Annotated in this window: 104 protein-coding genes, 1 tRNA gene, 1 other RNA gene and 2 pseudogenes (1 of these 108 cut by a window edge); 53 read left to right on the top strand and 55 right to left on the bottom strand. The window is 66.6% G+C overall.

Annotated elements, in window-relative coordinates:
• Together qcrA and qcrB are read left to right on the top strand one after the other, a co-directional pair.
• On the top strand, positions 1-924 hold the 3' portion of the coding sequence (gene qcrA, locus AC5Y4C_RS17395; RefSeq protein WP_499911633.1) for a cytochrome bc1 complex Rieske iron-sulfur subunit. It extends 243 nt beyond the left edge of the window; 924 of the gene's 1,167 nt are visible here — the last part of the coding sequence; its start codon lies beyond the left edge, outside the window; it ends in the stop codon at positions 922-924.
• A complete protein-coding gene (gene qcrB / locus AC5Y4C_RS17390; RefSeq protein WP_499911632.1) occupies positions 921-2,594 on the top strand; it encodes a cytochrome bc1 complex cytochrome b subunit in 1,674 nt (557 codons plus the stop codon). The genes qcrA and qcrB overlap by 4 nt, the downstream gene beginning before the upstream one ends.
• Here the strand turns inward: qcrB and AC5Y4C_RS17385 are convergent.
• The 4 genes from AC5Y4C_RS17385 to ctaC all read right to left on the bottom strand — a co-directional run bounded on the left by AC5Y4C_RS17385 (position 2,574) and on the right by ctaC (position 5,594).
• Positions 2,574-3,194, bottom strand: a complete 621-nt coding sequence (locus AC5Y4C_RS17385) for a DUF2561 family protein (RefSeq protein ID WP_499911629.1) — start codon at positions 3,192-3,194, stop codon at positions 2,574-2,576. The genes qcrB and AC5Y4C_RS17385 overlap by 21 nt on opposite strands.
• Complete coding sequence (locus AC5Y4C_RS17380; RefSeq protein ID WP_499911626.1) at positions 3,194-4,030, bottom strand: MmpS family transport accessory protein; 837 nt, start codon at positions 4,028-4,030, stop codon at positions 3,194-3,196. Before AC5Y4C_RS17380 ends, AC5Y4C_RS17385 begins: the two co-directional genes overlap by 1 nt.
• A gap of 148 nt (positions 4,031-4,178) precedes the next feature.
• Entirely contained in the window at positions 4,179-4,598 is a 420-nt protein-coding gene (locus AC5Y4C_RS17375) for a cytochrome c oxidase subunit 4 (protein ID WP_499911623.1), read from the bottom strand.
• A gap of 9 nt (positions 4,599-4,607) precedes the next feature.
• Positions 4,608-5,594, bottom strand: coding sequence for an aa3-type cytochrome oxidase subunit II (ctaC, locus tag AC5Y4C_RS17370; protein ID WP_499963982.1), 987 nt, complete (start codon positions 5,592-5,594; stop codon positions 4,608-4,610).
• A 153-nt stretch (positions 5,595-5,747) separates the two neighbouring features.
• Between ctaC and asnB the strand changes: the two genes are divergently transcribed.
• A complete protein-coding gene (asnB, locus tag AC5Y4C_RS17365) occupies positions 5,748-7,679 on the top strand; it encodes an asparagine synthase (glutamine-hydrolyzing) (protein WP_499963929.1) in 1,932 nt (643 codons plus the stop codon).
• Here asnB and AC5Y4C_RS17360 read toward each other — a convergent pair.
• Positions 7,676-8,647, bottom strand: a complete 972-nt coding sequence (locus AC5Y4C_RS17360) for a carbohydrate kinase family protein (RefSeq protein ID WP_499911617.1) — start codon at positions 8,645-8,647, stop codon at positions 7,676-7,678. The genes asnB and AC5Y4C_RS17360 overlap by 4 nt on opposite strands.
• A 32-nt stretch (positions 8,648-8,679) precedes the next feature.
• Here AC5Y4C_RS17360 and AC5Y4C_RS17355 point away from each other — a divergent pair, with 32 nt between their 5' ends.
• Positions 8,680-9,315, top strand: coding sequence for an Rv0361 family membrane protein (locus AC5Y4C_RS17355; RefSeq protein ID WP_499911613.1), 636 nt, complete (start codon positions 8,680-8,682; stop codon positions 9,313-9,315).
• A gap of 3 nt (positions 9,316-9,318) precedes the next feature.
• Here the strand turns inward: AC5Y4C_RS17355 and AC5Y4C_RS17350 are convergent, their stop codons facing one another.
• Together AC5Y4C_RS17350 and AC5Y4C_RS17345 are read right to left on the bottom strand one after the other, a co-directional pair.
• Complete coding sequence (locus AC5Y4C_RS17350) at positions 9,319-9,681, bottom strand: HesB/IscA family protein (RefSeq protein ID WP_499911610.1); 363 nt, start codon at positions 9,679-9,681, stop codon at positions 9,319-9,321.
• Positions 9,682-9,745: 64 nt separating this feature from the next.
• The gene (locus AC5Y4C_RS17345; protein ID WP_499911607.1) at positions 9,746-10,822 is read right to left on the bottom strand and encodes a glycerate kinase family protein; all 1,077 of its coding nucleotides are present in this window, start codon (positions 10,820-10,822) and stop codon (positions 9,746-9,748) included.
• A gap of 35 nt (positions 10,823-10,857) precedes the next feature.
• Between AC5Y4C_RS17345 and AC5Y4C_RS17340 the strand changes: the two genes are divergently transcribed.
• From AC5Y4C_RS17340 to AC5Y4C_RS17325, 4 genes are read left to right on the top strand one after another with little or no spacing between them, the layout of a single operon-like run.
• Complete coding sequence (locus AC5Y4C_RS17340) at positions 10,858-11,535, top strand: DUF3043 domain-containing protein (protein ID WP_499911605.1); 678 nt, start codon at positions 10,858-10,860, stop codon at positions 11,533-11,535.
• 5 nt (positions 11,536-11,540) lie between these two features.
• Positions 11,541-12,035, top strand: coding sequence for a bifunctional adenosylcobinamide kinase/adenosylcobinamide-phosphate guanylyltransferase (locus AC5Y4C_RS17335; RefSeq protein ID WP_499911603.1), 495 nt, complete (start codon positions 11,541-11,543; stop codon positions 12,033-12,035).
• Positions 12,032-13,078, top strand: coding sequence for a nicotinate-nucleotide--dimethylbenzimidazole phosphoribosyltransferase (cobT, locus tag AC5Y4C_RS17330; RefSeq protein WP_499963927.1), 1,047 nt, complete (start codon positions 12,032-12,034; stop codon positions 13,076-13,078). The genes AC5Y4C_RS17335 and cobT overlap by 4 nt, the downstream gene beginning before the upstream one ends.
• Positions 13,075-13,797: an adenosylcobinamide-GDP ribazoletransferase gene (locus tag AC5Y4C_RS17325; protein ID WP_499914688.1), complete on the top strand. Its 723-nt coding sequence runs from the start codon at positions 13,075-13,077 to the stop codon at positions 13,795-13,797. The genes cobT and AC5Y4C_RS17325 overlap by 4 nt, the downstream gene beginning before the upstream one ends.
• On the opposite strand, the gene AC5Y4C_RS17320 is transcribed toward AC5Y4C_RS17325, so the two are convergent.
• Both AC5Y4C_RS17320 and gcvT read right to left on the bottom strand, forming a co-directional pair.
• Positions 13,794-14,900, bottom strand: coding sequence for a branched-chain amino acid aminotransferase (locus tag AC5Y4C_RS17320; protein ID WP_499914685.1), 1,107 nt, complete (start codon positions 14,898-14,900; stop codon positions 13,794-13,796). The two genes, AC5Y4C_RS17325 and AC5Y4C_RS17320, sit on opposite strands and share 4 nt — an antisense overlap.
• Positions 14,901-14,922: 22 nt before the next feature.
• Complete coding sequence (gene gcvT, locus AC5Y4C_RS17315) at positions 14,923-16,017, bottom strand: glycine cleavage system aminomethyltransferase GcvT (protein WP_499963925.1); 1,095 nt, start codon at positions 16,015-16,017, stop codon at positions 14,923-14,925.
• Positions 16,018-16,038: 21 nt separating this feature from the next.
• Between gcvT and AC5Y4C_RS17310 the strand changes: the two genes are divergently transcribed.
• Positions 16,039-17,127 (top strand): adenylate/guanylate cyclase domain-containing protein, encoded by a 1,089-nt coding sequence (locus tag AC5Y4C_RS17310; RefSeq protein ID WP_499963980.1) that lies wholly within the window; start codon positions 16,039-16,041, stop codon positions 17,125-17,127.
• A 183-nt stretch (positions 17,128-17,310) separates the two neighbouring features.
• Positions 17,311-17,631, top strand: coding sequence for a hypothetical protein (locus tag AC5Y4C_RS17305; RefSeq protein ID WP_499914681.1), 321 nt, complete (start codon positions 17,311-17,313; stop codon positions 17,629-17,631).
• Between the two features lie 31 nt (positions 17,632-17,662).
• On the opposite strand, the gene AC5Y4C_RS17300 is transcribed toward AC5Y4C_RS17305, so the two are convergent.
• The 3 genes from AC5Y4C_RS17300 to AC5Y4C_RS17290 are packed head-to-tail and all read right to left on the bottom strand — an operon-like array spanning position 17,663 to position 20,581.
• Positions 17,663-18,676 carry a hypothetical protein gene (locus tag AC5Y4C_RS17300; protein WP_499911590.1) on the bottom strand — a complete coding sequence of 338 codons (1,014 nt, stop codon included), beginning with the start codon at positions 18,674-18,676 and terminating at the stop codon, positions 17,663-17,665.
• A 13-nt stretch (positions 18,677-18,689) separates the two neighbouring features.
• Positions 18,690-20,006, bottom strand: a complete 1,317-nt coding sequence (locus tag AC5Y4C_RS17295; RefSeq protein WP_499963923.1) for a Dyp-type peroxidase — start codon at positions 20,004-20,006, stop codon at positions 18,690-18,692.
• Positions 20,007-20,020: 14 nt separating this feature from the next.
• Entirely contained in the window at positions 20,021-20,581 is a 561-nt protein-coding gene (locus AC5Y4C_RS17290; RefSeq protein WP_499911584.1) for a hypothetical protein, read from the bottom strand.
• Between the two features lie 61 nt (positions 20,582-20,642).
• On the opposite strand from AC5Y4C_RS17290, the gene AC5Y4C_RS17285 reads away from it, so the two are divergent.
• Positions 20,643-22,160, top strand: coding sequence for a leucyl aminopeptidase (locus tag AC5Y4C_RS17285; protein ID WP_499963921.1), 1,518 nt, complete (start codon positions 20,643-20,645; stop codon positions 22,158-22,160).
• Positions 22,161-22,202: 42 nt separating this feature from the next.
• On the opposite strand, the gene AC5Y4C_RS17280 is transcribed toward AC5Y4C_RS17285, so the two are convergent.
• Positions 22,203-23,954, bottom strand: a complete 1,752-nt coding sequence (locus tag AC5Y4C_RS17280; RefSeq protein ID WP_499963919.1) for an SDR family oxidoreductase — start codon at positions 23,952-23,954, stop codon at positions 22,203-22,205.
• Positions 23,951-24,289 carry an oxidoreductase gene (locus AC5Y4C_RS17275; protein WP_499963917.1) on the bottom strand — a complete coding sequence of 113 codons (339 nt, stop codon included), beginning with the start codon at positions 24,287-24,289 and terminating at the stop codon, positions 23,951-23,953. The genes AC5Y4C_RS17280 and AC5Y4C_RS17275 overlap by 4 nt, the downstream gene beginning before the upstream one ends.
• Positions 24,290-24,433: 144 nt before the next feature.
• Here AC5Y4C_RS17275 and sucB point away from each other — a divergent pair, with 144 nt between their 5' ends.
• From sucB to AC5Y4C_RS17250, 5 genes are read left to right on the top strand one after another with little or no spacing between them, the layout of a single operon-like run.
• Positions 24,434-26,191, top strand: a complete 1,758-nt coding sequence (sucB, locus tag AC5Y4C_RS17270; protein WP_499911577.1) for a 2-oxoglutarate dehydrogenase, E2 component, dihydrolipoamide succinyltransferase — start codon at positions 24,434-24,436, stop codon at positions 26,189-26,191.
• A gap of 15 nt (positions 26,192-26,206) precedes the next feature.
• The gene (locus AC5Y4C_RS17265) at positions 26,207-27,115 is read left to right on the top strand and encodes a TIGR01777 family oxidoreductase (RefSeq protein ID WP_499911575.1); all 909 of its coding nucleotides are present in this window, start codon (positions 26,207-26,209) and stop codon (positions 27,113-27,115) included.
• A gap of 12 nt (positions 27,116-27,127) precedes the next feature.
• Complete coding sequence (gene lipB / locus AC5Y4C_RS17260; protein ID WP_499963916.1) at positions 27,128-27,787, top strand: lipoyl(octanoyl) transferase LipB; 660 nt, start codon at positions 27,128-27,130, stop codon at positions 27,785-27,787.
• On the top strand, positions 27,775-28,704 hold the full coding sequence (gene lipA / locus AC5Y4C_RS17255; RefSeq protein WP_499911719.1) for a lipoyl synthase: 930 nt from the start codon (positions 27,775-27,777) through the stop codon (positions 28,702-28,704). Before lipB ends, lipA begins: the two co-directional genes overlap by 13 nt.
• Positions 28,705-28,727: 23 nt before the next feature.
• Entirely contained in the window at positions 28,728-29,480 is a 753-nt protein-coding gene (locus AC5Y4C_RS17250) for a DUF4191 domain-containing protein (protein WP_499911571.1), read from the top strand.
• 17 nt (positions 29,481-29,497) lie between these two features.
• Here the strand turns inward: AC5Y4C_RS17250 and AC5Y4C_RS17245 are convergent, their stop codons facing one another.
• Positions 29,498-29,905 carry an RDD family protein gene (locus tag AC5Y4C_RS17245; RefSeq protein WP_499911569.1) on the bottom strand — a complete coding sequence of 136 codons (408 nt, stop codon included), beginning with the start codon at positions 29,903-29,905 and terminating at the stop codon, positions 29,498-29,500.
• 94 nt (positions 29,906-29,999) lie between these two features.
• On the opposite strand from AC5Y4C_RS17245, the gene glnA reads away from it, so the two are divergent.
• The gene (gene glnA / locus AC5Y4C_RS17240) at positions 30,000-31,439 is read left to right on the top strand and encodes a type I glutamate--ammonia ligase (RefSeq protein ID WP_499911568.1); all 1,440 of its coding nucleotides are present in this window, start codon (positions 30,000-30,002) and stop codon (positions 31,437-31,439) included.
• A 1-nt stretch (position 31,440) separates the two neighbouring features.
• On the opposite strand, the gene AC5Y4C_RS17235 is transcribed toward glnA, so the two are convergent.
• From AC5Y4C_RS17235 to AC5Y4C_RS17215, 5 genes are all read right to left on the bottom strand, one after another.
• Positions 31,441-32,838: an NAD(P)-binding protein gene (locus AC5Y4C_RS17235; protein ID WP_499963914.1), complete on the bottom strand. Its 1,398-nt coding sequence runs from the start codon at positions 32,836-32,838 to the stop codon at positions 31,441-31,443.
• 20 nt (positions 32,839-32,858) lie between these two features.
• Positions 32,859-34,025: a zinc-dependent alcohol dehydrogenase gene (locus AC5Y4C_RS17230; RefSeq protein ID WP_499911565.1), complete on the bottom strand. Its 1,167-nt coding sequence runs from the start codon at positions 34,023-34,025 to the stop codon at positions 32,859-32,861.
• 22 nt (positions 34,026-34,047) lie between these two features.
• Entirely contained in the window at positions 34,048-34,833 is a 786-nt protein-coding gene (locus AC5Y4C_RS17225; RefSeq protein ID WP_499963912.1) for a hypothetical protein, read from the bottom strand.
• An 85-nt stretch (positions 34,834-34,918) separates the two neighbouring features.
• Positions 34,919-35,092, bottom strand: a complete 174-nt coding sequence (locus tag AC5Y4C_RS17220) for a hypothetical protein (RefSeq protein ID WP_499914660.1) — start codon at positions 35,090-35,092, stop codon at positions 34,919-34,921.
• Positions 35,093-35,417: 325 nt separating this feature from the next.
• Complete coding sequence (locus tag AC5Y4C_RS17215; protein ID WP_499963910.1) at positions 35,418-35,834, bottom strand: cupredoxin domain-containing protein; 417 nt, start codon at positions 35,832-35,834, stop codon at positions 35,418-35,420.
• 73 nt (positions 35,835-35,907) lie between these two features.
• On the opposite strand from AC5Y4C_RS17215, the gene dtd reads away from it, so the two are divergent.
• Positions 35,908-36,342, top strand: a complete 435-nt coding sequence (dtd, locus tag AC5Y4C_RS17210) for a D-aminoacyl-tRNA deacylase (protein ID WP_499911555.1) — start codon at positions 35,908-35,910, stop codon at positions 36,340-36,342.
• Positions 36,343-36,352: 10 nt separating this feature from the next.
• Positions 36,353-36,853, top strand: coding sequence for a DoxX family protein (locus AC5Y4C_RS17205; RefSeq protein WP_499963908.1), 501 nt, complete (start codon positions 36,353-36,355; stop codon positions 36,851-36,853).
• Here AC5Y4C_RS17205 and AC5Y4C_RS17200 read toward each other — a convergent pair.
• The 6 genes from AC5Y4C_RS17200 to AC5Y4C_RS17175 all read right to left on the bottom strand — a co-directional run bounded on the left by AC5Y4C_RS17200 (position 36,850) and on the right by AC5Y4C_RS17175 (position 47,308).
• Positions 36,850-39,750 carry a bifunctional [glutamine synthetase] adenylyltransferase/[glutamine synthetase]-adenylyl-L-tyrosine phosphorylase gene (locus tag AC5Y4C_RS17200; RefSeq protein WP_499963978.1) on the bottom strand — a complete coding sequence of 967 codons (2,901 nt, stop codon included), beginning with the start codon at positions 39,748-39,750 and terminating at the stop codon, positions 36,850-36,852. The two genes, AC5Y4C_RS17205 and AC5Y4C_RS17200, sit on opposite strands and share 4 nt — an antisense overlap.
• 77 nt (positions 39,751-39,827) lie before the next feature.
• Positions 39,828-41,165: a glutamine synthetase family protein gene (locus AC5Y4C_RS17195; protein ID WP_499912132.1), complete on the bottom strand. Its 1,338-nt coding sequence runs from the start codon at positions 41,163-41,165 to the stop codon at positions 39,828-39,830.
• A gap of 45 nt (positions 41,166-41,210) precedes the next feature.
• Entirely contained in the window at positions 41,211-42,737 is a 1,527-nt protein-coding gene (locus AC5Y4C_RS17190; protein ID WP_499912130.1) for an alpha/beta hydrolase, read from the bottom strand.
• A 77-nt stretch (positions 42,738-42,814) separates the two neighbouring features.
• Positions 42,815-44,323, bottom strand: coding sequence for an alpha/beta hydrolase (locus AC5Y4C_RS17185; RefSeq protein WP_499963906.1), 1,509 nt, complete (start codon positions 44,321-44,323; stop codon positions 42,815-42,817).
• Between the two features lie 4 nt (positions 44,324-44,327).
• The gene (locus tag AC5Y4C_RS17180; RefSeq protein WP_499963904.1) at positions 44,328-45,869 is read right to left on the bottom strand and encodes an alpha/beta hydrolase; all 1,542 of its coding nucleotides are present in this window, start codon (positions 45,867-45,869) and stop codon (positions 44,328-44,330) included.
• A gap of 47 nt (positions 45,870-45,916) precedes the next feature.
• The gene (locus tag AC5Y4C_RS17175; protein ID WP_499963902.1) at positions 45,917-47,308 is read right to left on the bottom strand and encodes a WS/DGAT/MGAT family O-acyltransferase; all 1,392 of its coding nucleotides are present in this window, start codon (positions 47,306-47,308) and stop codon (positions 45,917-45,919) included.
• Between the two features lie 154 nt (positions 47,309-47,462).
• On the opposite strand from AC5Y4C_RS17175, the gene panB reads away from it, so the two are divergent.
• Both panB and AC5Y4C_RS17165 read left to right on the top strand, forming a co-directional pair.
• Positions 47,463-48,296, top strand: a complete 834-nt coding sequence (panB, locus tag AC5Y4C_RS17170) for a 3-methyl-2-oxobutanoate hydroxymethyltransferase (RefSeq protein WP_499963900.1) — start codon at positions 47,463-47,465, stop codon at positions 48,294-48,296.
• Positions 48,297-48,317: 21 nt separating this feature from the next.
• Entirely contained in the window at positions 48,318-49,826 is a 1,509-nt protein-coding gene (locus AC5Y4C_RS17165; RefSeq protein ID WP_499912151.1) for a CYTH and CHAD domain-containing protein, read from the top strand.
• A 1-nt stretch (position 49,827) separates the two neighbouring features.
• On the opposite strand, the gene rnpB is transcribed toward AC5Y4C_RS17165, so the two are convergent.
• The 3 genes and pseudogenes from rnpB to AC5Y4C_RS17150 form a co-directional block, all read right to left on the bottom strand.
• Positions 49,828-50,230, bottom strand: an RNA gene (gene rnpB / locus AC5Y4C_RS17160) — RNase P RNA component class A.
• 44 nt (positions 50,231-50,274) lie between these two features.
• Positions 50,275-51,635: pseudogene (locus AC5Y4C_RS17155) on the bottom strand (HNH endonuclease signature motif containing protein).
• A 243-nt stretch (positions 51,636-51,878) separates the two neighbouring features.
• Positions 51,879-52,679: a polysaccharide deacetylase family protein gene (locus AC5Y4C_RS17150; protein ID WP_499963976.1), complete on the bottom strand. Its 801-nt coding sequence runs from the start codon at positions 52,677-52,679 to the stop codon at positions 51,879-51,881.
• A gap of 94 nt (positions 52,680-52,773) precedes the next feature.
• Here AC5Y4C_RS17150 and AC5Y4C_RS17145 point away from each other — a divergent pair, with 94 nt between their 5' ends.
• Positions 52,774-54,000, top strand: coding sequence for a cytochrome P450 (locus AC5Y4C_RS17145; RefSeq protein WP_499963898.1), 1,227 nt, complete (start codon positions 52,774-52,776; stop codon positions 53,998-54,000).
• Here the strand turns inward: AC5Y4C_RS17145 and AC5Y4C_RS17140 are convergent.
• Genes AC5Y4C_RS17140 through cobC form a run of 4 tightly spaced genes read right to left on the bottom strand, consistent with a single transcriptional unit; the run spans position 53,997 to position 57,941 of the window.
• Entirely contained in the window at positions 53,997-55,100 is a 1,104-nt protein-coding gene (locus AC5Y4C_RS17140) for a bifunctional RNase H/acid phosphatase (RefSeq protein WP_499963896.1), read from the bottom strand. The two genes, AC5Y4C_RS17145 and AC5Y4C_RS17140, sit on opposite strands and share 4 nt — an antisense overlap.
• Positions 55,097-55,822 (bottom strand): zinc ribbon domain-containing protein, encoded by a 726-nt coding sequence (locus tag AC5Y4C_RS17135; protein ID WP_499963894.1) that lies wholly within the window; start codon positions 55,820-55,822, stop codon positions 55,097-55,099. Before AC5Y4C_RS17135 ends, AC5Y4C_RS17140 begins: the two co-directional genes overlap by 4 nt.
• Positions 55,822-56,946 (bottom strand): Nif3-like dinuclear metal center hexameric protein, encoded by a 1,125-nt coding sequence (locus tag AC5Y4C_RS17130; RefSeq protein WP_499914633.1) that lies wholly within the window; start codon positions 56,944-56,946, stop codon positions 55,822-55,824. The genes AC5Y4C_RS17135 and AC5Y4C_RS17130 overlap by 1 nt, the downstream gene beginning before the upstream one ends.
• Positions 56,943-57,941 (bottom strand): Rv2231c family histidinol phosphate aminotransferase CobC, encoded by a 999-nt coding sequence (cobC, locus tag AC5Y4C_RS17125; RefSeq protein ID WP_499963893.1) that lies wholly within the window; start codon positions 57,939-57,941, stop codon positions 56,943-56,945. The genes AC5Y4C_RS17130 and cobC overlap by 4 nt, the downstream gene beginning before the upstream one ends.
• An 87-nt stretch (positions 57,942-58,028) precedes the next feature.
• Here cobC and AC5Y4C_RS17120 point away from each other — a divergent pair, with 87 nt between their 5' ends.
• Positions 58,029-58,523 carry a low molecular weight protein-tyrosine-phosphatase gene (locus AC5Y4C_RS17120; RefSeq protein WP_499912105.1) on the top strand — a complete coding sequence of 165 codons (495 nt, stop codon included), beginning with the start codon at positions 58,029-58,031 and terminating at the stop codon, positions 58,521-58,523.
• Entirely contained in the window at positions 58,523-59,317 is a 795-nt protein-coding gene (locus AC5Y4C_RS17115) for an SURF1 family cytochrome oxidase biogenesis protein (RefSeq protein WP_499914629.1), read from the top strand. The genes AC5Y4C_RS17120 and AC5Y4C_RS17115 overlap by 1 nt, the downstream gene beginning before the upstream one ends.
• Here AC5Y4C_RS17115 and AC5Y4C_RS17110 read toward each other — a convergent pair.
• Positions 59,299-60,246: a cobalamin biosynthesis protein gene (locus AC5Y4C_RS17110; protein WP_499950101.1), complete on the bottom strand. Its 948-nt coding sequence runs from the start codon at positions 60,244-60,246 to the stop codon at positions 59,299-59,301. The two genes, AC5Y4C_RS17115 and AC5Y4C_RS17110, sit on opposite strands and share 19 nt — an antisense overlap.
• A gap of 36 nt (positions 60,247-60,282) precedes the next feature.
• On the opposite strand from AC5Y4C_RS17110, the gene AC5Y4C_RS17105 reads away from it, so the two are divergent.
• The 5 genes and pseudogenes from AC5Y4C_RS17105 to AC5Y4C_RS17085 all read left to right on the top strand — a co-directional run bounded on the left by AC5Y4C_RS17105 (position 60,283) and on the right by AC5Y4C_RS17085 (position 64,349).
• Complete coding sequence (locus AC5Y4C_RS17105) at positions 60,283-61,098, top strand: oxygenase MpaB family protein (protein WP_499963891.1); 816 nt, start codon at positions 60,283-60,285, stop codon at positions 61,096-61,098.
• The gene (locus AC5Y4C_RS17100; protein ID WP_499912097.1) at positions 61,091-61,489 is read left to right on the top strand and encodes a VOC family protein; all 399 of its coding nucleotides are present in this window, start codon (positions 61,091-61,093) and stop codon (positions 61,487-61,489) included. The genes AC5Y4C_RS17105 and AC5Y4C_RS17100 overlap by 8 nt, the downstream gene beginning before the upstream one ends.
• A 30-nt stretch (positions 61,490-61,519) precedes the next feature.
• Positions 61,520-62,545: pseudogene (locus AC5Y4C_RS17095) on the top strand (serine/threonine-protein kinase); the annotation flags it as partial.
• Between the two features lie 808 nt (positions 62,546-63,353).
• Complete coding sequence (locus AC5Y4C_RS17090; RefSeq protein ID WP_499912095.1) at positions 63,354-63,854, top strand: nitroreductase/quinone reductase family protein; 501 nt, start codon at positions 63,354-63,356, stop codon at positions 63,852-63,854.
• A gap of 243 nt (positions 63,855-64,097) precedes the next feature.
• Entirely contained in the window at positions 64,098-64,349 is a 252-nt protein-coding gene (locus AC5Y4C_RS17085; RefSeq protein ID WP_499963889.1) for a hypothetical protein, read from the top strand.
• Between the two features lie 51 nt (positions 64,350-64,400).
• Here the strand turns inward: AC5Y4C_RS17085 and AC5Y4C_RS17080 are convergent.
• The 5 genes from AC5Y4C_RS17080 to AC5Y4C_RS17060 all read right to left on the bottom strand — a co-directional run bounded on the left by AC5Y4C_RS17080 (position 64,401) and on the right by AC5Y4C_RS17060 (position 66,154).
• A tRNA-Val gene (locus tag AC5Y4C_RS17080) sits at positions 64,401-64,472 on the bottom strand.
• Entirely contained in the window at positions 64,463-64,612 is a 150-nt protein-coding gene (locus AC5Y4C_RS17075) for a hypothetical protein (protein WP_499963887.1), read from the bottom strand. The genes AC5Y4C_RS17080 and AC5Y4C_RS17075 overlap by 10 nt, the downstream gene beginning before the upstream one ends.
• Positions 64,609-65,070, bottom strand: a complete 462-nt coding sequence (locus AC5Y4C_RS17070) for a peroxiredoxin (RefSeq protein WP_499912091.1) — start codon at positions 65,068-65,070, stop codon at positions 64,609-64,611. Before AC5Y4C_RS17070 ends, AC5Y4C_RS17075 begins: the two co-directional genes overlap by 4 nt.
• The gene (locus AC5Y4C_RS17065) at positions 65,070-65,492 is read right to left on the bottom strand and encodes a DUF3052 domain-containing protein (RefSeq protein WP_499912089.1); all 423 of its coding nucleotides are present in this window, start codon (positions 65,490-65,492) and stop codon (positions 65,070-65,072) included. Before AC5Y4C_RS17065 ends, AC5Y4C_RS17070 begins: the two co-directional genes overlap by 1 nt.
• Positions 65,493-65,578: 86 nt before the next feature.
• Positions 65,579-66,154: an Rv2240c family protein gene (locus AC5Y4C_RS17060; protein WP_499914619.1), complete on the bottom strand. Its 576-nt coding sequence runs from the start codon at positions 66,152-66,154 to the stop codon at positions 65,579-65,581.
• Between the two features lie 120 nt (positions 66,155-66,274).
• Between AC5Y4C_RS17060 and aceE the strand changes: the two genes are divergently transcribed.
• The 8 genes from aceE to AC5Y4C_RS17020 all read left to right on the top strand — a co-directional run bounded on the left by aceE (position 66,275) and on the right by AC5Y4C_RS17020 (position 76,862).
• Positions 66,275-69,064 (top strand): pyruvate dehydrogenase (acetyl-transferring), homodimeric type, encoded by a 2,790-nt coding sequence (aceE, locus tag AC5Y4C_RS17055; protein WP_499950091.1) that lies wholly within the window; start codon positions 66,275-66,277, stop codon positions 69,062-69,064.
• 100 nt (positions 69,065-69,164) lie between these two features.
• The gene (locus tag AC5Y4C_RS17050; RefSeq protein ID WP_499914615.1) at positions 69,165-70,445 is read left to right on the top strand and encodes a PucR family transcriptional regulator; all 1,281 of its coding nucleotides are present in this window, start codon (positions 69,165-69,167) and stop codon (positions 70,443-70,445) included.
• 156 nt (positions 70,446-70,601) lie between these two features.
• The gene (locus AC5Y4C_RS17045; RefSeq protein WP_499963974.1) at positions 70,602-71,507 is read left to right on the top strand and encodes an ACP S-malonyltransferase; all 906 of its coding nucleotides are present in this window, start codon (positions 70,602-70,604) and stop codon (positions 71,505-71,507) included.
• Between the two features lie 76 nt (positions 71,508-71,583).
• Entirely contained in the window at positions 71,584-71,886 is a 303-nt protein-coding gene (acpM, locus tag AC5Y4C_RS17040) for a meromycolate extension acyl carrier protein AcpM (protein WP_499912082.1), read from the top strand.
• Positions 71,883-73,133, top strand: a complete 1,251-nt coding sequence (kasA, locus tag AC5Y4C_RS17035) for a 3-oxoacyl-ACP synthase KasA (RefSeq protein WP_499963885.1) — start codon at positions 71,883-71,885, stop codon at positions 73,131-73,133. Before acpM ends, kasA begins: the two co-directional genes overlap by 4 nt.
• A gap of 27 nt (positions 73,134-73,160) precedes the next feature.
• Positions 73,161-74,414, top strand: a complete 1,254-nt coding sequence (gene kasB / locus AC5Y4C_RS17030) for a 3-oxoacyl-ACP synthase KasB (RefSeq protein WP_499914613.1) — start codon at positions 73,161-73,163, stop codon at positions 74,412-74,414.
• Positions 74,415-74,443: 29 nt separating this feature from the next.
• Positions 74,444-75,865 (top strand): acyl-CoA carboxylase subunit beta, encoded by a 1,422-nt coding sequence (locus tag AC5Y4C_RS17025; RefSeq protein WP_499912076.1) that lies wholly within the window; start codon positions 74,444-74,446, stop codon positions 75,863-75,865.
• A 181-nt stretch (positions 75,866-76,046) separates the two neighbouring features.
• Complete coding sequence (locus AC5Y4C_RS17020) at positions 76,047-76,862, top strand: PDDEXK-like family protein (protein WP_499912073.1); 816 nt, start codon at positions 76,047-76,049, stop codon at positions 76,860-76,862.
• Between the two features lie 21 nt (positions 76,863-76,883).
• On the opposite strand, the gene AC5Y4C_RS17015 is transcribed toward AC5Y4C_RS17020, so the two are convergent.
• Complete coding sequence (locus tag AC5Y4C_RS17015) at positions 76,884-78,392, bottom strand: glycerol-3-phosphate dehydrogenase/oxidase (RefSeq protein WP_499963883.1); 1,509 nt, start codon at positions 78,390-78,392, stop codon at positions 76,884-76,886.
• Positions 78,392-78,964 (bottom strand): TetR/AcrR family transcriptional regulator, encoded by a 573-nt coding sequence (locus tag AC5Y4C_RS17010; RefSeq protein ID WP_499912066.1) that lies wholly within the window; start codon positions 78,962-78,964, stop codon positions 78,392-78,394. The genes AC5Y4C_RS17015 and AC5Y4C_RS17010 overlap by 1 nt, the downstream gene beginning before the upstream one ends.
• Before the next feature lie 47 nt (positions 78,965-79,011).
• On the opposite strand from AC5Y4C_RS17010, the gene AC5Y4C_RS17005 reads away from it, so the two are divergent.
• Together AC5Y4C_RS17005 and AC5Y4C_RS17000 are read left to right on the top strand one after the other, a co-directional pair.
• Entirely contained in the window at positions 79,012-80,595 is a 1,584-nt protein-coding gene (locus tag AC5Y4C_RS17005; protein ID WP_499912144.1) for an FAD-binding oxidoreductase, read from the top strand.
• A complete protein-coding gene (locus AC5Y4C_RS17000) occupies positions 80,592-81,512 on the top strand; it encodes a diacylglycerol kinase (RefSeq protein WP_499912064.1) in 921 nt (306 codons plus the stop codon). The genes AC5Y4C_RS17005 and AC5Y4C_RS17000 overlap by 4 nt, the downstream gene beginning before the upstream one ends.
• 57 nt (positions 81,513-81,569) lie before the next feature.
• On the opposite strand, the gene AC5Y4C_RS16995 is transcribed toward AC5Y4C_RS17000, so the two are convergent.
• The 3 genes from AC5Y4C_RS16995 to AC5Y4C_RS16985 form a co-directional block, all read right to left on the bottom strand.
• Positions 81,570-82,082: a DUF3145 domain-containing protein gene (locus tag AC5Y4C_RS16995; protein WP_499912061.1), complete on the bottom strand. Its 513-nt coding sequence runs from the start codon at positions 82,080-82,082 to the stop codon at positions 81,570-81,572.
• 118 nt (positions 82,083-82,200) lie between these two features.
• Complete coding sequence (locus AC5Y4C_RS16990; RefSeq protein WP_499912059.1) at positions 82,201-83,025, bottom strand: serine hydrolase domain-containing protein; 825 nt, start codon at positions 83,023-83,025, stop codon at positions 82,201-82,203.
• 23 nt (positions 83,026-83,048) lie between these two features.
• The gene (locus AC5Y4C_RS16985) at positions 83,049-84,071 is read right to left on the bottom strand and encodes a class I SAM-dependent methyltransferase (protein WP_499963972.1); all 1,023 of its coding nucleotides are present in this window, start codon (positions 84,069-84,071) and stop codon (positions 83,049-83,051) included.
• Positions 84,072-84,172: 101 nt separating this feature from the next.
• Here AC5Y4C_RS16985 and AC5Y4C_RS16980 point away from each other — a divergent pair, with 101 nt between their 5' ends.
• From AC5Y4C_RS16980 to AC5Y4C_RS16965, 4 genes are read left to right on the top strand one after another with little or no spacing between them, the layout of a single operon-like run.
• A complete protein-coding gene (locus AC5Y4C_RS16980; RefSeq protein WP_499963881.1) occupies positions 84,173-85,141 on the top strand; it encodes an NAD-dependent epimerase/dehydratase family protein in 969 nt (322 codons plus the stop codon).
• 26 nt (positions 85,142-85,167) lie between these two features.
• Positions 85,168-86,253 carry an S-(hydroxymethyl)mycothiol dehydrogenase gene (locus tag AC5Y4C_RS16975; protein ID WP_499912056.1) on the top strand — a complete coding sequence of 362 codons (1,086 nt, stop codon included), beginning with the start codon at positions 85,168-85,170 and terminating at the stop codon, positions 86,251-86,253.
• Positions 86,250-86,873: an MBL fold metallo-hydrolase gene (locus AC5Y4C_RS16970; RefSeq protein ID WP_499912054.1), complete on the top strand. Its 624-nt coding sequence runs from the start codon at positions 86,250-86,252 to the stop codon at positions 86,871-86,873. Before AC5Y4C_RS16975 ends, AC5Y4C_RS16970 begins: the two co-directional genes overlap by 4 nt.
• Complete coding sequence (locus tag AC5Y4C_RS16965) at positions 86,873-87,946, top strand: class I SAM-dependent methyltransferase (protein ID WP_499963879.1); 1,074 nt, start codon at positions 86,873-86,875, stop codon at positions 87,944-87,946. Before AC5Y4C_RS16970 ends, AC5Y4C_RS16965 begins: the two co-directional genes overlap by 1 nt.
• Positions 87,947-87,950: 4 nt before the next feature.
• On the opposite strand, the gene AC5Y4C_RS16960 is transcribed toward AC5Y4C_RS16965, so the two are convergent.
• Both AC5Y4C_RS16960 and AC5Y4C_RS16955 read right to left on the bottom strand, forming a co-directional pair.
• Entirely contained in the window at positions 87,951-89,729 is a 1,779-nt protein-coding gene (locus tag AC5Y4C_RS16960; protein WP_499963878.1) for an Hsp70 family protein, read from the bottom strand.
• Between the two features lie 68 nt (positions 89,730-89,797).
• Positions 89,798-90,871: an NAD(P)H-dependent amine dehydrogenase family protein gene (locus AC5Y4C_RS16955; protein WP_499963876.1), complete on the bottom strand. Its 1,074-nt coding sequence runs from the start codon at positions 90,869-90,871 to the stop codon at positions 89,798-89,800.
• 34 nt (positions 90,872-90,905) lie between these two features.
• Here AC5Y4C_RS16955 and AC5Y4C_RS16950 point away from each other — a divergent pair, with 34 nt between their 5' ends.
• Positions 90,906-92,210: a cytochrome P450 gene (locus AC5Y4C_RS16950; protein ID WP_499912049.1), complete on the top strand. Its 1,305-nt coding sequence runs from the start codon at positions 90,906-90,908 to the stop codon at positions 92,208-92,210.
• A gap of 9 nt (positions 92,211-92,219) precedes the next feature.
• On the opposite strand, the gene AC5Y4C_RS16945 is transcribed toward AC5Y4C_RS16950, so the two are convergent.
• On the bottom strand, positions 92,220-92,621 hold the full coding sequence (locus AC5Y4C_RS16945) for a hypothetical protein (protein WP_499912047.1): 402 nt from the start codon (positions 92,619-92,621) through the stop codon (positions 92,220-92,222).
• 159 nt (positions 92,622-92,780) lie between these two features.
• On the opposite strand from AC5Y4C_RS16945, the gene AC5Y4C_RS16940 reads away from it, so the two are divergent.
• The gene (locus AC5Y4C_RS16940; protein WP_499912045.1) at positions 92,781-93,542 is read left to right on the top strand and encodes a deoxyribonuclease IV; all 762 of its coding nucleotides are present in this window, start codon (positions 92,781-92,783) and stop codon (positions 93,540-93,542) included.
• A 4-nt stretch (positions 93,543-93,546) separates the two neighbouring features.
• Here AC5Y4C_RS16940 and AC5Y4C_RS16935 read toward each other — a convergent pair whose 3' ends face one another.
• Together AC5Y4C_RS16935 and AC5Y4C_RS16930 are read right to left on the bottom strand one after the other, a co-directional pair.
• Entirely contained in the window at positions 93,547-94,065 is a 519-nt protein-coding gene (locus tag AC5Y4C_RS16935) for a hypothetical protein (RefSeq protein WP_499963874.1), read from the bottom strand.
• A 47-nt stretch (positions 94,066-94,112) separates the two neighbouring features.
• Positions 94,113-95,174, bottom strand: coding sequence for a glycoside hydrolase family 183 protein (locus AC5Y4C_RS16930; RefSeq protein ID WP_499963873.1), 1,062 nt, complete (start codon positions 95,172-95,174; stop codon positions 94,113-94,115).
• Between the two features lie 35 nt (positions 95,175-95,209).
• On the opposite strand from AC5Y4C_RS16930, the gene AC5Y4C_RS16925 reads away from it, so the two are divergent.
• From AC5Y4C_RS16925 to AC5Y4C_RS16905, 5 genes are read left to right on the top strand one after another with little or no spacing between them, the layout of a single operon-like run.
• Entirely contained in the window at positions 95,210-96,718 is a 1,509-nt protein-coding gene (locus tag AC5Y4C_RS16925; protein WP_499963871.1) for an ABC transporter substrate-binding protein, read from the top strand.
• Positions 96,718-97,662, top strand: coding sequence for an ABC transporter permease (locus AC5Y4C_RS16920; protein ID WP_499963869.1), 945 nt, complete (start codon positions 96,718-96,720; stop codon positions 97,660-97,662). The genes AC5Y4C_RS16925 and AC5Y4C_RS16920 overlap by 1 nt, the downstream gene beginning before the upstream one ends.
• Positions 97,659-98,462, top strand: a complete 804-nt coding sequence (locus tag AC5Y4C_RS16915; protein WP_499912036.1) for an ABC transporter permease — start codon at positions 97,659-97,661, stop codon at positions 98,460-98,462. The genes AC5Y4C_RS16920 and AC5Y4C_RS16915 overlap by 4 nt, the downstream gene beginning before the upstream one ends.
• Complete coding sequence (locus AC5Y4C_RS16910) at positions 98,456-100,018, top strand: dipeptide ABC transporter ATP-binding protein (RefSeq protein WP_499912033.1); 1,563 nt, start codon at positions 98,456-98,458, stop codon at positions 100,016-100,018. The genes AC5Y4C_RS16915 and AC5Y4C_RS16910 overlap by 7 nt, the downstream gene beginning before the upstream one ends.
• Positions 100,018-100,482 carry an SRPBCC family protein gene (locus AC5Y4C_RS16905; protein WP_499912030.1) on the top strand — a complete coding sequence of 155 codons (465 nt, stop codon included), beginning with the start codon at positions 100,018-100,020 and terminating at the stop codon, positions 100,480-100,482. Before AC5Y4C_RS16910 ends, AC5Y4C_RS16905 begins: the two co-directional genes overlap by 1 nt.
• Positions 100,483-100,488: 6 nt before the next feature.
• Here the strand turns inward: AC5Y4C_RS16905 and AC5Y4C_RS16900 are convergent, their stop codons facing one another.
• Genes AC5Y4C_RS16900 through AC5Y4C_RS16890 form a run of 3 tightly spaced genes read right to left on the bottom strand, consistent with a single transcriptional unit; the run spans position 100,489 to position 101,852 of the window.
• Complete coding sequence (locus tag AC5Y4C_RS16900) at positions 100,489-100,986, bottom strand: Rv2253 family sensor-like surface protein (RefSeq protein ID WP_499912027.1); 498 nt, start codon at positions 100,984-100,986, stop codon at positions 100,489-100,491.
• Positions 100,987-100,999: 13 nt separating this feature from the next.
• Complete coding sequence (locus AC5Y4C_RS16895; RefSeq protein WP_499912024.1) at positions 101,000-101,446, bottom strand: DUF5078 domain-containing protein; 447 nt, start codon at positions 101,444-101,446, stop codon at positions 101,000-101,002.
• A 16-nt stretch (positions 101,447-101,462) separates the two neighbouring features.
• On the bottom strand, positions 101,463-101,852 hold the full coding sequence (locus AC5Y4C_RS16890; RefSeq protein ID WP_499912022.1) for a DUF732 domain-containing protein: 390 nt from the start codon (positions 101,850-101,852) through the stop codon (positions 101,463-101,465).
• Positions 101,853-102,150: 298 nt separating this feature from the next.
• Between AC5Y4C_RS16890 and AC5Y4C_RS16885 the strand changes: the two genes are divergently transcribed.
• Both AC5Y4C_RS16885 and AC5Y4C_RS16880 read left to right on the top strand, forming a co-directional pair.
• On the top strand, positions 102,151-102,582 hold the full coding sequence (locus AC5Y4C_RS16885) for an MmpS family transport accessory protein (protein WP_499912136.1): 432 nt from the start codon (positions 102,151-102,153) through the stop codon (positions 102,580-102,582).
• Positions 102,579-105,440 (top strand): MMPL/RND family transporter, encoded by a 2,862-nt coding sequence (locus tag AC5Y4C_RS16880; RefSeq protein ID WP_499912020.1) that lies wholly within the window; start codon positions 102,579-102,581, stop codon positions 105,438-105,440. Before AC5Y4C_RS16885 ends, AC5Y4C_RS16880 begins: the two co-directional genes overlap by 4 nt.
• A 72-nt stretch (positions 105,441-105,512) precedes the next feature.
• Here AC5Y4C_RS16880 and AC5Y4C_RS16875 read toward each other — a convergent pair whose 3' ends face one another.
• Positions 105,513-106,346, bottom strand: coding sequence for a glycoside hydrolase family 16 protein (locus AC5Y4C_RS16875; protein WP_499912018.1), 834 nt, complete (start codon positions 106,344-106,346; stop codon positions 105,513-105,515).
• 167 nt (positions 106,347-106,513) lie between these two features.
• On the opposite strand from AC5Y4C_RS16875, the gene AC5Y4C_RS16870 reads away from it, so the two are divergent.
• Positions 106,514-106,831, top strand: coding sequence for a WhiB family transcriptional regulator (locus AC5Y4C_RS16870; protein ID WP_499912016.1), 318 nt, complete (start codon positions 106,514-106,516; stop codon positions 106,829-106,831).
• Between the two features lie 3 nt (positions 106,832-106,834).
• Here AC5Y4C_RS16870 and AC5Y4C_RS16865 read toward each other — a convergent pair whose 3' ends face one another.
• Both AC5Y4C_RS16865 and AC5Y4C_RS16860 read right to left on the bottom strand, forming a co-directional pair.
• Positions 106,835-107,617 (bottom strand): methyltransferase domain-containing protein, encoded by a 783-nt coding sequence (locus AC5Y4C_RS16865; RefSeq protein WP_499963867.1) that lies wholly within the window; start codon positions 107,615-107,617, stop codon positions 106,835-106,837.
• Between the two features lie 56 nt (positions 107,618-107,673).
• On the bottom strand, positions 107,674-113,287 hold a 5,614-nt coding region (locus tag AC5Y4C_RS16860), incomplete at its 5' end, for a non-ribosomal peptide synthetase (RefSeq protein ID WP_499963865.1).

Below are 113,287 nucleotides of genomic sequence, written 5' to 3'. Positions count from 1 at the left end.
CCGCAGAACGCTCCCGGCAGCCTGCTTTACACGTTGACCACGCCTCTGTACGGGCTGACGTTCGGCTTGTCGATCCTGTCGATCGGCATCGGCGCCGTTCTGTACCAGAAGCGGTTCATCCCGGAAGAGATCGTGGTGCAGGACCGCCACGACGGGCCGTCGTCCGAGGTCGATCGCAAGACCATTGTGGCCGAGCTGACCGAGACCTTGGACGCCTCGACGATTGGCCGCCGCAAGGTGATCAAGACGTCGTTCGGAGTCGCCCTGGGCGCCTTCGGGTTGGGCACCGTGGTGGCGTTCATCGGTGGCCTCATCAAGAATCCGTGGAAGCCGGTGGTGCAGACCTCGGAGGGGCCCACCGCGGTGCTGTGGACGTCGGGGTGGACGCCGCGCTACAAGGGCGAAACCATCTTTTTGGCCACCGCCACGGGCCGGCCAGGTGAGTCGCCGTTCATCAAAGTGCGCCCCGAGGACCTCGACGCGGGCGGCATGATGACGGTATTCCCGTGGCGGGAGTCGGACGGCGACGGCAGCACCGTCGAGTCGCACGAGAAGCTCACGGAAATCGCGATGGGCGTGCGCAATCCGGTGATGCTCATCCGCATCAAGCCCAATGACATGCACAAGGTCGTCAAACGTCAAGGGCAGGAAAGCTTCAACTACGGCGACCTGTTCGCGTTCACCAAGGTCTGCTCGCACCTGGGCTGCCCCGCCTCGCTCTACGAGCAGCAGACCTACCGCATCCTGTGCCCGTGCCATCAGTCGCAATTCGACCTGCTGCACTTCGCCAAGCCCATCTTCGGCCCTGCCGCGAGGGCATTGGCGCAGTTGCCGATCACTGTCGACAAGGACGGGTATCTGGTAGCCAACGGCAACTTCATCGAGCCCGTTGGGCCGGCATTCTGGGAACGGAAGACAACATGAGTCCTTCACTGAAACCCCCGAAACTCGGTGACATCGCCGCCCATCAGGCGGAGGCGATGGATCAGCGCTACCACCTCGCCGCGGGGATGAAGCGCCAGATCAACAAGGTCTTCCCCACCCACTGGTCGTTCCTGCTCGGCGAGATCGCGATGTATTCGTTCATCGTGCTGTTGCTGACCGGCGTCTACCTGACGCTGTTCTTCGACCCGTCGATGACCGAAGTCACGTATCACGGTGTGTACCAACCACTCAACGGTGTGCAGATGTCGCGGGCGTACGAGAGCGCACTCGACATCAGCTTCGAGGTCCGCGGCGGATTGTTCGTGCGGCAGATCCATCACTGGGCCGCACTGATGTTCGCGGCGGCGATCATGGTGCACCTTGCCCGCATCTTCTTCACGGGCGCGTTCCGCAAGCCACGCGAAGCGAACTGGGTGATCGGCTCGCTGCTGTTGATCCTGGCGATGTTCGAGGGTTACTTCGGCTACTCGCTGCCCGACGACCTGCTGTCGGGCATCGGCCTGCGCGCCGCGCTGAGCTCGATCACGTTGGGAATGCCGGTGATCGGCACCTGGCTGCACTGGGCGCTGTTCGGCGGTGACTTCCCCGGCGACATCCTGATCCCGCGGCTGTACGTGGTGCACGTTCTGCTGTTCCCGGCAATCATCTTGGCGCTCATCGGTGTTCACCTCGCGCTGGTCTGGTACCAGAAGCACACGCAGTTCCCTGGCCCGGGCCGCACGGAACAAAACGTGGTCGGGGTGCGGATTCTGCCGGTGTTCGCGGTCAAGTCGGGGGCGTTCTTCGCGATCGTCGTCGGCATCCTGGGCCTGATGGGCGGCCTGCTGCAGATCAACCCGATCTGGCAGCTCGGCCCGTACAAGCCGTCGCAGGTGTCCGCAGGCTCGCAACCGGACTTCTACATGATGTGGACCGAGGGATTGGCTCGCATCTTCCCGCCGTGGGAGATTTACATCGGCCACTACACCATCCCCGCGCCGGTCTGGGTGGCGCTGCTCATGGGCCTGGTGTTCGTGCTGCTGCCGCTGTGGCCCTATATCGAGAAGAAGGCCACGAAGGACGACGCTCACCACAATTTGCTGCAACGGCCGCGCGACGTGCCGGTGCGCACCGCCATCGGCGCGATGGCGATCGCGTTCTACATGGTGCTGACCATGAGCGCGATGAACGACATCATCGCGCTGAAGTTCCACATCTCGCTGAACGCCACCACGTGGATCGGCCGGATCGGAATGGTGGTGCTGCCGCCGATCGTGTACTTCATTGCCTACCGCTGGGCAATCGCGTTGCAGCGCAGCGACCGTGAGGTGCTCGAGCATGGCGTCGAAACCGGCATCATCAAGCGGCTGCCGCATGGCGCGTACATCGAACTGCATCAGCCGCTGGGACCGGTCGACGAGCACGGCCATCCCATTCCGCTGGAGTACCAGGGCGCCCCGGTGCCCAAGCGGATGAACAAGCTGGGCCTCGGCGGCGCGCCTGGCCTGGGCAGCCTGTTGACGGCCGACCCGCCAGCGGAGCAGCAGGCGCTGACCGAGGCGCAGCACGCCGCCGAACAGCGGGCGCTCACCGCGGTGCGCGAGCGTCAGGAAAGCGTCAACGGGTTCAACGGGTCGCGCGACGGCGAGTCACCGAACGGGCACCACTGACGCGTCCAGCCGACGCAGCTGCCGCCATGGGATCAACGGCATCAGCACGGTAATGACGCCCGCCAGTGTCAGCGCGGCCCATGCCGAACCGTCGTGCTGAACGCCCAGAAAGTAGGTAGCCGTCGCGACCGCCAAGGTCGCCGCGCCGATAGCCGTGGCCATCGACAGCGTGAAGCGAAGCCACACGTGGTCCATCTCGTCATCGGACAGGCCATCGACTCTGGACGACGACGCCGCACCCCCCGCTTGCCGCTGCGCCGGGTCGGTCACCGACCCGAACACGCGTAGTTTCTCGGTGGTCGCCTCGACGGGCGGATACGCCGGAGGCGGTGGCGCGGGCGCGCGGCGCGGCGGTTCCAGCTGCGCTTCTCGACGAGCCCTCAGCAGCAACGGAATTGACGCCAAAATGATCACCGCCGACACTGCGATGACGACGTAGAGTCCCCACGGCGTGCCGGAGTCGGCGGCCGGCTGCCCTGCCCTGCCAGAGGCGAGTTCGACGAGCGCGACGATCGCCGCGACGCTGACTCCGATCACGGCGAGCCAGACCACCGCGCAAGCGATCAGCAGGGTGCGAAGAACGGTATCGGATCGGTCCATCAGCAGCTCGTCACTGGGGAGTTGTCGGTTCGTTGGGACAGGACTGTCCCATCGCTGGCGGTGATCGAGCAGTTCAGCCTGCTCAGCCGGAACAAGCTGGACGCTTCGACCGAACCGACCTCCGAATTCGAGATCGGGGTGAGCGTGAACGACCATGGGATGTACACGTTGCGCTGGGTGCGGCTGCGGCCGGACGCGTCGGTGAACGTGATCGTGATGATGTCCCCGGGCGCCTTGGTCCCGGTCACCGAGTAGGTGATCTGTCGCGGACCGGCCGGGGTGGTGGTCGTGGTGGTCGGCGGTGGCGGAGGCGGTGCGCTGCTGCTCGGCGCGGCCGACGGTGCCGGCGGTGGCGGAGGCGCCTCCGAGCTCGGCGGCGGCGGAGGCGGCGGCGCCTCGGACGTCACCGTGATCGTCTCGGTCGAGGGCGGCGGCGGAGGCGGCTCACTGGTCGGCGGCGGCGGAGGCGGCGTCGACTTGGGGATCTGGTCCTGCACTGGCGGTGTCGAGGGCTTCGTGGTGGTGGGCGCGGCCTGGTTGGACGTGAGGCTGGGAAACACCAGCAGCGACACCGAGGCCACCAGCGCGACGGCCGCCAGGATGGCGGCTATGCCGACCACCCACGGCCAGCGCGGCGGCGGCGGCTGCTCCTCGTATCCCGGCGCGTCGTAGGCGTCGTAGTCGTAGAGCGCCGGGTCGGCGGGAATGTAGGGGCCGCTGGTGAATTGCTCTGACTCGGGAGCCGAGTAAGCCCGGGAAAACCCTGTGTCGGTGGTCTCGCCGCCTGGCTCATCCCCGAAAGACTCTTCAGGCCCTGGGGGATTCGGCCCGCTCATCTCTAGATTCCTTCTCAGTTACCGCTCTATAGGTGCGCGGGCCACGCAGAGTGCCCGTGGCAACACTACCCAACGGCACTGGGCGGTCGACTCCTCCCGCAGTCCCCCGGCCGGAACTTGGAGCCGGATTGTGACCTTGGGAAGGCCGCTAGTGCTTCTCGGGCCCGACGTAGTACTCGAACACCAGACCGGCCGCCGCGCTGAGCACGAACACCACGCCGGCGACGATCAGCCACGGCAGCCACAGTGCCACCCCAACCGCGGCCACCGAGGCGGCCAGCGCCACCATGACCGGCCACCAGCTGTGCGGCGCATAGAAGCCCAATTCACCTGCGCCATCGGCGATCTCGGCGTCTTCGTAGTCTTCGGGCCGGGTGTCGAGCCGACGCGCGACGAACCGGAAGAACGTCCCGATGATCAGCGTCAGTCCGGTGGTCATCACCAGTGCGGTGACGCCCGCCCACTCGATGCCGCCCGAGAAGAAGTACGCGGTCAGAAACGCATAGACCACCGTTGCCAGCGCAAAGAAGGCCGTTAGGATCTCGAACAGCCGGGCTTCGATATGCATGGCGTGTCCTTACTTCGGCGCCGACAGGGACTGTTCACCCCGGCGCGTGTCGAACGGTTTGGTGGTGACGGCCGCAGGCGGCAGCCCGATCATCTGCAGCGCCTGGGAGTTGGTCTTTCCGGCCAGCCGGGCGTCGAGGTAGGCCTTGAAGTCGTTGGGCTCTACCACGCGCACTTCGAAGTTCATCATCGCGTGGTAGGTGCCGCACAGCTCCGCGCAGCGCCCGACGAAGGCGCCGGTCTTCTCGATCTCGGAGACCTGGAACTTGTTGTCGGTGTGGTTGGCGTCCGGGTCGGGCAGCACGTCGCGCTTGAACAGAAAGTCGATGATCCAAAACGAGTGCACCACGTCGGCCGAGGCCAGCTGGAACTCGATGCGCTTGTGCGCGGGCAACACCAGGACCGGGATCTCGTCGCTGGTGCCCAGCGTCTCGACCTTGTCGTAGTTCAGGTAGCTGCGGTCCTCGGGATTCTTGCCGCGGATCGCCCCGACAAGCTCCTCGCCGTGTTGGTCCTTACCTTCCGGCTTCGAGGCCTGGGCCAGCTTGCGCTCGTTGTCGGCGAGGTCTTTGCGATAGGTGCCGTCTTTGAAGTTCACGCTCTGGTAGCCGAACTTCCAGTTCCACTGGAACGCCGTCACGTCGACGACCACCTCGGGGTCCGGGTCCTTGTTCAGCATGCGTTCCTGCACGACCACGGTGAAGTAGAACAGCACCGCGATGATCAGAAACGGCGTGACCGTCAGCACCAGCTCAAGGGGCATGTTGTAGCCGAACTGCCGCGGCAGCTCGGTCTGGCCCTTCTTGTGGCGGTGAAACGCCGCGCTCCAGAACGTCAGGCCCCAGACGATGATCCCGACGACGAACGCGGCGATCAGCGAGCCGATCCACAGCTTCATGTTGTCGTGGGCTTCGGGCGTGATGCCGTCCGGCCAGCCCAATTTCAGCGCGTCGTAGGCGTTGCACCCGGACAGCGTGACGGCTGCCACACTGAGCATGACCGTCAAGCCGAGAAGCCGCAGCCGTCTCACGTGGGCGCCTCCTGTGGTGGTCAGGGCGAACGGGTGGGATGTTGCTACTACGCAGCGTAGACCACCCTCCGTCGAGGCAGTGAGGCGACCGGGCAACTCCGCGGTGCCATACTTGGCGCGATGTGCGGACTGCTGGCCCTGGTGCGTGACCCGTCGCCCGCAGGCACCGCCGTGCTGGTCGACGAGGTCGCCGAAGCGTCGCATCTGATGCGCCACCGCGGCCCTGACGAGCCGGGCACCTGGTCGGATGCGCAGGTGGTGTTCGGGTTCAACCGGCTGTCGATCATCGACATCGAGCACTCGCATCAGCCGCTGCGCTGGGGGCCGGCCGAGGACGCCGACCGATACGTGCTGGTGTTCAACGGAGAGATCTACAACTACCTGGAGTTGCGGGCGCAGCTGGCCGCCGAGCACGGCGCGGTGTTTCACACCGACGGCGACGGCGAGGCGATCATCGCGGCCTATCACTACTGGGGCGCCGGCGCGCTCTCGAGGCTGCGCGGGATGTTCGCGTTCGCATTGTGGGACACCGCACGAGGCGAACTGTTCTGCGCACGCGACCCGTTCGGCATCAAGCCGCTGTTCATGGCGACCGGACCGGGCGGCACCGCGGTGGCCAGCGAGAAGAAATGCCTCCAGGAGCTCGCCGGCGTGCTGGGCGCCGACCTCACGCTCGACGAACGCGCCGTGCAGCACTACACGGTGCTGCAGTACGTGCCCGAGCCGGAGACCCTGCACCGCGGTATCCGGCGTCTGGAATCGGGCTGCTACGCCGTCATCCGGCCCGGGCAGCCACCGCAGACCACCCGCTACTTCCAGCCGAGCTTCGCCGCGGTGCCGTTCGTCAACGGAAGCGAACAGGCCCGCTACGACGAAATCACCGCCGTGCTCGAGGACTCGGTGGCCAAGCACATGCGCGCCGACGTCACCGTGGGCGCCTTCCTGTCCGGCGGCATCGACTCGACGGCCATCGCCGCGCTGGCCATCCGTCACAATCCGCGCCTGATCACATTCACCACAGGCTTTGAGCGCGAAGGGTTTTCGGAGGTCGACGTCGCGGTGGCATCGGCCGAGGCGATCGGCGCCCGGCACGTCTCGAAGGTCGTCTCCCCCGCCGAGTTCGTCGAAGCGTTGCCCGAGATCGTCTGGTATCTCGACGAGCCGGTGGCCGACCCGGCACTGGTGCCGCTGTTCTTCATCGCCCGCGAAGCACGCAAACACGTCAAGGTGGTGCTGTCCGGCGAGGGCGCCGATGAACTGTTCGGCGGCTACACGATCTATCGAGAACCCCTGTCGCTCAAGCCTTTCGAGTACCTTCCCGGAAAGGTGCGCCGGTCGATGCGCAAGGTGTCAGCACCGCTGCCGGAAGGCATGCGCGGCAAGAGCCTGCTGCATCGAGGCTCGCAAACCCTCGAGGAGCGCTACTACGGTAACGCGCGCAGCTTCTCCGATCCTCAGCTGCGTGCGGTGCTGAAGAACTTCCGGCCGGAATGGACCCACACCGACGTCACCGCCTCGGTATACGAGCAGTCACGCGACTGGGATCCGGTGGCCCGCATGCAACATCTCGACCTGTTCACGTGGCTGCGGGGCGACATTCTGGTCAAGGCCGACAAGATGACCATGGCCAACTCGCTGGAGCTTCGGGTGCCGTTCCTGGATCCGGAGGTGTTCGCTGTCGCGTCGCGGCTTCCGATGCGGCAGAAGATCACCCGCACCACCACTAAGTACGCGCTGCGGCGCGCATTGGAGCCGATTGTGCCCGCGCATGTGCTGCATCGGCCGAAACTCGGTTTCCCCGTGCCGATTCGGCACTGGTTGCAGGCCGGTGAGCTACTCGACTGGGCGCACCAGATGATCGCCACCACGCAGGCCGACGAGCTGATCGACGTGGCCGCCGTGCGGCGGATGCTCGACGAGCACCTGGCCGGCACCAGCGATCACAGCCGCCGGCTGTGGACGGTGCTGATCTTTATGCTGTGGCATGCGATCTTCGTCGAGGGCAGCATCGTGCCGCGGATCAGCGAACCCCAGTATCCGGTACAGATTTAGAGCGCTGAGGCAATCTCGTCAGCGGCGTCCTGGCCGTACGCGCCGGCGAGGCGCGACAACGCGGCCTCGCGATCCCAGTGCCATTGCTGGGTTCCGTTCGTCTCCAACACCAAGACTGCGACCAGCGAGCCGAGCTGCGCCGAGCGCTCCAGCCCGAGCCCAGCGCTGCGGCCGGTGAGGAAGCCCGCTCGGAATGCGTCGCCGACTCCGGTCGGATCGACCTTGCTGGTTTCGGGTACCACGCCCACGTGCAATGAGCTGCCGTCGCGGCTGACCAGGTCAACTCCCTTGGGTCCCAACGTCGTAACGCGCAGATCGACTTGCGCCAACACGTCGTCTTCGGTCCACCCCGTCTTCTGCAGCAGCAGATCCCATTCGTAGTCGTTGGTGAACAGGTAGGTGGCCCCGTCGATCAACCTGCGGATTTCCTCGCCGGAAAGGCGGGCCAGCTGCTGTGAGGGGTCGGCGGCAAACGCCAGCCCCAACCGGCGGCACTCGTCGGTGTGCAGGAACATGGTGTCGGGATCGTTGGCGCCGATGATCACCAAATCCGGTGTGCCGATGGCGGACACAATCTTCTCCAGGGAGATGTGCCGGGCCTGCGACATCGCGCCCGGATAGAACGACGCGATCTGGGCCATTTCGAGATCCGTGGTGCAGACGAACCTTGCGGTGTGTTCGGACTGCGAGATCAGCACGTGGTCGCAGTTCACGCCGTGCTCTTGCAACCACTCGCGGTAGTCCGCGAAATCCATGCCTGCGGCACCGATCAGCACTGCATCGCCGCCGAGCACGCCGATCGCATACGCCATGTTGCCGGCCACGCCGCCGCGGTGCACCACCAGATCGTCGACCAGAAAGCTCAACGAGACCTTCTGCAGATGGTCGGCCAGCAGCTGCTCGGAGAACCTGCCCGGGAAGCGCATCAGGTGGTCGGTCGCAATGGAGCCGGTCACGGCAATCGTCACGTGGTCATCCTTTTCACGCTAGCCTGCGTACCATGGCCGGCCCGTACCAGCAGTACTCCGACCCTGCCCTTAGTCCGTCGAACTATAGCGACCCGTCCCCCAGGCCAGATCAGCCCGCCGCCGCATCCGTGTACCCCGGTGCGCTGCCGCCACCGGTGCCGTATCCGAGCCGGCGCCGCTGGCGGCTGGTACTGGCGGTGCTGGTGGTGCTCGCCGTGGTGGCCGGCGCAGTCACTGCGGTGGTGTATGCGGTCAACGAGGGCTCCGGCGACAGCAGCACCGCTGTGGGCGGACGGATCAGCGAAACCGCGGCCAAATCCGCGATCCAGAACTACCTCACCGCGCTGGAGAGAGGCGATACGGACATCGTCGCCCGCAATACGCTGTGCGGGCTGTACGACAAGGTCAAGGACAAGCGGTCAGACCAGGCGTTGGCGCGGCTGCTGTCCGACACCTTCCGCAAGCAGTTCTCCAACGTCGAGGTGACGTCGATCGACAAGATCGTCTACCTGTCGCAGTACCAGGCACAGGTGCTGTTCACGATGCAGGTGATCCCGCTCACCAGGGGTTCGCAAAAACGCCAGGAACAGGCCACCGCCCAGCTGCTGTCCCAGGGCGACCAAGTGCTGGTATGCCAGTACCTGCTGCGCGGCGTGGGTCAGTACTGACCGTCAGTTGAACGAGTCCCCGCACGCGCACGATCCGGTGGCGTTCGGGTTGTCGATGGTAAAGCCCTGCTTTTCGATCGTGTCGACGAAGTCGATGGTGGCGCCCTGCATGTAGGGCGCGCTCATCCGGTCCACCGTCAACGTCACACCGCCGAATTCGGCGGTCAAATCCCCGTCGAGCGACCGGTCGTCGAAGTAGAGGCTGTACCGCAGGCCCGCGCAGCCACCGGGCTCGACCTGAATACGCAAGACCAGGTCGTCACGGCCCTCCTGGTCGAGTAGGGCCTTGGCCTTCGCGGCTGCCGCGTCGGTCAGGATCACGCCATGGGTGGCCGTGCCGGTAGCCGACTCGCCCTGAACAGTCATTGCGTCTCCTCAACAAGCTTGACTGGCCCGAACCTTCGAGCTCACGTGTTCAACGGTACCTTGTTCAGCCGCTATTCCCGTATTCCAGCGCAGCCCTGTGAGCCATTCCCGTCAGCTGGTTCGTCGCGTCGGCGATGGCCACGTCCACCGAGCCCGCGTACTCCGCCAGCGAATATGCCGCGGCGACGCCGGCCCGCCTCAGCGTGACCTCGTCGAGGGTCACCTGTCCGGCCAAGACCAGCACTGGGGTGCCGTCAGCCGCTGCGGCCAGCGCGCTGATCACCTTTCCGTGAAGCGACTGATCGTCGAACCGGCCTTCGCCCGTGATGACGAGATCGGCGGCCGCCAGGTCGTGCGCCAGCCCGGTGTGCGCGGCGATCACCGCAGCCCCGGATTCCCGGCGTGCACCCAGTGCCAGCAGCGCGGCCCCGAGCCCGCCCGCGGCGCCGGCACCCGGCAGGTCGCGGACACGGCGGCCGGCGACAGCGTCCAGCTCGTCCGCCCACCTGGTCATGCGCTCCTCGAGCACGGCGACGGTGAGTGCGTCGGCACCCTTCTGCGGGCCGAACACCCGTGCGGCACCCATTGCGCCCAGCAGCGGGTGCTCCACGTCGGTGGCCGCGATCAACTCGGTGCCGGCCAGCCGGTCGCGCGCCCGCGTCAACCTGGAGCCTTCTGTGCTCCTCACGTCCGCGGCGAGCGCGTCCACCATGCCCCGGCCGCCGTCGGTGGTGGCGCTGCCGCCGAGGCCGACGACAATCCGGCCGGCTCCGGCGTCCAGCGCCGCACCGATCAGCTGGCCCACCCCGCGGGTGTGCGCTGCCAACGCGGTCCGTGGAGTCGGCGGCCCGCCGAGCAGGGCCAGGCCGCACGCCTGCGCGCATTCCAGATACGCCGTCGGGGCGTCGAACACCCAGCTCGCCGCGACGTCGCCGTCCAGCGGACCCGAAACCCACGCCGTCCTGCGCTCGCCCAGCCGGCTGGCCAGCACGTCGACAAACCCTGGGCCGCCGTCCGATTGCGGCGCGCGGATCACTTCGTCGTCGGGTCGGGCCTGCGCCCAGCCGGCGGCGATCGCGTCGGCGGCGTGCACGGCCGACAGCGAGTCGCCGAAGCAGTCGGGAGCGATCAGCACACGCATGATCTCCGCACTGTAAGGGCAAGTACCCTGGCGGCGTGAGTCTGCTGGGCCGCAAGAAGCCGTCGACGGAAGAGCCGCCGGCCGGTGATGCCGCCGAGTCGGACGTCGACTCTGCCGCGCAGCCGGGAACCCGCAAGACCACCGCACCGAAAGGTCGGCCGACGCCCAAACGCGACGCCGCCAGACGCCGCGGACCCGTGGCTCCCGCCCCGATGACCGCCGCGGAGGCCAGGCGGCGGCGTAAGGAGGTGGCGGGGCGCAAACTGACCCGCGCCGAACGCCGGGAGGTCCGCGCCGAGCAGCGCGAGCGGTCGGCGCAGCGGCGAGAGCGGATGATGGCGGGCGACGAAGGCTATCTGCTGCCCCGCGACAAGGGGCCGGTGCGCCGCTACGTGCGTGACGTGGTCGACGCCCGGCGCAACCTGCTCGGTGTTTTCATGCCGGTCGCGTTCGGCATGGTGTTTCTGATGCTGGCGATTCCGACACCGCAGATGAACGCGCTGATTTCCCTCGGCATGCTGGTGTTGGTGGTGATCATGCTTGTCGACGCGGTGCTCTTGAGCCGCAAAGTGAAAAAGCTGGTCGACGCAAAGTTTCCAAAGAATACCGAATCAGGTTGGCGGCTGGGCTTTTACGCCGCGAGCCGCGCGTCGCAGCTGCGCCGGATGCGGGCACCGCGGCCGCAAGTCAAGCGCGGCGATCCCGTAACCTGAGCGCCGTGCGCACACTGGTGCTCGGCGGAATCCGGTCGGGCAAATCACGATGGGCAGAGGCGGCGATCGCAGAGTCGGTGAGCGCAGAAGAACATGTCTGCTATGTCGCCACCGGGCCCGCTGCCAACTCCGATCCCACATGGTCCGAGCGCGTCGTCAAGCATCGCAGCCGTCGGCCGCGACACTGGGCGACCGTCGAAACGTTCGATGTCGCAACGCTATTGCGCCAGAACCCCACCACTGCAACTCTGGTCGACGACGTCGGCGGCTGGCTGGCGGCCGACCTGGATCGGTCCGACGCTGGCGAATTGCTCTCTGCCATCGAGGCTTTCACCGCGCCACTGGTCGTCGTCAGCCCTGAGGTCGGCCTGACCGTGGTGCCTGCCACCGAATCCGGCCGGCGATTCGCCGACGAGCTGGGATTGCTCAACCAACGCCTCGCCGACGTGTGCGAGCGCGTGGTGCTGGTGATAGCGGGACAGCCGGTGGCGGTGAAATGACCGACTTCACCGACATCGCGGCGCCGGACGCCGAGGTCGCCGCGGCGGCCCGCAAGCGCCAGAATTCGCTGACCAAACCGCCCGGTTCACTCGGCCGGCTCGAGGAACTGTCGGTGTGGGTGGCTGCCTGTCAAGGTCTCTGCCCGCCAAGGCAATTCGAACGCGCTCGGGTCGTGGTGTTCGCCGGCGACCACGGTGTCGCGACGGCCGGGGTGTCGGCGTACCCGCCGGAGGTCACCGCCCAGATGGTGGCGAATATGGCCAACGGTGGCGCCGCAGTCAACGCGCTCGCCGCAGCCGCCGGCGCCGGCGTGCGGGTGGTCGACATCGCCGTCGATTGCGAAACGCCACTGAGCCCGCAGGTAAGTGCACACAAAGTCCGCCGCGGCAGCCGCAACCTGGCGGTCGAGGACCCGCTGACCACTGATGAGGCCCGGGCCGCGATCGAAGCCGGCAGGCGGATCGCCGACGAAGAGGTGGATGCAGGCGCAGACCTGCTCATCGCCGGCGATATGGGCATCGGAAATACCACGCCCGCAACGGCTTTGGTCACAGCGATTACCGACACCGAGCCGGTGGCGGCGGTGGGCCGCGGCACCGGGATCGACGACGCCGCCTGGATGCGCAAGACCACCGCCGTGCGCAACGCGATGTACCGCGCGCGACACCATGCTGGCGATCCGGTCGCGCTGTTGACCCACTGCGGCGGTGCGGATCTCGCTGCGATGGCCGGGTTCTATGCGCAGGCCGCGGTGCGGCGCACGCCGGTGCTGCTCGACGGCGTCGTAGTGACCGCCGCCGCGCTGGTGGCTGATCTGCTCGCGCCGGGTGCGCGGCAGTGGTGGCGAGCAGGGCACCGCTCCACCGAACCAGCGCACGCGCTGGCGCTGGCGCGACTCGGACTGCAACCGATCGTCGAATTGGACATGCGACTCGGCGAGGGCACCGGCGCGCTGGTGGCGCTACCGGTCCTGCGGGCAGCGGTCGCCACGCTGGCGTCGATGGCGACGTTCGACGAAGCCTCGGTCTCGTCAAACTCGTGATCCGTTCTGTCGCAAGCGCTTTCGGGTTCGCTACCGTGGTGCCGCTGCACGGGACGACGGTGGGGCGTGGCACGCTCACAGCTCTTCCGCTGGTGGGTGTTGCACTCGGCGCATTGGGAGCGGGGGTGCTTTCGGCGGCTGAGTGGGCGTTCGGGCAGCACAGCCCACTGGCGGGTCTGCTGACGGTCGCGGCGCTGTTGGCCGCCACTCGGGGCCTGCATGTCGACGGGCTAGCCGATACCGCCGACGCGCTCGGCTGCTACGGGCCGCCCGAGCGCGCGCTGGCGGTCATGCGCGACGGCTCGGCGGGGCCGTTCGGAGTGGCCGCGGTCGTCGTCGTCGTCGTCGCCCAAGGATTGGCATACGCCGACATCTCGCCTGCCGCGGTGGTGACGGCGGTGACGACGGGGCGGGTCGCCGCGGTGTGGGCGGCTCGGCGCGGCGTACCGGCGGCGCAGGGCAGCGTGCTGGGGCGGCTGGTGGCGGGCACGCAGCCGCTGACGGTGGTCGTGGCCTGGACGCTCGTCGCGGCAGCTGGATCGGCGCTGGCCACCCCACGACTCTGGCAGGGGCCGATTGTCGTGGTGGTGGCGCTCGTCGTCTCTGCGCTGCTGGTGGCGCACTGCGTGCGCAGATTCGGCGGCGTCACCGGCGACGTGCTCGGTGGGGCGATCGAGTTGACCACCACGCTGACGGCGCTGGGCCTCGCAATCAGTTAATCGAGCCGCGCCATCCAGCCGTGCGTGTCGGAGAACGTGCCGCGCTGGATGCCGGTGAGCGTGTCGCGCAGCGCCATCGTCACTTCGCCGGGCTGACCGTCGGCAATAGTGAACTCGCCGTCGCTGTATTTGACGTGCGACACCGGCGTGATCACCGCCGCGGTGCCGCACGCGAACACCTCGGTGATCTCCCCCGCCGCGGTCTTCTTCTGCCACTCGTCGACGTCGATCTTGCGCTCTTCGACGGTGAACCCTGCGTCGGTGGCCAATTGCAGCAACGAATCTCGCGTGATGCCCGGCAGCAGCGTGCCGGTGAGTTCGGGGGTCACCAGCCGTGCCGAGCCGCCGCTGCCGAACACGAAGAACAGGTTCATGCCGCCCATCTCCTCGACGTAGCGGCGCTCGACGGCGTCCAGCCACACCACCTGGTCGCACCCGTTGGCGGCGGCTTCGGCCTGAGCCAGCAGCGAGGCCGCATAGTTGCCGCCGAACTTCGCCGCACCCGTGCCACCCGGTGCCGCGCGGACGTACTCGGTGGACAACCACACGCTGACGGGCTTGATACCGCGCGGGAAGTAGGCCCCGGCCGGCGACGCGATCACCATGTAGCGGTACTGCTTGGCGGGCCGCACACCGAGCCCCGGCTCGGTGGCGAAGATGAACGGCCGCAGGTACAGCGACTCTTCCCCGCCGGCCGGCGGCACCCACGCGCCATCGACGGCGATCAGCTGGCGCAGCGACTCGATGAACACCTCGTCGGGCAGCTCCGGAATGGCCAGCCGCCGCGCCGACGACCGCAGCCGGGCGGCATTGGCCTCAGGCCGGAACGAGACGATCGACCCGTCGGCCCAGCGGTAGGCCTTCAGGCCTTCGAACACCTCTTGGGCGTAGTGCAGCACGATCGCCGACGGGTCCAGTTGGATCGGCCCGTACGGCATCACCCGCGCGTTGTGCCAGCCGTCAGCGTCGGTGTAGTCGATCGACACCATGTGATCCGTGTGATGCAGGCCGAACGGCGGATTCGTCATGATCGCGGTCCTCTGCTCGTCGCTCGCCGGATGCGGGTTGCGTTCGACGGTGAACTCGAGAGGGCCGGTTTCCATGCGGCGATTGTACGTCCGGGCGCTACCGGGTTTTGGCGTCGACGAACGGCGGATCGACCACCTCGCACTCTAGCCTGCGGCCGCGAACGTCGACGTCCACGCGTTGTCCGGTTTCGATGCCCGCAGACGTGTCGAGCAACGCCAGCCCGATGCCGAGTTTCAATGTGGGAGAGAATGTTCCGGACGTAGTCACGCCCACGGGAGTGTCACCGGACAGTACGGTCAACTCGGGCCGCAGCACGCCGCGACCGGTCGCGCGCAGCCCTCTCAACAAGCGGCGCGGCCCCGCCTGCCTCTCGGCGAGCAGCGCGTCGCGGCCCCAGAACGCGTCCTTCTGCCAGCCGATCGCCCACCCACAGCGAGCCTGCAGCGGCGAAATCTCAAGTGACAGCTCGTGGCCGTGCAGCGGGTAGCCCATCTCGGTGCGCAGCGTGTCGCGTGCTCCCAGACCGGCCGGCTCGCCCCTCGCTGCGCGCACTGCCTCTAACAGCGCGTCGAAAACCGCTGACGCGGCGTCCCAGTGCGGCAGCAACTCGTACCCGTGCTCGCCGGTGTAGCCGGTGCGGCACACCCGCACCGGCACGCCATCGAACCGCGCGTCGACGAATCCCATGTAATCCATGTCGACCGGCAATCCCAACTCGGCGAGCACATCGGCCGACCGGGGACCTTGCACTGCCAGAACGGCATATGATCGGTGCTCGTTCGTCACCGAGATCCCTTCGGGCGCAGCAGCTTTGAGGGCAGCGGCCACTGCCGCGGTGTTGGCGGCATTCGGTACCAGGAACAGTTCGTCGTCAGCGACGTAGTAGACGATCAGGTCGTCGATGACGCCACCGGATTCGTTGCAGCACAACGTGTATTGCGCCTTGCCCGGGCGGATGCGGCGGAGGTCGTTGGTGAATGCGGAGTTGACGAACTCCGCGGCCCCGGGTCCGCGCACCGACGCCTTGCCCAGGTGGCTGACGTCGAACAGTCCGACGGCCTGGCGGGTGGCGTTGTGCTCGGTCACCGTTCCGGCGTAGGACACGGGCATCAGCCAACCGCCGAATTCGGCGAACGTGGCGCCCAGTTCGCGGTGGCGGTCTTCAAGCGGCCCGTGCTGGATGTCCGTCACGGCCGATACCCTAGACCGGTGGTGGATTTCGACGGGCTCGAAGCCGCCGGAATTGCGAATGCCCGCGACCGCGCCGGTCTGATCAAGTACCTGGACAGCCTCGGATTCACCACCGAGGAGATGGTCGAGGCCGAGCGCCGCGGCCGGCTGTTCGGCCTGGCCGGCGACGTGCTGCAGTGGTCGGGGCCGCCCGTCTACAGCTTGGGCACGGCTGCCGAGGCGCTGGGTGTGGCCGTCGACGAGGTGGCCCATGCTTGGGCGCTGCTCGGCTTGACGGTGGCCGGTCCCCACCAACTCACGCTGAGCCAGGCCGACGTCGACGCGCTGGCGGCGTGGTTTCAGATGAAGGCGCTGATGGGCGCGGACGGCGCGCAGGGGCTACTGCGGGTGTTGGGCTCGGCGATGGCGCGGCTCGCGGAGGCCGAGTCGGCGGTGGTCCGCACGGCCAGCCCCGACATTCAGATGGATCACACGCACGACGAGCTCGCCACCGCACAGGCGTACCGCGCGGTCGCAGAATTCATCCCCCGTCTGTCCGCCTTGATCGACGTGGTTCACCGCCATCACCTGACCAGCGCACGAACCTATTTCGAAGGCGTCATTCGTGATCCGACAGCCAACAGCGTGGCGTGCGGCGTCGGGTTCGCAGACCTGTCCGGCTTCACCGCGCTCACCCAGGTGCTGCCGCCGGCTGAGCTGTCGATGTTGTTGACGCAGTTCAACGCCACCGTCAGCGACGTGGTGCATGCCAGCGGCGGCCGGGTGGTGAAGTTCATCGGCGACGAGGTGATGTGGGTCAGCCCGACGCCGCAACGGCTCGCCCAGACCGCGTTGGACCTGGTTCACCACCCCAAGGCGCAGCAGGCAGGCCTGCAGGTGCGCGCCGGGCTGAGCTACGGCGACATGCTGGCCATCAACGGCGACTACTTCGGCAATGTGGTGAACCTTGCGGCCCGGCTGGTGGCCGCAGCCAAGCCCCGCCAGATCCTCGTCACGCAGGTCCTGCACGAGCAACTGCCGGACGAAGCCACCGTCGCCCTGCATCCGTTGACGCTCAAAGGATTTCACGCCCCGGTTGCAGCGTACGAGCTGCGTCGCGCATTGAGGTAGTGCTGGACCTGACTGGTCGCGGCGATTGCACCCATACCTCGAAGGTTGGTTACACGATGACGAGCATGACCTATCAGCGACGAGGTCACCTCCTTCGACGAGCAGTCAGGTGACGCGACGATGAAAATGCGCGTACAGTTTGTCGCCAGCGCTTGCTGAAGGCGCCGCGACAAAGGGGTAGATATGCCCACGCCATTCACCTATGTCGTATCGAGCGTGCTGACACTCGCCGCTACTACCGTTGGATTGGCCAGTTCACCGTCCGCTGCGGCGGAATGCGTCAGCAGCGGCGGCGCCACCATCTGCAGCCAGGGCGACGTCCGCAGCGCCGACGCCCCGGCGCCATCGTCGAGCGGACCGTACTGGCCGTATCCCTGCGAGGACGACTGGCTCTGCGACACCGGCGATTTGTCAATCATCGTGGATCCGGGACCACCGAACCCGGGATTACCCGACTTCGGGCTGCCCGGCAGACCCGGCAATCGGCCGGGCCGGCCCGGCTAGAAAGCGCCTATGCCGCCGCGCCGGCATGCACTCACTTCATCGTCGCGAGGTTGTGCCACAGGTTCTGAAGGCTGTCGGTGCCGCCGAAGAGCGTGGTGAAATTAGTCGAGTCGACGAGCACGATGTCTCCGGCGCGGTTGCCGCGAGGCGGCATCCAGATAAGTGCATTGAATTCCGTGTTCCCTGCCCTCGTGTATGGATGGGGGCGCAGGCAATCGATTCGCTGGCGGCCCAGCACGCGAACGAAGTCACTTTCGGGGGCCGTGAGCTCGTAGTGCGGTAGATGCGGATGGAAGTTGAGGGTGGACACGTTCTCCAGCAACTTCGGCCCGTCGAGGTCGCGGAACCCGGTCAGCGGTGCGATCTCGTTGGTCCCGTCGACGACGGCCGGACGCAGTCCCCATTTGTTGTGGACCGGTACGTCGAGCGCTTTCATCAACGAGCGCGTGTACTGGCCGAACCGCTGCTGCCGCGGCACCAGCGGGTCGCCGTGATGCTGGTACTCGACTTGGCGTTGTGAAAAGTCATCGGTGAAGCCGACGTCGTGGTGTGGAGCCAGCAGCAGGCAGGTGCCTTCTCGCGTCAGCCACGCTCGGATGGCCTCGATTTCGTCTGCTGCGGCTTCTTGTTCACTGAGGATGTGGTCGAGCCCGAACACCATCAAGGTGTCGGTGTCGGCAAGAATGCGTTCGTCGATCGGCAACTGGTAGCCCGCTTGGTCGATGCGCTGGAACACCGCAACCGCATGACCGGTGGCTTCGCCCGCGAGTTGCTGAAACGCGAGCGTCGAGCGGTGAAAGAGCTCGAGAGTTCCGGCGATGCCCTGCAGGAAGTGCGCGGCCGCGTATTCTTCGGTTTCGTAATTGGGCCACAACACGTTTCGGACCTCGGTCATGGTGGAGAACCGGTTGTACATCTGGCCCGGATCGCGTTGGGCTTCCCACGGGTAACTCCACGTCCAGTAGATGCTGATCCGCCGGCCATCGGTGTGCGGACGCCGAATGTGGCTCTGGTTGTAGGTTCTCGGCGCGGCAAGTGTGGCCATGGTCATCCTTCGATCAGCCAAGTGTTGCGAGATAGCGCATGGCGTTGATACCCGGCAAGAAGAAATACGCGCCACCGGTCAATGTGGTGAACGCCGGAAGTCCTCTCAGGACCTTGCGGATCGGACGCGTGGGGATCTTGAATTCCATTGTCCCGTCTTGCGTTCCGCAGATCGGATCGTGCTCGTTGCCGAGTTCGTGGAAGGTGCGGTCGTTGATCCACACATTCTGCGCGAACTCGAACTGGCGGACGAGGTCGGCGCAGATGATGAATGCGGCGATGCCGCGGTCCACCCCGTCGTCCGGCGCACCGTCTGCCAGCGCGGGACCGTAGGTGGCCCCTCGGCGAATCATCCTGCGCCGGTTCACGTTGTGCGCGGTGTCGCGTGGATTGAGCCGCCTCGCATGCGCTCCGAGCGGGCAGGCATAGCCGAACGGGTCCATCTCCTTGTAGTTGAAGTCGTTGTTGCGCATAGGATCCGCGCCGAGGTACGGATCGTCCTTTTCGGGTGCCAGCACCAGCGGGGCACCGCTGCGCCACCTACCCATGAACTTGGCGGCCAGCAGTTCCTGCTCGTCAGCGGTGTCCGCATTGTGCCGCAGATAGTCGCGAAAGAGCCCAACATGTTCCTGCAGTCGCCGGTATGCCGCGTATGTCCCGTTGCGCGACAGCACGTTTGGTTGTGGTTGGTTGGTGGCAGGTCCGACCTCGTCGGGATATCCGAGCAAGAATTCTCCCGGCTTGACCGGTGCACCCGAACCGGGTGTCGGATCTTGGCCGGAGCCCTCGATCACCGGCTGCGAAAGCCGGTCCCGAAAGCCGAAGTGGTCGTGCGCATAGTTGAACGGCGGCGTCGCATTCAAGTCGAGATACGAAATCCGGCGCACGCCGTCGCACCGGCTTACCAGGTCGTCATGTGCTTCCGTTGCCCGTGCGTGTTCGGCGTCGTCACGCGCGAACAAGATCGCGATCGCGTGCAGGTCGGCGCCCGCCAGGCCGCCCACCCAGTTGTTCGGATGGTTCCGGCCGGTGTCGCCCAGGATGTCAGCGCGGGCAGCCATACCTTCGCGGAAGGCCTCCGGGAAGGTGGCCAGCGACTCATCCGGCACACCCAGCGCCCGCAGCCCATTCCACGTGAAGCCGAGTGTGACCCAGCGTTTGGTGTTGTCCATCGTCTGCGGCACGGACGCCGCAGATTCCACGACGTCCACTAGTTCCGACAGCCACGCTCGACCGCCGGCTGGACCGTCGAACGACAGGAATTCGTAGCGGCCCGTCATCGAAGGGGTGCGGGTCAGCAGGATGTGCTGGATGTCGTCGAGCTCGATCATCGGCGGCCGTCAGGTCATTGCATCTGGTCGAGCATGTCGGAGAACGCAGCCTTGAGCCGCAACGCCTTCTTGATTTCGTCAGCGGTGACGAACGGGTACTCGCCGTACTCCAGGAAGCTGGGGAAGTGATGCTCCCGGACGAATTGGACGAACGCCGCAGGGTTCTGCTTCCAATCTGCCGGGAAGCCCTCGAGGTTGGTGAAGACGGTCGTGATGCCGGTCTGGCTGAACAACTGCACCGCATCCTCGGTGTACTTGTCGAAGTCGGTGTCGAAGATGCCTTGGTATTGGAAGTGCAAACCCGAGCCCACATCGAACAGCAGCCACTTCAGATAGTGCAGCTTCAGGGGCGCCAGCACATCGGGGGTCGTCTTGACGGCCTCCTCGATCTTCTTGCCGTGAGCCCGTATAGCGTCCTCGCACCCTTCCTTGACCTTGGCGATGATCGAAAAGCCGTAGCATGCCGGAGTGCGCGGAAAGACCGGGCCGTACCGACCACGCTCGAGTTCGAAATAGCCCTCCTTCGGGATGGCCATCGCCGCAGGGTTGGTCCACTCGAATTCTGTGGCAGACATCGTCGCTCCCAGGTCCGTGAGCGGACACTAGCACTCGGTGAGGCATTTAGGGTGGGTTCCTGTGAGCACACAATTCGGGTACCAACCGCCCTCGGTCGCTGTCAGTTCGTCGTTGCCCAAGCGGGGTGTGCCCGGCTCCGTTCTGCTCGTGCCGGTCGCCGGCGTTGACGAGCGTGCGACGGTGCTGGCCACGCCTCCGTATGTGGACGCCGACGCGGTCCGCGCAATCGAAGATGCGCTGGCAGCGCTCGGTGCCACTGGCGGCGAAGGGCAGCTCCACCGCGTCGTGGTGCCTGCACTGCCGGTGGCCAGCGTGCTCACCGTCGGCCTGGGGCAGCGTAAAGACGACTGGCCGGCCGACCAGGTGCGCCGCGCCGCCGGAGTCGCCGCCCGATCGCTGGACAAGGCGCAGACCGTGATCACGACGCTGTCGGCGCTGGATCTGGGTGCCGCCGTCGAAGGGCTGATCTTGGGTGCCTACAAGTTCAACGAGTTCCGCAGCGCCAAAACGGCGCCCAAGGAGCCGGGGCTGCGCAAGATCACGGTGCTGACACCGGATACCAAGGCGTCGACCAAGGCCGAAGCCGAGCGCGCCACCGCGATCGCGGGGGCGGTCGCCACCGCCCGCGACTTCGTCAACACCCCGCCCAGTCATCTGTTTCCGGCCGAATTCGCTTCTCGTGCAGAGGCTTTGGCGACAGATGCCGGGTTGGCGGTCGAGGTGCTCGACGAGAAGGTGCTCGCCCGCAAGGGCTACGGCGGAATCATCGGCGTGGGCAAGGGCTCGTCGCGCCCGCCGCGGCTGGTCCGGCTCACGTACCGCGGCGCAAAACGCCGCGGCGGCAAGACCGTCGCACTGATCGGCAAAGGCATCACGTTCGACACGGGGGGCATCTCGATCAAGCCCGCACAGAACATGCACCACATGACCTCCGACATGGGCGGCGCCGCTGCGGTGATCGCCACCACGGTGCTCGCAGCCCGCCAACGGTTGCCGATCGACGTCATCGCCACGGTGCCGATGGCCGAGAACATGCCGTCGGGCACCGCGCAGCGGCCCGGCGACGTGCTGACCCAGTACGGCGGCACCACGGTGGAGGTGCTCAACACCGACGCCGAGGGGCGGCTGATCCTGGCCGACGCGATCGTGCGTGCCTGCGAGGACAACCCCGACTATCTCATCGAGACGTCCACACTGACCGGTGCGCAGACCGTCGCGCTCGGTGCGCGTACCCCAGGCGTGATGGGCAGCGACCAGTTCCGCGACCGGGTGGCCGAACTCAGTCAGCAGGTCGGCGAGAACGGCTGGCCGATGCCGCTGCCCGAAGAACTCAAGGATGACCTCAAGTCCACGGTCGCCGACCTGGCCAACGTCAGCGGATCGCGCTACGCCGGAATGCTGGTCGCGGGAACGTTTTTGCGCGAGTTCGTCGCCGACGGCGTGCAGTGGGCGCATCTGGACATCGCGGGGCCGGCGTACAACACGGGCGCACCGTGGGGTTACACCGGCAAGGGCGGCACTGGTGTGCCGACGCGCACAATGTTCGCAGTCCTCGAGGACATCGCCGCCAACGGCTAACCTTCGCGGCTCAGCGGCTCAGCGGCTCAGCGGCTCAGCGGCTCAGATGACCTGACCGCGCGCCGTGCTGCGAAGCGCTTGCGGCGCAACGCGGGAGGCGCCGTACAACAGGTAGGCCTCTGGTGTCACTGGACGGATCGGCTTGTTCTTCCGCACCGCCGAGACGATCGCCTTCGCCGCCTTCTCGGGACCGTAATGCCTTGCGGCGAAGAACTTTTCCCACTGTTTGCGCCGGCCGGAGACAATGGCATCCTTGCCGGGCGGCGCGTCGAACCGCGCGGTTCCGACGATGTTGGTCTGCACCGGCCCGGGGCACACGGTGGTCAGACCCACTCCGGCGGCGTCGAGTTCGGCGCGTAGGCAGTCGGAGAACATGTACACCGCCGCCTTGCTGGTGCAATAAGCGTTGAGCGACTGCAGCGGAGCGAACGCAGCCGCCGATGCGATGTTCACGATGTGCCCGCCAGTGCCCCGCTCCACCAACCGGCGCGCGAAAGCGCGGCAGCAGTTCACCACGCCGCCGAGATTGATGTCGAGCACGCGATCCCATTGCTCGGCCGGAGTGTCCAGGAATCGGCCGGCCTGACCCACACCGGCGTTGTTCACCACGATGTCGGGCAGCCCGTGGTCGGCGCACACCTCGTCGGCGAACGCTTCGACGGCAGCAGCGTCGGACACATCCACCGTATAAGCGTGCGCGACCCCGCCGTGCGCAGCGATCTGCGCCGCGGTCTCCCGCACAGTGGCTTCGTCGATGTCGCTGATCACCAATTCGGCTCCCAGCCGGGCGAATTCGAGTGCCGTGGCTCGGCCGATCCCGCTGCCTGCGCCGGTGACCGACACGAGTGTGTCGCCGAACTCCTTCCTCGCCCGGCCGACTTCGGCACGTCGCATCGCCCGCGACGGCGGCCGCCCCTCCACGACGTCGACCAGCTCACCGACCGACGCGGCGAGCACCTGCGGATGCGAGAACGGCGACCAGTGACCGGCTTTGACGTCGCGGCGCCACAACCGCGACACCCAGCGTGACTCGTCGTCGTAAGAATGCTTGCGCACGAACTGATCTCGCGCGTTGACGATCAGCTGGACGGGCACGTCGACGTAATGGTCGTACCGCACGTTGGCGATCGCGTGGTAGAAGTTCGCGGGATACACCTTTATCGAATTCGCGGCGTCGCGCACGAATGTGTCAGCGTGGTGCATCCGCGAGCGCGGCGTGCCTTCGGTCACGCTGATCAGCCGGCTGAAATTGCGCTCGGTACAGATGAGTCGCACGACCGCGGGAATCAGGGCGCCGACGGAGAACGGGATCGGATAGGAGATCCGCACGGCTTGGTCCAGCGCCCACAGGAAGCGCCGAATCCGCCAGGGCCGCCGAAGGTTTCCCAACACGTAAGCCGCGAGGTGGTCGAGACTCGGTCCGGACACCGACGTGAAAGACGCCACGCGGCTGGGTGCCTCGTCGCGGTACAGGTACTCCCACACCGCGATCGAGCCCCAGTCATGGCCCAGCACGTGCACCGGGCGGTTCGGGCTCACGGCGTCGAGCACGGCGGCGAAGTCGTCGGCGTAGCGGGCCATCGTGTAGTCGGCGATCTTGCGGGGCGACGAGGAGCGGCCCACTCCGCGGTTGTCGTACGTGACCACGCGGAAGCGGTCGGTCAGCAGCGGCACCACCGCGTCCCACAGCACGTGCGAGTCAGGCCAGCCGTGCGCCAGCACCACGGTCGGGCCGTCGGAATTGCCTTGCTCGTAGACGGCGATGTCCACGTCACCGCTGCGGACGAAAGTCATGTGTCGGCATCGTAGGCGCGCCGGCGGGCGGCGCGGCGGCGGGCGTCGTAGTCACGCATCCGCTGTGGATAGCCCACCCGCTGCACGTCGTAGACGGGGATGCTCAACTGCTCGCCCAGCCGGCGGGCGGCCGCCGCACCCCCGACCCGTCGCCGTGTCCATTCCCCGTCGGCCGCCACTAGAACCACGGTCACATCGGTGACGCTGGTTTGTGGTTCGACGTACGCCTCCACCCCGGTGCGGGCGCGCGCCCAGTCGAGCAGGTAGCGATGATCCGCGGCGTCTGTGCCGGAGCCGCGGCGACCCGCGTTGCGAAATCTGTCGAACAATCCCAACGAAACGGCTCCCCTGTCACGTCGTCTTCGATAGTGCCACGTTGTCGGAGGACCCCGAGGGGTTCAGCAGTGGGCGTTGTGGGCAAAGATGATGTGGTAAGCCAGAGGTCGACGCGTCCGACTGAGCTCGAGGAGTCAACAAATATGGCCTTCTCCGTGCAGATGCCAGCACTCGGTGAGAGCGTGACCGAAGGCACCGTGACCCGTTGGCTCAAGCAAGAGGGCGACACGGTCGAACGCGACGAGCCCCTGCTCGAAGTGTCCACCGACAAGGTCGACACCGAGATTCCCTCCCCGGCGTCGGGCGTGCTGAAAAAGATCGTCGCGCAGGAGGACGACACCGTCGAGGTGGGCGGTGAGCTCGCGGTCATCAGCGAGGACGGCGAAGCCGGCGGCGACGAGGGTGGTGACGACGAGGCCGCCGAGAGTGCCGAAGAGGAGAAGCCGGCCGAGGAACCGAGCGCGCAGCCCGAGCCGGCCGCCGAGGAGACGGAGGAGTCCGGGGAAACCAAGCCGGAACGCGAAACCAAGCCGGCGGCGTCGTCGGGGGGCGGTGAAACGACCTCGGTGAAGATGCCCGAACTCGGCGAATCGGTCACCGAGGGCACGGTCACCCGCTGGCTGAAGAAGGTCGGCGACAAAGTCGAGGTTGACGAGCCGCTACTCGAGGTGTCCACCGACAAGGTCGACACCGAAATCCCGTCCCCGGTTTCGGGAACGCTGCTGTCGATCACCGCCGAAGAGGACGACACCGTGGAAGTCGGCGGTGAGCTGGCCAAAATCGGCGAGCCCGGCGCCGACGGCGGCCAGAAGCCAGAAGACAAAACGCCTGAACCCGAAGAGAAGAAACCCGAGCCGAAACCGGAGCCGGAGAAGCAAGCGGAACCCGAACCCGAACCCGAGCTCACGGAAGAACCTGAACCTGAGAAGGAACCCGCGGCGTCGTCAGACGGTGACGGCAAGCCGTACGTCACTCCGCTGGTGCGCAAGCTCGCTGCCGAGCACAACGTCGATCTTGCGAAGGTCAAAGGCACCGGGGTCGGCGGACGGATCCGCAAGCAGGACGTGCTGGCCGCCGCCGAGAAGGCGAAGGAGCCGGCCACCGAAGAGCAGCCCCAGCCGCAACCGCCCAAGGCGCCCGCGGCGGCCGAGCAAAAGCCTGCGCCGGCGTTGGCGCATCTGCGCGGCACCACTCAAAAGGCCAGCCGCATCCGTCAGATCACCGCGAAGAAGACGCGCGAATCTCTGCAAGCCACAGCGCAACTCACGCAGACCCACGAAGTCGACATGACGAAGATCGTGGCGCTGCGGGCACGCGCCAAGAACGAGTTCGCTGAACGCGAGGGCGTCAACCTGACGTTCCTGCCGTTCATCGCGCGAGCGGTGATCGACGCGCTGAAGATTCACCCGAACATCAACGCCAGCTACAACGAGGAAACCAAAGAGATCACCTACTACGACGCCGAGCATCTGGGCATCGCGGTCGACACCGAGCAAGGCCTGCTGTCACCGGTGATCCACAACGCCGGCGACCTGTCGCTGGCCGGCCTGGCCCGCGCGATCGCCGACATCGCCGCGCGTGCCCGCAGCAACGACCTGAAGCCTGACGAGCTGTCCGGCGGCACGTTCACGATCACCAACATCGGCAGCCAGGGCGCCTTGTTCGACACCCCGATCCTGGTCCCGCCGCAGGCCGCGATGCTGGGCACTGGCGCGATCGTCAAGCGGCCGCGGGTGATTGTCGACGAACTCGGCAACGAGTCGATCGGCATTCGCTCGGTGTGCTACCTGCCGCTCACCTACGACCACCGGCTGATCGACGGCGCAGACGCAGGACGGTTCTTGACGACGATCAGACGCCGGCTGGAAGAGGGAGCGTTCGAGGCCGACCTGGGACTCTGACGGGGACGCGAAACCGTGGCCGATGCACTGATAGCGATCGCCGGGTCGTCGGGACTGATTGGGTCGGCACTGGTCACCGCGCTGCGCGCGTCGGACAACCGCGTCGTGCGGATCGTGCGCCGCGCCCCGGCCAACGCCGACGAGCTGCACTGGAATCCCCAGGCCGGCGAGTTCGACCCGGCGGCGCTGCACGGCGTCGACGCAGTGGTGAACCTGTGCGGCGCGGGTGTCGGTGACAAGCGGTGGTCGGGCGCCTACAAGCAGCAGCTGCGGGACAGCCGGATCGCGCCCACCGAGGTGATCTCGACCGCGGTCGCCGAGGCTGGCGTGAAGGTGCTGATCAATGCCAGCGCCGTGGGGTATTACGGCAACACCGGCGATCGGGTGGTCGACGAAACCGCCCCTGCCGGAACGGGTTTCCTCGCTCAGCTGTGCCAGGACTGGGAGGCTGCCACCCTGCCCGCACAGCAGGCCGGGGCCCGAGTGGTGCTGGTGCGAACCGGGCTGGTGCTCTCCCCCACCGGCGGCCTGCTCGGCCGGCTGCGTCCGATCTTCTCGCTGGGCCTGGGCGCCCGGCTGGGCAACGGTCGCCAGTACATGCCGTGGATCAGCCTCGAGGACGAGGTGCGGGCGCTGCTGTTCCTGATGTCGCACGAGCTGTCGGGTCCCGTGAACCTCACCGGGCCCGCGCCCGTCACCAACGCCGAGTTCACTGCTGCGCTGGGCCGCGCGGTGAACCGCCCTACTCCGCTGCCCTTGCCAGCGTTTGTGTTGCGGCGGCTGCTAGGCGAGTTCGCCGACGAGGGGCTGCTTGCCGGTCAGCGGGCCATCCCGGCGGCGTTGGAGCGCGCGGGTTTCACGTTCCACCACAACACGATCGGCGAGGCGCTGTCGTACGCGGTGTCGGGTGCCGCTGTGCGCTAGTACCGTCGAGGCATGCGTTCGATCCGGGCCAGTGCCGCACCGATCGAGGTGCGTCAGTCGGGCACCCTCGGCTACGAGCAGGCCTGGCAGCTGCAGCGGGAGCTGGTCACCGCCCGGGCCGACGGCGGACCGGATGTGTTGTTGCTGCTCGAGCATCCGCCGGTATACACCGCCGGAAAACGCACGGCGCCGCACGAACGCCCGCAAGACGGCACGCCCGTCGTCGACACCGACCGCGGGGGCAAGATCACCTGGCACGGGCCCGGCCAGCTGGTCGGCTATCCGATCATCCGGTTGGCCGACCCCATTGACGTGGTGAAATACGTTCGCCGCCTTGAAGATTCGTTGATTGGCGTGTGCACTGAGCTCGGCTTGGCCGCCGGTCGGGTCGACGGCCGGTCCGGAGTTTGGCTGCGGTCTCCGGACCGCAAGGTCGCCGCGATCGGAGTGCGGGTGCAGCGCGCCACCACCATGCACGGCTTCGCGCTGAATTGTGACTGCGACCTGGCGGCGTTCTCGTCGATCGTGCCGTGCGGAATCACCGATGCGGGTGTCACCTCGATCAGTCGGGAACTCGGGCGCCGCGTCGGCGTCGACGACGTACGGTCCCGGGTTGCCGACGCGGTGTGCACCGTCCTGGACGGCCGCCCGGCACTAGCATCGATGCCATGACCGCCCCGCGGAAGCTGCTGCGCCTCGAGGTGCGCAACGCGCAGACACCGATCGAGCGCAAGCCACCGTGGATCAAGACCCGCGCCAAGATGGGCCCGGAATACACCGAGCTGAAGAACTTGGTCCGCCGCGAGGGCTTGCACACAGTGTGTGAGGAAGCCGGCTGCCCCAACATCTACGAGTGCTGGGAAGACCGCGAGGCGACGTTTCTGATCGGCGGCGAGCAGTGCACCCGCCGCTGCGATTTCTGCCAGATCGACACCGGTAAGCCTGCCGAGCTGGACCGCGACGAGCCGCGGCGGGTCGCCGAAAGTGTGGCTGCGATGAGCCTTCGCTATGCCACGGTCACCGGGGTGGCGCGCGACGACCTACCCGACGGCGGCGCTTGGCTCTACGCCGAGACCGTGCGACAGATCAAGCAACTGAACCCCGGCACCGGCGTCGAGTTGCTGATCCCGGACTTCAACGGCGAACGGCAGCTGCTGGCGCAGGTATTCGACGCACGTCCGGAAGTATTGGCGCACAACGTCGAAACGGTCCCCCGAATCTTCAAGAGCATCCGGCCCGCGTTCCGCTACCAGCGCAGCCTCGACGTGCTGACCGCCGCGCGTGACGACGGGCTCGTCACCAAAAGCAACTTGATTCTCGGCCTGGGTGAGACCACGGATGAGGTCCGCACAGCGCTGGCCGACCTGCGCGACGCCGGCTGCGACATCGTCACGATCACCCAATATCTGCGCCCGTCGGTGCGCCACCACCCGGTGCACCGCTGGGTGCACCCCGACGAGTTCGTCGAGCTCGCCGAGTTCGCGACCGGCCTGGGCTTCGCCGGGGTGCTGGCCGGGCCGCTGGTGCGCTCGTCGTACCGGGCCGGGAGGCTGTATCGGGAGGCGATCACGGGCCGCGCCCGGGCGTAAGCCCGACCCGTATTCTTGGCTGCATGGCCAAGACCCGCGATCCCAACGCCATCAAGGCCGCCAAAGCCGAGGCGAAGGCAGCCCGCAAGGCCGCCGCGAAAGAGCGCCGAGGCCAGCTGTGGCAGGCGTTCCAGATGCAGCGCAAAGAGGACAAGCGGCTACTGCCCTACATGATCGGCGCGTTCGTGCTGATCGTCGGCGTCGCGGTGGCGGCCGGCCTCTACCTCGGCGGCCTCGCCGGGTTGACGCTTATCCCGCTCGGGGTGGTGCTGGGCGCCCTGGTCGCGTTCATCATCTTTGGCCGGCGCGCGCAGAAATCGGTGTACAGCAAGGCCGAGGGACAGACCGGCGCGGCTGCGTGGGCTCTGGAGAACATGCGCGGCAAGTGGCGGGTTACGCCCGGGGTGGCGGCGACGGGCCACTTCGACGCGGTGCACCGAGTGATCGGGCGCCCCGGCGTGATTCTGGTCGCGGAGGGGTCACCCACCCGCGTGAAACCGCTTCTGGCGCAAGAGAAGAAGCGAACGGCCAGGCTGATCGGCGATGTTCCGATCTACGACGTCATCGTCGGCAACGGCGAGGGTCAGGTGCCGCTGGCCAAGCTGGAGCGCCATCTGACGAAGCTGCCGGCCAACATCACGGCCAAGCAGATGGATTCGCTGGAGTCGCGGCTGGTCGCACTAAGCAGCCGTGCGGGCGCGGCGCAGATGCCGAAGGGTCCGCTGCCCAGCCAGGCGAAGATGCGCAACGTACAGCGCACGGTCCGTCGGCGCTGAGTTCTCGCTCGCGGCTGCTACCGCCGCACCACCGCGGTGGCACTAAGCCGGTCTTGCAGCCCGCGGCCGTTCGAGTCGACGAACAACGGCGGCACCACCAACGCGATCAGCAGCCCGCGCACCACTGCGCGGCCGAGCCCTACATGACGTCGGTGGTCGGTGGACACCACCATCAGAGCGAGCGCGAACTGGCCCGGTGTGAAGCTGAAGAGCCGCACGAAGATCACGCCGATGACGAACCAGACGGCGAGCACGGCGGTTGACAACGCGGCCTGCGTCAGCAAGCCCACGGCCAGGGCTAGTGCGGCCAAGCCGTAGGCGATGAGCCAGTCGACCGCCAGCGCCGCGAGCCGGCGACCGAACGAGGCCACCGCGATGCCGCTATCCACCGCCATGCGCCCCACCATAGAGCCCGGCTGTTCCATTGCGTAACGTCGGCGCAACATACGGTTGACTGGCGTGCAACATCGGCTCCCTAGCGTCGGCCGCGGGTTAGAGAAACAAAGGAGACCTCCAACAGTGGCAGATATGACACCCGATGACGTGATCAAGCTGATCGCCGACGAGGAGGTCGAATACGTCGACGTCCGATTCTGCGACCTGCCCGGCATCGTCCAGCACTTCACCGTTCCTGCGTCGTCGTTCGACCAGACGGTGTTCGAAGAGGGACTGGCCTTCGACGGTTCGTCGATCCGCGGCTTCCAGTCCATCCACGAGTCCGACATGCTGCTGCTGCCCGACCCCGGCACCGCCAAAATCGACCCGTTCCGCGCCGCCAAGACGCTGAACCTGAACTTCTTCGTGCACGACCCGTTCACGCTGGAGCCCTACTCGCGTGACCCGCGCAATGTCGCCCGCAAGGCCGAGAACTACCTCAAGAGCACCGGCATCGCCGACACTGCTTACTTCGGCGCCGAGGCCGAGTTCTACATCTTCGACTCGGTGTCGTTCGACGTGAACCGCGCCAACGGCGCGTTCTACGAGGTCGACGCGATCTCGGGCTGGTGGAACACGGGCGAGCCCACCAATGCCGACGGCAGCCCGAACCGCGGGTACAAAGTTCGCCACAAGGGCGGCTACTTCCCTGTCGCACCCAACGACCAGTACGTCGACCTGCGCGACGCGATGACCACGAACCTGATCAACGCTGGCTTCGTCCTGGAGAAGAGCCACCACGAGGTCGGCAGCGGCGGCCAAGCCGAGATCAACTACAAGTTCAACACGCTGCTGCACGCGGCCGACGACATGCAGCTGTACAAGTACATCGTCAAGAACACCGCGTGGCAGCACGGCAAGACGGTGACGTTCATGCCGAAGCCGCTGTTCGGCGACAACGGCTCGGGCATGCACACCCACCAGTCGCTGTGGAAGGACGGCGAGCCGCTGTTCTACGACGAGTCCGGCTATGCCGGCCTGTCGGACACCGCCCGCCATTACATCGGCGGGATCCTGCACCACGCGCCGTCGCTGCTGGCGTTCACCAACCCGACCGTCAACTCATACAAGCGGCTGGTGCCCGGATACGAGGCGCCGATCAACCTGGTGTACAGCCAACGCAACCGCTCGGCGTGCGTGCGCATTCCGATCACCGGCAACAACCCGAAGGCCAAGCGGCTGGAGTTCCGCTGCCCTGACAGCTCGGGCAACCCGTACCTGGCGTTCTCGGCGATGATGATGGCCGGGCTCGACGGCATAAAGAACAAGATCGAGCCCAACGCTCCGGTGGACAAGGACCTCTACGAGCTGCCGCCGGACGAGGCCGCAAACATCCCCCAGGCGCCCACGTCATTGTCAGCAGTGATCGACCGCCTCGAGGAGGATCACGAATACCTCACGGAGGGCGGCGTTTTCACGCCCGACCTGATCGAGACGTGGATCAACTACAAGCGCACAGAAGAGATCGAGCCGGTGCAGATCAGGCCGCATCCGTACGAGTTCGCACTCTACTTCGACGTCTAGGTCAGCGCGCCGCCGCCGCGCTGTGCATCAGTTCTGCCAGCCGGCGGTTGCTGGCCTGCAACGTCGTTCGAATGAGCCCGATGGCTTTTTCCCGAACACGCGGTTTGTCCGGCAGGTCGGGGAACAACCCCTGCAGGACGTTGAGCCGGGCGGTTTCCAGCCACTCGGTCAGCGCGCTGTCCTGCAGCCAGCGCAACTGATTCTCGTTGTCGGACATGGTGATTCGCAGCCAATCGATCGGCTCGTCGGGGTGCGGAATGGGCTCGCACAACGCGTTGCGTGAGTCGTCGTCGGGATATGCCGCCTCGACATGCGCGATCAGCGCCGAACTGAACACCTGCTGACAGCCGCGAACACTCTGCAGGGTGATCCGGTCGCCGTCGAACACCGGCACTGACGGCGGCCGGGGCAGCCCGCCCGTCGTGCAGTCCACGTACAGCGTCCGCGGCGCCGGCAGGGTGCCGTGCTCGAGGACCAGCGCATCATGTTGCACCTGTTGCACGTGACCGAGGCGCACCACGTCGTCGATCCGGCGCAGCTGCTCGAGTTCGGCGAGCGAGACGATGGCGCAGTGGTACATGGTCGGCCACACCGAGGGGTCGAACCGCAGCAGAACTTGGGCGTCTTCGAGCCGCGCGAACAGGTCCTCGATCGATGTCGCGGCGGAGATCGCTTGCATGCGCGCCGCGATGCTGGCCTTCAGCTGGTCGGTGAACAAAGGCCCGGGTTGCACGTTGGCACGGTTGAGCAGCCAGGAATCGCGCGGCATGATCCAGCGCAGCCGGTCGGCCGACACGCCGTTGCGCATCAGCCACAGGCACGCGTCCATTCCGGTCTTGCCGGCACCGACGATCGTGTAGTGGTCGTGCCGGGGTGCCAGCCGAGGCAGCTCGTTGGGAGGTACCACGTCGACGCCGTCGGCGACCGGAAACGGGACCTCCCTCATCGCCGGCACGATTGTCTCCAGGTAGTTGGCGATCACGAGCCGACGGCTCACGTTCACCGCATGCTCGGCGCCGTCAAGTGTGCGAAAGCGGTTGTCTCTCAAGTATTCCGCCATCGGGAAGTAGGCGAGCCGCCCCGTCGGAAGCAGGTGCTGACGCATCACGCGCTCGTAGTAGGCGCACACCTCGCTGCCGGTCGCGAGCTCGTAGAAGCCCGCGTTCCAGCCGCTTTCGTCGATGCGGTCGGTGCCCAACGCGCACGAGTTGACGCCGTAATACGCCGACGGCTGATGCAGCCGCACGAACGGGTAGACCGAGGTCCAGTGGCCGCCTGGCTGATGACCTCGGTCGACCAGGACGACGGTCGCGTCGGTCTCGGCCAGCAGCGTGTCGACGAACGCCATCCCCATGGCGCCCGCCCCCACGACAAGGTAATCGGTCTGGGTCGCGGTCATGATTGCGCCCACGCTACGCACTAGGGCCGTAGCGCCACGCGGATGCAGCCGTCTTTCTTGTTCTTGAACATGTCGTAGGCGCGAACACCGTCGTCCAGCGGCATGTCATGGGTGATCAGCACCGACGGATCCAGGTCGCCTTGCTGCACATAGTCGAAGAATTGGGCGATGTAGCGCTGCCCGTGCTGCTGGGCCGATTTCAGCGTCAGCCCTTTGTTGGTGACGATTCCCATCGGGAACTTGTCGGTCAGCCCGTAGATGCCGAGGACGGCGACGGTGCCGCCCTTGCCGCAGGCGTGGATTGCCTGCCGCAACGCGCTGGCCCGGTCGGTCTCCATTCTCAACATCTGCTTGGCCCGGTCGTAAAGCTGCTGAAGGCCGGTGCCGTGCCCCTCCATGCCGACAGCGTCGATGCAGGCGTCGGGCCCACGGCCGCCGGTGCTGTCGCGCAGCGCTTCTTGCACACTGTCGACCGCGGCGTAGTCGATGGTTTCGGCGCCCAGCCTCTGCGCCAGGGTGAGTCGTTCTGGTATCCGGTCGATGACGATCACCCGATCGGCGCCGGACAGCAGCGCGCTGCGTGCGGCCATGAGCCCGACGCCGCCTGCTCCCCACACCGCGACGGTGTCGCCCGCACTGATGTCGCAGAAGTCGGCGCCCATGTAGCCGGTTGGCACGGCGTCGGACATGAAAAGTGCCTGCTCGTCGGTCACATAGTCGGGAATCGCGAAGCAGTTCGCGTCCCCGAACGGCACCCGGATGTACTCGGCGTGCGAGCCGGCGTAGCCGCCGAACGGATGCGTATAGCCGTACACGCCCCCACAGGGATAGCCCAGGATCGGTTGCAGCAGTTCGGCATTCGGGTTGCTGGTGTCGCACAGCGAATACAGGCCTCGCTCGCAGTACGTGCAATGGTTGCAGGCGACGAACGACGGCACCACCACGCGGTCACCGACGTGGGTCTTGCTCACTTCCCGCCCGACTTCCACCACCTCACCCATGAACTCGTGGCCGAACACATCGCCCTCACGCATGCCCGGCAGATAGCCGTCGATGAAATGAAGATCCGAACCGCACGTGGTGGTCAGTCGAACCCGCACGATGACGTCGTGAGGGTTGATGATCGTCGGGTCGTCAACCGTCTCGACCGACAGGTCGTTCACACCGTTCCAACAAAGCGCTCGCATCAGCGTTCCTCCCTGGGTCCTGTTATCGCGCCGACGGGCGTGCGCTTGGGTTGTGCTTGAGCGTAGGAATCTCTCCGGTCTGCAGCAGCGCCCGCGCGCGGTAGAGGGCCTTGAAGGCCAAAGCGCTCGAAAGGAACCCGGGCGCAGGGCTTTTCACCCGCAAGGTGACCTCGGTGCCTCGGTCGTGAGGCGCGGCACTGAAATCGAGGATCAACTCGTTACCGGTGCCTTGCGCGCCCGCGTCGACGAAACGCATGCGGCCGTCGTCGTCGACCAGGAGGCAATCCCACCCGCTGCCGGCCAGCGGCCCGGCGCGGAAGGTCCACCGGAATCGACGATCGCCGGTGGACTCGACGTCGGCAATATCGCCGAGCACCGCTGAGAGACTCGCCGGGTCATGAAAGAAGTCCTTGACTGTCTGCTCCGGGCGCGCAATCGTCACCGCCTGCGATGCGGGGCGGCGGCTCAATGTCGGCACGGCTTTCGCGACGAGCGGCTGTACACGCTCCTTGGCGACGTTCACCGCCGCGTTGACAAGACTCATCGGACGGCTCCTCGCGGTGGTGGATAACATCAAGACCGCAATCCGGTCCGACCTCGTGCGACGGCGTACCCGGCCATGGGCGTTCCTAACCAGTTTCCCGACCGCGGCATCGGGTCGCCCGCCACGGGTGGACGGCCAGCGATTCGAATTCCGCTTCAGCCCGCCGTATCGAGCCGCCGCGCTCGGCCAGCTTCTGATCCGGTTCGGGTGTTTGACCATGGACCACCGGTTCAGTGTCTGGATCCGTTCGGGCGGCTGCGTCATCCGGCGGTCACCGTCACCGTCGAGGACTGTGACGGGCTGGTGGCAGCCGCACTGAACTGATTCAGCTGCCCCGCTCAGAGCTGGCTCAGCGCTGCGCGGCCGCCGCCGGCTCGGCCCGCTTTGTGGTGCCGAACCAGCTCAGGAAGTGGCGGCAGATGCACTGGTGGTGATGAGACATCTCTTGGCACTTGCCCTGTGAGTCGGCGTGCGCCTCTATCGCGTGACCGCAGTTCTTGCAGTACTCGGTTGCCTCGGTCATGGTCACCCCCTCCTCGCATCGCTGAGTTCTTTTCCCCGACAACGCTTTCGCCGTCGATGTGATTCCCGACACATCGACGCTTTCACCGCGCCGACGGCGAGGTCGACCACACCCCAAGCCGCTAGGCGACTGGTCTTATTGCAGCACAACCACATTGGTGAACCGGCTGACCTGGGCGGCTTCCGAACGGGGTCCGCCCGCACCATGACAGACGGCGAACCGCCGGGGGCCTCGCCGCCGGCGCTGACGTGCGCCACCACGGCGTGCAGCGCCGAGCACGCGCTGAGGACAGCTCCGCGCGGGTAGCCCGCCCGCGCAGCGCGAACTAGCGGACGTTGATCGTGGCGACGACGACGTTGAGGTGGTGCAGCTCGACTTCCACCCGGCCGGGCACGTCGACAGTGAACGTGAACGTCTGGTTGGGTGCCGCAGCCACCTCGAACGCGTGGTCCGGCACGGAATGCACATGCAGTTCGTCGGCGGCGTCACTGGTGACGTGGAACGTGATCGGCTCTCCCGCTTTTGCGTCGAACGAGGCGTTGCGTGGATTCGCGACGCCGTCGGCAACGGTCAGGTCGACGACCAAACCCGCCGGCTTCGACGGTTGAGAGCTTGCCGCCGGCGATGTCGTCGGCGATGTCGTCGACGTTGTCGACGGTGAACCCGGTTTCGAACCGCCACAAGCGACGGCTCCGAACGCAATCACCGCAACAGCGACAACCGAGGCCAGCCGAGACGTCATCGAGGTCCTTCCAGGTAGCGGTGTCTGCGTAGCGTAGGCGATCGCGGTGACGGGTCTGGTATTCAGTACCACCATGCGCGTTCTCGTACAGCGGGTCGCGTCGGCCAGCGTCTCGGTCGGCGGCGAGGTCGTCGGACAGATCCGCCCGGATGGGCAAGGCCTGCTGGCGCTTGTCGGTGTCACCCACAGCGATACGCAACAGACAGCGCAGCGGTTGGCCGAAAAGCTCTGGCAGTTGCGCATCCTCGACGACGAGCGATCCGCGGCAGACGTGAACGCACCGATCTTGGTGGTCAGCCAGTTCACGCTGTATGCCAACACCGAGAAGGGCCGCCGGCCGTCATGGAACGCTGCGGCACCGCGCTCCGTGGCGGAGCCGTTGGTCGACGCGTTCGCCGATGCCCTGCGCGAACTCGGCGCCACGGTTCAAACCGGCGTGTTCGGAGCGCACATGGACGTCGCACTCGTGAACGACGGACCCGTGACGGTCATGCTCGAACTCGCGTAATCTCTGCGCCATGACGTCACCGAATCTGGATGCCAGGCTCAACGTCCATTCACCCAAGATCATCAGCCTCTTCAGAATCATCATCGGCTTACTGTTCACCCTGCACGGGTCGATGATCCTGTTCGGGTGGCCGCTCTCGATGAAGATGCCCGTCGGTACCTGGCCGGGCTGGTGGGCCGGTCTCATCGAGTTCGTCACCGGGCTCTTGGTGCTCGTCGGATTGTTCACGCGCCCAGCCGCTTTCCTGGCATCGGGCACGATGGCGGTGGCTTACTTCTGGCAGCACTGGCCGTTCAACGAAGGGCCGAAGGTGTTCTGGCCCTTCGACCAACGCATCGGCGGCAATAACGGCGAGTTGGCGATCATCTTCTGCTTTTCGTTCCTTCTCATCCTGTTCATCGGCCCGGGCCCGTACGCCGTCGACACGATGCGCCGCCGGCGCGTGGTCGCAGGCACCGCGGCGCCCGTCGGCCAGCGGCGACCGAGCTTGCTCGCCAGGTTCCGGCGCTAACTGCCGAAGACCTTGCGCACCACCGCTTTTGCGCGGCGGGTCACGCGCAGATAGTGGTCCAGAAAAGCACTGCCGTCCGGAGTGGGCCATCCCGCCGCAACAGCCACCGCGTTGAGCAGTCGACCGGGGCCGGGTAACTGGTCGCTCGGCTTGCCCCGCACCAGCACCAGCGCGTTGCGGGCTCGCGTCGCAGTCAGCCATGCCTCTCGGAGCATGTCGACGTCGCTTGACGGGATCAGCTCGGCCGCGCCGATTGCGTCGAGCGTCTCCAGCGTCGAAGTGTTGTGCAGCTCAGGCAGTTTGTGCCCGTGACGCAGTTGAAGCAGCTGCACCGTCCACTCGATGTCGGTGAGCCCGCCGCGGCCGAGTTTGGTGTGGGTGTTCGGGTCGGCGCCGCGCGGCAGCCGCTCCGCGTCCACCCGGGCCTTGATGCGGCGGATCTCCCGGACCGCTTGCGGCGATACACCATCCGGGGGGTAGCGCGTCTTGTCGGCCATCACCAGGAACCGCCGGCCCAGGTCGTGGTCGCCGGCCACGTGATGCGCCCGCAGCAGTGCCTGGATCTCCCACGGCTGCGCCCACTGCGCGTAATACGCCGCATAGGAATTCAGCGTGCGCACCAGCGGGCCGCTGCGGCCCTCCGGTCGCAGCCCGGTGTCCACCTCGAGCGGCGGGTCGATGCTCGGCGTGCCCAGCAGCGCGCGAACCTGTTCAGCGATCGTCGTGGACCACCGCACCGCCGTCGATTCCTGGGCGCCGCCGACCGGTTCGCAGACGAACATCACGTCGGCGTCGGAGCCGTAACCGAGCTCGTGGCCGCCGAGCCTACCCATGCCGATCACCGCCACCCGCGCGGGCGGCTCACCGCTTTGCGGGGTGTTGAAGCGGGTGACCGCGTCCAGCGCCGACTGCAGCACCGCCACCCACACCGACGTCAGCGCCGCGCAGACTTCCCGCACGTCGAGCAGGCCAAGCAGATCCGCCGACGCGATCCGGGCCAGCTCGCGCCGGCGCAGACTACGCGCTGCCGCAATCGCTTTCACCGGGTCTGCATGCCGGGACGCCGCCGCGAGCAGCGAGCGGGCCACCTGATCGGGCTCGACGTCGAGCAGCTTCGGGCCGGCCGGACCGTCGGCGTACGACTGGATCACTTCCGGAGCGCGCATCAACAACTCCGGCACATAAGCCGACGTGCCGAGCACGTGCATCAGCCGCTTGGCCACCGCGCCCTCGTCGCGCAGCGTCGCCAAGAACCACCGCTGATCCGAAAGCGCTTCGGAGAGTTTGCGATACGCCAACAGGCCGCTGTCGGGGTCTGGCGTGTCGGAAAGCCAGTCGAGCAGGGTGGGCAGCAGCACGGACTGCACGCGTCCGCGCCTTCCGCTGGAACCGGTCAACGCCGCCAGGTGCGTCAGCGCATTCTGCGGTGCCTGATAGCCCAGCGCGGCGATCTGCCGCTCGGCGGCCTCGGCGCTCAACCCGAGCGAGAGTTCCGGGCCGACGGATTCCAGCAGCGGCTGGTAGAACAGCTTGGCGTGCAGTCGCGACACCCGCATGTTCTGCCGCTTGAGTTCCTCGCGCAGCACACCGAGTGCGTCGTGGCGGCCGTCGGGCCGCATGTGCGCGGCGCGGGCCAGCCAGCGCATCGCCTCGTCGTCGTCGAACCGGGGCAACATGTGGGTGCGCTTGAGCCGCTGCAGTTGAAGCCGATGCTCGAGCAGTCGCAGAAACTCGTAGGACGCAGTCAGATTCGCCGCGTCGTCGCGGCCGACGTAACCGCCGGCGCCCAATGCGGCCAGCGCGTCGACCGTGGACGACACGTGCAAACTCTCGTCGTTGCGACCGTGCACCAGTTGCAGCAGCTGCACCGCGAACTCGACGTCGCGCAGGCCGCCGGTACCGAGCTTGAGTTCGCGGTCGCGCACGTCGGCGGGCACGAGTTCCTCGACGCGCCGCCGCATGGCTTGCACTTCGGCGACGAAATCCTCACGCTCGCAAGCGGTCCAGACCATCGGCATCAGTGCGGCCATGTACTGCTCGCCGAGCTCGGCGTCACCCGCCGCCGGGCGTGCCTTCAGCAGAGCCTGGAATTCCCAGGTCTTGGCCCACCGCTTGTAATAGGTGACATGCGAATCGAGCGTGCGGACCAGCGCGCCGTGCCGTCCCTCCGGGCGCAGCGCGGCGTCCACTTCGAAGAACGTCTCCGACGCCAGTCGCATCATCTCTCCCGCGACCCGCGTCTCGGTTGAGTCGGCCTTCTCGCCGACGAAGATCACGTCGACGTCGCTGACGTAATTCAGTTCGCGCGCACCGCATTTGCCCATCGCGATCACCGCCAGGCGGGGCCGGTGGGCGTCGTCCTGACACACCCGCAGCGTGGCCACTTCCAGGGCGGCGGCCAGCGCGGCGTCGGCGAGGTCGGACAGGTGGGCACCGATGGTCGCGAACGGCAGCACCGGTTCGTTCTCCACCGTCGCCGCGACGTCGAGCGCGGCGAGCACCATGAGCCGGTTGCGATACAACGTGCGCAACTCGGAAAGCGTTTCCTCCCTGAATGTTTCGCGCGCCACCCCCAAGAACCGGTCGCGCAGTTCGGCGGCGGACGGAAGTGTCACGTTGCCCGACAGCAGCCGCCAGGCCTGTGGGTTGGCCACCAGGTGATCGCCCAGGGCCAGCGACGAGCCCAGCAACGCGAACAGTCGGCCTCGCAGCGACCGGTCTTCGAGCAGCGCGAGGTGGAGTTGGTCGTATTCGGATCCGAGCGCGTCGGCCAGCCGCACCATCGTGCGCAGGGCGGCGTCGGCGTCCGGGGCGCGCGACAGCGACCAGAGCAGCTCGACGTGGTCCTCGGTGGTCCAGCCGAGCCGAGCCAGATCGTCGTGCGCGCGCTCCGCCATCAGACCAAGCCGACCGGGACTGGGCAGCTTCGGCCGCTGGGTCGCTGGTCTGGTCACGCTCCCGACCCTACCGAGCGTTACAGCGACAAGTAGGTCTTGAGCTCGTACGGCGTCACTTGGCGGCGGTAGTTCTCCCACTCCGCACGCTTGTTGCGCAGGAAGAAGTCAAACACGTGCTCGCCCAACGCTTCCGCCACCAGCTCAGAATTCTCCATCTCGGAAAGCGCAACGCCGAGACTGCCCGGCAACTCCTTGTAGCCCATCGCGCTGCGTTCTTCGGGCGTCAGGCTCCAGACGTTGTCCTCGGCTTGCGGTCCGAGCGCGTAGCCCTTCTCCACTCCGCGCAGACCGGCGGCCAGCAGCACGGCGAAAGTCAGGTACGGGTTGCACGCCGAGTCGGGGCTGCGCACCTCGATGCGCCGCGACGACGTCTTGCGGGGGCTGTACATCGGAACCCGCACCAGCGCCGACCGGTTGGCCGCGCCCCAGCACGCCGCCGTCGGCGCCTCTCCGCCCACCACGAGCCGCTTGTAGGAGTTCACCCACTGGTTGGTCACGGCGCTGATCTCGGTGGCGTGCTCGAGGATGCCGGCGATGAACGACTTGGCGACGTCGGACAGTTGCAGAGGGTCGTCAGGGCTGTGGAACGCGTTGACCTCGCCCTCGAACAAGCTCATGTGCGTGTGCATGGCCGAGCCGGGATATTCGCCGAACGGCTTGGGCATGAACGTCGCCCGCACGCCCTCGTTGATCGCGACTTCCTTGACCAGGTAGCGGAAGGTCATCACGTTGTCGGCCATTGACAGCGCGTCGGCGTAGCGCAGGTCGATCTCCTGCTGGCCCGGCGCGCCTTCGTGATGGCTGAATTCCACTGAAATGCCCATGGATTCGAGCGACTCGATCACGTGGCGGCGGAAGTTCGGCGCGGCCTCGTGGACGGCCTGGTCGAAGTAGCCGTCGGTGTCGGCGGGTTCGGGCGGGGCGCCGTCGTCGAGGCTCTTGAGCAAGAAGAACTCGATCTCGGGATGCACGTAGCAGGAGAACCCGAGATCGCTGGCCTTCGCGAGTTGCCGGCGCAGCACATGGCGAGAGTCGGCCCATGAGGGCGAACCGTCGGGCATCGTGATGTCGCAGAACATCCGCGCCGAGTGGTGCTCGCCTCTGCTGGTGGTCCACGGCAGAACTTGGAACGTCGACGGATCTGGGCGGGCCACGCAATCGGATTCGGACACTCGGGCGAAGCCTTCGATCGCCGAGCCGTCGAAACCGATGCCTTCTTCGAAGGCGCCCTCCAACTCGGCGGGCGCGATCGCCACGGACTTGAGGAATCCGAGCACGTCGGTGAACCACAGCCGCACGAAGCGGATGTCGCGTTCTTCCAGCGTGCGCAGCACGAATTCCTTCTGACGGTCCATGACGGCAGCGTAGGCAGCGGCTGTTAATTCTGTGTTACGCGCGCGCTAGCAGTGTCGATCCCCGGGTGCGGTGAACTCGACCAGATAGTTCACCACTGCTGAGTCGACACACTGCACGCCCTTGAACACGACCGTGTGCTGGGTGCCGTCGAACGTGATCAGCGACGCGCCGAGCTGGCGGGCAAGGTCGACACCGGCCTGATAAGGCGTCGCCGGGTCATGGGTGGTGGAGACGACGACGACCTTGTTCGGGCCGGGCGAGGTCGCCGGCGCGGGCGTGGTGGTCGGCGGCACCGGCCAGAACGCGCACACGTCGCGCGGGGCGTAGCCGGTGAACTGCCCGTAGCTCATGAACGGCGCGACCTGGCGGATGCGCCTGTCGGCCTCCACCCAGGACGCCGAATCCGTGGGCGTCACGTAGTCGACGCACCGGACCGCGGTGAACGCGTCCTGCAGGTTGCTGTACTGACCGGACTTGTTGCGGCCCCAGTAGTCGTCGGCCAGCAGCAGCAGCTCTTCTGCGGCGGTGCCCTGGCCCAGCGCGGCCAGCCCGTTGGCCAGGAACTCCCAGTAGCGCGGCGTGTAGAGCGCGTTGGCTGTACCCGTGATCGCGTCCTGATAGGACAAGCCGCGCGGGTCGAGCGTCGGCCCCGGCCTGGTGGCCAGCGGGTCGACCAGCGCGTGGTAGCGGTCCACCGCCTTGTTCGGATCGCTGCCGAGCGCGCACGCCGTCATCGTCGCGCATTCCGCGGCGAAGTCGTTGAACGCCTGCTGGAAGCTGGCCATCTGGCGGACGTTCTTCTCGACGGCGTCGAGCTTGGGATCCACCGCGCCGTCGAGCACCATCGCACGCACGTTCTGCGGGAATGCCTGCGCGTAGGCGGTGCCGAGTTGAGTGCCGTACGAGTAGCCGAGGTAGTTCAGTTGCGCTTCGCCGAGCGCTTGCCGGACGACGTCCATGTCGCGCGCGACGTTGACGGTGCCGACGTTGGCGAGGAAATCCGCACCCACCCGGTTCAGGCACTGCGCGGCGAGCTGGCGGTAGATGTCCTCGATGTGCGCGACGCCGGCCGGGCTGTAGTCGACCATCGGCTCCCGGCGGTAGGCGTCGAATTCGGCATCGGTGCGGCACCGCACTTCGGGGGTGGAGTGGCCGACGCCGCGCGGATCGAAGCCGACGAGGTCGAAGTGCTGGGTTATCTCGTTGTCGCCGAACGACACGGCCATTCCGGCGACGACGTCGACGGCGGATTGACCGGGCCCGCCCGGGTTGATCATCAGCACGCCGAGCCGCTGACCGCGGGCGGGGACCTTGATCACCGCGAGCTGCGCTTGGGCCCCGCCCGGCTTGCTGTAGTCCACCGGCACAGACACCGTCGCGCAGCGCGCGGTCGGGAGACCGCTGGTGTCGCTCAACCACTGCTGGCAGCTGCCCCAGTTAGGTTGCGGCACAACGGGATTCGTGTTGTCCGCAGGCGGTGCAGCCATTGTCGTCGGCAGGACCGTGACGAACATCGTGAGGAAAGCGAGCGGCGTCAACCAAAAAGGTGTCCGCCGCAACATGGCGATCATGGTCGCATGCCCCCCGTCATCCCTGCCCCGCCAGTGCCCATCGTGGTAGCGAAACGTTACCTAGCCGGCATGGGTGGTCAGCATCGAGCGTCCGGCTTGGGCAGGGTCAGGTCGATCAGATAGCTGGTGACGATGTCGTCGACACAGTTGTCGCCGTAGAACGCGGCCGTGTGCTGGGTGCCTTCGACCGTCAACAGCCCAGCGTGCAGCTGCTGGGCCAAATGCACTCCGTCTTGGTAGGGCGTCGCCGGATCTCCTGTGGTGGACACGACGAGAACCGGCGGCAGGCCGGGCGCGGACACGCTGTGCGGCCGGCTGGTCGGCGGCACCGGCCAGAACGCGCACGTTCCCCTTGGCGCGTCCCCGGTGAAGGTGCCGTAGCTGTCCCACGGCGAGATCACCCGGCGCTGTTCGTCGAAGGAGATCCACGGCGGCGAGTCCGTCGGGAACGGGTTGTCCACACAGGAGATCGCGTTGAACGCATCAGACGAGTTGTCGTAGTGGCCGCTGGGGTCGCGCCCGAGGTATTCGTCGGCGAGCTCGAGCAGGTCGTCAGCCGGCTCCCCGTGGCGCACCGCGCTCAGACCGGATATGAGCTGATCCCACGTGCTCTGCGAGTACAGCGCCGACGTCACACCCGTCAGCGCATCCGAGTAACTGAGTCCGCGCGCATCTTTGGTCTGCGCGGGTTTTTCCACCAGCGGGTCGACGAACGAATGCAGGACGTCGACGGCCTTGGCCGGGTCCGTGCCCAGCGGGCAGTCCGGTGATTTCGCGCAGTCAGCGGCAAAGTCGTTGAACGCCTTCTGAAACGCCTCGGCCTGACGCAGCAGTGAATCCATGGGCAACACCGCCGGATCCACGGCGCCGTCGAGCACCATCGCCCGCACGTGCTGCGGAAAAGCTTGTGCGTATGCGGTTCCCAACTCGGTGCCGTAGGAGAACCCGATGTAGCTGAGCTTGTCGTCGCCCAGCGCCGCGCGCAGGGCGTCAAGATCTTTGGCGGCAGACGCGGTGCCGACGTGAGCCAGGAACTTCTTGCCGGTCTTGTCCAGGCAGCGCCGGACGTACTTTACGGTGTCGTCTTCGATGCGGGCCACACCGGCCGGGCTGTAGTCGACCTGCGGATCGGCGCGCTCTCTGTCGTTTTCGGCGTCGGAGTTGCACCAGACCGCAGGCCGCGACTCGCCGACGCCGCGCGGGTCGAAGCCGACGAAGTCGAAGCGCTCACGCAACGGCCTTGGTACGTCGCGCAGCATCCAGGTGGCGGCTTGCACTCCGGAACCGCCGGGGCCGCCGGGGTTCATCACCAGTGACCCGATCTTGTTGCCGGCGGCCCGGAACCGGATCAGGGCCAGGGTGGCGACGCCGTCCTCGGGGTGCTCGTAGTCGATCGGCACAGCCAACTCGCCGCAGTCGGCGCTGCGCGGAAGGTCGTCGGACGACGGGAAGTTGCACGACTCCCATTGGATGCGCGCACCCAGCGCGGGATGCGCCCGCATGTGGCGCCCGGTGACGACGTGTGTGCACGACGTCACCGCGAGGACAACGGTCAGTGCAGCCGCCGCCCGAGGCGACCGCTTCACCCCGTCAGCACCGCGCCCCGGGCGGCGGAACCGTCAGGTCGATCAGATACCGGGTGACGATTGCGTCGACGCACGGATTGCCTTCCAGCGCAACGGTGTGCTGAGTGCCGTCGAACGTCAGCAGGGAGCCGTGCAGCTGATTGGCCAAGTCGACGCCGGCCTGGTACGGGGTGGCGGGGTCGCCGGTCGTCGAAATCACCAGCGTCGGCGGAAGGTCCCGCACCGAGATCTGATGCGGCTGGCTCGTCGGCGGGACGGGCCAGAACGCGCAGGTGCTCAGCGGGGCGTGGCCGGTGAATTCGCCGTAGTTCATGAACGGGGCGACCTCACGGATCCGGCGGTCCTGCTCGACCACCTTGGCGCGGTCGGTGACCGGTGGCCGGTCGACGCAATTGACCGCTTGGCGTACGTCGGTGGAGTTGGTGTAGTGGCCGTTTTCGTCGCGTCCCATGTACTGGTCGGCCAGTGCGAGCAGCTTGTCACCCTTGCCGTTCTTCAGTTCCTGCAGCGCCGCTGTCAGATTCGGCCACAGCGTCGGCGAGTACAGCGGCAGGATGGTGCCGACGATCGCGTCGGGATAGGACAGCCCTCGCGGATCGGCGGTTTCAGCGGGCTTTTCGACCAGCGGGTCCACCAGACTGTGGTAGACCTCGACGGCCTTGTCGGGGTCGGTGCCCAGTGGGCAGTCGGGCGACTTCGCGCAATCGGCGGCGTAGTCGTCGAACGCTTTCTGGAATGCCTCGGCCTGGCGGATGTCTGCTTCCATCGGATCGGCGTTGGGATCGATCGCGCCGTCGAGCACCATCGCGCGCACGTTCTGGGGAAACAGCTCTGCGTACGTCGAACCGATGCGGGTGCCGTACGAATAGCCGAGATAGGTCAGCTTCTGGTCGCCCAGAGCGGCGCGCAGCATGTCGAGGTCTTTGGCGACGTTGACCGTGCCGACGTTGGCCAAGAACTCCTTGCCCATCTTGTCGACGCACCGCTGGACGAATTCCTTGGTGGTCTGCTCGATGTGGGCGACCCCGGCGGGGCTGTAGTCGACTTGCGGGTCGGCGCGGATCCGGTCGTTGTCGGCGTCGGAGTTGCACCACAGTGCCGGTTTGGAGAACGCGACACCCCGTGGGTCGAAGCCGACGAGGTCGAACCGTTCCCGTAGCGGCTGGGGCAGGTTGTGGATCATCGCCAGGGCGGCGTTGACGCCCGACTCGCCCGGTCCGCCGGGGTTGATCACCAGCGAACCGATCTTCTTACCGGTGGCCGGAAACTTCACCAGCGCAAGCGCCGCCGTGTCGCCGTCAGGCTTGGAGTAGTCGATCGGCACACCGAGCTTGCCGCATTGCGCGCTGGCCAGCAGCGCGCTGACGTTCGGGGACGTGAACACGCACTTGTCCCACGAGATCGGCGCACCCACCTTGGGCAGGGCCATCTTGGCGTGGCCATCGACCAGGCGGCTGCAACTGACGGCGAGGACGGCGGCCGCAGCAACCGCGGTCCACATTGTCGCCGTACGAGCGACACCGGCAAGGCGGCGATTTCGGCTCATGGCACCACATGCTGCCATGACGGCGCGCAGATGCGCCGCACCACCGATCAGGGTTTCGCTGCCAGCAATTCCTTGAGCCCGGCATCGAAGCCGTCGGCCAGTTCCCACAGGTCGGGCAGTAACTCGGGGCACGACAGCAGGCCGACGTTGAGCTTGCCGTTCAGCGACATCACCGTGATGTTCAGCCCCGAGCCGTGGAAGATGGGCCCGAGCGGGTACATCGCGGTGATCTCCGCACCGACGAAGTACAGCGGCATCTGTGGCCCGGGCACGTTGGAGATCACCAGGTTGTGCACGGGTCTGCCGTCCGTCAGCCGACTCCTGGTGTAGACGCGCATCGCGATGCCGAACACCGCCGGCGCGGCGAATTCCGTCCAGTCCTGCAGAAGTGAGGCAGCGATGGCCGACGAGTGTTCCTTAGCGGTCGAGTTCGCCGCGGCGATCGCCTTCAGCCGCTCCCCCGGGTCCTCGATGTGCGTTTCGAGCCGCGAGAACATCGCGGACACCTGGTTGCGGCCGGGTCGGTGGGTCTTGCCGCGCACAGACACAGGCACCGTCGCGACCAACGGCTCCTTCGGCAGCTCACCACGTCCTGCGAGAAAATTGCGCAGCACACCGGCGCACAGCGCCATCACCACGTCGTTGAGCTTGACGCCGAACCGGTCTTTGACTGTCTTGAGGTCGTCGAGGTCCAGTTGAGCCCAGGCCACGTTGCGGTGGCCGGTGATCTTCGCATTCCACGGGGTCTTCGGCGCGCTGAACGGCGCCGTCATCGACTGACCGCTGAGCCCGCGCCGCACGGTCTCCACCACGCTGACGGCGGTCAGCGGAAGGACCTTTCCCAGCTGAAGCGGCCGAGTGGCGAACCGCACGAGTCCCGACGCGGCGAGCTCGAGCTGGTTGACGCCGCCGGCCCCCTGTACCCGATCGGGTGGCGACGCGTCGGGCTCGGTGTCGCACAGCACCGACATCAGATTCGCCCCGCTGACGCCGTCGACGGCGGCGTGGTGCACCTTCGTCATCACCGCGAGCCGACCGCCTCGCGTGGGATCGGTTCCGTCGAGTCCCTCGATCACCCACGCCTCCCACAGCGGACGGCTGCGGTCCAGGGGCACCGACGCGATGTGGCCGCAGAAGTCTGCGAGTTCCTTGCGGCCTCCTGGGCTGGGCAAGCCGATGCGGTGAACGTGCCGTTCGAGGTCAAAGTCGTCGTCTTCTGCCCACACGGGGTGGTCGAGGTTGAGCGGGCTGTCGACGACCTTCTCCCGGAACGTCGGCAATCCCCTTATGCGCGTACCGAATTCGTCCTTGAAACGCTCGAAACGGTAGCCGTCCGGGATTGTCGAGGTATCCAATTCCAGGATCGAGCAGACATGCAGTGGCTGCTGCGCCGTCTCGAGGTAAAGGAAGCTGGCGTCGAGTCCGCTGAGCCTTTGCATGTGGCCGATGGTAGGACCGCAACCGACATGTGAGGAAGCCCACTTGAGGTGGTGTGCAGCGGCAATCTGCCGAGTGGCAGACTGTACTGGTCAGCGAACCCGGGGACCCCATGGCGGGCCACGAGGATCGATCCGACGATGTTTAAGGACAACGATGTCTGTTGAGCAGACGGTCTACGGTGCCGCCACGCCCCGCGTCAAAACCCGCGTTCATCACCTGCAGAAAATGAAGGCCGAAGGCCACAAGTGGGCGATGCTCACGGCCTACGACTACTCCACCGCGAGCATCTTCGACGAAGCCGGCATTCCGGTGCTACTGGTCGGCGACTCGGCCGCCAATGTGGTGTACGGCTACGACACCACTGTGCCTATTTCTCTCGACGAGCTGATCCCACTGGTGCGCGGTGTGGTCCGCGGGGCACCGCACGCGTTGGTGGTCGCCGACATGCCGTTCGGCAGCTATGAGGCCGGCCCGCAGCAGGCGTTGGCCAGCGCTGCCCGCTTCATGAAGGAAGCCGGCGCGCATGCGGTCAAGCTGGAAGGCGGCGAGCGGGTGGCCGAACAGATCGCCTGCCTGACCGCGGCCGGCATTCCGGTGATGGCGCACATCGGCTTCACCCCGCAGAGCGTGAACACGCTTGGTGGTTTCCGGGTGCAGGGTCGGGGCGATGCCGCCGAACAAACCATCGCCGACGCGATCGCCGTTGCCGAGGCCGGTGCGTTCTCGGTGGTGATGGAGATGGTGCCCGCCGAGCTGGCCACCCAGATCACCGGCAAGCTCACCATTCCGACGATCGGGATCGGCGCGGGCCCCAACTGCGATGCGCAGGTGCTGGTCTGGCAGGACATGGCCGGGATGACATCCGGCAAGACAGCCCGGTTCGTGAAGCGCTTCGCCGAGGTCGGTGCCGAATTGTCGCGCGCGGCAAGGCAATACGCCGACGAGGTGGCAGCCGGGGTGTTTCCGGCCGAGGAGCACAACTTCTAGCGTTCACCTTGGTGTGGCACGCTGTGCGTGATGGCACCATCGGAAGGCGCCTCCAAGCATCTGGAGGTTGAGCGCAAGTTCGACGTCGTCGACACGACGGTGTCTCCGTCGTTCGAAGGTCTTGCCGCGGTGACGCGGGTGGAGCGAGAGCCTTCACAAAGACTCGACGCCGTCTATTACGACACCCCCGGGCGCGACCTTGCCGCCCACCGCATCACGTTGCGCCGGCGCACCGGCGGCTCCGACGCGGGTTGGCACCTGAAGCTACCCGCCGGGCCCGACTCCCGGACCGAAGTACGAGCACCGCTGGGCGACAGTGACGAGGTTCCGGCCGAGCTGCGCGATGTGGTGTTGGCAATCGTGCGCGACCGTCCGCTCCAGCCGGTCGCGCGGATCACGACAAACCGGACCGTCGAGCATTTGTACGGGGCCGACGGGACACCGCTGGCGGAATTCGCCGACGACGAGGTGACGGCCCAGGCCAACGGCGATGAGTCGCAACAGCACTGGCGCGAGTGGGAGCTCGAGCTGTCGGAGGAGGCGCTGAGCAACGGGGTGGCGGACGGTGCGCTGCTGGACCGGTTGGCCAATCGGTTGCTGGACGCCGGCGCCCAACCGGCGGCCCACGGGTCGAAGCTGGCGCGCGTGTTGGACGGTTCGGCGCCGGAACGGCCCGTGGTGCCTGCAGTCGACGATCCGGTGCACCGCGCGGTGGCCGAGGAGATCGAGAACCTGCTGGTGTGGGATCGCGCGGTGCGCGCCGACGTCTACGACTCGGTGCACCAGATGCGGGTGACTACCCGCAAGATCCGCAGTTTGTTGCAGGCGGCGGAGTCGTCGTTCGGGTTGTCAGGGGACGCGTGGATCCTCGACGAGCTGCGCCAATTGGCGAGCGTGCTGGGCGTGGCGCGGGACGCCGAGGTGCTCGCCGAACGGTACGAGAAGGCGCTCGACGAGCTGCCCGACGAGCTGGTGCGCGGGCCGGTGCGCGAGCGGCTGGTGGAAGGGGCTCGCCGGCGGTACCGGTCGGGATGGCGAAAGTCGGTCGCCGCCATGCGTTCTCAGCGGTACTTCAGGTTGCTCGACGCGCTGGAGGGGCTGGTGGCCGCTGAGCCGCCTCCGCCCGCGGAGGACGAGGAGTCGTCGCCGGATGCGACCATCGAGTCCGGCTACAAGCGGGTGCGTAAGCAGGCCAAGCGCGCCGAGAAGGCTGAGGACGAGCACCGAGACGAGGCGCTGCATCGAATTCGCAAGAGCGCCAAGCGGTTACGGTATACCGCTGCGGCCACCGGGTCGAAGAAGGTGTCCGACGCGGCGAAGAACATCCAATCGCTACTGGGCGACCACCAGGACAGCGTGGTCAGCCGGACGCATCTGGCTCAGCAGGCGCAGGCCGCACACGCCGCCGGTGAGGACACGTTCACCTACGGGGTGCTCTACGAGCGCGAAACCGAGATCGCACGCCGCAGCCGCGAGCAGTTGCGGCCAGCGCTGAAGGCGCTTGCCAAGGCCGTTTCGAAGGCGTTGTAGAGGGACGAGTTGGCCTGTAAGCCGGATTCTGTTCCACACCGTCGCGGCTGACCACGGCGGCGCGGCGGCGACCATCCATCTGGACATCCCGTCGCCGGGTGCCTCAAGCGGCCTACCCGCGTGCTCGGGCGAGCAACCCTCGGACGCACGCGCAGCCGCGGCTTTCGCCACGGCCTTCTTGGCCTTGCTTCGGGTGGGGTTTACCTAGCCATCCCGGTCACCCGGAATGCTGGTGCGCTCTTACCGCACCGTTTCACCCTTACCACCGCAAGCGGTGGCGGTCTGTTTTCTGTGGCACTTTCCCGCGAGTCGCCTCGGGTTGCCGTTAGCAACCACCCTGCTCTGTGAAGTCCGGACTTTCCTCGAGCCGTATTGCTACGACCCGCGGCCGCCCGGCCAACTCGTCCGCCCTATAAACGTACTGGGTCGAGCGAGTAATCCGCGAGCCTCAAAAGGGTGGCGGGTCGTCGTCGGCTTTGGCTTGTCGGCGCTTTTCGAGTTCGGCGAACAGCCATTGCTGGCGCTTGATGAGTTGCTCGTTGATGCGCCGTTCGGCGTCAATACGTTCGCGTCGTTCTTGTGTGCGAGTACGTCGGCGCCGCGGCATCATCAGCGCCCGACCCGGCCCGGCGTCGTCGGCGACGGTTGGCTTGACTGCGAATTCGCCTGTCGGCGTGCCCAATACGGGAAATAACGCCGCACCGTCGGGTGTGGTCGTGTAGGTGCGCCCGGACGGCGCCGTCCAGGTCACCGTGCCGTCAGGTGCTTGCTTGTCGGCCCAACCGCCCGCCCCCACCCAGAACGTTTTCAGCAAGTGATGCGCACGGCACATTAGTTTCAAGTTCGACGGATGCGTCGGACCCGACGGCCACGGAATCGTGTGGTCGACATCGCAGATCACTGCCGGGGCGTCACAACCCGGGAACCGACACGTCAGATCGCGCGCCCGGATGAACGCCGCCAACCCCGCCGAGGGCCGATACCCCGCTTCGGCGGTGGTATTCGGGCCCGGAACCGCCAACGGCTTGAGCCGAGCCTGCGATGCCCACTCGCGCACCACGGCCGCCGGCACCACCCCCCGACCGGGTATGTGGCCGGGGGTATCGGACGTGCCGTCTACGGTGGACTGCTCGGCGAGCACTTGGATCACCACGCTCGCACCGGTGGGCCGGGCGGTCGCGCTGCACTCCTGCGAGCCGCACTCACAGCGCAACCCGTCCAAGCCGGCAGCCATCGCGCCCAGCGCATCGGAGCGGCGTTGATCGGCAGTGCGCGGATCATCCGGGCACACCGTGGCGGCCAACTCATCCAGGCGCGCATCGATGAGGGCTCCGTCGGTGGCGCGAACCTGGGCATACATCGACTCCAACCCGCCCGTCGCCGGCATGAACACCACATGGCGGTCCTCGGGGCGCTCGTGCGGGCGGCGCCGCCCCGCCGGATCCACTCGCTCCACCCACCAATCGATGCGCGCCTCGAGCTTGGGCCCCGACAACCGCATCCAGCCCGGAGCCCGTCGCGCCAGCTCGGCATCTACCCTCGCCATCAACTGCGTGTCGGTGATCAACTGCACCCGGTTGACGATCGTGATCACCATCCGCATGTCGATCGCCCGGTCACGAACACCTTCGCCAGCTGCGGCAGCTTGTCGCGCAACTCAATCGCGTACCGCAATTGCCCGCGCGCTCGGCCGCGGCTGATGCCTAACTCCGCGGCCACCTCTGCGGTCAAGCTTTCATATCCGTCGATCAGCCAGCAGGCGCGGTCGTCGTCATCCTCGGGCGCGCGTCGCACGTACAACTCCCCCATCGCCACCAACCGGCGCGCACACGCGGCGTTCTCCTCCGCCGCAGCAGCCCCGAATCGCCGCCACGACGCCCGCGTCGTCGCCACCTGAAAATGTCTCGACCGGCGCAGCCCGCACAGGTTCGAACATGCTTTCGATCATAGAAGTCGCCACCGACATCGCTGGCTTCCAGATCACCGTGGGACCCGCCAGGCCACTGGGTCGGCGGCCCACACCGAGTGCCCTGCACCTGTTCGGCGGCGCTCCTACACGAGCGCCGACGACGGCTTCAAGAAGACGTCGTTCAGCGTGACCGAGCGCAGCTGGCGGTCGCGAATCATGTCGACGAGCTGGCCGTAGACATGGGTGACCGGCTTGTGGTTGAGATGGCCGATCACGATGGTCTGCGGGGTGAAGTACTTGTCGGCTCGCTTGACGATGTAGTCCTCGGTGACGACGTTGGAGTCACCCAAGTCGCCCGACCACAGCGTCATCACCGTGTAGCCCAGTGCGGCGGCGGCCTGGTCGACGCGAGGGTTGCGGCTGCCGTACGGCGGCCGCAAGTACGGTCGGGCGTTCGCGCCGTACGTCTTCTTCAAGAATGTGTGATTGCGGCCGATTTCCTCGATCACCCGCTTCACCGGCAGCGTCGCCAGGTCCGGATGCGACCAGGTGTGATTCCCCAACTGGATCTGGCCCGACTCCACCAGCGGCCGCAACAGGTCCTTGTTGTCCGTCCACGAGCTGTAGCGGCCGTTGACGAAATACGTGAATCGCAGCCCGGTGTCCTTCGCAAACTGTGTGTACATCCGCACCACGTCGCTGTCCACGCCGTCGTCGAGGGTCAGCGCCAGCGCGTCGCCGTTGCCGGGCAGACTCCACAATGCCCCGTTGCCGGGCAAGGTAATTCGCGACGCCGGCGGAGGCGGCGGCAGCAGCCCGGGCAAGCGGGCCGGCGCAGGCACAGCGACGGGATCCTTTGCCGCTGCCAGCACTCGCGGCGCCGTACTCACTTCGCAGCGGGCGATGCCGACACCCGACACGATCGCGACAGCAAGCCCAGCCATGAACCTGCGCCGGTTGAGCTCTGCCACAGCCGCGGACCGTATCACCGGTAACAACAAAAACAGCGGTCACACGCCGTTGTGAGACCGTATCTGCATGCACGACGAGATCGACCTGACTGACTTGGACCGGTTCGCGGCTGGTTTTCCGTACCACTGGTTCGACGAACTTCGGCGCGTCTCGCCGGTCTGGTTTCATCCGCCGACGCCGCACACGCCGGGCGGCGAAGGGTTCTGGGTGCTCAGCCGCTACGCCGACATCGTCGCCGCCGCGGCCGACCCGGCGACGTTCTCGTCGGAGACCGGCGGCGACCGGGAGGGCGGCGGCACGACGCTCGAGGACATGGCGCGCGACTGGGCAGTCGGCGTCCTGCTCAACATGATGGACGACCCCCGGCACGCCAAATTCCGCCGGCTGCTGACGCCGAGCGTCGCGCCCAAGACGTTGGCGGCCATCGAGGAAGACCTACGCCGGCGCGCGGTTCAGATCGTCGACGCGGCGGTGGCCAAGGCCGACTGCGACTTCCTTGTCGACGTGGCGGCGGAGTTGCCGCTGCAGGCGGTCGCGCAGCTTGTCGGTGTGCCCCAAGAGGACCGCCACCAGCTGCTGAATTGGGCCAACGTCACCCTGGACTACGACGACCGCGAAGTCGGCGAGGCGACCGCCCGAACCCAGCAGGCGTCCGCGGAGATGTTCGCGTACGGCACGATGCTGCTCGAGCGCAAGCACCGCGACCCAGCCGACGATCTGTTGTCGGTGGTGTCGCACGGGCTGATCGACGGCGAGCCGCTGTCCGAGATGGAACAGCACATGTTCTTCTCGCTGATCATCGCGGCGGGCAGCGAGACCACCCGCAACTCGATTGCGATCGGCATGATGGCGCTCAGCGAACACCCGGACGCGATGGAACGGCTGCGCAATGACCGCTCATTGCTGCCCCGAGCCGTAGAGGAGATTCTGCGGTGGGCGTCCTCGACGCCGTACAACCGCCGCACCGCCACCCGTGACGTCGAGATCGGCGGTCAGCAGATCAGAGCCGGCGACAAGGTCACGCTGTGGTGGGCCTCGGCCAACCGCGACGAGTCGGTGTTCGCCGACCCATACACCTTCGACATCACCCGAAATCCCAACCCCCACTTGGCATTCGGGCGCGGAACCCACTTCTGTCTGGGCGCAGCTCTGGCGCGGATGGAGATTCGCGTCGTGTTGGACGCGCTGCTGGACCGCGTCGCCGAGGTGTCACTTGCTGGACCGGTGGAGTATGTCCGCAGCAACAAGCACACCGGCGTGCGGCACATGCCTGTTCATCTGACGCCGTGCTAGCGCAGATGGCGTAGATAGTCGGTCTGGTTCACCAACCGGACCGACGCATTGCCGTCGGGGTAGAACTCGGCGATGGACAGCGACGCCAGATCGAGGTGCAGCCGGTACAGAATGCTGGATTCGGCGCCCAATGCCAGCTGCAGCATGGTCTTGATCGGCGTCACGTGCGACACCACAAGCACTGTGGCACCGTCGTTTTCAGCGATGATCCGGTCTTTGGCCCGACGAATGCGATGCTGCACGCTGGCGAAGCTTTCACCGCGTGGCGGGGCAACGCCGGTGTCGCCCAGCCATTTTCGGTGCAGTTCCGGATCGCGCGCGGCCGCCTCGGCGAATGTCAGCCCCTCCCATGCGCCGAAGTCGGTCTCGATGAGGTCGTCGTCGACCACGACGTCGACGCCGAGCGCCTTGGCCGCGGTGGCCGCGGTGTCGTAGGCACGTTGCAACGGAGAGGTGATTACTGCGGCGATGCCGCCGCGCTCAGCCACATACTCGGCAGCGGCTTCCGCTTGGCGCCGACCGAAATCGGTCAACGCCGGATTGCCGCGGCCCGAGTAGCGGCGCTGCACCGACAGCTCGGTTTGGCCGTGGCGCAGCAACAACATCCGCGTCGGAGCTCCCTGCGCACCGGTCCAGCGGGCAGGAGACGACGACACCGCAGTCTCAGGTGACGGTCGCGCCGGCGGGTCGGTGAGCTCCGCCGCCGCGTCCATCGCCTCGTTCGCCAGCCGGTCCGCATGCGAATTCTGTTCCCGCGGAATCCATCTGTACGAGATGGTGTCGAACCGGGCCGCAAGCTCGCGTGCCTCGCGATGCAGCTCGGCGAGATCCGGGTGCTTGACCTTCCAGCGTCCCGACATCTGCTCGACCACGAGCTTGGAGTCCAGCGCCACCTCGACGTCGCTGGCACCTAGCCGCACGGCCTCGGTGAGTCCCGCGATCAATCCGCGATATTCGGCGACGTTGTTGGTGGCGGTGCCGATCGCTTCCTTGATCTCCGCCAGCACCGTCGAGTGATCAGCCGACCACACCACCGAGCCGAAACCGGCAGGGCCCGGATTGCCGCGCGAGCCGCCGTCGGCCTCGACGATCACCTTCATGCGACCCTCAACAGGATCGCCCGGCATTCGGGACAGCGCAGAACCTCGTCGTCGGCAGCCGCAGAAATGCGGGCAAGTTCGCCGCGGTCCAATTCGATGCGGCACGCCCCGCACCGTCGTCCTTGCAGCAATCCGGCACCCACCCCGGCCGTGGACCGTTGCCGCTCGTACAGCGCCACGAGTTCCGGATTAAGGCTCGCGACAAGCTCCGCCCTGCGCTGTGCGCGCTCTTCGGCGATTCGGTCGATCTCGGCCAGCGCCTCGTCACGAGACTGCTGGACAATGCCGAGCTCGGCCTGCCGTTGGTCGATTTCGGCGAGCTCGCGTTTCTGGTCGAGCTGCAGCTCCTCGCGGCGCTCCATGACCTCCAGCAGCGAATCCTCGAGGCTGGCCTGGCGGCGCTGCAACGTCTCCAACTCGTGCTGTAAGTCGTTGAGCTGCTTGGCATCTGTCCCCGGGGACGCCAGCAGCTTGCGATCCCGTTCTTCCCGTTGCCGTACCGCTTCGATCTCACCCTCGAAACGACTTATCTGTGTTTGCAGGTCGTCGAGCGCAAGCTGCAGTGCGGCGAGGCGGTCGTTGGCGCTGCGCTGCTGCGACTGCAGTTCCTCATGGCGCTCGATCTCCGGGAGCCGCGAGCGACGGTGCGCGGCGCGTGCCAACTCGGCGTCGATCTCGACGATCTCGGCCAGCGACCGTTGTTGATATACAGCAGCTTTCATCAGTTCACCTCCTCGACGTTCCAAGGGTCGGTGCGAATGTCCGATACCCGCACGGTCAGCGACTCGCCCAAAGAACTGCGCAATACTTCGGCCGCCTGAGCGCACCACGGGAACTCGCTTGCCCAGTGCGCGACGTCGATCAGTGCGACGTCGGATTCCCGACGATGTTCGTCTGCGGGGTGGTGGCGCAGATCGGCGGTGACGTAGACGTCGACGCCGGCGCGAGCCACCGCGTCGAGCAGCGAGTCACCCGCTCCCCCGCAGACCGCCACCCGCGATACCGTCCGGTCCGGATCTCCCGCTGCACGTACGCCCCACGACGTCGGAGGCAGGCCGCGGCGAACCCGGGACACGAACGCCTGCAACGGCTCTGGCGCGGGAAGCCGACCGATCCGGCCGAGGCCGACGTCACCGGGCAGCGGCGCCAGCGCGAACACGTCGAACGCCGGTTCCTCGTAGGGGTGTGCGGAACGCATCGCCGACAGCACCGCAGCGCGGGCCGATGCGGGCGCAATCACCTCGACCCGATCCTCGGTGACCTTCTCGACCGATCCGATGCTGCCGATGGCCGGCCTGGCCCCCTCGTGCGGCAGGAATTGGCCGATACCGGTCACGCTCCAGCTGCAGTGCGAGTAGTCGCCGATCTGCCCGGCGCCGGCGGCGAACATCGCGGTGCGGACCGCGTCGGCGTTCTCCGGCGGCACGAACACCACCCACTTGTCCAGAGCCGGACCGTCCGACATCGGAGACAGCACGCCGTCCACCTGCACACCGATGGCCTGCGCCAGCGCGTCGGACACCCCCGGCGACGACGAGTCGGCGTTGGTGTGGGCGGTGAACAGTGCGCGGCCGGTGCGGATCAGCGAGTGCACCAGCGCACCCTTGGGGGTGCTGGTGGCGACGGTGTCGACCCGCCGTAACAGCAGCGGGTGATGCGCCAGCAGCAGGCCGCCGTCGGGTACCTCGGCAGCCACCGCGGGAGTGGCGTCGACGGCGACGACGACGTCGGTCACCACATCGCCGGGGTCGCCACACACCAGACCCACCGAATCCCACTCCTCCGCGAGCCGCGGCGGATAAGCCTGCTCCAGCACGTCGATGACGTCGCGCAGAAGCACACTCACGTCAGGATCTCCGCAAGCGCGGTGACCAGCGTTGGCCATTCCGGTCGTACCGCGGCACGCAGGTACTGCCCGTCGAGACCTTCGAACGTGTCGCAGCGACGCACGGCAATCCCCTTCTCGCGCAGCCGCTTTCGGGCTAAGTGCGCGTCGGGGACCTCGAACAGCACGAACGGTGCGGCGCCGTCGATCACCCGCACCCCGGAAGCGGTCAGCGCGTCGACCATTTCCGCGCGCATCGCACCCAACCTGCCCGCCTCCTTCTCGGCCTCCAGCACAGCGGCTGCGCAGTTGCAGGCCGTGAGCGCCTCGAGTTGTAACGTGCCCAACGGCCAGTGCGGGCGGGTGACGGCCAGCCGCTCCAGCACTTCGGGGGCGCCCAGCGCGTAGCCCACCCGCAGGCCCGGCAGCGCCCACGTCTTGGTCAAGCTGCGCAGCACCACCACGTCGGCCAGCGGCTCGCGTGCCAGCGACTGCGGCTCGCCGGGAAGGGCATCGGCGAACGCCTCGTCGACCACGACGATCCTGCCCGGACGGCGCAGGGCGTCGATCAGCTCGCGGGCGTGCAGGACCGCCGTCGGATTGGTGGGGTTGCCGACGACCACGAGGTCGGCCTCGTCGGGCACCACGGCGCCGCGAAGGCCGAACGGCGCGGCCAGCACGACGTTGACGACGGGAACGCCGGCGGCCGTCAGCGCGGCCGCGGGTTCCGTGAACGACGGCGCGATCACCGCGGCACGACGCGGCCGCAAATTGGCCAGCAGCGAGAACCCCTCGGTGGCGCCGGCGAGCAGCAGCACCTCGGCGGCGTCGCGGCCGTGCCTGGCGGCTACCGCTGCCCGCGCCGCGTGCTCGTCGTCCTGGCTCGGATACCGGCCCAGATCCGCCAGGCGGGCGGCCAACCGGTCGAGCAACCACGCCGGTGGCGCGGCGCCGCGGACGTTGACCGCGAAGTCCAGCATTCCGGGCGTCGCCGCCTGGTCGCCGTGGTACCGCACAGCAGAAACAGTAGTGCGCGGCGATCAGAGAGAATGGACGGGTGACCGCACGGCCGCAATTGACGATCGCACTGCGCGAGGTGCTCGGTGTCTGAGCCCTTGCACGTGACGTTCGTGTGCACCGGCAACATCTGCCGGTCGCCGATGGCGGAGAAGATGTTCGCTCATCAACTTCGCGAGCGGGGCCTGGACGAGCACGTGCGGGTGAGCAGCGCCGGCACTGGGGACTGGCACGTGGGCTGCGAGGCCGACGAACGCGCGAGCCGCGTGCTGCGTGCCCACGGCTATCCCACCGCGCACTGCGCCGCCCAACTCGACGACGACCACTTGGCCGCCGACCTGGTGGTGGCGCTGGGCCGCAATCACGCCCGGATGCTCGCTCACCTGGGCGTGCCGAGCGAGCGGATCAGACTGTTGCGCTCGTTCGATCCGCGATCGGGCGCGCATGCGCTGGACGTCGAGGATCCGTACTACGGCGCGCACGCCGACTTCGAGGAGACGTTCGAAGTGATCGAGGCGTCGCTGCCGGGCCTGCACGACTGGGTCGACCAACAGTTGGCCGCGCGGGGCGTGAGGCGCTGATGCGACGCTGGGCGTTCGTTTTCCGGCCGGGCTGGCTGGTGCTAGCCGTCGTGGTCGCGGCGTTCGCGTACTTGTGCTTCACGGTCTTGGCGCCGTGGCAGCTGGGCAAGAACACCAAGACCTCGCGTGAGAACAATCAGATCGCGGCCTCGCTGAATGCGGACCCTGTACCGCTCGTTTCGGTTCTGCCGCAGGCTGATTCGGCGCAGTGGCGACGCGTGACGGCAACCGGCCACTACGTGGCCGACGAGACGGTGCTCGCGCGCCTACGCGTGGTCGACGGGCAGCCGGCGTTCGAGGTGCTGACACCCTTCGCCGTCGACGGTGGACCTGTCGTCCTAGTGAATCGCGGCTATGTGCGGCCGCTGGAAGGCTCGCGGGTGCCGCCCATCCCTGCTGCGCCCTCGACACCGGTGACCATCACGGCTCGGCTGCGGGATTCGGAGCAGCGCGCCGACAAGGCACCGATCGTCGAAAACGGGCTGGCTCAGGTGTATTCGATCAACACACGCCAGGTGAGCGAGCTGACCGGGATCGCGTTGGCTGCCCCGTACCTGCAACTCGTGGAAAACCAGCCGGGCGGACTCGGCGTGCTGCCGCTGCCGCATCTGGATGCCGGACCGTTCTTGTCGTACGGGATCCAGTGGATCGCGTTCGGCATTCTGGCGCCGATCGGATTGGGCTACTTCATCTTTGCGGAGATCCGGCAGCGTCGACGCGAGAGCTCGGAGCAGCCGACGGCGCCGGTGACGGCTGAGGAGAAACTCGCCGACCGCTACGGCCGGAGGCGCTGACAGATGAGGTCGATGCGGCTTGCGCCGGCTACCGCCAAGAGCGCCGCAGCCGTCTGCACGATCCGCGACAACTGAACCGCCCGGCGCAGATCCGGCACGCCGGGTGGCACCCCGTCACCGAGGACGGGCCGGATGTCGAGTCCGTGCCGATAGCGGGTGGGGCCACCCAGCCGTATTCCGAGCGCGCCGGCGAACGCTGCTTCGACGACGCCGGCGTTGGGGCTCGGGTGCCGGCCGGCGTCGCGTCGCCAAGCCTGCACCGCGTGCGTCGGCGATCCACCGATCAACCGAGCGCATACGACGACGAGCGCCGCGGTCACCCGGGCGGGAATCATGTTGGCGAGGTCATCCAATCGCGCCGCGGCCCAACCGAATTGGGCATAGCGGGGCGAACGGTAGCCGATCATCGCGTCGAGCGTGTTGACCGATCGGTAGAGCAGCGCGCCGGGCAGCCCGCCGAGCATTGCCCAGAAGAGCGGCGCGACGTGCGCGTCAGACGTGTTCTCCGCCAACGATTCCAACGCCGCGCGGGCCAGCCCGTCGGCGTCCAGAGCTTCGGGGTCACGACCGCACAGCGACGGCAGGAGGTGGCGTGCGCCCTGGAGGTCACCCCCCTCCAGCGTTTCGGCCATCTGAGATGCCGTGCGCAGCAGCGACGTGCCGCCGAGCGCCGCCCACGTCGCGGCGGCGGTCGTCGCACTCCTGAGCCGGCCCGACAGGGTTTCGACGGTCAGGCTGACCGCGGCCACCGCGCCGAGCACCACACTGATGTGCGCCACCCCGGCCCAGCGCGCATCGCGGTAGGTGACGCGCTCCAACGCCGCGGCGCTTGCACCGAACCCGGCGACCGGATGGAAACGCCGCGGGTCGGCGAACACCAGGTCCGCGAGCCAGCCGGCCGAGATGCCGACGGCCCTGTGCCCAAACATTCCGGCAGCGTCTCACATCGTGATGTACTGCCTCTTGTGAAGCGCCGCCCGCAGCGAGTCGCCGATTTGTTGAACCCCGCGGCATTGCTGCTGCCGGCGGCGAACGTTATCATGCAGCTGTCGGCGCCGGCCGTCGGCTACGGAGTGCTGGAGAGTCCGGTCGACTCCGGCAACGTGTACAAGCATCCGTTCAAACGAGCCCGCACCACGGGGACCTATCTGGCGGCGGCGACCGTCGGCACCGATGAGGACCGCGAGGTGATCCGGCGTGCCGTCGACACCACCCATGCGCAGGTGCGCTCGACGAAGCAAAGCCCGGTGCGCTACAACGCTTTTGACCCCAAGCTGCAACTGTGGGTGGCGGCGTGCCTGTACCGCTACTTCGTCGACCAGCATGAGTTCCTCTACGGGCCGCTCGACGACGACGCCGCCGACGCGGTGTACCGCGACGCCAGACGGCTCGGCACTACGTTGCAAGTGCCGGACAGCATGTGGCCGGTGGACCGGGCCGCGTTCGACGAGTACTGGAAGCGGTCGCTGGACGAGCTGAGGATCGATCCGCCAGTGCGTGAGCACCTCTACGGCGTGGCCACTTTGGCATTTCTGCCGTGGCCGCTGCGAGTAGTCGGCGGTCCCCTCAACCTGTTCGCCACCACCGGCTTTCTGCCGCCGGAATTCCGGGCCCACATGCGGTTGTCCTGGAGTGCCGGACAGCAGCGCCGGTTCGAACTGCTGCTCACCGGATTGCGGTTGGCGGACAAGGTGATTCCGCGGCGGCTGTGGCTGCTGGGCTATCAGATGTATCTGCAGGACATGAGGTCTCGGCACAGAAAGGGTCGGCGTGTTGTCTAGTTTTCCGGGTCTCGCGCACGTCGCGCTCACCGTAAAGGACATGGAAGTCAGTGGTCCGTGGTATCGACGGCTGCTCGATGCTGAGCCGGTGCTCGACGAGCACACCGACGCCGGATTCCGACACCTGGTGTGGCTGCTCGACGGCGGCACGCTGCTGGGCATCCACCAACATGAGCGCGGCGTGCCGGACGAGCGGTTCACCGAGTTCCGGGTCGGCTTGGACCATGTCGGCTTCGGCGTGGCCGATCGCCGTGAACTCGAGAAGTGGATGGAACGGCTCAACCAGCTCGGAATCAGCCACGGCGGGATCGTCGACGCCGGCTACGGATCCGGGTTGAGCTTCCGTGACCCCGACGGCATAGCCCTGGAGTTCTTCGCTCCGCCGGGTTAGAGGCCGCCGCCATGTGGGTAAAGGGGGGCCATGCCGTTAGCTGACAACACGGCATTCGCGGGGTACACCATCCTGCGACTCTTGGGGTCAGGAGGGATGGGTGAGGTTTACCTTGCCCAGCACCCCCGTCTGCCTCGCCAGGACGCCCTCAAGGTATTGCGCGCCGACATCTCCGCCGACCCCGACTACCGCGAGCGATTCCACCGCGAAGCCGATTTGGCCGCCAAGCTGTGGCATCCCCACATCGTCGGCATCCATGACCGCGGCGAAAACGATGGACGGCTGTGGATCTCGATGGACTACGTCGACGGCACCGACGCGGCCCGCATGTTGCACGAGCGGTTTCCCCACGGAATGCCGGTGGTAGCGGTACGAGAGATCGTCACGGCCGTCGCCTCCGCGCTTGACTATGCCCACGCCCGAGGCCTTCTGCACCGCGATGTCAAGCCGGCCAACATCTTGATCGCCGAGCTCGATGACGGCGAGCGGCGAATTCTGTTGGGCGACTTCGGCGTGGCAAGAGACCTTGGCGAGAGCAGCGGCCTGACGGTCACCAACATGACCGTGGGCACGGTGGCCTACGCCGCTCCTGAGCAGTTGACCGGTGCACAGCTCGACGGGCGCGCGGACCAGTATGCGTTGGCAGCCACCGCTTTTCACCTGCTCACCGGGGCCCATCTGTATGCACACTCGAATCCGGCCGTGGTGATCGGTCAGCATCTAAACGCCCAGCCGCCACGGTTGGCCGACCGTCGCCCCGAGCTGGCAGCGCTTGATCCGGTGCTCGGTAAGGCACTTGCGAAGGAACCCCACGCTCGATTTCCGTCGTGCATGGAATTCGCACGGGCGTTGGCGAATGCTGAGACCACGGGCACGCAATGGTGGGCGGCCGCGCCGACGGGGGTCGCACCACCGCCGCCCCCCGCGCCGACGAAGCGGTGGCCCGTGGCCTTGGCCGGAGTTGCGGTGTTCCTGGCGTTGTGTGTGGTCGCATACCTTGCCGTCAGAGTCTTCACGAAACCTGCTGAACCGCAGACGTTCACGATGACGGGCACCGTCCATATCGAGGGCAGTATCGACACCATGGGCCTGCCGTCGGGATATCGATGTGCCGGTGCGGGCAGTCTGGCAGACGTCGGGCCCGGCTCTCCGGTGACCGTGGCGGACGAGGCGGGAAAGCTCTTGGCCAAGGGCACATTCGAAAGCAGCTATCTGCTGCGCGACTCCTGCAATCTTCAGTTCAGAATCGCCGACGTGCCAGATGGGGCCAAGTTCTACCGCGTGCAGGTGGGCCGTCAGGGCGAGTCAACGTTCACGGAGGCCGAAGCCACAGCGGGCGTCGACATTTCACTGGGCCGTTCCGAGCCGGGCGCGGCGTCGACGCCCACCACGTCGGCGTCGTCGCCGACATCCACGCCCAGCACGTCACCTACGCCCAGCCCGGTTGATGCACAAACCGCCGCCTATAACCGGCTCGTTGCGCTCGCTGGCAGCGACCGGTCCGAAGTCTTACGGGCGCTCACTGAGCGCTGGGTTCCGCAACTGAGTTCGAAGTACCTGGGGCTCCGCGCCGAAGGGATCGAGTGGGACTATGTGGCAATCCTCAACGATCACCTTCAACTTCGCCAGGCTTACCCCGACGTCAAGCTGCTGTGGTCTCCTGACTGGAGCACCTTCGACACGGACCACCAATACTGGGTCACGGTAGCCGGGCTCTGGTCTTACGACTTCCGCGACGTGTTGGCTTGGTGTACGCAACATCGCCTCGACGACAACCACTGCTACGCCAAGTTGATCAGCACCACGCATGGTGTCAACGGCAGCACAAAACACAACTAGCTGAAGATCTGGTTTGGAGCATCACATGCCATTGCGTCGCGTCGACCCGACACCTCCCGACAGCGCACTGAAGCGCAGGCTGAACGACTTCGCGCGTTCGCGAGCCGGCCAGTTCATCGCACGCCACATTGCGTCGAAAACTGACCCGTGGCTTGGCCGCATCACCAACGGCCGGGTGAGCTGGGGCATGTTCAACGTCCCCTCGGCAACCCTGCACATGCGCGGCGCCAAGACCGGCCAGCCACGGCAGACCCAACTGGCTTACTTTCACGACGGCGATGACGTGATCGTCGTCGCGTCCAACTACGGGCGCGACAAGCATCCGCAGTGGTACTACAACCTCAAGGCGCATCCCGAATGCGAATTCGGCGGGGAGGCGTTCCGCGCCGAGGAGGTCACCGATCCCGCCGACTACGAACGCCTCTACAGGCTCGCCGAGCAGTACTACGAAGGCTTCGCCGATTACAAGGCGAAGACCGCCGCGGTAGGTCGGACAATTCCGATTTTTCGGCTGACCCCGACGTAGGGGCGGACTGGCCGGCCGGTGGTGTAGCGGAGAAAACTCTCATGCGTTACCGCGGAGGCAACCACCGCGAATTGACTTAATACAGCAGCATTGTCCGAAATTCGGCTTGTCGGATTCTGGCGCGTGGTACAAGTGCCGAGGGGTCAGTCGAGCGCAGCCATCCGAACAGAGCCGGGCTGCGTGTGCTACATGCGGACGGTTCCACGACGTCTGCCCAATCCAGTAACAAGCTAGGAGCAACACATGAAGCGAGCATTGGTCGTCGCGGCCAGCGCCGCGCTGATCAGCGGCGGCGTGGCCATCGGCGCCGCCGCCCCCGCCAGCGCCTGCGTATGGGACGCCAACTGGTTCTTCTTTCATCAGTGCAGCTCACCGCCACCGGCTGACCCGTTGCCGCCGGAGCAGCAGCAGGCGTCACGGACCAATCCCAACGGCGTGCCGTGGAAGTGGTGGGACAACGCCGGCGAGCACATCTGCCCGCCGGAGTGCCTGTAGCCGGTCGACCGTGGGTCAGCGTCATGCGGTTCACGGCCCGCGACTCTGATGTGGGCGCGGACGGTATCGAACCGCCGACCGCTGGTGTGTAAAACCAGTGCTCTACCACTGAGCTACGCGCCCCGTGCCGGGAGGCTACCGGCTGCGCCGTCGGTGTGGAAATCCGCTCGCTCGTCGCCGACGACCGAGCGCTGACGCCCGCCCCACACCGGCGTGTCGCCGTACAAACCCGCACGCTCGCCGAAGGGAGGGCGGGACGTCACGACGGCAGCGCCGCCAGTGCTTCCTTCCACAGCCGTTGGTCGCGCGGCTCGCCCGGCTGCTTCATCTCCGCAAACCGGATGATCCCTTCCCGGTCGACCACGAAAGTGCCGCGGTTGGCGAAACCGGCCTCTTCGTTGAACACCCCGTACGCCTGCGCCACCGCGCCGTGCGGCCAGAAGTCCGACAGCACCGGGAAGGTGTAGCCGCTTTCGGTGGCCCAAACCTTGTGCGTCGGAGGCGGTCCCACCGAGATCGCCAGCGTCTGCACGTCGTCGTTCTCGTAATCGGGCAGATGGTCGCGGATCTCGTCGAGCTCGCCCTGGCACACACCGGTGAACGCCAGTGGGAAGAACACCAACAGCACGTTCTTGCGACCGCGGAAATCCGACAGCGTCACCGGCTGCTGGTTCTGGTCGCGCAAGGTGAAATCGGGGGCCTGGCTACCCACGTCCAGCATTAGCGTTTCCCTGCCCGTGACTTCGGCTGCACCAGCCGGCTTGCGCTCCAGTCGCCGAGGTTCGCCGAGGACGTCTGCATCAGCCCCGCTGTCGGCGCCGACTCGGCGATCTCGGCCGGCACCACATGACCGGGTTTGCCGGTCTTCGGCGTGAGCACCCAAATGACGCCGTCGTCGGCCAACGGCGTGATCGCGTCCATCAACCTGTCCACCAGGTCGCCGTCACCGTCGCGCCACCACAGCAAGACGACGTCGACGACCTCGTCTGCGTCTTCGTCGAGTAGCTCAGAGCCGCAGGCCTCCTCGATGTCGGCACGGATGTCGTCGTCGACGTCCTCGTCCCACCCCAACTCCTGAACAACCTGATCTTTTTGGATGCCCAGCCTGCGGGCGTAGTTCGGGGCGTCACCCGCCGCCACCACCGTCGAGACCTCCTCAATACGCGAGCCCTGTCCGCCCTATCGTCGCACGCCAGGCCGCAGCGCCCTAGCATCATCGGCCAGTTTGCTCAGTGCGAACCGCCGCAGGTGTCCAACGCGATCTCGTTGGCGTTGTTGAACCGGTCCACTTCGGCGTTGAATTCCTGCTGGCCATAGCGTTCGGCGATGGCTTTGGCGACCGCACGTGTGGCGTCCACCCAGGCCGTGAACGCGTCGTGCATATGAGGCAACAGCGCGGAATCGAGAGTGCTGGCCACCTTGTCCGCGGCGCCATTGAGCGTGTCAACGGCGGCCTGGCCCTTCGCGACCACGTCCCCCTCGTTGCGCGTGGCCACCGCGTTGACATACGCGTTGATTGCCGTCACGGCGTCGACGCTGGTGCCACTGAGCATTTCGCAGGCATTCGCTACGGCCTCAGCGGTCAGCGACTCCTGTCGAGTGGACTCCCGCTCGCTCGCCGACGCCGCCGCCTGCGACGACGACTCCGCCACCCAGCTGCGATAGCTGCGAGCGTCGGCGCTGTCGACGGTCGGTTCTCCGCGCGTCATGGTGGTGCAGCCGACCACCACCATGACCGCCGTGGCAGTCAGCCCGGATGCCAGAGCACCGACTCGCCATCGCCGCATCGCGCGGACCCCCGCCACAGCGGATGAGGTTACCGGCTGGCGCCCGCGACAACCCGAAAATTCCGGGGCCGGTGCACGTGGGGCACGATAGGGGCACGATAGAGGTTATCCGTGCACCGCCTGACGAGGAGTAGTGCGTTGACCACCGAGTTCGCGCGCCGTGACCTAGCCCAAAGCTCAAGCGGCTCAAGTGATTCCGACCGAGTACGGGTAATCCGGGAAGGCGTCGCGGCATACCTGCCCGACATCGACCCGGAAGAAACCGGTGAATGGCTGGAGTCATTCGACGACGTTTTGGCGCGCTCCGGTCCCGCGCGTGCCAGGTACTTGATGCTGCGGCTACTGGAACGCGCCGGCGAACAACGCGTCGCGATCCCGGCCCTGACGTCCACCGACTACGTCAACACCATCCCCACCGAACTCGAGCCGTGGTTCCCCGGCGACGAGGAGGTGGAACGTCGCTACCGGCGCTGGATTCGGTGGAACGCGGCGATCATGGTGCACCGCGCGCAACGACCGGGAGTCGGCGTCGGCGGCCACATTTCCACGTATGCGTCGTCGGCGGCCCTCTACGAAGTCGGCTTCAACCACTTCTTCCGCGGCAAATCGCACCCCGGCGGCGGCGACCAAGTGTTCATCCAAGGCCACGCCTCCCCCGGCATCTACGCCCGAGCCTTCTTGGAAGGCCGGCTCACCGCCGATCAGCTCGACGGATTCCGACAGGAACATAGTCATCCAGGCGGGGGGCTGCCGTCGTATCCGCATCCCCGGTTGATGCCGGACTTCTGGGAATTCCCGACGGTCTCGATGGGCCTGGGCCCGCTCAACGCGATCTTCCAGGCCCGGTTCAACCACTACCTACACGACCGCGGCATCAAGGACACCTCCGACCAACACGTGTGGGCGTTCCTCGGCGACGGCGAAATGGATGAGCCGGAGAGCCGCGGCGCCGCGCATGTGGCCGCGCTCGAGGCGCTGGACAACCTCACGTTTGTCATCAACTGCAACCTGCAGCGCCTCGACGGGCCGGTTCGCGGCAACGGCAAGATCATCCAGGAGCTCGAGTCGTTCTTCCGCGGCGCCGGCTGGAACGTGATCAAGGTGGTGTGGGGCCGAGAGTGGGATGCGCTGCTGCACGCCGACCGCGACGGCGCGCTGGTGAATCTGATGAACAGCACGCCCGACGGTGACTACCAGACGTACAAGGCCAACGACGGGGCCTACGTTCGTGAGCATTTCTTCGGCCGCGACCCGCGCACGAAGGCACTGGTGCAGAACATGTCCGACGACGAGATATGGAGCCTCAAGCGCGGCGGCCACGACTACCGCAAGGTGTATGCCGCCTACCGCGCGGCAGTGGAACACAAGGGCCAGCCCACCGTGATTCTCGCGAAGACCATCAAGGGCTACTCGCTGGGCAAGCATTTCCAGGGCCGCAACGCCACCCACCAAATGAAAAAGCTTGCGCTGGAGGATCTCAAGTACTTCCGTGATGCACAACGAATTCCGATCTCCGACAAGGAACTCGACGAAAATCCGTATCTTCCTCCGTACTACCACCCTGGACCCGACGCGCCGGAGATCCGCTATCTGCTGGATCGTCGACGCGCACTGGGCGGCTTCGTACCCGAACGGCGCACCAAGTCAAAGGCTTTGACGCTCCCACCCCGCGATACCTACAAGTCGGTCAAGAAGGGTTCGGGCCACCAAGAAGTGGCCACCACGATGGCGACGGTACGGGTGTTCAAAGAACTGTTGCGGGACAAGGAGATTGGCTGGCGGATCGTCCCCATCATTCCCGACGAGGCACGGACCTTCGGCATGGACTCGTGGTTCCCGTCGCTGAAGATCTACAATCGCAACGGCCAGCTCTACACCTCCGTCGACGCCGAATTGATGTTGGCGTACAAGGAAAGTGAGGCCGGCCAGATCCTGCACGAGGGCATCAACGAGGCCGGCTCGTCGGCGTCGTTCATCGCCGCGGGAACGTCGTACGCGACACACAACGAGCCGATGATCCCGATCTACATCTTCTATTCGATGTTCGGCTTCCAGCGCACTGGCGACAACTTCTGGGCTGCCGGCGACCAGATGACCCGCGGCTTCGCACTGGGCGCCACGGCGGGCCGCACGACGCTGGTGGGCGAAGGGTTGCAACACAACGACGGTCACTCGCTGCTGCTGGCGGCCACCAATCCCGCTGTGGTGTCCTACGATCCGGCATTCGCCTTCGAAATCGCCCACATCATCGAAAGCGGGCTGGCCCGGATGTACGGCGAGAACCCGGAAAACGTCTTCTTCTACCTCACTATCTACAACGAGCCTTACGTACAGCCGCCCGAGCCCGAGGACCTGGACGTCGAGGGCCTGCTTCGGGGCATCTACCGCTACCGGCCCACGCCGGAAGAGCGTAAGTATCCCGCGCAGATCCTGGCCTCGGGAGTCGCGATGCCCGAGGCGCTGCGGGCCGCCAAGCTGCTCGCCGACGATTGGGACGTGGCCGCCGACGTATGGTCGGTGACCAGCTGGGGGGAACTCAACCGCGAAGGCGTCGAAATAGAGAAGGAGAGGCTGCGCCACCCGGACCAGTCGCCGCGAGTGCCCTACGTGACCCAGGCGCTGGCCGAGGCCCGCGGGCCCGTCGTCGCGGTGTCCGACTGGATGCGAGCCGTCAGCGAACAGATCCGGCCCTGGGTGCCGGGCACTTACATCACGCTGGGCACCGACGGCTTCGGGTTTTCCGACACTCGCCCGGCCGCCCGGCGTTTCTTCAACACCGACGCCGAGTCGATTGCGGTGGGCGTGCTCGCGGGTCTGGCGCGGGACGGCGAGATCGACGCGTCCGTCGCCGCCGAGGCTGCCCGCCGCTACCGCATCGACGACGTGCTCGCAGCACCGGAACAGACGTCCGACCCGGGTGTGGCTTGATCCGGTCGCAGCGAGTTCACCGCTGTGGCGTGGTAACAATCCGAGCGGAGCTTCGGCCCCATTGGAAGGTCTCTCCAGGAGAGAAGCGTAACTTTTAGGGATGCCCGACAATGATCGGCCGGCACCGCCGAAGTCGACGCTCGAGCTGCTCGACAACGTCCCCGATTCGCTGCTCCGCAAGCTCAAGCAGTACTCCGGCCGGTTCGCCACCGAGGCGGTCGCAGCCATGCAGGAGCGGCTGCCGTTCTTCTCCGAACTCGAGGCCTCGCAGCGGGCCAGCGTGCACCTAGTGGTGCAGACCGCGGTCGTGAACTTCGTCGAGTGGATGAGTAACCCCAAGAGCAACGTCAGCTACACCGTGCAGGCGTTCGAGGTGGTGCCGCAGGACCTGACCAAGCGCATCGCCTTACGGCAAACCGTCGACATGGTCCGGGTCACCATGGAGTTCTTCGAAGAAGTGGTCCCGATGCTGGCCCGCTCCGAGGAGCAGGCGACCGCGCTGACGACCGGAATTCTGCGGTACAGCCGCGACCTGGCGTTCACCGCGGCATCCGCGTACGCCGACGCAGCCGAGGCCCGCGGCGCCTGGGACAGCCGGATGGAGGCCAACCTCGTCGACGCAGTCGTGCGCGGCGACACCGGTCCCGAGTTGCAGTCCCGGGCTGCGACGTTGAACTGGGACACCACCGCGCCGGCCACGGTCGTGGTAGGCCTGCCCAGAGCCGACCGCATCGACCTTGCCAGTGACGACGTTCGCGAGATCGCCGCACGCCATAACCGCGCCGCGCTGTCGGACGTGCATGGCACCTGGCTGATCGCAATCGTCTCAGGACCGCTGAGCGCGACGGACAAGTTCCTGCGCGAGCTCGTCGACGTCTTCGCCGACGGACCGGTAGTGATCGGACCGACGGCACCGACCTTCACCGCCGCACACACCAGCGCGACCGAGGCGATCGCCGGCATGAACGCGGTGGCCGGCTGGAGCGGTGCGCCTCGGCCGGTGCTGGCCCGCGAGCTGCTGCCGGAGCGGGCGCTGCTGGGCGACGCCTCCGCGATCGCCGTGCTCGACGCGGAGGTGATGCGGCCGCTGGCCGACGCCGGCCCCGCCCTGACCGAGACGTTGGACGCCTACCTGGACTCGGGCGGTGCCATCGAGGCCTGCGCGCGGAAACTGTTCGTTCATCCCAACACGGTGCGATATCGGCTCAAGCGGATCACCGACTTCACCGGGCGCGACCCCACCACCCCGCGCGACGCCTACGTGCTGCGGGTCGCCGCGACCGTCGGCCGGCTGGCGTCGCAGGCCACGAACCGCGGCACGGTTTATCACCCCGCTGTGGCGCATGTCACGCCGGCTCGAGGGGTGCATCGGGCGGGTTGAGGGTTGCATTTCGATTGCAATGGAGTCGCATCACATGCGGATTTGTGGAGCCTCGACAAAAACCTAAGACGAGGTTCATAATCTCTTACACCGCGTAAAACCACTTTCACAGTGTTCTCTTAATCCGTGCCTCAAAATCCGTCGGCTCACCGAACGATCGCGCTGCTGTGTCCGGGCCAGGGCTCGCAAACCCCCGGGATGCTCTCGTCGTGGCTGGGGCTGCCCGGCGCCGCGGACACCTTGGCGTCATGGTCTGAGATCAGCGGCCTGGACCTGGTCCGGCTCGGCACCATCGCGTCGGCCGAAGAGATCACCGACACCGCGGTCACCCAGCCGCTCGTCGTCGCGGCGACGCTGCTGGCCCACCGCGAACTGACCCAGCGCGGCCTGCTGGCCGACGACGAGGTGATCCTGGCCGGACACTCGGTGGGCGAGATCGCCGCCTACGCGATCGGCGGCATCATCTCCGCCGACGACGCCGTCGCGCTGGCCGCGACCCGCGGCCGCGAGATGGCCAAGGCGTGCGCGGTGGAGCCGACCGGGATGTCGGCGGTGCTCGGCGGTGCCGAGGCCGACGTGCTGGCCCGACTGGAGGACCTCGAACTGGTCCCGGCCAACCGCAACGCCGCGGGGCAGATCGTCGCCGCGGGCCGCCTCGACGCGCTGGCCAAGCTGGCCGAGAACCCGCCGGAGAAGGCCCGGGTCCGCCAGCTGGCCACGGCCGGCGCCTTCCACACCCACTTCATGGCGCCGGCTCAGCAGGCATATGCCGCGGCGGCCGCGACCATGCAAACCGCCGAGCCCACCGCCGTCGTGCTCTCCAATGCCGACGGTCAGCCGGTAGCCTCGGCACAGGACGCGATGACCAAGTTGGTCGCGCAGTTGACTCGGCCAGTGCGCTGGGACCTTTGCACCGAAACGCTGCGTCAGCGCAACATCACCGCGATCGTGGAGTTCCCGCCCGCCGGGGCGCTCACCGGTATCGCAAAACGCGAACTTCGGGGGATCGGCACGCATGCCGTCAAATCACCCGCAGACCTGGACGGGTTAGCGGCGTTATAAGCCGGCTCCTCGCCAGTACAACCGCATAACGGACGTATCACCTCTACCAGTTGCACCATCGATAGAAGGAGCCATAGTGCCTGCTACTCAGGAAGAAATCATCGCCGGTCTCGCCGAGATCATCGAAGAGGTCACCGGCATCGAGCCGTCGGAAGTCACCCCGGAGAAGTCGTTCGTCGACGACCTGGACATCGACTCGCTGTCGATGGTGGAGATCGCCGTGCAGACCGAGGACAAGTACGGCGTGAAGATCCCCGACGAGGACCTCGCCGGCCTGCGCACCGTCGGTGACGTGGTCACCTACATCCAGAAGCTCGAGGAAGAGAACCCCGAGGCTGCCGAGGCGATCCGCGCGAAGATCGAAGCGGAGCGCGCATGACAAAACCTTCCACTGCTAACGGCGGTTACCCCAGCGTTGTGGTAACCGCCGTCGAGGCGACCACATCGATCGCGGCCGACGTCGAAAGCACGTGGAAGAGTTTGTTGGCCGGTGAGAGCGGCATCCACGTGCTCGAGGACGAGTTCGTCACCAAGTGGGATCTGCCCGTCCGCATCGGCGGCCACCTCAAGGACCCGGTTGACGACCACATGGGTCGGCTTGACCTGCGGCGTATGTCCTACGTCCAGCGGATGGCCAAGCTGCTCGGCGGCAGGATTTGGGAGACCGCAGGCACCCCGGAAGTCGACCCGGATCGGTTCGCGGTCGTCATCGGCACCGGTCTGGGCGGCGGCGAGAAGATCGTCGAGACCTATGACCTGATGAACGAGGGCGGCCCCCGCAAGGTCTCGCCGCTCGCGGTTCAGATGATCATGCCGAACGGTGCGGCCGCGGTGGTCGGGCTTCAGCTCGGCGCCCGCGCGGGCGTCATCACCCCGGTGTCGGCGTGCTCGTCGGGTTCTGAGGCCATCGCACACGCGTGGCGGCAGATCGTGATGGGTGACGCGGACATTGCCGTCTGCGGCGGTGTCGAGGGCGGCATCGAGGCGCTGCCGATCGCGGCGTTTTCGATGATGCGGGCGATGTCGACCCGCAACGACGACCCGGAAGGCGCGTCGCGGCCGTTCGACAAGAACCGCGACGGGTTCGTGTTCGGTGAAGCCGGTGCACTGATGGTCATCGAGACCGAAGAGCACGCGAAGGCCCGTGGCGCCAAGCCGCTGGCCCGGCTGATGGGTGCCGGCATCACGTCGGACGCCTACCACATGGTGGCGCCCGCGCCGGACGGCGAACGCGCCGGCAAGGCGATGAAGCGGGCGATGGACCTTGCGGGCTTGTCCCCCAGCGACATCGACCACGTCAACGCCCACGCCACGGCCACCTCGATCGGCGATGTCGCCGAGGCCAACGCGATTCGGGTTGCGGGATGCCAGCACGCGCCGGTGTACGCGCCGAAGTCGGCACTCGGCCACTCCATCGGCGCGGTCGGGGCGCTGGAGTCCGTGCTGACGGTTCTGACGCTGCGTGACGGGGTCATCCCGCCGACGCTCAACTACGAAACCCCCGATCCTGAGATCGACCTGGATGTCGTTGCGGGCGAACCCCGTTACGGCGACTACCAGTACGCCATCAACAACTCGTTCGGGTTCGGTGGCCACAACGTCGCGCTCGCGTTCGGGAAGTACTGACAGCGGCGGAAGGATTCTCGGAGAGCGATGGCACGGCTGTCTACGGGCAACGGGTTCCCCAACGTGGTCGTCACCGGTATCGCGATGACGACTGCGTTGGCGACCGACGCCGAGGACACCTGGAAGAAGTTGCTGGACGGGCAAAGCGGTATTCGCAAGCTCGAGGATCCGTTCGTCGAGGAGTACGACCTGCCGGTGCGCATCGGCGGGCATCTTCTGGAGGATTTCGACCAAGAACTGACGAAGGTGGAACTGCGTCGGCTCTCGTATCTGCAGAAGATGTCCACGGTGTTGAGCCGGCGGGTGTGGGACAACGCCGGATCGCCCGAGGTGGAACCGCGGCGGCTGATGGTGTCGATCGGCACCGGGATGGGCTCCACCGAGGAGCTGGTCTTTGGCTACGACGACATGCGCGCGAAGGGAATGCGAGCGGTCTCGCCGCTCGCGGTGCAGAAGTACATGCCCAACGCCGCGGCCGCTGCGGTCGGGCTGGAGCGCAAGGCCCGCGCCGGGGTCATCACCCCGGTGTCGGCCTGCGCCTCCGGGTCCGAGGGCATCGCTCATGCGTGGCGCAACATCGCGCTCGGCGAAGCCGACGTCGCAATCTGTGGCGGCGTCGAGACGAGAATCGAGGCGGTACCGATCGCTGGCTTCGCCCAGATGCGAATCGTGTTGTCCACCACCAACGACGACCCCGCCGGGGCGTGCCGACCCTTCGACAAGGACCGCAACGGATTCGTCTTCGGCGAGGCCGGCGCGCTGATGGTGATCGAGACCGAGGAGCACGCGAAAGCTCGCGGCGCCACCATCCTCGGGCGGATCATGGGCGCGGCGATCACCTCGGACGGCTATCACATCGTGGCGCCGGACCCGAACGGTGAGCAGGCGGGATATGCGATGACGCGGGCGATCCAGCTCGCGGGTCTGCAGCCCACCGACATCGACCACGTCAACGCCCACGCGACCGGCACCTCCGTCGGCGACCTCGCGGAGTCCAAGGCCATCCGCAATGCACTGGGCAGCCACGACGCCGCGGTATACGCACCGAAGTCGGCGCTCGGCCACTCGGTGGGCGCTGTGGGGGCGGTCGAGTCGATCCTGACTGTTCTCGCGTTGCGTGACGGAGTGATCCCGCCGACGCTGAACCTGAAGAACCAGGATCCCGAGATCGACCTGGACGTGGTCCACGGTGAGCCTCGGGTCGGCGATTTCAAGTACGCGATCAACAACTCTTTCGGATTCGGCGGGCACAACGTGGCTCTCGCCTTCGGGAAGTACTGACGGTTTTTCAAACCAGCTAGGAGACACCGATGACGACCATGGCGCCTGAGGCTGTCGGCGAATCGCTCGATCCCCGGGACCCGCTGCTGCGGCTCTCCACGTTCTTCGACGACCAGAGCCTCGAGCTGCTGCACGAGCGGGATCGCTCCGGCGTGCTCGCCGCGGCCGGCACCGTCAACGGTGTCCGCACCATTGCGTTCTGCACCGACGGAACCGTGATGGGCGGCGCGATGGGTGTCGAAGGCTGCCGGCACATCGTCGACGCTTACGACCTCGCGATCGAGGAGCAGAGCCCGATCGTCGGGATCTGGCACTCCGGCGGCGCCCGGCTTGCAGAAGGTGTGAAAGCTTTGCACGCCGTCGGTTTGGTGTTCGAGGCAATGATCCGGGCGTCGGGCTACATCCCGCAGATCTCGGTGGTCGTCGGCTTCGCGGCCGGTGGCGCCGCGTACGGCCCGGCGCTGACCGACGTGATCGTGATGGCGCCGGAGAGCCGGGTCTTCGTCACCGGGCCTGACGTGGTGCGCAGTGTCACGGGCGAGGACGTCGACATGGCGTCGCTGGGCGGTCCCGACACGCACCACAAGAAGTCCGGTGTGTGCCACATCGTGGCCGACGACGAGCTCGATGCGTACGAGCGCGGGCGTCGGCTGGTCGGATTGTTCTGCCAGCAGGGCCATTTCGACCGCTCCAAAGCCGAGGCGGGCGACACCGACCTGCATGCGCTGCTGCCCGATTCGCCGCGACGCGCCTACGACGTGCACCCGATCGTGCTGGCGCTGCTCGATGACGACGCGCCGTTCGAGGAATTCCAGGCCAAGTGGGCGCCGTCGATGGTGATCGGCTTGGGCCGGCTGTCGGGCCGGACCGTCGGTGTGCTGGCGAACAATCCGCTGCGTCTCGGCGGCTGCCTGAACTCCGAAAGCGCAGAGAAGGCAGCGCGTTTCGTGCGGCTGTGCGATGCGTTCGGTATCCCGCTGATCTGCATCGTCGACGTGCCGGGTTATCTGCCGGGCGTCGACCAGGAGTGGGGCGGTGTGGTGCGCCGCGGCGCAAAGCTGTTGCACGCGTTCGGTGAATGTACGGTTCCGCGCGTCACGCTGGTGACCCGAAAGATCTACGGCGGAGCCTACATTGCGATGAATTCGCGCTCGCTGGGCGCCACCAAGGTGTTCGCGTGGCCCGACTCAGAAGTCGCGGTCATGGGCGCGAAGGCTGCCGTCGGAATCCTTCACAAGAAGAGGCTGGCCGCCGCACCCGAACACGAACGCGAGGCGCTGCATGAGCAGCTGGCCGCCGAGCACGAAAAGATCGCCGGCGGAGTGGATTCCGCGATCGAGATCGGCGTGGTGGATGCGAAGATCGACCCGGCGCACACGCGCAGCGCGCTGACTCAGGCCTTGGCGGAAGCCCCGCCGCGGCGAGGCCGGCACAAAAACATCCCGCTCTAATTTCTTCAGGGCGTCGATGTCACGCAGGAAAAACATATTCGACTTCGCAACTAAAGAATTAACGGCGACTGCCTTTTGGGCGTGGATACTCGACTCCGAGAGTTCAGATAATTCGGGATTGCGTGCTATCAATGCGGAGCTTCGGGCGAAGCTTGGAATCCCGCACGATGGGTGGCTGAGCATGATCGAGTTGGAAAGAAGCCCGGATGACCCGGGGTCTCGGCCCACCTCTGAATCTGCAGAGGAAATTTCCGATGGCCGAAAAAGGATAGATATCCTGGCCACCTATCGCCTCCCGGAAAATGGAAGTCTTCACTACATAATCGAAAACAAGGTGCGGCGAGACCCCGGCGTCTTGGCTCAGGTGACGGACTATCGCGAGCGTCTGCAGCGGTGGGTGGCTGGGCCAATCAGAGCCGCGGTCTTCACTTTTGACGACACACTTCGAAGCTCTCCATCGCCAGCAGGTCAGTCTATTGCGGTTTTCACCTTATCTGAGATGGTGGAACTTCTGGAGCGACAATCAACAGCCCATGCAGTCGTGAAAGACTACCTGGACTTCTTGAAGGACAAACGTATCAAGCTGAGCGTTTTGCCGGCGAGGGGAACCACGAGTCCTCCTGCTAACAAAGCGAAATGGTCGCTAATTGCCGCCGAACGTAAAATTGAAGCTCTCATGGATAGCTACGAGTCTGTCGCCCGCCGGCATGGCTACTCTGTGACGTATGCTGCGGTGAACTCAGTCTTTCTTACCTTGGGAAAAGGGCCGATAATTAGTGTATGGCCCTTCAAATCCGGCCCAGTGAATGGACTGTGGCTGGGAATTTCACTCACCAACCTCAATAATGACCACAACACTCATGTGGCACCGCATGACATGCCTCCCTCATTTGCCTGGAAGCTTCTTCGACAAGGCAATAACGAGTGGCGGTTCGGCTATGTCGTTGGCGAGCAGATTGAGCAAATCCTCAGAATGGTCACCGAGCGGACGGCCTAGCCTATCCAGGCAGCATTTTACTCAGAGGAATTTCTCGGCGATCGCAGCCACGCGCTCGCGGTCGGTCTGCACCAGCCCGATGCGAGTGCGCCGATCGAGGATGTCGTCGACGGTCATCGCTCCCTCGTGGGTGACCGCGTATTCGAATTCGGCTCGTGTGACGTCGATTCCGTCGGCGACAGGTTCTTGCGGCCGCTCGCAGGTGGCCGATGCGATGACGTCCGGTGCTTCAGCGCCGAAGCGGGCAACTAGTGACGCCGGCAGACCGGGAGCCACCGCACCGACGGCGCCGACGAGCGGCAGATTGCGCGTGCGGCAGGGCCCGGCGGCCAAGCCACGCGTTTGTACCGCACGGTCAAGAACGTCTTCGGCCATGTGCCGATACTCCGTGAGCTTGCCGCCGATGACGCTGAACACTCCTGAATCGGACTCGATGATCGCGTGGTCGCGGGAGATGTCAGCGGTGCGGCCCTGTCCGGTGTCGACCAACGGCCGCAGTCCGGCGTACGTACCAATCACGTCGTCACGGCCCAGGCCGGCTCGAAGGGCGGTGTTGACGGTGTCGAGCAAAAACGCGATCTCATCCGAACTGGGATGCGGCACGTCGGGAATCGGCCCCGGCGCGTCCTCGTCGGTCAGCCCGAGATACACGCGGCCCAGCTGCTCGGGCATCGCGAACACGAAGCGGTTGATCTCGCCGGGTATCGGGATAGTCAGTGCCGCAACGGGATTGCCGAATGCCGCGGCGTCGAACACCAAATGGGTTCCGCGGCTGGGCCGCAACTTGATCGACCTGTCGACGTCGCCGGCCCACACACCGGTCGCGTTGATCACCGCGCGTGCGGTCACGACGAGCGACTCCCCTGTCTGTTGGTCGGTGAGCCGCACGCAATCCCCGCTGACGTCTGACGCGGCGACGTAGGTGAGGATGCGCGCGCCGTGTTGTGCGGCGGTGCGGGCGACGGCCACCACCAGCCGCGCGTCGTCGACGAGTTGTCCGTCGTAGGCCAGCAGTCCACCGTCCAGGCCGTCACGTCGTACCGCCGGCACCAGCTCCACGGCGCGGCGGGCGTCGACCCGACGGGACCGCGGTAGCGTCGACGCCGGGGTGCCTGCCAGCCGGCGCAACGCATCACCGGCGAAAAATCCGGTACGCACCAACGCGCGGTTGGCGCGGCTCATCGACGGCAGCAGTGGGACCAGCTGCGGCATCGCGCGGACGAGATGAGGAGCGTTGCGCGTCATGAGAATTCCGCGTTCGACGGCGCTGCGCCGCGCGATCCCGACATTGCCGCTCGCCAGGTACCTCAGGCCGCCGTGGACGAGCTTGCTGCTCCACCGGCTGGTGCCGAACGCCAGGTCATGTTTTTCGACGAGCACCGTGCGCAGGCCGCGGGCGGCCGCGTCGAGTGCCACGCCGGTTCCGGTGATGCCGCCACCGATCACGACGACGTCGACCGGCGCGCCGTCGGCCAACGCGGCCAGATCGGCGGCACGGCGGGCCGCATTGAGCGCGGCGGGATGGACCATCAGGACAGGTATCCGTTCAATGAGTGGGTCAACTCACGGGCCAGCTCCCGCTCGTCGAGAATCGGCGCGACAATCTGGGCCGACTGGATCGTCGACTGGGTGATCAACAAGACCATCGCCGCGAGCTTTCGCGGATCGCCCGCTCGGACGCTGCCGTCGCGTTGTGCCGCTTCGATTTCCGCCGCGGCCGCGTCGATCAGCACCTGCTGGCTGGTGCCCAGTCGTTCGGTGATGTACACCATCGCCAATGCCGGGTCGCTGTGCAGCACCGACATGATCAGCTCGTCGCGGCGCAATCGGTCGGCCACCGCGACGATCCGCCGCACCAGCGCTTGCCTGCCGTGCCCGTGCGAGGGCACGTCGCGCCACACGCCGACGACTCGCGAGGTCAGCAGTGCCGCGAGGATCTGCCGGGTGTCGCTCCAGCGCCGGTACACGGTCGGTCGGCTGACGCCGGCACGGCGGGCGATCTCGGCCAGCGTGACGCGGTCGATGCCGTATGCGCTGACGCAGCTGGCGGCGGCATCGAGGATGCGCTCCCCGATGTCCTGGCCGTTACTGGTTGACAGCATCTGTAATACTGTAACGCATGCCAACCAACCCGGGCCTGCTGCCGCCGATGACGTGGAATGCCTGGGGCGACCCAGCAGCGGCCAAGCCGCTGTCCGACGGGATCCGCTCGCTGCTCGAGCGGGCACTCGGGGTAAGTGACGCCCAGATCGCCGGGCCCGATATCGACGATGTGCGGCTGCCGTCGTCTGCATTGACCCCCGCCGACCACCACGCATTGACTGCAATCGTCGGACCGGAGTTCGTCCTCGTCGACAACCGTGCGCGCCTGCTGCACGCGGGAGGAAAGTCGACTCTGGATCTGTTGCGGCGCAAGCAGTTCGAACAGGATGCTCCCGACGCGGTGGTGCTGCCGGGCGACGAGGACCAGATCGCCTCGATCCTGCGGCACTGCTCGGAACAGCGCATCGCCGTCGTCCCGTTCGGTGGCGGCACCAGTGTAGTCGGCGGGCTCGACCCGCTGCGGAACGGATTCGGCGCGGTGATCGCGCTCGATCTGCGTCGGCTCAACGCGTTGCACTCGCTCGACGAGGTGTCCGGCGAGGCGGTACTGGGTGCTGGATTGACCGGACCAGACGCCGAGCGCCTGCTCAGTGAGCGCGGATTTTCGCTGGGGCACTATCCGCAGAGCTTCGAGTTCGCGACGATCGGCGGCTTCGCAGCCACCCGCTCGTCGGGGCAAGACTCGGCCGGCTACGGCCGATTCAACGACATGGTCCGCGGCGTCCGCGCAGTCACGCCAGCCGGGACACTCGACGTCGGGCGCGCACCCGAGTCGGCGGCGGGACCGGATCTGCGGCATCTGCTGATCGGCTCGGAAGGCGTGTTCGGGGTGATCACCCGGGTACGGGTTCGGGTGCATCGCATACCCGAGTGCACTCGCTACGAAGCGTGGTCGTTCCCCGACTTCGCCGCCGGCACAGAGGCTTTGCGCGCCGTCACGCAGATCGGCACCGGCCCGACCGTCATCCGGCTGTCGGACGAAGCCGAGACGGGCGTCAACCTCGCGACCACCGACAGCATCGGCGAAGCGACCATCACCGGGGGCTGCCTTGCCATCACCCTGTTCGAGGGCACCGCCGCACATGCCGAAAGCCGCCACGCGGAAACCCGCGCGGTGCTGTTGGAGCACGGCGCGACGTCCTTGGGTGAAGCGCCCGCACGAGCCTGGGAACACGGCCGATTCAGCGCACCGTACCTTCGCGACTCGCTGTTGGCGGCCGGCGCCCTGTGCGAGACGCTCGAGACAGCAACCACATGGTCGAACATCGGAAACGTGAAAGAGGGTGTGACACAGGCACTTACCTCATCGCTGGACGCATCTGGTACGCCGGCCCTTGTGCTGTGCCACATCTCGCACGTCTACCCCACCGGGGCGTCGCTGTACTTCACGGTGGTGGCCGGCCAGCGCGGCGATCCGATCGAACAGTGGCGTGCGGCGAAGGCAGCCGCGACCGACGCAATGGTGGCCGCCGGGGCGACGATCACCCACCACCACGCGGTCGGGGCTGACCATCGGCCGTGGATGCGCGACGAGATCGGCGACCTCGGCGTCGAGGTGTTGCGGGCCGTCAAGGCAACCCTTGACCCGACCGGAATCCTCAACCCGGGCAAGCTGATTCCGCCCTCATGACGCAGCGCGAGATCAGCCGCGTCACGCTGCTGACCAATCCCGCGTCGGGGCACGGCAATGCGCCGCACGCGGCCGAACGGGCGGTGGCACACCTGCAGAAGCGCGGTGTCGACGTGGTCGGGATCGTGGGGCGGGATGCCACCCACGCCCGTCGGCTCATCGACGAAGCGTTGACGGCTGGAACCGACGCGCTGGTGATCGTCGGCGGCGACGGCGTGATCTCGCTTGCGCTGCAAGCCTTGGCACGCCGCGACATTCCGCTCGGCATCATCCCGGCCGGAACGGGCAACGACCACGCCCGCGAATACCGCCTTCCCACAAAGAATCCCGAAGCTGCCGCGGATGTGGTGGCCGACGGGTGGGTGGACACCGTCGACCTCGGGCTGATCCGTGGCCGCGACGGTACGGAGAAATGGTTCGGCACCGTGATGGCCGCCGGGTTCGATTCGCTGGTGAGCGACCGGACCAACCGAATGCGCTGGCCGCACGGACGGATGCGCTACAACCTCGCGATGGTTGCAGAGCTTTCGAAGCTGCGGCTGTTGCCGTTTCGGCTCGTGCTCGACGGCGAGCGAGAGATCGTCGCGGACCTGACGCTCGCCGCGTTCGGCAACACGAAGAGCTACGGCGGCGGAATGCGGATCTGTCCCAACGCCGATCCCGCCGACGGCCTGCTCGACATCACGATGGTGCATACGGCGTCGCGCGCGAAGCTGGTCCGGCTGTTCCCGACGGTCTTCAAGGGCACGCACATCCACCTCGATGACGTGACCACCGATCGGGCCTCCACGGTCACCGTCGAGTGCCCGGAGATCAACGCCTACGCCGACGGCGACTTCGCGATGCCGCTTCCGGTAGAAGTGTCAGCGGTCAGCGGCGCGCTGAAGATCTGTGTGCCGCAACCCGAGCGAACGTGAGCTGGTTGCGAAGAACAGTCGCGAATTTCGCAGTGCGCTCACGCTCGGCGAACCGGCCTACCCCACGCCGCGGGAGAGCCAACTGACTTCGGCGCCGTGGCCGCCGTCGCGGTAGGGCTCGAGCGCCTCGTCCCACGCGGTGCCCAGCACAGAGTCGAGCTCGGCCAGCAGTGTGTCGGCGCCGGCGGCCATCAGTGCGCGCAGCCGCATCTCGCCGACGATGATGTCGCCATTGGCGCTCATCGCCCCGCTCCACATGCCCAGCTGCGGCGTGTGGCTGAACCGCTGACCGTCCACGCCGGGGCTGGGATCCTCGGTGACCTCGAACCGCAGCACCGGCCACGCCCGCAGCGCATGCGCCAGCCGAGCGCCGGTGCCCACCGGCCCCACCCAATTCGTCACCGCGCGAAGCTGCCCCGGCATCGCCGGCTGAGGCGTCCACTTCAGGTTCGCGCGGGATTCCAGGGTCGACGACAACGCCCACTCGACGTGCGGGCACACCGCCGCGGGTGAGGCGTGGATGTACACCACGCCCGTCGTCGCGTCGGCGAACTGGTTCGACGCACGCATGCTCAGCTCCTTCGGCTCCACGAGGGACGTCTTCCCCAACGACCTGGTGTAACCGGTGAGCTTGAGTCGTGCGTGCTTATTGTGCCTTGTGTGACACCTGTTGCGCTAGTGTGCCGCGCTAGCCGTTACCAAACTCGGCCAGCACCACGTCGGACAGCTCCGGCCAGCGCGAGCGCGCCCAGTCGTCGAAGCCACGGTCGGTGAGCACCACCAGCGCGAGGTCAGCCGCCGGATCGACCCATAGGAACGTGCCGGTCTGACCGAAGTGTCCATAGGTGCGCGGCGAGTTCGACGAGCCGGTCCAGTGCGGCGACTTGTCGTCCCTGATCTCGAAACCCAGGCCCCAGTCGTTGGGCCGCTGCACACCGAATCCGGGCAAGACGCCGTCGAGACCGGGAAACTGCACGGTGGTTGCCTGCTCGTGGGTCTCGGCGGCCACGAGCACCGGCCGCAGCAGGTCACCGGCGAACCGCGCCAAGTCGGCCGCGGTCGAGGTGCAGCCGTAGCCGGCCGCCTCGGCGCCTCCGTCGAGCCGGCTGTGGTCCATGGCCAACGGCTCGAACACCGCGTCGTGCAGGTAACGGCCGAACTCGATGCCCGACTTGTCCTGCACCGCTTCGGCCAACACCTGGAAGCCGTAGTTGGAGTAGACCCGGCGCTGCCCCGGCTCATTGATCCGCTCGTCAGAGCGCATCGACAAGCCGGACGCGTGGGCCAGCAGGTGGCGCACCGTCGAACCGGGGGGCCCCGCCGCGGTGTCCAGATCCAGTACACCCTCCTCCACCGCAATATGTACCGCGCGCGCCACCAACGGCTTGGTCACCGAAGCCAGCGCGAACTCGTGATCCTGGTCGCCGAATTCGGCCAGCACGCCGGAGGGATCGACGACGGCCGCGGCCGCGTGGTCGACGGGCCAGTCCGCGATTGCGTCGAGAGCTGACATTTGTTGCAGCTTAGTGGCGGCGGTCAGCCGCCTTTGGCGGCCACGTAGTAGTAGTTGATCGGATCGGTTTCGACTTCCTGCACCACCACGTCTTCGAAGCCCGCGTCGGCAAGCATCGACAACGCAAGCTGGCGGCCCCACGCCGTGCCGAGCCCGGCGCCGTCGAATGCCAACGACACACTCATGCAGTGCATGGTCGACACGGTGTAGAGATACGTGGCCAGTGGCACATCCACGTTGTCTTCGAGCCGGCTGGACGCCTTGACGTCGACCATCAGGAAAACGCCGCCGGGACGTAACGCCTGATAGATGTTGGCCAGGACGCGATCCGGATGCGCCTGGTCGTGGATCGCGTCGAACGCGGTGACGACGTCGTAGGCCTCGACGACGTTCATGTCGGCCACGTCGTGCCGCTCGAATGCCACATTGCTCAGGCCCAGTCGGCGCGCTTCGTCGGCACCGACGGCCAGGCTTTCTTCGGAGAAATCGATGCCGGTGAATCGGCTCGCGGCAAACGCCCGGCCCATGACATTCACGGCATGTCCACTGCCGCAACCGAAGTCGGCCACGTCGGCACCGGCTTGCAGGCGCTGGGGCAGGCCTTCGGCCAGCGGCAGGATCACGTCGACCAGTGCGGCGTCGAACACCTCGCCGCTCTGCTCGGCCATCACCGAGTGAAACCGCGGATATTCGGTGTACGGCAGCCCACCCCCGGCTCGGAAGCAGCCGATGATTTTCTGCTCCACCTCACCGAGCAGGGGGATGAACTGCGCGACCCGCGCAAGGTTGTCCGGACCGGCGCGACGGGTGAGCACTGCTGCGCGCTCGGGCGGCAGAACGTAGGTCCCGGCGTTCGGCTCGTAGTCCACCACCCGTCCGGTGGTCATGCCGCCCAACCATTCCCGCACATACCGCTCGTTGAGCCCGGCGGCGTCGGCAATTTTCGAACTCGTCGACGGGCCAAGTTCGGCCATCGTGTCCAGCAGTCCGGTTTGGTGGCCGATGGATAGCAGGAGGGCCAGACTCGCGCTGTCGATCGCACCCATCGTGCGTGCGGCGAACTCTTCTGTGGTTTCGACTGTGCTCACGGTGTGAAACCTACGTCAGCGCTTGCCGCCAAAGGCTGCATACGAGGAGGCCGATCCGAATGTCCGACAGCGGACTGCGTGTGCTTGTTCTGGGCGGTACGGGCCTCATCGGCTATCACGCCGTACGGCGACTCTGCGAACGCGGCCACACGGTCTCGGTGCTTGCCCTCGACATGCCGGCCGAGGGGCTGCTGCCCGACGGTGTCGAGGTCAAGTTGGCTGACCTGGACGCCTGCAGCGACGAGGAACTGCGTCCGGCGTTCGCCGGCTGCGACGCGGTGGTGTTCGCACTCGGCAAGGACGACCGCGTGGTGCCGCCGCGGCCGGCGTACGAATTCTTCCGCCAAGCCAACGTGGAGCCGACGGTGCGAGTTGTGCGGCTGGCCAAGGAGGCCGGTGCTGACCGAGCGCTGGTGTGCAGTTCCTACTTCGCGTATTTCGACAGAATCTGGCCGGATCTGGAACTGGCTCGACACCACCCCTACATTCGGGTGCGCCGCGAGCAAGAGGAAGCCGCTCTCGCGGCGGCGGGTGACGATATGGCGTTGACGGCGCTCGAAATTCCCTACCTGTTCGGGACGATTCCCGGCCGCGAGCCACTCTGGGGGCCACTGGTGAAATACGCTCGCTCGCCGCTGCCGTTGCTCAGCGCGAACGGCGGCACCAACGCGGTCGCGATCAAGCACGTCGCCGACGCGATCGTCGGAGCCCTCGAGCGTCGCTTTCACGGTCCCGCGCTCGTCGGCGACGAAAACCTGTCCTGGAGCCAACTACTGGAGCGCATCGCGGCGGTGCTCGGCCGGCCGCGGGAAGCCCGCGTGGTACCGGATACGTTGGTGCGCAGCGGCCTCTTCCCGCTGCACATGTGGCACACGCTGCAACGACGCGAGGGCGGATTGCATCTGCCCGACTTCGCGCTGGCCCTGACCCGCGGCTTCTATTTCGATCCGGCGCCATATCGCACCGCGCTCGGCTACGGATCCGGCGGCCTGGACGAGGCGATCGCCGAAACCGTCGGAAAGCTCTGAGCGCAAGCTTTAGTAGGTTTGCGCTCATGACTCAAACCGTGCGCGGCGTGATTTCGCGGAAGAAGGGCGAACCGGTCGAAGTCGTCGACGTCGTGGTGCCCGACCCCGGCCCCGGCGAGGTGATCGTCGACGTCGCGGCGTGCGGGGTGTGCCACACCGACCTGACCTACCGCGAAGGCGGCATCAACGACGAATTCCCGTTCCTGCTCGGCCACGAAGCCGCCGGCACCGTCGAGGCCGTCGGCGAGGGAGTCACCCACGTCACGCCCGGCGACTTCGTGATCCTGAACTGGCGCGCCGTGTGCGGCCAGTGCCGGGCCTGCAAGCGCGGTCGGCCCCACCTGTGCTTCACCACTCACAATGCCGCGCAGAAGATGACCCTGACCGACGGCACGGAGCTGACGCCGGCGTTGGGCATCGGCGCGTTCGTCGACAAGACGCTGGTGCACGAGGGCCAGTGCACCAAGGTCGACCCGGCCGCAGATCCCGCCGTGGCGGGGCTGCTCGGCTGCGGCGTCATGGCGGGGCTCGGCGCGGCCATCAACACCGGCAATGTCAACCGCGACGACACGGTTACGGTGATCGGCTGCGGCGGCGTGGGCGACGCGGCGATCGCCGGTGCCCGGCTGGTCGGTGCGCGCAAGATCATCGCCGTGGACACCGATGACCGAAAGCTCCAGTGGGCCAAGGAGTTCGGTGCCACCGACACCATCAACGCGCGCGACACCGACGTCGTCGAAGCCATCCAGGAGCTCACCGACGGCTTCGGCTCCGACGTGGTGATCGACGCGGTGGGCCGTCCGGAAACCTGGAGGCAGGCGTTCTACGCGCGTGACCTGGCCGGCACCGTGGTGCTGGTCGGCGTGCCGACCCCGGACATGCGCATCGACATGCCGCTGCTGGACTTCTTCTCGCGTGGCGGGTCTTTGAAGTCGTCGTGGTATGGCGACTGTCTGCCCGAGCGCGACTTCCCCACGCTCACAAGCCTTTACCTGCAGGGCAGACTGCCGCTGGACAAGTTCGTCACCGAACGCATCGGCATCGGCGACGTCGAGGCGGCATTCGAGAAGATGCACCACGGTGAGGTGCTGCGCTCGGTGGTGATTTTGTGACCGGCATCGACCGCGTGGTCACCCACGGCACCTTCGAACTCGACGGCGGCAGTTGGGAAGTCGACAACAACATCTGGCTCGTCGGCGATGGCGACGACGTCGTGGTGATCGACGCCGCCCATGACGCGGCGCCCATCATCGACGCGGTCGGCGGCCGCAACGTGGTGGCGGTGCTGTGCACGCATGGCCACAACGACCACGTGACCGTCGCACCTCAGCTCGGTGAAGCGCTCGACGCGCCGGTGCTCTTGCATCCTGCCGACGAGGTGCTGTGGCGAATGACTCATCCGGACAAGCCTTTTCGGCCCTTCGAGGACGGCACCGTCCTGACCGTCGGCGGCACCGAGTTGCGCGCGATCCACACTCCTGGCCACTCTCCCGGCTCGACGTGCCTGCACGCACCCGAATTGAGTGCGGTGTTCAGCGGTGACACGCTTTTCCAGGGCGGTCCGGGCGCGACGGGTCGCTCCTACTCCGACTTCCCGACGATCCTCGCGTCGATCTCGGAGAAGCTTGGCAAGTTGCCCGGCGACACCGTCGTCTACACCGGGCACGGCGACACCACGACGATCGCTGGAGAGCTGGTGCATTACGACGAATGGGTGGCCCGGGGACACTGATGACAGGCGGCCGCCTCGTCCGCCCGGCGCCATTGGAGGCCGGCGGCATGTTCCGAGGCAGCTCGCGGGTACAGCCTGTGTCGCTGCCCGCGGTCGAACTGCTGCAACGGGCGGCCCGAGACGTCGAGCTGCCGCAAACTCCGAACACGATCGTGATCGCCGACTATGGCGCCAGCGCAGGACACAATTCGTTGCTGCCGATCGGGGCGGCGATATCGATCCTTCGCACCCGCGCCGAGGCGGGCCGCGCGATCGTCGTCTTCCACGCCGACCTTGCCGAAAACGACTACACGGGACTGTTCGAGACGCTGGCCTCCGATCCGCAGACCTATCTGCGTGACGACCCGGCGACGTTCGCATCGGCGATCGGCCGTTCGGTGTACGAGCAGGTGGCGCCCACCAGCACGGTAACGCTGGGCTGGAGCTCGTGGGCCGTGCACTGGCTCAGCCGCGTGCCGGCCGGGATTCCCGACCACATCCACGTCGAGTTGAGTTGCGACGCGGGGGCCAGGACGGCCTACGCCAGACAAGCGGCCGACGACTGGATCGCCTTCCTGACCGCCCGAAGCCGCGAACTGGTGCCCGGTGGCCGGGTGGTGGTGCTGACCATGGCGGCCGACGACGGCGACGCCGGCTACCAGCCGCTGCTCGAAGCACTCGCGGCTGAGCTGACCGACATGACGGCTGAGGGTGTGGTCAGCAGCGACGAAGTGCGGCGGATGGCTATCCCGTCGGTCGGCCGCAGTGAGGCGGAGCTGACGGCGCCGTTCGCGCCGAAGAACCGCTTCGCCGGCCTGACGCTGGAGCACGTGGAGGTGTTCGACGCCGAGGACCAGTACTGGACCAAGTTCGAAAAAGACCACAGCGCAACCTCTTTCGCGACGAACTGGACGGCCTTCGTCAAGGCCTCGGTGTTCCCGACATTGCTCACCGCCCTCGACGACAGCTCGCGCGCCGGACAAGTCACCGAGCGGTTGCAGGCCGGTCTGCGGGAGCGCATCGCCGCCGACCCGAAGCGGGTTCGGATTCCGCTCGCCAAGATGTCGCTGTTGAAGAGCAGCTGGCCCCGCTGACCAGCTAGCGCGGAACGGTGACTGTGTCGGGCAGGCCCGGGATCGGCGGAAGTTTGAACGTGATCGGCGGCAGCGTGTTCGTCGGCGGAGGCGCCTGGGGACTCGGCTCGGAGGCCGGCGCAGGAGGTGCTTCAGCCGGTGCCTCGGCGGGGGGCGGCTCGGACGCCGCCGGCGGCGGGGCTGCGTTCGGCGCGGCGACCGGCGCCTGATACTGCGTCGCCGGCGCCTGATACTGCGTTGCTGGGGCCTGGTACTGGGTCGCCGGTGCAGGAACGGCGTACACCGTGCGCGGCGGCGGATCCTGCGACTGTGGCGCCGGGGCAGCGCCTTGTGGGGCAGCCGCTGCCGCACTCGGCGCGGCGGTGCTCGACGGAGCAGGCGGCGACGTGCTCGACGCGGGCGCGGTATCGCGGCCGAATGCCACGAACGCGCTGGCGCCGAGCAGCAGCAACACCGAAGCCGCGACGGCCAGCACCGTGGAGCGACGCCGGTACCGTGGCGCCTTGGTTGGCGCCGATGCGTCCGCGGTCGCGTCGAATAACAGCTGCGGCCGCGCGCTGGACATGCCGGTCGCCGCCGCGACCGGCTCGGGATCCGGCTCGACCGGCCGCACGATCGGCGGGATGTCATGCGCCTCCGACCACGCGAGCGCGCGGAATGTGCTCGATTGCGCGTCGGCGTCGGCGAACACGGCCGGAGCAGCCGCCGAAACAGCTGGAACGACAGCCGTCGCCCAGTCGTCAGCCGGCCCCCACGCGGCGCGCAGCGCGGCGCCGGTGGCCGCGGCGAGCTCGGGGCGAGGCATCGTGAGGACAGGGACGCGGAACCGCTCGGACAGCATCGCGGTGACGAGCGGGATGCGCGCGCCGCCACCGACCGACGCGATGGCCGTCAGATCGCTCGGGTGAACCCCGGCGTGGTCGAGCATCTCGGCCACCACGACGAGAAGTTCGGCAAGCGGCGCCCGGATCTGTTCCTCGAGTTCGGCGCGCGTCAGCCGGACGTCTCCGGAGAAGCCCGGCAGTTGCACGGTCATCGCCGTCACCGTGCTGGCTGACAGCCGCTCCTTGGCGCCTCGGCATTGTGCCCGCAACCGATGCAACGGCCCCAGCGCCGAGGTGCCGCCGGCGTCGACGGTCGCGGCTGCCGACAGGTCGGCAACCACATGTGTCAGCAGCGCCTGGTCGATCAGCTCTCCGGAGAAGTCGGTGTGCCGAAGCGTGGGACCCAGCGGCGTGTAGCCGTGCGGCGCGTCGATCAGCGTGACGCTGGTGCCCGTGCCGCCGAAGTCGCACAGCGCGATCACTCCATGACCTGGAAGGCCGCGAACGGACTGCAGCGCGCAGACCGCCGCCGCGGCATCGGAGACCGCCTCGACAGGCCGGTCGTTGCGCCGCCACTGCGGCGTGCGGGCCAGTGCGCTGCGCAATGCGTCGACCGCCGCCTCGCGCCAATGCGCCGGGTACGCCACGGCGACCGAGCTGCTCGGGCGACCATCGGTCACCGCGTACAGCATCGCGCGAAGCGCGTCGGCGACCAGGATCTCGCCCCGGTGCACCGAGCCGTCCGAAGCCACGATGCCGACGGGGTCACCGACCCGGTCGACGAACCCGCTTACCACCAGGCCGGGCGCCGGAAGGTGCGGATTCTCCCCTGGCACGCCGATCTCGGGCACGCGACCGCGGCAGAGCGTGAGTACCGACTGCCGCGTCACCGCGGCGCGTCCCTGCTGTACGCCAGCAAATTGCGTCGCGCCGACCGACAGCCCTACCGCGTCTGTCATGTGCTCCTAGCCCGAACGAAACGAGTGCCTCTGCTAGATGACATCGCCGGCACCGGCCGATCAGTTACTCAGCGAATCGTCCCCGCCCCCGGTATCAAAGGCAAATCGAGCGTGGTGACCCACCCGGGCGGCAGGTCGTTGACGGCTGGCACGGCGTTCAGAGCACGCATGCCAGTGGCCAGACATCCGGCCGCGGCGGCGTCGCGGCCCGATCCGTCGGTGAAGCGAAAAGCCGTCTCTTGGAAGATGCTTGGAGTTCCCTCGATGTCGACGCGGTAGACGTCGTCCTGCGTGCCCGAAGGCCATTCGGGAGCGGCGTCGTGGCCGATCCGATTGACGTGCTCGAGCTGGATGCGGGTCTCGCCTCGGTAGATGCCGTTGATCGTGAAGCGCACCGCAGCAACGTTTCCGGGTTTGATCACGCCCTTGGCGGTGGTGCGTTCGGTGGGCGTCACCCACTTCTCCCACGTGGTGGTGATCTCGTCGAGCATGATGCCCGCTGCGTGGGCGATCATCGGCACCGTGGCGCCCCAGGCGAACACGAGAACGTCGCGATGCTCGAGCATCGGCGTGAATTCCGGCGGCTTGCCGATGCCCATCTCGTTCTCGTAATCGCCCTCGTAGTTGGTGTAGTCCAGCAGTTCGGAGGCGCGTACCCGGCGCACCTCGCTGCACAGGCCCATCAACGTCATCGGGAACAGGTCGTTGGCGAAGCCGGGATCGATCCCGGTGGTGAAACAGGACGCCTCGCCGAGTTCGCACGCCTCGGTGATGGGCAGGATCCACTCCGGCGGGTTCAGGTGCATCGTCGGCCACACCCATGGCGTCATCGCAGTGGAGCACACGTCGATGCCGGCGCGCAGGAACCGAGACATCAGCCGGATGTTGTCGTCGGCGTGCGCGGCGGTCGGCCCGTAATGCACCAGCGCATCAGGGCGAAGCTCGATCAGCGCGTCGAGGTCGTCGGTGGCCGTGATGCCGATCGGGTCGGCAAGTCCACAGATCTCGCCGGCGTCGCGGCCCACCTTGGCCGGGTTGCTCACCCCGACGCCGACGAGCTCGAACAACGGGTGCCTGACGATCTCCGGGATCACCATCTTGCCGACGAAGCCGGTGCCCCACACCACGATCCGCTTAATCACCGCCTCACCCTAGGCGCCGGGGCTACTGTGCGTTATGGGCATCGCAACAAAGGTGAACGGTGTCGCCCCACCAGAGGTGCCGCTGTCGGAGATAGACCTCGGAACGTGGGATTTCTGGGGGCAGGACGACGACTTCCGCGACGGCGCGTTCGCCACTCTGCGCCGCGAGAAGCCGATCTCGTTCTGGGAGGTAGCGCAGGACAACGAGCACGCAACTGGCTACGACGCCGGTGCCGGCCACTGGGCGCTGGCGTTGTACGACGACGTCCATTACGCCAGCCGCCACCCGCAGATCTTCAGCTCGGTGCCGTCGATCACGATCGGCGACAACATCCCCGAGTTGGCTGAGTACTTCGGGTCGATGATCGTCATGGACGATCCGCGTCACCAACGGCTGCGCAACATCGTCAGCCGGGCGTTCACGCCCCGGGTGGTGGCCCGCATGGAGGATTCGGTGCGCGACCGCGCGCGCGGACTCGTCGACGCCATGATCGCCAAGCACCCCGACGGAAAGGGTGAGGCGGTCGCCGAACTGGCGGGTCCGCTGCCGCTGCAGGTGATCTGCGACATGATGGGCATCCCCGACGAGGACGAGAACACCGTCTTCGGTTGGACCAACGTGATCCTGGGCTTCGGCGACCCCGACATCGCCGGCGACCTCGAAGACTTCATCAAGGCGTCGATCGATTTCGGCGCGTATGCCACCGCGCTCGCCGAGGATCGGCGGGCCCATCCGGGTGAGGATCTGACCACCAGCCTGGTGCAGGCGGAGGTCGACGGGGAGAAGCTGACCTCCAGCGAGGTCGCGTCGTTCTTTCTGCTGCTGGCGATCGCGGGCAACGAGACCACCCGCAACGCGATCAGCCACGGATTGCTGGCGCTGACCCGCTACCCGGAGGAGCGGGACAAGTGGTGGGCCGACTTCGAGGGGCTTCGGCACTCGGCTGTCGAGGAGATCGTCCGGTGGTCGTCGCCGGTGGTGTACATGCGTCGCACGCTCAAAAGCGACGTCGAGATGCGCGGTGTCGAGATGGCCGCCGGCGACAAGGTGTCGATGTGGTACTGCTCGGCCAACCGCGACGAAACCAAGTTCGCGAACCCCTGGCTGTTCGACGTCAGCAGGGACCCGAATCCGCACGTGGGGTTCGGCGGTGGCGGCGCGCATTTCTGTCTGGGCGCGAACCTGGCCCGGCGCGAGATCACGGTCGCGTTCGACGAAGTGCACCGCCGAATTCCCGACCTGGTCGCGACCGAAGAACCCGCCCGGCTGCTGTCAGCGTTCATCCACGGGATCAAGCACCTTCCGGTCGCCTGGACACCGCCCGATTCTGCGATCTGACCTCGACGATCAGCCGGGGATCGGCATTCCCGGCTGCGGCCCCACCGGGGTGGGCGTCACGGTGGTCACCCCGTTCGAGCCGACATGCGGCGGTCCCGGCACGCCCGGCGCCTGGTTCGCGCCTGGCGGCGGTTGTGCGGCTTTGGTGCAGTTCAGCATCAGCGCCACCCGCGAGTTCACCATGAACTTCTGGCTTTCCACGATGCACTGGGCCTGCGGCACATCGCTGCCGACCGATCCCTGAAACACCGGCTTGTAGCCCATGGACTTCAGGATCTTGACGGCCTGGGCGTAGGTCTGCCCGGAGACGTCGGCCGCGCCGTTGTTGTCGCTGCTGGCCTCGCCGGCCGCAAGCACACCGATGGACACCAGCGCGACGGAGCCCGCGGCTACGGCAAACAGTCTTTTCACGTGACCTCCGTCTGTGGCTGCCGGTGCGAAGATAGCGCAGAACCACCGGGCGAGGCATCGACAGGCCGTCCGTTGCCCAATCGATGCGACATCACGACCGAGTTGTCGTGCTCTGCCCGCGGACCGTTACCTGTCGGCCGGCCGACTTAGACTAAGCGGGTGCTCATCGGTTCGCACGTCAGCCCAGAAGACCCGCTGGCCGCCGCGGCCGCCGAAGGCGCTGAGGCAGTGCAGATCTTCTTGGGCAATCCGCAGAGCTGGAAGGCGCCCAAGCCGCGCGCCGACGCGGCCCGGCTGCGAGAATCGCCGTTGCCCATTTACGTGCACGCGCCCTATCTGATCAACGTAGCCTCGCCCAACAACCGGGTGCGCATCCCGTCGCGCAAGATCCTGCAGCAGACCTGCGATGCGGCCGCCGAGATCGGCGCCGCCGCGGTGATCGTGCACGGCGGTCACGTGACCGCCGAGGACGACGACCTGCAGGCCGGTTTCGAGCGGTGGCGCAAAGCGCTGCAGCAGCTCGAGACCACGGTGCCGGTTTACCTCGAGAACACCGCGGGCGGTGACCACGCGATAGCCCGCCAATTCGACACCATCGCGCGGCTGTGGGACTACATCGGCGACCAGAACATCGGCTTCTGCCTGGACACCTGCCACGCCTGGGCGGCGGGCGAGGAGCTCGTCGACGCGGTCGAGCGGATCAAGGCGATCACCGGCCGCATCGACCTGGTGCACTGCAACGACTCCAAGGACCCGCAAGGTTCCGGACGCGACCGGCACGCCAACCTCGGCACGGGCGAGATCGACGTCGAGCTGCTGGTCGCGGTCGTCACGGCCGCCGACGCGCCCGTCATCTGCGAAACCGCCGACCAGGGCCGAAAGGACGACATCGCGCTGCTGCGCGACAAGACCCGCGGCTAGGCGGCTACCAGAGGTTCTCGATCTGATTCAGCGGATCGAGAATAATCGGAATCGGAAGCGGTTCCTTGTACGCCAACGTGAACGGCTTCTTCGTCATCCCCGGCTTGAGCCCGCATTGATCCGGGGTGAGAACTGTCAGCGTGCCGGCCAGAGTTGCCTGGTCCCAGGCATAGCTGTATTGCGCTTTCGTCCAGGTGCCGTCCGGGCACTGCACCCCACGGTCTTTCGTGACAAGCCACGTCCACAAGCCGTTGACCTTGCGCGCGTCGCCGCCGTATCCGGGATAGTCGCTATCCGGCCCGTAGCTGGGCGAGACGATGCTCGACACGTGCAGCACACACCCGGCCTGCACGCAGGTCGCGTAGATGGTCCATGTCTCATCGGGCGCGCCGTCCTGGTGGTAGGTGTAGATGCCGTACATCGGCTCGTCGACCGGTCGCGCTGAGGCGCGCCCGGCAACACCGACGGTCATACCGACGGCGGCGACGACTGCGGTGACGGCAGCGATCAGCACTCGAGTCATGCGCACGACGCTAGTATCACAGCGTTTGCCACCCCGAACGCCGGTATTCACAGATTGACCGGATCGTCGTCTGGACGCCGACGGGTGCTGTCACTGACTGAAGCCTTGAATTGCATTGCGCGATAAGGCCATCCGGATGCGGTATGCCATTGTGACACCACCAGCCCGAAGCCGCCCACCACGTCGAACCGCGAGCCCGGCAGCACGTAACCGCCGTAGAGTTGCGCAACCTTGTTGCCGCCGTGGTCCTCGTCGGCCCACCCCGCGCCGACAATCGGGCGCTGAATCGGCGTGGTGTGCATGTCGGCGGTCGGTGAGCTGATCACGCGGTAGCCCAGCGAGTAGCCCGACGACAGGAACCCGCCCAAAACCCACCTGCCGTCGTCGATCCGCCGGAACGTCAGCTCTCCCCACGTCTCGCCGGCGGGCGTGATCGGCGTCGGCTCGCTACCCCATCGCCATCGACCGCCGGCGAAACTCCAGCTCTCGTATTCGGACCGGTCGCCGATGTCCTCGGGCCGCACGCGGCGCAGAATGATGCCCTTGTCGCGCTGGAACCCGGTCGACACCACGTAAACCCATTGGGCCGTCGGGTCGTAGTCCCACGACCAGCACTGCGCATACCCGCCGTGCAAGTCGCCCGGGAACTTCGCGTCCTCCCCCATGTGGGTCCACGAGACGCCACTGTCGTCGGAGCGCCAGATCTCCGTCCACATCACGGTGCCGAAGCCGTGATTGACGATCGCATGCAGGTACAGCGAATCCTCGACGCGCAACAAGTCCGACGGGATCACGGTGCTGATTCCGCCGCGCATCCATAAGCTGCCGGCATCGTCGTGAACATACGGCCAGAGCTGGTGGGCGTAGTCAGGATCGGGGCCGCCCGCACGCTCGTAGACGATTTCAGTGTTCGCGTCGCCGCTGCCGATCAGCACTACCGGTGAGCGCCAATCGCCCTCGCCGACGCGCCGGCCCGAGAACGTGTCGCCGAAGACCGACACCAGCTTTCCGTTCGGCGCGACGACAGACGCGCCCAGGTCAGTGCATGTGACACCCCACCGTTCGGTGATACCCGGGCCGGTCAGATCGGCCAGCTTGCCCGTCAGCATGGGACCAAAGATGCCATGGCTTATACCGTGAAGCGATGAGTCGACGCGCACTGGCACTGTTCGTGCTCGTCGCGCTGTGGCTCACCGCCTGCTCGGCGGGTCATCGGGTGGAGCTCGGTGAGCAGGCGTCGGGAAATCTCGTGGCTGCCATCGCCGGTGAACCCGACCAACTCGACCCGCAGAAGACCAGCGCCTACTTCTCATTCGAAGTGCTCGAAAACGTCTTCGACACGCTCGTCGAACCGGACGAGAACCTGGAGATGCGCCCGGCGCTCGCCGAATCGTGGGAGGTCAGTCCCGATCAGCTGGCGTGGACGTTCCACTTGCGCAAAGGCGTGACGTTCCACGACGGCACCGCGCTGACCGCCGATGACGTCGTCTACTCGTTCAACCGCATCATCAGCGAAAAGCTCTCCAACGCATACAAATTCAGCGCCGTCACCAGCGTGGCGGCACCCGACCCGGCCACCGTGCGGATCGGTGTCAAACAGCCCACACCCAATCTGCTGACCAACATCGGCGGCTTCAAGGGCATGGCGATCGTCTCCCGTCATAACGTCGAAAGTGGCCAGATCGCAACCCATCCCATCGGCACGGGGCCGTTCGTGTTCGTCGGCGCCAAAAGCGGCGACTCGATCACACTGAAAGCCAACCCGCGTTACTGGGGCGGCGCTCCGGCGGTGTCGGGCGTGACATTCCGCTTCATCTCCGAACCCTCCACCGCATTGTCGGCACTGCAGGCCGGCGAAATCGACTGGACCGATTCGGTTCCCGCGCAGCGGGTCGAGGAGCTGCGCACCGACGATTCGCTCCGGCTCGGCGTCACGCCCAGCACCGATTACTGGTATCTGGCGCTCAACGAGGCTCGCGCGCCGTGGAACGACGTGCGCGTGCGGCAGGCGATCGCCTACGCGATCGACCGCGATGCGATCGTCCAAGCCACCAGCTACGGCACCGCAACGGCCAACCAGCTGGCGATCCCCAAGACCAGCCCGTGGTACACCCCCTACCATCGCTACAGCCGCGACATCGGCAAGGCCGAAACCCTGCTTGGCGCAACGTCTTTGGCCGGGCGCCGCCTCGACATGCTGGTCACGACCGAATACCCGGAGACCGTCACCGCGGCGCAGATCGTCGCCGACAACCTGGAACCACTCGGCGTCGACGTGAAGATCCGCACCGTCGACTTCGCGACCTGGCTCGACGAGCAGAACCACGGCAACTTCGACATGTTGATGATGGGCTGGCTCGGCAACATCGATCCCGACGACTTCTACTACGCGCAACATCACAGCAGCGGAAAGAGCAACGCCCAGAAATTCTCCGATGCGGAGGTGGACCGGCTGCTCGACGAGGGCCGCATCGAGGTCAAGCGGGATGCGCGTAAAGACATCTACGCTCGTGCGGCGACCATCATCGCCGATGAGGTCAGCTACATCTACCTCTACAACCCGTCGGTGATCCAAGCGTGGAGCCCGCGCCTGTCCGGCTATCAGACCCGGCCCGACGGGGCCATCCGCTTCCGCACCGCAAGGCTGACGTGATGCTGAAGTTCCTTGCGCGCAGGGTCGCGCACGCGTTGGTGGTGCTTCTGGGCGTGCTGGTGGTGGTCTTCGCGCTGGTGCATCTGGTCCCCGGTGATCCGGTACGCATCGCGCTCGGCACTCGCTACTCACCGGAGGCTTACGACGCGCTGCGCTCGGCCAGTGGCCTGGATCGCCCCCTCGTCGAACAGTTCTTCTCGTACGTGGGCTCGGCGCTCACCGGCGATCTCGGTGTCAGCTTCCGCAATGGTGAGCCGGTGACGATCACGCTGCTGGACCGCCTTCCCGCCACGATCTCGCTTGCCGTCGTCGGCATCGCGATCGCGCTCGCCGTGGCGCTTCCGGCAGGGACCTGGGCGGCTTTGCACCGAGGCCGGTTGTCGGACGCGCTCATTCGGGTGTGCAGCCAGTTCGGTGTGTCGATACCGGATTTCTGGATGGGACTCCTTTTGATCGGAGTGTTCGCGGCCACTCTGGGCTGGCTGCCGACATCGGGGTACGTGCCGTTGACCACGAACCCTGCGGCCTGGCTGCGCCACGTGCTCCTGCCCGGCGTCACGGTGGGCATCGTTGCCGCCGCGATCATGACGCGCTACGTGCGTTCGGCGGTGCTGGAGGTGGCGTCGATGGGCTACGTGCGCACCGCCTGGTCGAAGGGCCTGCCGCCGCGGGTCGTGACGTTGCGTCACGTCTTGCGCAACGCGCTGGTTCCGGTGTTGACGATCACCGGTATCCAACTCGCGACGATCCTCGGCGGGGTGATCGTGGTCGAGGTCGTGTTCGCGTGGCCGGGCCTCGGCCGGCTGGTGTATCAAGCCGTGGCGGCCCGCGACTATCCGGTGATCCAGGGTGCGGTTCTGCTGATCGCCGTGATGTTTCTGCTCATCAACCTGGTGGTCGACGCGCTGTATGCGGTGGTGGACCCGAGGATCCGGCTGTCATGACGCGGCTGAGCGCGATCGTGCTGGCCGGGATTGCCGTGGCGGCTGTGTTCGCACGGTGGATCGCGCCGTACGGCGTCAACGACGTCGACGTGGCGAGCGCGCTGCAGCCACCCAGCGGCGCGCACTGGCTGGGCACCGACGAGCTGGGCCGCGACATCGCCTCTCGTGTGCTGGTGGCATCGCAGGCGTCGCTGCAAATCGCCATGGCCGCAGTCGCTTTCGCGTTCGTCGTCGGCGTCACCGTCGGGGTGGTGTCCGGATATACCGGCGGCTGGACCGACACCGTGCTGATGCGCGTCGTCGACGTGATGTTCGCGTTCCCGGTGATGCTGCTTGCCCTTGCGATCGTCGCAGTGCTGGCACCGGGCACCACGACCACGATCCTGGCCATCGGTGTCGTGTACACCCCGATCTTCGCCCGGGTGGCGCGCGCGAGCACGCTGTCGGTGCGCGTGGAGCCGTTCGTGGCGGTGTCGCGCGCCATCGGCACCGGGCGGCTCTACATTCTCGGGCGGCACGTCGTGCCGAACATCGCCGGGCCGCTGATCGTGCAGACGTCGCTGTCGCTGGCGTTCGCGATCCTGTCCGAGGCGGCGCTGTCCTTCCTCGGGTTGGGCATTCAGCCACCCCAACCGTCTTGGGGCCGCATGCTTTTCGATGCGCAGGGTTTCATCCACCGGGCGTGGTGGATGAGTGTTTTTCCCGGAGTGGCGATCTTCGTCACCGTGCTGGCGTTCAACCTGTTCGGCGACGGACTTCGCGACGCGCTCGACCCCCGGCAGCAGGCACGTCAATGCTGAGCGTGCGTGATCTTCGCGTGCGCATCGGCCGCCGCGACATCGTGCGCGGCATCTCCTTCGACGTCGCGCGCGAACAGACCCTGGGGATCGTCGGCGAATCGGGCTCCGGCAAGTCGATGACCGTGCTGGCCGCGACCGGACTGCTCGACGCCCCGGGGGCGGTTGTCGACGGCTCCAGTGTGCTGCAGGGCGACAAGGATTCGCCGGTCGAGCTGGTCGGCGCGTCGGCGAGGGTTCTGCGCAGTGTCCACGGCGGCCGGATCGGCTTCGTGTTCCAAGATCCCGGCACGTCGCTCAACCCGCTGTTGACGCTGGAGCGTCAGGTCACCGAATCCCTCGAGGCGCACCGTGATATGACACGACGCCAGGCACGGAGGCGAGCGTTGGAGTTGCTGGAGGCGGTGGGACTGCCCGACCCCGCCGCGCGGCTGTCGAGCTATCCGCATCAGCTTTCGGGGGGGCAGCGGCAGCGGGTGATGATTGCGATCGCGTTGGCGTGCGATCCGGAGCTGCTGATCGCCGACGAGCCGACAACGTCGCTGGATGTGACGACGCAGGCTCAGATCATCGAGCTGGTGCGAAACCTGCAGCTCGACTTCGGCACGGCGGTGGTGTGGATCAGCCACGACTTCGGTGTGATCGGCCAGGTCGCCGACGATGTCACGGTGCTGCGCCACGGCGAGGCGGTGGAACAAGCACCAATTCTGGACGTGTTCGACCATCCGGCGCATGCATACACCCGAGAGTTGTTACAAGCGCGGCCTGTCATCGAAGCCGAGGGTCCGCCGGCGCCGTCCGACGACGTGCCAGTGCTGCTGCGGGTGCAGGGGCTGACGGCGCGCGAGCGTGGCGTCAAAGATGTCTCGTTCGAGATTCGCCAAGGGACCACTCTTGCGCTGGTAGGCGAGTCCGGATCCGGCAAATCGAGCGTGGCGGAGGCGCTGACTGGGCTGCTTGCTCCAGACGCCGGCACCGCGCTGCTGGGCGAGGTGAACGTATTCGGCAACCGCGACAAGTCGCTGCGCCGGCAGATCGGCTTGGTGTTGCAGGATCCGTACTCGTCGCTCGATCCGCGTATGCGAGTCGGGTCCTCGATCGTCGAGCCGCTGGTGGTGCACCGGCTGGCCGGCAACCGCCGAGATCGGCGTAGGCGGGTGGCCGAGTTGCTGGAAATGGTCGGGCTGCCAAGCGAATTCGCGACGCGCTATCCCCACCAGCTGTCCGGCGGCCAGCGTCAACGGGTCAGTATCGCGCGCGCGCTGGCCGCCGAACCGGAGTTGCTGATCCTCGACGAGTCGACCGCTTCGCTGGACGTCTCGGTGCAGGCGCGGGTGCTCGAGCTCCTCCTGGGGTTGCAACGCGATCTCGGCCTGACGTATCTGCTGATCGCGCATGATCTGGCGGTGGTGCGGCAGATGAGCCATCAGGTCGCGGTGATGCGCAAGGGCGAGATCGTCGAATACCGCTCTGCAGCCGACATTTTCGCCGAGCCACAGCACGCCTACACCCGCACGCTTCTGGCCGCGGTACCGCCCGAACGACCGCGGTGCGCATAGTGACGTGGCGGCGTCGCACCGCGGAGCGGACGCTGACCGAAGACGTCGCGGCACCGCCAGCCAGGGTTCGCGACTTCTATGTCGATCTGCACAACATGCCGCTGGTCCACCCGCTGGTGGTCTCGGTGCACAGCATCGCCCGCATCGAGGGCCCGAACGGGTATGTGCAGACTTACCGCGTCGCGGACCGGATTGTCCTGGGGCCGTTGACGTTACGAACCCGATACACCGCACGCGTGCAGGTGCCCACGGCCGGCGACGTGACTGCAACGGCGCGGCAATTCCCGGCGGTGCGACTGCGCAGCATTATCTCATTTGTCGAGACCGACTCCGGCACAAGGATTTCGGAGAATCTGCACATTGAAGCGCCATGGATCTTGGCCGCGCTGACCGTCCGCGAGGCGGTGCGGGCGCATGCCGCGATGCTGGCGAACATCCGCCGGCACTTCGCCACGAGCGGCTGAACCCTCCTAAAGCGGCAGTGCCTGCATCGGCATGTCGACAGTCCCGCGGCAGGCGCCCTCGGAAATGTCGGCGTGCCACGCCCCGGTCAGCGACCCGTCCGGCTGCGGCGTGTAGGTCACACGAGAGCTCGCCGGATTCCATTCGATCGTGCCGTCCGGCAGCAGGCAATCCCACCGGAACGTGGTGTCGGACGTCCACGCAGAGCCGTCCCAGGTGAACTGCACCGGCTGCGGCACTGTGGGATTCCTCGGGGCAGGACCGTCGACGATCGTCGCGACGCACTTGCCCGACGAGCACGACGACGAAAACGTGTAGGTGTCGATGTGCATGGACTCGGACTGGTTAGCCGCGATGCTGGTGCCGCTCTTCTGTGCGGTGAAGAACGTCACCTCGTATTTGCCGTTCCACGACGGATCGGCCGCCGCCATTGGGGCAAGACACACCGCGAGGCCCAGTGACGCGGCAGCCGCCGCAACGAAACCGCGGACGTGGTGGCGTGTCATGTCGCCGACGCAATCACCAGTGAGCGTCGTAATTCCACACCGACTGGTCGTCCGGCGGGTAGTTGTGGCAGATGTCGGTGGTGTGCGCGGCGACACCCTTGTTGTTGAAGAACAGCTTCGCGTGGTTAGGCCATGCGGCGGTCAGCGGATCGGCGAAGTGGGTGACCAGTTCCTCCGAATACGCCCGGCGCCCGGCGTAGTCCATCGAGTAGAACCAGTGCATCTTGTCCTGGGTCGCTTGCTGCTGACCCGGGTGGTTGTTGTAGTCGATCATGTAGCGCTCGTAATAGACGGGTTCGACATCTCGGGCGGCCGCCATGATCTGTTCGGCGGTGCAGGTGGTTTTCAGCATGCGGTTCGGAATCGGATAGTCGTCCGTCGCATCGGCCGAGGCGATAGGTGGCACCGCCATCGCTGCGGCACCGAGAACAGCGATCGCCATGCTCGCTTTACGAAACATTGTGACTCCCTTGGTTTTACGCCTCGGCGGAGAATGACGACCCAGGCTGCTGGCTGGTGTCGAGGGGCGGCGGCGGTTGTGTCACGGCGCCCAGGATCGGCAACTGCTCCGGGCAGTAGGTGCGCACTGCGGCGCCGAGGAACTGCCATGCCTGTTCGGTGGTGCTGCCCCTCTGCAACTGCCGGAAGATGAACTGCGCCGACGCGTAGGCGTCCGGGTCCAGATGGTTGTACAGCCGCTTGCAGGCGATCTTGCCGATCCAGGCGTTGTAGTCCTTTTGCCCGTAGATGCCGTACGTGTGAAGCTCTTCGGCGAAGTCGGTGTCCGGGTCGGCGTGCGCCGGCGCGGACAGCACCAGCGCTGCGGCTAGTGCGGTGACTGCGGTCGCCCCCCTGGCTAATTTCATGGGCGCATCGTATCCCCTCCGGATAGCAGGTGTGCAAGAACGGGTGGTCGCGCGGCCGGCGAATCCCCAGTTAGAGCCTCGATGCGACCGATTCAGTTAAATGGACTAATCTGTCAGAATTCGTGGCGAGTGTAGGGAAGGGAAGGCGGGGGTGCGGATGACGCAGACACGCAACGACACCTGGTTTCCTGCCGGCCCGGACGGCGCCGCTCAGGGGGTCGCAGACGGTCCTGCCCATGCGGCCGCGCCGGCACCCGGCCGTGGTCCCCGCACGACCACGTCCCGCCGGAAAGCGGGCGTGTTCAGAGCGCTCAAGCGCGCGTGGATCCTCATCGTGATCTTGCTTGTGGTCGCTCTTGCGGCGTTCGGCGTCGACCGGCTTCGCCAAGTGTTCGGTAAGACCGAACTCACCAGGCCTGGAGCCGGACTCGCCAACGACCCCGCACCGTTCAATCCCAAAACCGTCAAATACGAGATCTTCGGAGAGCCCGGCGCCGTGGCGACCATCAACTACCTCGACCTCAATGCGCAGCCACAGGAAGTCAAGGACGTGCCGCTGCCTTGGTCCATCACTCTGACCACCACCGCTCCCGCCGCCAGCGCCAACATCGTGGCGCAAGGCAACGGCGACATGATCGGATGCCGCATCACCGTCAACGGTGAGGTGAAGGACGAGAAAACCAACGACGGGCTGAACGCTCAGACGTTTTGCTTGGTGAAGTCCGCATGACGAACACTCACGTGGGGGCACACCCGATGATCCCCCGGTTCATTCGGCTGTTCTCGGTGCCGATCCTGCTCGGGTGGATCGCGGTGGTGGTCCTGGTCAACCTCATCGCCCCGCAGCTGGAAAAGGTCGGCGAAGCCCACGCCGTGTCGTTGGCTCCCAAGGACGCCCCGTCGATGCAGGCGATGCAGCGGGTGGGCAAGGACTTTCAGGAGTTCGACTCCAACAGCTCGGTGATGATCGTCCTCGAGGGCGACAAGCCCCTGGGTGATGACGCCCACCGCTACTACGACGGACTGATCGACAAGCTCGAGGCCGACAAGAAGCACGTCGAGCACGTCCAAGACTTCTGGGGCGACCCGCTGACGGCCGCCGGCTCGCAGAGCGCCGACAACAAAGCCGCCTACGTGCAGTTGTATCTGGCCGGCAATCAGGGCGAGAGCTTGGCGAACGAGTCCGTTCAAGCGGTGCGCCAAATTGTTCAAAGCGCTACCCCGCCGCCCGGGGTGAAGGCTTACGTCACCGGACCAGCGGCGCTGACCAACGACCAGCACCACGCCGGTGACAAGAGCCTCAAGCTGATCACCGGCATCACGATCCTGGTGATTTTCGTGATGCTGTTGTTCGTCTACCGTTCCGTGGTCACGGTGCTGCTGGTGCTCGCGATGATGTTCATCGAGCTGGCGGCGGCGCGCGGTGTGATCGCAACGCTGGGCTATTACAACCTGATCGGCTTGTCGACGTTCGCGGTCAACCTGCTGACCACGCTGGCCATCGCCGCGGGCACCGACTACGCGATCTTTTTGGTCGGCCGATATCACGAGGCACGCCAGAACGGCGAAGACCGCGAAACCGCGTTCTACACGATGTATCACGGCACCGCGCACGTCATCCTCGGCTCTGGGTTGACGATTGCGGGCGCGACGTTCTGCCTTCACTTCACCCGTCTGCCGTACTTCCAGACACTGGGTATTCCGCTCGCGCTGGGCATGCTGGTCGCGGTGTTCGCGGCATTGACGATGGCGCCGGCGTTGCTGACGGTCGCGAGCCACTTCGGCCTGGCCGATCCGAAGCGGAGATTGAACACCCGCGGCTGGCGGCGGGTCGGTACCGCCGTAGTGCGTTGGCCCGGGCCGATTTTCGTCGCATCGATGGTTCTTGCTCTGGTCGGCCTCGCCGCGCTGCCGGGCTACGTGCCCAGCTACAACGACCGAGAGTTCCTGCCCAAGGACATCCCGGCCAACGAGGGATATCAAGCCGCCGACCGGCATTTCCCGCAAGCGCGGATGAATCCTGAGCTGCTGCTGGTGGAAACCAACCACGACGTTCGCAATCCGGCCGACATGCTGGTGATCGACCGAATTGCCAAGAACATCTTCCACATTCCCGGTATCGGCCGCGTGCAGAGCATCACCCGGCCGCTTGGCACCCCGATCGAGCACACGTCGATCCCGTTCTTGATCAGCATGAACGGCACCACCCAGACGATGAATCAGACGTATCTGAAAGACCGCATGGCCGACATGCTGGTGCAAGCCGACGAGATGCAGAAGACCATCGACAACATGCAGCACATGTATGAGTTGATGAAGCAGCTCAACGCGATCACGCACAGCATGGTCGGAAAGACCGACAAGACCGTCGAAGACACCAACGAATTGCGCGACCACATCGCCGATTTCGACGACTTCTTCCGGCCGATCCGCAACTACTTCTACTGGGAACCGCACTGCTACGACATCCCCATCTGCTGGGCGCTGCGGTCGGTGTTCGACACGCTCGACGGCATCGATCTGCTCAGTGACGACATCGCTTCTCTGACAGTCGATCTGCACAAGCTCGACGCGTTGATGCCGCAGCTGCTGACGCTGATGCCGCCGATGATCTCGACCATGCAGACCATGCGCAACATGATGCTGACGATGTATCAGACGCAGAACGGCCTGCAGAACCAGATGGACGCGGCGCAGCAGAACGCAACCGCGATGGGCCAGGCCTTCGATGCGGCGAAGAACGACGACTCGTTCTACCTGCCGCCGGAGGTGTTCGACAACCCAGATTTCAAGCGCGGCCTGAAGATGTTCGTCTCGCCCGACGGAAAAGCCGTGCGGTTCATCATCTCTCACGAAGGTGATCCCGCGTCCGTCGAGGGCATCAAGCACATCGACCTGATCAAGAACGCTGCGTTCGAGGCCATCAAGGGCACCCCGTTGGAGGGTTCGAAGATCTACCTCGGCGGCACGGCGTCGACGTACAAGGACATGCAGCACGGCGCGAACTTCGACCTGTTGATCGCCGGCATAGCGTCTATCTGCCTGATCTTCATCATCATGCTGATACTGACCCGAAGCGTGGTCGCCGCCGCGGTGATCGTGGGGACAGTGCTGCTGTCGCTGGGCACATCGTTCGGGCTTTCGGTGCTGATCTGGCAGTACATTCTGGGTCTGCACCTGCACTGGATGATCATCGCGATGTCCGTGATCATCCTGCTGGCGGTGGGCTCGGACTACAACCTGCTGTTGGTGTCACGGTTCAAGGAAGAGATCCACGCCGGGATCAGGACCGGGATCATCCGCTCGATGGCCGGCACCGGTGCCGTCGTGACGTCAGCCGGTCTGGTGTTCGCGTTCACGATGATGTCGATGATGGTCAGCGACCTACGTGTGGTCGGCCAGGTCGGCTCGACGATCGGTCTGGGTCTGCTGTTCGACACGTTGATCATCCGGTCGTTCATGACGCCGTCGATCGCCACGCTGCTCGGACGGTGGTTCTGGTGGCCGCAGCGGGTGCGAGAACGCCCGGTGCCGCGTCCGTGGCCGTCGCCGAAGACCCGTGAGCTTGAAACCGCGCAACCCGGCTGACCGGTAGGAATCTCTAGGAATCTCGGAAACTGAGTCCCGCTACCCCCGCTCGCCACGCCGTCGTGGCGGTGGTTACCAGACGCGGATCCAGTCGATGAGCATGTCCGCCGGGTAGTTGCCCAGGTTGGGATCGCCACCGCCCGGGCCGCCGACCGCGACGTTGAAGATCGGAAACATCGTGTACCCGGGCTGGTTGAACGGCCAGCGCCCCTTGATCGGAACGGCAGGGACCGTGAGATAGGGCCGTGCCCCCTCGACGTAGTCACGCCAGAACCGGAAGCCCTTCTCGTCCCACTGGCAGCGCCAGGTGTGCCAGTCCCCGTCGACCAGTTCTGGGATGTCGCGACCGGCCCATGTCTTGCCGTCCGACGCGGCGTGCACCGTGCTTCCGGGAGCCCATCGGTTGTTGCCGTACCACTCGACGATGTCGACTTCGCCGTCGGGCAGCGGATCCTCGTTGAGCAACCAGAACGCGGGCCAGCAGCCAGGCGTCAGGCAGTTGAATTTGATGCGCGCTTCCCAGGTGTGGCCGATGCCGAGCCGCGCCAAGCCTTGGATCTTGCCGCTGAAGTACTCGTCCCCCTCACGCGACGCGCGAATGACGAGGTTGGAGTTCCCGTCGAGGAACACGTTGCGGTCGCGGTAGTGCCCTTCGATCGGCGGCGTGACCGGAGTGTCCCAGTTGACCACCAGCCACTTCGACAGGTCCGGTCCAGATCCGGCCGGGCCGTCGAACTCGTCCTGGAAGATGTAGCTCCCAGTAGTGGCATCGGCCGGCGGCGCAGCGGGCGGGGACACCCGATCGGCTGGTGAAGCGCCAGCCAAGGGCATCTGCGTGGGAACCGCGGCCGCAAGCACACCGAGCCCCGTCATCAACATCATGGTGCGACGATCCATCTCAGGCACAGCTAGACAATAAAGGTCACCAGAACCGGAGCGGCACACCGGGCAACGTTGCGGCGTTTCCTCGCTCGGGCGCCAAGTCAGGTAGTGCACTACGCATGCCCGCGGCCGGACTGGACGCGACGATCCACTCAGGTACGGCAAACATTCGAGCCAGGAGTGGACCGCAGGTGTGTGACAAGCAAACCGTTCCCGCTGTCGAAGCCCGCTTCGCGTGGGTGTCGCGGGCCCGCTGTCGTTCCGTCGATCCGGAGCAGCTGTTCGTTCGAGGGGCAGCCCAGCATCAGGCGGCTGTCATCTGCCGGGACTGCCCCGTCAAGGTCGAGTGCGCCGCCGACGCACTCGACAACCAGATGGAGTTCGGTGTCTGGGGTGGCATGACCGAACGTCAGCGTCGCGCACTGCTCAAACGACACCCTGAAGTGAGGTCTTGGGCGGAGTTCTTCGACAGCTACCGAAAGCAGCGCAACGCCGGCAAGCCGGCATGACGTCTAGCCTTGCGCCTCAACAGGTTTGGAGGACCCGTCCCGACTGGCGACGGCCACCGTCGGGCCGAAACGTCGAGTGAGGAAGTCGACGGTCATGGTGGGATCGGCATACTGCGCGAGCGCACGCAGCGCTGACGGGCTGTAGGCGCGTAGTGAGCTGATGAACCCGTCGTGCACCAGCGGGACCAGCCGAGTCAGCGGCAGCGTCACCCCCAGCACCAGCAGGTGCAGCGGCGCCGGCGGCCTGCGCAGATCGACGATGATCAGTTTCTTCGCTGCCCGGGTGCCTTCGGCGAATACGCGGGCGGCCATCTCCGGCGGCAAGTGATGCAACGACAAGGCGAACACCGCCAGGTCGTAGTAGCCGTCCGGGGCGTCGATCGCGGTGGCGTCCATCTGCCGGACCATGGCCCGCGGATGACTGCCCAGATCGCTGGCGGTGACGGCGGCGACGAACGACGGGTCGATGTCGGTGATCGTCACCTCAGCGGTCGGGTGATTCTCGAGCAGCCTGCGCGACAGGCCGCCGAGGCCGGCGCCCAGCTCCAGGATTTTCGGGGACGGCACGTCGGCCACCTGATCGAGCACCACTCGGGCCACCCTGCGATGTACGCCGAACTTGCGCTGGCCGGACCGGTCGAGCGAGCGGACGACTTTTTGCTTGAGGTCGTCGACGTCGTCGCGGTCGAGGTATTCCAGCCGGTCGGTTCTCAACCGCCGATCCAGCCACGACGCGTTTGGGCCGCCCCTGGGCATGTCCGCAATGTCTCGGGTGGTCCCATCCATGACGACATCATGGTTGACGGGCGCGACGGTGGGCTGTGAATCAGCCAATTCTGCGCCTAACTCACCGGCGCCGATAATCGCTGAGCGGCAACGGCGTCGGGAGTTTCCAACGAAAGTTTGAGTTGCTCTCCGTACAAACCGAGCGTTTCGGCGGTCAGCATCTCGTAGTGGGTGCAGTCGACGGAGTGGCTGGTGATATTCCCGTCGACGTACGGCCGCCAATTCTCGGCATGTGATGGGCCGTCACCATTCGTCGTCCGAGCGGCGGTGAAAACGACCAAATCGCCGTCGAATACCTCGGGCCGGCAGTCCGCGAGGTAGGACTGGTTGACGGTGACGCTTCGGACCATGAACTCCAACAGTGCCGTGGATGCGAGCGCTACATCGCCCATGCGCATACGCTCACGAATGAGCTCTGCTGTCTGACGGTAGGTCAGAGGTTCGGACGGTTGCGGAATGTCGATATGGCTTGCCTGCAGAATCTGCCTGAGAATGTGATCTTCGTCGGCTTGTTGGCCTGAGCTGACCCGGTGTGCGCTCACTGCGTCGTCGAGCAATACCAGGCGTTCGACAATGCAGCCGCGGCGTCGAAGCTCGACCGCGAGTTGATGAGCGACGACTCCGCCGAGAGACCAGCCGAGCAGTTTGTAGGGACCCTCCGGGTAGAAAGCTTGCACCCGGTCCGCATAGCTTTGCGCCATCCGCCGAATGGATTTCGGTGGGCCGTCGCCATTGTTGGGAAGTTGGTTGATTCCCACGATCGGGCAGTCCAGATATGCGCCCAACGCGCGATACGACCAGCTCAACCCGAGACCGTCGTGAATACAGAACAGCGGAACGCCCGTGCCCTCTTTGAGCACCTCCAGCGGCACTACTTCTACTCCGCTGTCGCGGTCGTGTAGCTGTTGGCTCAGACTCGCGACGGTCGGCGCGACGAAGATGGTGCGCACCGCGAGCTGGGCGTCAAGGGCGCTGTTGATTGCAGCGATCACTCGCATCGCCGACAGTGAGTCACCGCCCAGTTCGAAGAACGAGTCGTCGACGCCGACGCGCTCGAGGCCCAGGACGTCGGCGTAGATGTCGGCGAGGATTTTTTCGACCGGTGTGCGTGGCGCCCGGAAGGCGGTGGCGGCGAACACCGGCGCCGGAAGTGCCTTGCGGTCGATCTTTCCCGACGAGGTCAGCGGAAACTCGTCGAGCACGACGATGTGCGTCGGCACCATGAAGTCGGGCAGCCGTGCGCTCAGCCGCTGACGCACCCCGCTGATCTTGGTGTTGGTTTGGGGATCGCTTGCATAGGTGCTGCGGTGGTGTCCCGCAGGCGAGGGCAGGTACAGATCGGTGAGCAGCGGAGTGCGTCGGGTGTCGGTGGGCGCAAGGAAGACGGCATCGAGGGTGCCGGGCTGGGCGCCCCAGGTGACGGCGACGTGATAGCCGAGCGTTTCGCCGAGGCGGTGCAGCTGTTCGGGGGTGGCGGTGTCGATGGGGGTGGCTGCCGCGGCCTGCGCGACGGCGTCGGCGACGGAAAGTCCCGCGGCCAGCGCCGCTTCGATTCCGACGTCGGCAACCAGACCGGTCCGCGGTATCCCGCTGATGCGGACGGCGTGGGGCCGCTGTGCACTCAGCTGGGCGTGCAGGGCCCCACAGTCATTCCAGGCCCACGTGGGCGCAGACGCTAGTGACTGTACGGGTGCGGGTTGCTTGTAAATGGCGACGTCGTAGCGGTACCGGTTCAGTTCATTGTCGGCCGAACCGCGTTTGACTTGGATGTCGAGCCCGGCCACTGCGGGCTGGTCGGCCACGCAGGCAATGAAAAACTCTGGCGCCAAAAGCAATTCGGGTTCACTGCGGATCGCGCGTTGAACACGTTGCTGAATTTCCGCGCTGTCGGTCGACGTGGCACGGGCCAACGCGACTGCGGTCTGAAATGGCATCTGCAGGCTGTGATTTCGGACGTCGCCGATGAACAGCGCACCCCCGTCGGCGAGCAGCTGCACCGCGTTGCCGATGAGGTCGGCCAAGTATTGCTCGTTGGGGAAATACTGGACGACCGAATTGAGCACGATCGTGTCGAAGTAGCCCCGGGCCAGCCCCTCGGTGACGTGCGCAGGCTGGGTCAGCAGTTGCACCCGGTCACGCCACGGGATCTGCAGGCGCTGCAGCAAGCGAGCGAGGTTGTCGATGGCCACCGACGACATGTCGGTGGCGACGTAGTGGTCGCAGTGCGGGGCGACCTCGGACAGCACCAAGCCCAAGCCGGCACCGATCTCCAGCACCCGGCGCGGCTGCAGGGCGAGAATTCGGTCCACCGTCGCCGAGCGCCACTCCAACATGTCGTCGAGCGGTATCGGATCGCCGGTGTAGCTGCTGTTCCAGCCGCGGAAGTCCATGCCGAGGCCAGGCTCGTCGACCTCGGTGGCGTACAGGTCGTCGTACACGTGTTGCCACTGTTCGACGATCTCGGCATCGCGGTCGGCGGTGGTGGTGTGCTCGAGGGCGACATAGCCGACCAGGTGCGGTCCGTTGGTGCTGTGCTGCACCGCAGCCGCGGCTTGGGTCACCTGCGGGCACGCGAGCAGAGCGCTCTCGATCTCGCCGAGTTCGATGCGTTGACCGTGCAGTTTGACCTGGTTGTCGGCGCGGCCCAGGTAGTGCAGTGTTCCGGTGCCGGTCCAGCGCACCAGATCCCCGGTTCGGTACAGACGCGTCCCCGGTGGCCCGTACGGGTCGGCCACGAACCGTTCCGCAGTCAACTCCGAGCGGCCCAGATAGCCGTGCGCCACTGCTGGCCCACCCAGGTACAGCTCACCCACCACGCCGATCGGAACCGGGTTCAGCCGGGCGTCGAGCACCAGCGCGCGCACACCCGGCACCGGGGTGCCGATGCCGACCGTTCCGCCCGGCACGAGCACTGCGCTGCGGGTGGCCCAGATCGTGGATTCGGTGGGGCCGTAGGCGTCGAACATCCGACGGCCGGGTGCCCAGGCCGCCACCAGCTCTGCGGGGCAGGCCTCCCCTGTGGTGACCAGTGTGTCGACTCCGCCGAGCCGCGCCTGATCGAGCGACGCCAGCACGGTCGGCGTCACCACCGCCGCGCTGACACGCTGGTCGTGCAGCAGTGTGGTCAGCGCCTCGCCGGCATAGGCCTCCGACGGCGCCACCACCAACGTGGCTTTCGAGCCGGCGGCCAGCAGCATCTCCCCGACCGACACGTCGAAGGTCGGCGCCGCCACCATGAGCAGACGCGTGCCCGGGTGCAATCCGAACGTCTCGCCGAGTGCGGCCACTGCCAGCAGACCGGCGTGGCTCACCGCCACGCCTTTGGGTGTCCCGGTGGATCCCGACGTGAAGATCACATGCGCGACGGTGTCAGCGGTCAGCGGCGCTGTGCGGTCGGCGTCCGTGACGGGTTCGGCGGAGCGCCCGGACAGGTCCAGCCCGTCGATGCGCAGCACTGGTCGGGCCCCGGCGCCCGGGACACTGCCGGCATCACCGGTGAGCACACATACCGGCTCGACTGCGTCCAATACCGCCGCGATGCGTTCGACCGGATGAGCGAGATCAATTGGTACGTAGGCACTTCCCGCCTTGAGAACGGCCCACCACGCCACCACCAGATCCAGGCATCGGTCCATCGCCACGGCGACCGTGCACTGGGGACCCGCACCTGTGTCGATCAACGTCCGCGCCAACTGCGTCGACCGCTCGTCGAGCTCCCGGTAGGAAAGTCGGCGGGTCCGGTCGAGAACCGCCGTCCCGTTGGGATGCGCCATCGCCGCGGCAGCCAGCAACTGCGCAGCGACGGCCACCGGTGCCGCCGCGTCGGCGCCGGACCACTTGTCCAGCAACAGATCTCGCTCGGCGCGATCGAGCAACGCCACGTCGCCCACCACCACCGAGGCGTCGGCCACCACGGCCTCGATGACGCGGCCAAACCAGGTGACCAACCGTTCAATGGTGCCTCGGTCGTACAAATCGGTGGCATACGACACGAGGCCAGCCGCCATCGGCGCCTGCGGGTCGTCGGTGGGCACCTCGCTGAGTTCGAAGTCAAGGTCGAACCGTGCGGTGTTGTTGGGCACCGCGAGCTGCTCCACGGTGGCGTCATCAAACGCCAGCGCGCCTGGTCGCGCATTGTTCTGGAACGCCATGAGCACCTGGAACAGCGGATGATGCGACGCAGACCGAGTCGGGTTGACCTGCTCGACGATTCGCTCGAACGGCACGTCCTGGTTGCTGTAGGCGTCCAGCGCCTTCTGGCGCACCCGCGCCAGCGCGTCGCTGAACCGGTCGGCTGCTTTGACACCCACCCGCAACACCCACGTGTTGACGAAGAACCCGACGAGATCGTCGAGCGCCTTGTCCGTGCGGCCGGCGATCGGCGCGCCCATAGCCAGGTCGTCGCCCGCCCCGACGCGGTGCAACAACACGGCCATGACGGTCTGCAACACCATGGAGACCGTCGTGTTGTGCGCCGCAGCCAGCTCCTTGACCCCGGCCCACAGCTGCGGGTCGATGCGCACATCGACGGAGTCGCCCCGGTAGCTGGGCTGTGGTGGACGCGGCCGATCCGTCGGCAGCGACACGACTTCGGGAAGACCGGACAGCTCCTGACGCCAATATCGCAATTGCGCGGCAATCACACTGTCCGGGTCCGACTCCGCGCCAAGCCAATCCTGTTGCCACACCGTGTAATCCGCGTATTGCACCGGCAGCGGCGCCCAATCGGGGGCTTGTCCCCGTCGCCGCGCACCGTACGCCTGAGCCATGTCCCTGAACATCGGAGCCAAGGACCAACCGTCGAAAGCGATGTGGTGCACGACGATTCCCACCACGTGTTGCAGTCGACCCGTCGAATAGATCTGCACACGGATCGGGATTTCCGCTGACAAGTCGAACCGGTACTCGGCCAGCGCGAACAGCTCTCGGGCGACGTCCTGCTCCGGCAAATGCACGGCCGCCGGACCGCCGCGCCGCCACATCCCCGCCCGGGCCGGCACCACCTCTTGGTAGGGGACGCCGTCGATCTCGGGGAAAACGGTACGCAGTGACTCATGGCGGGCGATGACGTCGTCCAGTGCCGCACCCAACGCGTCGACGTCCAGCGGCCCGTTGATGCGGAAGGCGGTCGGCATGTTGTAGGTCGCGACGCCGCCCTCGAACCGGTTCACGAACCACAGTCGGCTCTGGGCGAAGGACAGCGGAATGGTTTGCGGCCGTTGGACGGCCAGTAGTGGTTTGCGCCGCTGTCCTTCCGCACCGATGCAGGGCGCGAGCTGGGCGACCGTCGGTGCATCGAAAAGAGTGCGCACGGCAAGATCGACATCCAGCGCTGTGTTGACGGCCGCGATCACCCGCATTGCGGTCAATGAATCGCCGCCCAGATCGAAGAAGGAGTCGTCGATGCCGACGCGGGTGAGTCCCAGGACTTGTTCGAAGATGCCGGTGAGGATCTCCTCGACGGCGCTGGCCGGTGCCCGGTACTGCTGACTGCGCTGATATTCGGGCAGCGGGAGGGCGCGGATGTCGAGTTTGCCGTTGACGGTCAGCGGCAGGGCCTCGATGGGCACGATGACGGCGGGAATCATGTAGCCAGGCAGGCGCTGCGCCAGCTGAGCGCGGGCTTGCGCGGGGTCGGCTGTGCCGGTGATGTAGCCGACCAGTCGTTGC

The sequence above is a fragment of the Mycobacterium sp. NGS35 genome (genome assembly GCF_059812855.1).
Note: the sequence above shows the minus strand (reverse complement) of the source record. Positions and strands in the feature narration are given on the sequence as shown.

Excerpts from the sequence above, each read along its gene's own strand:
- AC5Y4C_RS17150 (WP_499963976.1), bottom strand. The coding sequence starts at position 52,679 with ATGGCTGGGCTTGCTGTCGCGATCGTGTCGGGTGTCGGCATCGCCCGC.
- kasB (WP_499914613.1), top strand. The coding sequence starts at position 73,161 with ATGGCACGGCTGTCTACGGGCAACGGGTTCCCCAACGTGGTCGTCACC.
- AC5Y4C_RS16930 (WP_499963873.1), bottom strand. The coding sequence starts at position 95,174 with ATGCTGACGGGCAAGCTGGCCGATCTGACCGGCCCGGGTATCACCGAA.
- AC5Y4C_RS17320 (WP_499914685.1), bottom strand. The coding sequence starts at position 14,900 with ATGGAAACCGGCCCTCTCGAGTTCACCGTCGAACGCAACCCGCATCCG.
- AC5Y4C_RS17085 (WP_499963889.1), top strand. The coding sequence starts at position 64,098 with ATGAAGCGAGCATTGGTCGTCGCGGCCAGCGCCGCGCTGATCAGCGGC.
- AC5Y4C_RS17375 (WP_499911623.1), bottom strand. The coding sequence starts at position 4,598 with ATGCATATCGAAGCCCGGCTGTTCGAGATCCTAACGGCCTTCTTTGCG.
- AC5Y4C_RS17220 (WP_499914660.1), bottom strand. The coding sequence starts at position 35,092 with ATGACCGAGGCAACCGAGTACTGCAAGAACTGCGGTCACGCGATAGAG.
- AC5Y4C_RS16900 (WP_499912027.1), bottom strand. The coding sequence starts at position 100,986 with ATGACACGCCACCACGTCCGCGGTTTCGTTGCGGCGGCTGCCGCGTCA.
- AC5Y4C_RS16960 (WP_499963878.1), bottom strand. The coding sequence starts at position 89,729 with ATGACAGACGCGGTAGGGCTGTCGGTCGGCGCGACGCAATTTGCTGGC.
- AC5Y4C_RS17230 (WP_499911565.1), bottom strand. The coding sequence starts at position 34,025 with ATGCGAGCGCTTTGTTGGAACGGTGTGAACGACCTGTCGGTCGAGACG.
- AC5Y4C_RS16865 (WP_499963867.1), bottom strand. The coding sequence starts at position 107,617 with ATGGATGGGACCACCCGAGACATTGCGGACATGCCCAGGGGCGGCCCA.
- AC5Y4C_RS17140 (WP_499963896.1), bottom strand. The coding sequence starts at position 55,100 with ATGAAGGTGATCGTCGAGGCCGACGGCGGCTCGCGCGGCAATCCGGGC.
- kasA (WP_499963885.1), top strand. The coding sequence starts at position 71,883 with ATGACAAAACCTTCCACTGCTAACGGCGGTTACCCCAGCGTTGTGGTA.
- AC5Y4C_RS17305 (WP_499914681.1), top strand. The coding sequence starts at position 17,311 with ATGCCCACGCCATTCACCTATGTCGTATCGAGCGTGCTGACACTCGCC.
- AC5Y4C_RS17205 (WP_499963908.1), top strand. The coding sequence starts at position 36,353 with ATGACGTCACCGAATCTGGATGCCAGGCTCAACGTCCATTCACCCAAG.
- AC5Y4C_RS17245 (WP_499911569.1), bottom strand. The coding sequence starts at position 29,905 with ATGGAACAGCCGGGCTCTATGGTGGGGCGCATGGCGGTGGATAGCGGC.
- cobT (WP_499963927.1), top strand. The coding sequence starts at position 12,032 with ATGACCGACTTCACCGACATCGCGGCGCCGGACGCCGAGGTCGCCGCG.
- ctaC (WP_499963982.1), bottom strand. The coding sequence starts at position 5,594 with ATGCTCAGTGTGGCAGCCGTCACGCTGTCCGGGTGCAACGCCTACGAC.
- AC5Y4C_RS16990 (WP_499912059.1), bottom strand. The coding sequence starts at position 83,025 with ATGTCAGCTCTCGACGCAATCGCGGACTGGCCCGTCGACCACGCGGCC.
- AC5Y4C_RS17180 (WP_499963904.1), bottom strand. The coding sequence starts at position 45,869 with ATGAGCCGAAATCGCCGCCTTGCCGGTGTCGCTCGTACGGCGACAATG.
- AC5Y4C_RS16950 (WP_499912049.1), top strand. The coding sequence starts at position 90,906 with ATGGGCATCGCAACAAAGGTGAACGGTGTCGCCCCACCAGAGGTGCCG.
- AC5Y4C_RS17195 (WP_499912132.1), bottom strand. The coding sequence starts at position 41,165 with ATGGACCGTCAGAAGGAATTCGTGCTGCGCACGCTGGAAGAACGCGAC.
- AC5Y4C_RS17145 (WP_499963898.1), top strand. The coding sequence starts at position 52,774 with ATGCACGACGAGATCGACCTGACTGACTTGGACCGGTTCGCGGCTGGT.
- AC5Y4C_RS17295 (WP_499963923.1), bottom strand. The coding sequence starts at position 20,006 with ATGATCGAGCTCGACGACATCCAGCACATCCTGCTGACCCGCACCCCT.
- AC5Y4C_RS17235 (WP_499963914.1), bottom strand. The coding sequence starts at position 32,838 with ATGACCGCGACCCAGACCGATTACCTTGTCGTGGGGGCGGGCGCCATG.
- AC5Y4C_RS17385 (WP_499911629.1), bottom strand. The coding sequence starts at position 3,194 with ATGGACCGATCCGATACCGTTCTTCGCACCCTGCTGATCGCTTGCGCG.
- AC5Y4C_RS17215 (WP_499963910.1), bottom strand. The coding sequence starts at position 35,834 with ATGACGTCTCGGCTGGCCTCGGTTGTCGCTGTTGCGGTGATTGCGTTC.
- AC5Y4C_RS17090 (WP_499912095.1), top strand. The coding sequence starts at position 63,354 with ATGCCATTGCGTCGCGTCGACCCGACACCTCCCGACAGCGCACTGAAG.
- AC5Y4C_RS16890 (WP_499912022.1), bottom strand. The coding sequence starts at position 101,852 with ATGAAATTAGCCAGGGGGGCGACCGCAGTCACCGCACTAGCCGCAGCG.
- AC5Y4C_RS17190 (WP_499912130.1), bottom strand. The coding sequence starts at position 42,737 with ATGATCGCCATGTTGCGGCGGACACCTTTTTGGTTGACGCCGCTCGCT.
- AC5Y4C_RS17110 (WP_499950101.1), bottom strand. The coding sequence starts at position 60,246 with ATGTTTGGGCACAGGGCCGTCGGCATCTCGGCCGGCTGGCTCGCGGAC.
- AC5Y4C_RS17175 (WP_499963902.1), bottom strand. The coding sequence starts at position 47,308 with ATGCAAAGGCTCAGCGGACTCGACGCCAGCTTCCTTTACCTCGAGACG.
- AC5Y4C_RS16920 (WP_499963869.1), top strand. The coding sequence starts at position 96,718 with ATGCTGAAGTTCCTTGCGCGCAGGGTCGCGCACGCGTTGGTGGTGCTT.
- AC5Y4C_RS17345 (WP_499911607.1), bottom strand. The coding sequence starts at position 10,822 with ATGCGTGTGCTGATCGCTCCCGACTGCTTCGGCGACTCGCTGTCGGCC.
- AC5Y4C_RS17115 (WP_499914629.1), top strand. The coding sequence starts at position 58,523 with ATGCGACGCTGGGCGTTCGTTTTCCGGCCGGGCTGGCTGGTGCTAGCC.
- AC5Y4C_RS16910 (WP_499912033.1), top strand. The coding sequence starts at position 98,456 with ATGCTGAGCGTGCGTGATCTTCGCGTGCGCATCGGCCGCCGCGACATC.
- AC5Y4C_RS17300 (WP_499911590.1), bottom strand. The coding sequence starts at position 18,676 with ATGGCCACACTTGCCGCGCCGAGAACCTACAACCAGAGCCACATTCGG.
- AC5Y4C_RS17010 (WP_499912066.1), bottom strand. The coding sequence starts at position 78,964 with ATGCTGTCAACCAGTAACGGCCAGGACATCGGGGAGCGCATCCTCGAT.
- AC5Y4C_RS17015 (WP_499963883.1), bottom strand. The coding sequence starts at position 78,392 with ATGGTCCATCCCGCCGCGCTCAATGCGGCCCGCCGTGCCGCCGATCTG.
- AC5Y4C_RS17135 (WP_499963894.1), bottom strand. The coding sequence starts at position 55,822 with ATGAAAGCTGCTGTATATCAACAACGGTCGCTGGCCGAGATCGTCGAG.
- qcrB (WP_499911632.1), top strand. The coding sequence starts at position 921 with ATGAGTCCTTCACTGAAACCCCCGAAACTCGGTGACATCGCCGCCCAT.
- AC5Y4C_RS16880 (WP_499912020.1), top strand. The coding sequence starts at position 102,579 with ATGACGAACACTCACGTGGGGGCACACCCGATGATCCCCCGGTTCATT.
- AC5Y4C_RS16965 (WP_499963879.1), top strand. The coding sequence starts at position 86,873 with ATGACAGGCGGCCGCCTCGTCCGCCCGGCGCCATTGGAGGCCGGCGGC.
- AC5Y4C_RS16925 (WP_499963871.1), top strand. The coding sequence starts at position 95,210 with ATGAGTCGACGCGCACTGGCACTGTTCGTGCTCGTCGCGCTGTGGCTC.
- panB (WP_499963900.1), top strand. The coding sequence starts at position 47,463 with ATGTCTGTTGAGCAGACGGTCTACGGTGCCGCCACGCCCCGCGTCAAA.
- AC5Y4C_RS17290 (WP_499911584.1), bottom strand. The coding sequence starts at position 20,581 with ATGTCTGCCACAGAATTCGAGTGGACCAACCCTGCGGCGATGGCCATC.
- AC5Y4C_RS16995 (WP_499912061.1), bottom strand. The coding sequence starts at position 82,082 with ATGCGTGCGTCGAACCAGTTCGCCGACGCGACGACGGGCGTGGTGTAC.
- AC5Y4C_RS17025 (WP_499912076.1), top strand. The coding sequence starts at position 74,444 with ATGACGACCATGGCGCCTGAGGCTGTCGGCGAATCGCTCGATCCCCGG.
- lipB (WP_499963916.1), top strand. The coding sequence starts at position 27,128 with ATGCGTTCGATCCGGGCCAGTGCCGCACCGATCGAGGTGCGTCAGTCG.
- AC5Y4C_RS16985 (WP_499963972.1), bottom strand. The coding sequence starts at position 84,071 with ATGGGTGCGATCGACAGCGCGAGTCTGGCCCTCCTGCTATCCATCGGC.
- AC5Y4C_RS17000 (WP_499912064.1), top strand. The coding sequence starts at position 80,592 with ATGACGCAGCGCGAGATCAGCCGCGTCACGCTGCTGACCAATCCCGCG.
- AC5Y4C_RS17050 (WP_499914615.1), top strand. The coding sequence starts at position 69,165 with ATGCCCGACAATGATCGGCCGGCACCGCCGAAGTCGACGCTCGAGCTG.
- dtd (WP_499911555.1), top strand. The coding sequence starts at position 35,908 with ATGCGCGTTCTCGTACAGCGGGTCGCGTCGGCCAGCGTCTCGGTCGGC.
- AC5Y4C_RS17250 (WP_499911571.1), top strand. The coding sequence starts at position 28,728 with ATGGCCAAGACCCGCGATCCCAACGCCATCAAGGCCGCCAAAGCCGAG.
- AC5Y4C_RS17020 (WP_499912073.1), top strand. The coding sequence starts at position 76,047 with ATGATCGAGTTGGAAAGAAGCCCGGATGACCCGGGGTCTCGGCCCACC.
- AC5Y4C_RS16895 (WP_499912024.1), bottom strand. The coding sequence starts at position 101,446 with ATGTTTCGTAAAGCGAGCATGGCGATCGCTGTTCTCGGTGCCGCAGCG.
- AC5Y4C_RS17380 (WP_499911626.1), bottom strand. The coding sequence starts at position 4,030 with ATGAGCGGGCCGAATCCCCCAGGGCCTGAAGAGTCTTTCGGGGATGAG.
- AC5Y4C_RS16975 (WP_499912056.1), top strand. The coding sequence starts at position 85,168 with ATGACTCAAACCGTGCGCGGCGTGATTTCGCGGAAGAAGGGCGAACCG.
- AC5Y4C_RS17070 (WP_499912091.1), bottom strand. The coding sequence starts at position 65,070 with ATGCTGGACGTGGGTAGCCAGGCCCCCGATTTCACCTTGCGCGACCAG.
- AC5Y4C_RS17355 (WP_499911613.1), top strand. The coding sequence starts at position 8,680 with ATGGCCGGCCCGTACCAGCAGTACTCCGACCCTGCCCTTAGTCCGTCG.
- AC5Y4C_RS16980 (WP_499963881.1), top strand. The coding sequence starts at position 84,173 with ATGTCCGACAGCGGACTGCGTGTGCTTGTTCTGGGCGGTACGGGCCTC.
- AC5Y4C_RS16915 (WP_499912036.1), top strand. The coding sequence starts at position 97,659 with ATGACGCGGCTGAGCGCGATCGTGCTGGCCGGGATTGCCGTGGCGGCT.
- AC5Y4C_RS17350 (WP_499911610.1), bottom strand. The coding sequence starts at position 9,681 with ATGACTGTTCAGGGCGAGTCGGCTACCGGCACGGCCACCCATGGCGTG.
- AC5Y4C_RS17280 (WP_499963919.1), bottom strand. The coding sequence starts at position 23,954 with ATGACTTTCGTCCGCAGCGGTGACGTGGACATCGCCGTCTACGAGCAA.
- asnB (WP_499963929.1), top strand. The coding sequence starts at position 5,748 with ATGTGCGGACTGCTGGCCCTGGTGCGTGACCCGTCGCCCGCAGGCACC.
- AC5Y4C_RS17200 (WP_499963978.1), bottom strand. The coding sequence starts at position 39,750 with ATGGCGGAGCGCGCGCACGACGATCTGGCTCGGCTCGGCTGGACCACC.
- AC5Y4C_RS16935 (WP_499963874.1), bottom strand. The coding sequence starts at position 94,065 with ATGACTCGAGTGCTGATCGCTGCCGTCACCGCAGTCGTCGCCGCCGTC.
- AC5Y4C_RS17005 (WP_499912144.1), top strand. The coding sequence starts at position 79,012 with ATGACGTGGAATGCCTGGGGCGACCCAGCAGCGGCCAAGCCGCTGTCC.
- AC5Y4C_RS17225 (WP_499963912.1), bottom strand. The coding sequence starts at position 34,833 with ATGACGCAGCCGCCCGAACGGATCCAGACACTGAACCGGTGGTCCATG.
- sucB (WP_499911577.1), top strand. The coding sequence starts at position 24,434 with ATGGCCTTCTCCGTGCAGATGCCAGCACTCGGTGAGAGCGTGACCGAA.